This window comes from Bifidobacterium simiarum (genome assembly GCF_002802905.1).
In the GTDB taxonomy this organism is placed as follows: Bacteria; Actinomycetota; Actinomycetes; order Actinomycetales; family Bifidobacteriaceae; genus Galliscardovia; species Galliscardovia simiarum.
The window spans coordinates 402571-517913 of sequence record NZ_PEBK01000001.1 but is presented as its reverse complement, the minus strand read 5'-3'; the positions used below and the strand labels follow the sequence as shown (position 1 = coordinate 517913).

98 protein-coding genes, 1 tRNA gene and 1 pseudogene (1 of these 100 running past the window's edge) are annotated in these 115343 nt (G+C 65.5%); 27 read left to right on the top strand and 73 right to left on the bottom strand.

All coding sequences use genetic code 11. From position 1 onward, the window contains the following. The first annotated feature begins 120 nt into the window (after nt 1-120). Nucleotides 121-777, top strand: coding sequence for a GntR family transcriptional regulator (locus CSQ87_RS02045; RefSeq protein ID WP_100512176.1), 657 nt, complete (start codon nt 121-123; stop codon nt 775-777). Nucleotides 778-848: 71 nt separating this feature from the next. On the opposite strand, the gene pyrE is transcribed toward CSQ87_RS02045, so the two are convergent. From pyrE to pyrB, 7 genes are all read right to left on the bottom strand, one after another. Next, nucleotides 849-1550, bottom strand: coding sequence for an orotate phosphoribosyltransferase (gene pyrE, locus CSQ87_RS02040; RefSeq protein ID WP_100512175.1), 702 nt, complete (start codon nt 1548-1550; stop codon nt 849-851). 128 nt (nt 1551-1678) lie between these two features. Further along, entirely contained in the window at nt 1679-2668 is a 990-nt protein-coding gene (locus CSQ87_RS02035; protein ID WP_423734761.1) for a dihydroorotate dehydrogenase, read from the bottom strand. Nucleotides 2669-2670: 2 nt separating this feature from the next. Then, nucleotides 2671-3504, bottom strand: a complete 834-nt coding sequence (locus CSQ87_RS02030; protein ID WP_100512173.1) for a dihydroorotate dehydrogenase electron transfer subunit — start codon at nt 3502-3504, stop codon at nt 2671-2673. Between the two features lie 62 nt (nt 3505-3566). Then, on the bottom strand, nt 3567-4526 hold the full coding sequence (gene pyrF / locus CSQ87_RS02025; protein ID WP_100512172.1) for an orotidine-5'-phosphate decarboxylase: 960 nt from the start codon (nt 4524-4526) through the stop codon (nt 3567-3569). Nucleotides 4527-4674: 148 nt separating this feature from the next. After that, complete coding sequence (locus CSQ87_RS02020) at nt 4675-6132, bottom strand: dihydroorotase (protein WP_100512171.1); 1458 nt, start codon at nt 6130-6132, stop codon at nt 4675-4677. Then, nucleotides 6129-6548: an aspartate carbamoyltransferase regulatory subunit gene (locus tag CSQ87_RS02015; RefSeq protein WP_100512170.1), complete on the bottom strand. Its 420-nt coding sequence runs from the start codon at nt 6546-6548 to the stop codon at nt 6129-6131. The genes CSQ87_RS02020 and CSQ87_RS02015 overlap by 4 nt, the downstream gene beginning before the upstream one ends. Further along, complete coding sequence (gene pyrB / locus CSQ87_RS02010) at nt 6548-7561, bottom strand: aspartate carbamoyltransferase (protein ID WP_100512242.1); 1014 nt, start codon at nt 7559-7561, stop codon at nt 6548-6550. The genes CSQ87_RS02015 and pyrB overlap by 1 nt, the downstream gene beginning before the upstream one ends. 241 nt (nt 7562-7802) lie before the next feature. Between pyrB and CSQ87_RS02005 the strand changes: the two genes are divergently transcribed. Together CSQ87_RS02005 and CSQ87_RS02000 are read left to right on the top strand one after the other, a co-directional pair. Beyond that, nucleotides 7803-9824: a Na+/H+ antiporter gene (locus tag CSQ87_RS02005; RefSeq protein ID WP_165776685.1), complete on the top strand. Its 2022-nt coding sequence runs from the start codon at nt 7803-7805 to the stop codon at nt 9822-9824. A 79-nt stretch (nt 9825-9903) separates the two neighbouring features. Then, on the top strand, nt 9904-10416 hold the full coding sequence (locus tag CSQ87_RS02000; RefSeq protein ID WP_100512168.1) for a hypothetical protein: 513 nt from the start codon (nt 9904-9906) through the stop codon (nt 10414-10416). A gap of 9 nt (nt 10417-10425) precedes the next feature. On the opposite strand, the gene CSQ87_RS01995 is transcribed toward CSQ87_RS02000, so the two are convergent. From CSQ87_RS01995 to CSQ87_RS01885, 23 genes and pseudogenes are all read right to left on the bottom strand, one after another. Then, entirely contained in the window at nt 10426-11220 is a 795-nt protein-coding gene (locus CSQ87_RS01995; protein ID WP_100512241.1) for a DUF881 domain-containing protein, read from the bottom strand. 106 nt (nt 11221-11326) lie between these two features. Beyond that, nucleotides 11327-11659, bottom strand: coding sequence for a small basic family protein (locus tag CSQ87_RS01990; protein ID WP_100512167.1), 333 nt, complete (start codon nt 11657-11659; stop codon nt 11327-11329). A gap of 1 nt (nt 11660) precedes the next feature. Further along, nucleotides 11661-12629, bottom strand: coding sequence for a DUF881 domain-containing protein (locus CSQ87_RS01985; protein ID WP_243388788.1), 969 nt, complete (start codon nt 12627-12629; stop codon nt 11661-11663). Continuing rightward, entirely contained in the window at nt 12619-13296 is a 678-nt protein-coding gene (locus CSQ87_RS01980) for a CDP-alcohol phosphatidyltransferase family protein (protein WP_100512166.1), read from the bottom strand. Before CSQ87_RS01980 ends, CSQ87_RS01985 begins: the two co-directional genes overlap by 11 nt. Nucleotides 13297-13309: 13 nt before the next feature. Then, nucleotides 13310-14161, bottom strand: coding sequence for an ATP phosphoribosyltransferase (gene hisG / locus CSQ87_RS01975; protein WP_100512165.1), 852 nt, complete (start codon nt 14159-14161; stop codon nt 13310-13312). A gap of 49 nt (nt 14162-14210) precedes the next feature. Then, nucleotides 14211-14474, bottom strand: coding sequence for a phosphoribosyl-ATP diphosphatase (locus CSQ87_RS01970; RefSeq protein WP_100512164.1), 264 nt, complete (start codon nt 14472-14474; stop codon nt 14211-14213). 105 nt (nt 14475-14579) lie between these two features. Continuing rightward, the gene (rpe, locus tag CSQ87_RS01965) at nt 14580-15245 is read right to left on the bottom strand and encodes a ribulose-phosphate 3-epimerase (protein WP_100512163.1); all 666 of its coding nucleotides are present in this window, start codon (nt 15243-15245) and stop codon (nt 14580-14582) included. Nucleotides 15246-15348: 103 nt separating this feature from the next. Beyond that, complete coding sequence (gene lgt, locus CSQ87_RS01960) at nt 15349-16293, bottom strand: prolipoprotein diacylglyceryl transferase (protein WP_100512239.1); 945 nt, start codon at nt 16291-16293, stop codon at nt 15349-15351. A gap of 25 nt (nt 16294-16318) precedes the next feature. Beyond that, nucleotides 16319-17188, bottom strand: a complete 870-nt coding sequence (trpA, locus tag CSQ87_RS01955; RefSeq protein ID WP_100512162.1) for a tryptophan synthase subunit alpha — start codon at nt 17186-17188, stop codon at nt 16319-16321. A 38-nt stretch (nt 17189-17226) separates the two neighbouring features. Continuing rightward, the gene (locus tag CSQ87_RS01950; protein WP_100512161.1) at nt 17227-19317 is read right to left on the bottom strand and encodes a bifunctional indole-3-glycerol phosphate synthase/tryptophan synthase subunit beta; all 2091 of its coding nucleotides are present in this window, start codon (nt 19315-19317) and stop codon (nt 17227-17229) included. A 155-nt stretch (nt 19318-19472) separates the two neighbouring features. Beyond that, the gene (gene trpE, locus CSQ87_RS01945) at nt 19473-21092 is read right to left on the bottom strand and encodes an anthranilate synthase component I (protein WP_100512160.1); all 1620 of its coding nucleotides are present in this window, start codon (nt 21090-21092) and stop codon (nt 19473-19475) included. A 118-nt stretch (nt 21093-21210) separates the two neighbouring features. Next, a pseudogene (gene hisI, locus CSQ87_RS01940) lies at nt 21211-21591 on the bottom strand (phosphoribosyl-AMP cyclohydrolase); the annotation flags it as partial. Nucleotides 21592-21684: 93 nt separating this feature from the next. Continuing rightward, nucleotides 21685-22455, bottom strand: a complete 771-nt coding sequence (gene hisF, locus CSQ87_RS01935; protein ID WP_100512159.1) for an imidazole glycerol phosphate synthase subunit HisF — start codon at nt 22453-22455, stop codon at nt 21685-21687. A 165-nt stretch (nt 22456-22620) separates the two neighbouring features. After that, nucleotides 22621-23781 carry a dual-specificity RNA methyltransferase RlmN gene (gene rlmN, locus CSQ87_RS01930; RefSeq protein WP_100512158.1) on the bottom strand — a complete coding sequence of 387 codons (1161 nt, stop codon included), beginning with the start codon at nt 23779-23781 and terminating at the stop codon, nt 22621-22623. A 47-nt stretch (nt 23782-23828) separates the two neighbouring features. Further along, a complete protein-coding gene (locus tag CSQ87_RS01925) occupies nt 23829-24818 on the bottom strand; it encodes a phosphatidate cytidylyltransferase (RefSeq protein WP_100512157.1) in 990 nt (329 codons plus the stop codon). 29 nt (nt 24819-24847) lie between these two features. Beyond that, nucleotides 24848-25402, bottom strand: a complete 555-nt coding sequence (gene frr, locus CSQ87_RS01920; RefSeq protein ID WP_100512156.1) for a ribosome recycling factor — start codon at nt 25400-25402, stop codon at nt 24848-24850. Nucleotides 25403-25462: 60 nt separating this feature from the next. Beyond that, a complete protein-coding gene (gene pyrH / locus CSQ87_RS01915; RefSeq protein ID WP_100512155.1) occupies nt 25463-26209 on the bottom strand; it encodes a UMP kinase in 747 nt (248 codons plus the stop codon). A gap of 195 nt (nt 26210-26404) precedes the next feature. Then, on the bottom strand, nt 26405-27256 hold the full coding sequence (tsf, locus tag CSQ87_RS01910; protein WP_100512154.1) for a translation elongation factor Ts: 852 nt from the start codon (nt 27254-27256) through the stop codon (nt 26405-26407). Nucleotides 27257-27320: 64 nt separating this feature from the next. Continuing rightward, on the bottom strand, nt 27321-28139 hold the full coding sequence (gene rpsB / locus CSQ87_RS01905; RefSeq protein WP_100512238.1) for a 30S ribosomal protein S2: 819 nt from the start codon (nt 28137-28139) through the stop codon (nt 27321-27323). Nucleotides 28140-28462: 323 nt separating this feature from the next. Next, nucleotides 28463-28951, bottom strand: a complete 489-nt coding sequence (gene def, locus CSQ87_RS01900; RefSeq protein ID WP_100512153.1) for a peptide deformylase — start codon at nt 28949-28951, stop codon at nt 28463-28465. A gap of 56 nt (nt 28952-29007) precedes the next feature. Further along, the gene (locus tag CSQ87_RS01895) at nt 29008-31245 is read right to left on the bottom strand and encodes an AMP-dependent synthetase/ligase (protein ID WP_100512152.1); all 2238 of its coding nucleotides are present in this window, start codon (nt 31243-31245) and stop codon (nt 29008-29010) included. 52 nt (nt 31246-31297) lie between these two features. After that, nucleotides 31298-31783, bottom strand: a complete 486-nt coding sequence (locus CSQ87_RS01890; protein WP_100512151.1) for a hypothetical protein — start codon at nt 31781-31783, stop codon at nt 31298-31300. A gap of 352 nt (nt 31784-32135) precedes the next feature. Then, complete coding sequence (locus tag CSQ87_RS01885) at nt 32136-33260, bottom strand: GuaB3 family IMP dehydrogenase-related protein (protein ID WP_100512150.1); 1125 nt, start codon at nt 33258-33260, stop codon at nt 32136-32138. Nucleotides 33261-33412: 152 nt separating this feature from the next. On the opposite strand from CSQ87_RS01885, the gene CSQ87_RS01880 reads away from it, so the two are divergent. Together CSQ87_RS01880 and CSQ87_RS01875 are read left to right on the top strand one after the other, a co-directional pair. Beyond that, the gene (locus tag CSQ87_RS01880; RefSeq protein WP_100512149.1) at nt 33413-34633 is read left to right on the top strand and encodes an NADP-dependent isocitrate dehydrogenase; all 1221 of its coding nucleotides are present in this window, start codon (nt 33413-33415) and stop codon (nt 34631-34633) included. Nucleotides 34634-34883: 250 nt separating this feature from the next. Beyond that, nucleotides 34884-36527, top strand: a complete 1644-nt coding sequence (locus tag CSQ87_RS01875) for a substrate-binding domain-containing protein (protein ID WP_165776684.1) — start codon at nt 34884-34886, stop codon at nt 36525-36527. 52 nt (nt 36528-36579) lie between these two features. Here CSQ87_RS01875 and CSQ87_RS01870 read toward each other — a convergent pair whose 3' ends face one another. Beyond that, nucleotides 36580-38394, bottom strand: a complete 1815-nt coding sequence (locus CSQ87_RS01870; RefSeq protein WP_100512147.1) for an AMP-dependent synthetase/ligase — start codon at nt 38392-38394, stop codon at nt 36580-36582. A gap of 159 nt (nt 38395-38553) precedes the next feature. Then, a tRNA-Asn gene (locus CSQ87_RS01865) sits at nt 38554-38629 on the bottom strand. A gap of 239 nt (nt 38630-38868) precedes the next feature. On the opposite strand from CSQ87_RS01865, the gene CSQ87_RS01860 reads away from it, so the two are divergent. After that, complete coding sequence (locus tag CSQ87_RS01860) at nt 38869-39504, top strand: M23 family metallopeptidase (RefSeq protein WP_100512146.1); 636 nt, start codon at nt 38869-38871, stop codon at nt 39502-39504. Between the two features lie 31 nt (nt 39505-39535). On the opposite strand, the gene clpX is transcribed toward CSQ87_RS01860, so the two are convergent. The 10 genes from clpX to CSQ87_RS01815 all read right to left on the bottom strand — a co-directional run bounded on the left by clpX (nt 39536) and on the right by CSQ87_RS01815 (nt 51999). Further along, nucleotides 39536-40831, bottom strand: a complete 1296-nt coding sequence (gene clpX, locus CSQ87_RS01855) for an ATP-dependent Clp protease ATP-binding subunit ClpX (protein ID WP_100512145.1) — start codon at nt 40829-40831, stop codon at nt 39536-39538. A 490-nt stretch (nt 40832-41321) separates the two neighbouring features. Next, nucleotides 41322-41975: an ATP-dependent Clp protease proteolytic subunit gene (locus tag CSQ87_RS01850; protein ID WP_100512144.1), complete on the bottom strand. Its 654-nt coding sequence runs from the start codon at nt 41973-41975 to the stop codon at nt 41322-41324. A 1-nt stretch (nt 41976) separates the two neighbouring features. Then, a complete protein-coding gene (locus CSQ87_RS01845) occupies nt 41977-42567 on the bottom strand; it encodes an ATP-dependent Clp protease proteolytic subunit (RefSeq protein ID WP_165776696.1) in 591 nt (196 codons plus the stop codon). A gap of 215 nt (nt 42568-42782) precedes the next feature. Beyond that, nucleotides 42783-44168: a trigger factor gene (gene tig, locus CSQ87_RS01840; protein WP_100512142.1), complete on the bottom strand. Its 1386-nt coding sequence runs from the start codon at nt 44166-44168 to the stop codon at nt 42783-42785. Nucleotides 44169-44217: 49 nt separating this feature from the next. Next, nucleotides 44218-45504: an HRDC domain-containing protein gene (locus CSQ87_RS01835; RefSeq protein WP_243388787.1), complete on the bottom strand. Its 1287-nt coding sequence runs from the start codon at nt 45502-45504 to the stop codon at nt 44218-44220. After that, nucleotides 45497-46132, bottom strand: a complete 636-nt coding sequence (locus CSQ87_RS01830; protein WP_100512141.1) for a DUF3000 family protein — start codon at nt 46130-46132, stop codon at nt 45497-45499. Before CSQ87_RS01830 ends, CSQ87_RS01835 begins: the two co-directional genes overlap by 8 nt. 176 nt (nt 46133-46308) lie before the next feature. Next, on the bottom strand, nt 46309-47190 hold the full coding sequence (gene pflA / locus CSQ87_RS01825) for a pyruvate formate-lyase-activating protein (protein WP_100512140.1): 882 nt from the start codon (nt 47188-47190) through the stop codon (nt 46309-46311). A gap of 91 nt (nt 47191-47281) precedes the next feature. After that, nucleotides 47282-49657, bottom strand: a complete 2376-nt coding sequence (gene pflB / locus CSQ87_RS01820; protein WP_100512139.1) for a formate C-acetyltransferase — start codon at nt 49655-49657, stop codon at nt 47282-47284. Between the two features lie 327 nt (nt 49658-49984). Next, nucleotides 49985-50161 (bottom strand): hypothetical protein, encoded by a 177-nt coding sequence (locus tag CSQ87_RS10855; protein ID WP_165776683.1) that lies wholly within the window; start codon nt 50159-50161, stop codon nt 49985-49987. 128 nt (nt 50162-50289) lie between these two features. Further along, the gene (locus CSQ87_RS01815; protein ID WP_100512138.1) at nt 50290-51999 is read right to left on the bottom strand and encodes an NAD+ synthase; all 1710 of its coding nucleotides are present in this window, start codon (nt 51997-51999) and stop codon (nt 50290-50292) included. Nucleotides 52000-52099: 100 nt separating this feature from the next. Here CSQ87_RS01815 and CSQ87_RS01810 point away from each other — a divergent pair, with 100 nt between their 5' ends. From CSQ87_RS01810 to CSQ87_RS01795, 4 genes are all read left to right on the top strand, one after another. After that, the gene (locus CSQ87_RS01810) at nt 52100-52636 is read left to right on the top strand and encodes a peptidylprolyl isomerase (protein ID WP_100512137.1); all 537 of its coding nucleotides are present in this window, start codon (nt 52100-52102) and stop codon (nt 52634-52636) included. Nucleotides 52637-52915: 279 nt separating this feature from the next. Continuing rightward, nucleotides 52916-53764: a MetQ/NlpA family ABC transporter substrate-binding protein gene (locus CSQ87_RS01805; protein ID WP_100512236.1), complete on the top strand. Its 849-nt coding sequence runs from the start codon at nt 52916-52918 to the stop codon at nt 53762-53764. A gap of 183 nt (nt 53765-53947) precedes the next feature. Continuing rightward, complete coding sequence (locus tag CSQ87_RS01800; RefSeq protein ID WP_100512136.1) at nt 53948-54772, top strand: methionine ABC transporter ATP-binding protein; 825 nt, start codon at nt 53948-53950, stop codon at nt 54770-54772. Continuing rightward, entirely contained in the window at nt 54772-55452 is a 681-nt protein-coding gene (locus CSQ87_RS01795) for a methionine ABC transporter permease (RefSeq protein ID WP_100512135.1), read from the top strand. Before CSQ87_RS01800 ends, CSQ87_RS01795 begins: the two co-directional genes overlap by 1 nt. Nucleotides 55453-55568: 116 nt before the next feature. Here the strand turns inward: CSQ87_RS01795 and CSQ87_RS01790 are convergent, their stop codons facing one another. The 3 genes from CSQ87_RS01790 to CSQ87_RS01780 form a co-directional block, all read right to left on the bottom strand. Beyond that, on the bottom strand, nt 55569-56552 hold the full coding sequence (locus CSQ87_RS01790) for a D-2-hydroxyacid dehydrogenase (protein ID WP_100512134.1): 984 nt from the start codon (nt 56550-56552) through the stop codon (nt 55569-55571). Nucleotides 56553-56806: 254 nt separating this feature from the next. Then, nucleotides 56807-58024, bottom strand: a complete 1218-nt coding sequence (locus CSQ87_RS01785) for a pyridoxal phosphate-dependent aminotransferase (RefSeq protein WP_100512133.1) — start codon at nt 58022-58024, stop codon at nt 56807-56809. A gap of 195 nt (nt 58025-58219) precedes the next feature. Next, nucleotides 58220-59077 (bottom strand): SDR family NAD(P)-dependent oxidoreductase, encoded by an 858-nt coding sequence (locus tag CSQ87_RS01780; protein WP_100512132.1) that lies wholly within the window; start codon nt 59075-59077, stop codon nt 58220-58222. Between the two features lie 185 nt (nt 59078-59262). On the opposite strand from CSQ87_RS01780, the gene CSQ87_RS01775 reads away from it, so the two are divergent. The 4 genes from CSQ87_RS01775 to CSQ87_RS01760 all read left to right on the top strand — a co-directional run bounded on the left by CSQ87_RS01775 (nt 59263) and on the right by CSQ87_RS01760 (nt 62980). Continuing rightward, complete coding sequence (locus CSQ87_RS01775; RefSeq protein WP_100512131.1) at nt 59263-60153, top strand: hypothetical protein; 891 nt, start codon at nt 59263-59265, stop codon at nt 60151-60153. A gap of 49 nt (nt 60154-60202) precedes the next feature. Then, nucleotides 60203-61180: an alpha/beta fold hydrolase gene (locus CSQ87_RS01770; RefSeq protein WP_165776682.1), complete on the top strand. Its 978-nt coding sequence runs from the start codon at nt 60203-60205 to the stop codon at nt 61178-61180. A 92-nt stretch (nt 61181-61272) separates the two neighbouring features. After that, the gene (bcp, locus tag CSQ87_RS01765) at nt 61273-61776 is read left to right on the top strand and encodes a thioredoxin-dependent thiol peroxidase (protein WP_100512129.1); all 504 of its coding nucleotides are present in this window, start codon (nt 61273-61275) and stop codon (nt 61774-61776) included. Nucleotides 61777-61954: 178 nt separating this feature from the next. Further along, complete coding sequence (locus CSQ87_RS01760; protein ID WP_100512128.1) at nt 61955-62980, top strand: threonine aldolase family protein; 1026 nt, start codon at nt 61955-61957, stop codon at nt 62978-62980. A gap of 143 nt (nt 62981-63123) precedes the next feature. Here CSQ87_RS01760 and CSQ87_RS01755 read toward each other — a convergent pair whose 3' ends face one another. The 20 genes from CSQ87_RS01755 to CSQ87_RS01660 all read right to left on the bottom strand — a co-directional run bounded on the left by CSQ87_RS01755 (nt 63124) and on the right by CSQ87_RS01660 (nt 90050). Further along, entirely contained in the window at nt 63124-64440 is a 1317-nt protein-coding gene (locus tag CSQ87_RS01755) for an MFS transporter (protein ID WP_100512127.1), read from the bottom strand. A gap of 362 nt (nt 64441-64802) precedes the next feature. Then, on the bottom strand, nt 64803-65825 hold the full coding sequence (fruG, locus tag CSQ87_RS01750; protein ID WP_100512126.1) for a fructose ABC transporter permease FruG: 1023 nt from the start codon (nt 65823-65825) through the stop codon (nt 64803-64805). Then, nucleotides 65822-66895, bottom strand: a complete 1074-nt coding sequence (gene fruF, locus CSQ87_RS01745; protein ID WP_100512125.1) for a fructose ABC transporter permease FruF — start codon at nt 66893-66895, stop codon at nt 65822-65824. The genes fruG and fruF overlap by 4 nt, the downstream gene beginning before the upstream one ends. Nucleotide 66896: 1 nt before the next feature. Next, nucleotides 66897-68426 (bottom strand): fructose ABC transporter ATP-binding protein FruK, encoded by a 1530-nt coding sequence (fruK, locus tag CSQ87_RS01740; protein WP_100512124.1) that lies wholly within the window; start codon nt 68424-68426, stop codon nt 66897-66899. Nucleotides 68427-68591: 165 nt separating this feature from the next. Beyond that, on the bottom strand, nt 68592-69581 hold the full coding sequence (gene fruE / locus CSQ87_RS01735) for a fructose ABC transporter ATP-binding protein FruE (protein WP_100512123.1): 990 nt from the start codon (nt 69579-69581) through the stop codon (nt 68592-68594). A gap of 263 nt (nt 69582-69844) precedes the next feature. Further along, on the bottom strand, nt 69845-71593 hold the full coding sequence (locus tag CSQ87_RS01730; protein ID WP_100512122.1) for an LpqB family beta-propeller domain-containing protein: 1749 nt from the start codon (nt 71591-71593) through the stop codon (nt 69845-69847). Continuing rightward, nucleotides 71590-73410, bottom strand: a complete 1821-nt coding sequence (mtrB, locus tag CSQ87_RS01725; protein WP_165776681.1) for an MtrAB system histidine kinase MtrB — start codon at nt 73408-73410, stop codon at nt 71590-71592. Before mtrB ends, CSQ87_RS01730 begins: the two co-directional genes overlap by 4 nt. A gap of 72 nt (nt 73411-73482) precedes the next feature. Continuing rightward, nucleotides 73483-74202: an MtrAB system response regulator MtrA gene (mtrA, locus tag CSQ87_RS01720; RefSeq protein ID WP_100512120.1), complete on the bottom strand. Its 720-nt coding sequence runs from the start codon at nt 74200-74202 to the stop codon at nt 73483-73485. After that, nucleotides 74168-75643, bottom strand: coding sequence for a replication-associated recombination protein A (locus CSQ87_RS01715; RefSeq protein ID WP_100512119.1), 1476 nt, complete (start codon nt 75641-75643; stop codon nt 74168-74170). The genes mtrA and CSQ87_RS01715 overlap by 35 nt, the downstream gene beginning before the upstream one ends. Before the next feature lie 94 nt (nt 75644-75737). After that, the gene (locus CSQ87_RS01710) at nt 75738-77270 is read right to left on the bottom strand and encodes an acid phosphatase (RefSeq protein WP_100512235.1); all 1533 of its coding nucleotides are present in this window, start codon (nt 77268-77270) and stop codon (nt 75738-75740) included. A gap of 331 nt (nt 77271-77601) precedes the next feature. Further along, nucleotides 77602-80160: a DEAD/DEAH box helicase gene (locus tag CSQ87_RS01705; protein WP_100512118.1), complete on the bottom strand. Its 2559-nt coding sequence runs from the start codon at nt 80158-80160 to the stop codon at nt 77602-77604. 138 nt (nt 80161-80298) lie between these two features. Further along, complete coding sequence (locus tag CSQ87_RS01700; RefSeq protein WP_100512117.1) at nt 80299-81291, bottom strand: PPK2 family polyphosphate kinase; 993 nt, start codon at nt 81289-81291, stop codon at nt 80299-80301. Between the two features lie 114 nt (nt 81292-81405). After that, nucleotides 81406-81942, bottom strand: a complete 537-nt coding sequence (locus tag CSQ87_RS01695; protein ID WP_100512116.1) for a YbaK/EbsC family protein — start codon at nt 81940-81942, stop codon at nt 81406-81408. 152 nt (nt 81943-82094) lie between these two features. Continuing rightward, complete coding sequence (locus CSQ87_RS01690; RefSeq protein ID WP_100512115.1) at nt 82095-83747, bottom strand: bifunctional metallophosphatase/5'-nucleotidase; 1653 nt, start codon at nt 83745-83747, stop codon at nt 82095-82097. Between the two features lie 99 nt (nt 83748-83846). Then, a complete protein-coding gene (gene ptsP, locus CSQ87_RS01685) occupies nt 83847-85535 on the bottom strand; it encodes a phosphoenolpyruvate--protein phosphotransferase (protein ID WP_100512234.1) in 1689 nt (562 codons plus the stop codon). A 75-nt stretch (nt 85536-85610) separates the two neighbouring features. Further along, the gene (locus tag CSQ87_RS01680) at nt 85611-86363 is read right to left on the bottom strand and encodes a ubiquinone/menaquinone biosynthesis methyltransferase (protein WP_100512233.1); all 753 of its coding nucleotides are present in this window, start codon (nt 86361-86363) and stop codon (nt 85611-85613) included. A 136-nt stretch (nt 86364-86499) separates the two neighbouring features. Beyond that, the gene (locus tag CSQ87_RS01675) at nt 86500-87711 is read right to left on the bottom strand and encodes an amino acid ABC transporter permease (protein WP_100512114.1); all 1212 of its coding nucleotides are present in this window, start codon (nt 87709-87711) and stop codon (nt 86500-86502) included. 8 nt (nt 87712-87719) lie between these two features. Then, a complete protein-coding gene (locus CSQ87_RS01670) occupies nt 87720-88397 on the bottom strand; it encodes an amino acid ABC transporter permease (protein WP_100512113.1) in 678 nt (225 codons plus the stop codon). Nucleotide 88398: 1 nt separating this feature from the next. Continuing rightward, on the bottom strand, nt 88399-89238 hold the full coding sequence (locus CSQ87_RS01665) for a glutamate ABC transporter substrate-binding protein (protein ID WP_100512112.1): 840 nt from the start codon (nt 89236-89238) through the stop codon (nt 88399-88401). A gap of 41 nt (nt 89239-89279) precedes the next feature. Further along, nucleotides 89280-90050 (bottom strand): amino acid ABC transporter ATP-binding protein, encoded by a 771-nt coding sequence (locus CSQ87_RS01660; protein WP_420868045.1) that lies wholly within the window; start codon nt 90048-90050, stop codon nt 89280-89282. 257 nt (nt 90051-90307) lie between these two features. Between CSQ87_RS01660 and CSQ87_RS01655 the strand changes: the two genes are divergently transcribed. From CSQ87_RS01655 to CSQ87_RS01645, 3 genes are read left to right on the top strand one after another with little or no spacing between them, the layout of a single operon-like run. After that, the gene (locus CSQ87_RS01655; protein ID WP_100512110.1) at nt 90308-91315 is read left to right on the top strand and encodes an ABC transporter substrate-binding protein; all 1008 of its coding nucleotides are present in this window, start codon (nt 90308-90310) and stop codon (nt 91313-91315) included. 2 nt (nt 91316-91317) lie between these two features. Further along, complete coding sequence (locus tag CSQ87_RS01650) at nt 91318-92124, top strand: ABC transporter permease (protein WP_100512109.1); 807 nt, start codon at nt 91318-91320, stop codon at nt 92122-92124. After that, complete coding sequence (locus CSQ87_RS01645; protein WP_207761070.1) at nt 92121-92912, top strand: ABC transporter ATP-binding protein; 792 nt, start codon at nt 92121-92123, stop codon at nt 92910-92912. Before CSQ87_RS01650 ends, CSQ87_RS01645 begins: the two co-directional genes overlap by 4 nt. Before the next feature lie 206 nt (nt 92913-93118). Here CSQ87_RS01645 and aspS read toward each other — a convergent pair whose 3' ends face one another. Both aspS and hisS read right to left on the bottom strand, forming a co-directional pair. Further along, nucleotides 93119-94918: an aspartate--tRNA ligase gene (gene aspS / locus CSQ87_RS01640; protein ID WP_100512108.1), complete on the bottom strand. Its 1800-nt coding sequence runs from the start codon at nt 94916-94918 to the stop codon at nt 93119-93121. 41 nt (nt 94919-94959) lie between these two features. Next, complete coding sequence (gene hisS, locus CSQ87_RS01635) at nt 94960-96381, bottom strand: histidine--tRNA ligase (RefSeq protein WP_423734760.1); 1422 nt, start codon at nt 96379-96381, stop codon at nt 94960-94962. A gap of 45 nt (nt 96382-96426) precedes the next feature. Here hisS and CSQ87_RS01630 point away from each other — a divergent pair, with 45 nt between their 5' ends. Continuing rightward, complete coding sequence (locus tag CSQ87_RS01630; RefSeq protein WP_100512106.1) at nt 96427-97845, top strand: DUF349 domain-containing protein; 1419 nt, start codon at nt 96427-96429, stop codon at nt 97843-97845. A 550-nt stretch (nt 97846-98395) separates the two neighbouring features. Here CSQ87_RS01630 and CSQ87_RS01625 read toward each other — a convergent pair. The 3 genes from CSQ87_RS01625 to CSQ87_RS01615 form a co-directional block, all read right to left on the bottom strand. Then, entirely contained in the window at nt 98396-100735 is a 2340-nt protein-coding gene (locus tag CSQ87_RS01625) for a RelA/SpoT family protein (protein ID WP_100512105.1), read from the bottom strand. 204 nt (nt 100736-100939) lie between these two features. Further along, nucleotides 100940-101413, bottom strand: a complete 474-nt coding sequence (gene dut, locus CSQ87_RS01620) for a dUTP diphosphatase (RefSeq protein WP_100512104.1) — start codon at nt 101411-101413, stop codon at nt 100940-100942. A gap of 1 nt (nt 101414) precedes the next feature. Further along, nucleotides 101415-101711: a DUF4193 domain-containing protein gene (locus CSQ87_RS01615; protein WP_100512103.1), complete on the bottom strand. Its 297-nt coding sequence runs from the start codon at nt 101709-101711 to the stop codon at nt 101415-101417. A 131-nt stretch (nt 101712-101842) separates the two neighbouring features. Here CSQ87_RS01615 and sepH point away from each other — a divergent pair, with 131 nt between their 5' ends. After that, on the top strand, nt 101843-102979 hold the full coding sequence (gene sepH, locus CSQ87_RS01610; RefSeq protein WP_100512102.1) for a septation protein SepH: 1137 nt from the start codon (nt 101843-101845) through the stop codon (nt 102977-102979). Nucleotides 102980-103012: 33 nt separating this feature from the next. Here sepH and CSQ87_RS01605 read toward each other — a convergent pair whose 3' ends face one another. Continuing rightward, nucleotides 103013-104233 carry an alkaline phosphatase family protein gene (locus tag CSQ87_RS01605; protein WP_100512101.1) on the bottom strand — a complete coding sequence of 407 codons (1221 nt, stop codon included), beginning with the start codon at nt 104231-104233 and terminating at the stop codon, nt 103013-103015. A gap of 106 nt (nt 104234-104339) precedes the next feature. Between CSQ87_RS01605 and CSQ87_RS01600 the strand changes: the two genes are divergently transcribed. Then, nucleotides 104340-107042: a DNA gyrase/topoisomerase IV subunit A gene (locus CSQ87_RS01600; protein ID WP_243388786.1), complete on the top strand. Its 2703-nt coding sequence runs from the start codon at nt 104340-104342 to the stop codon at nt 107040-107042. Nucleotides 107043-107071: 29 nt separating this feature from the next. On the opposite strand, the gene CSQ87_RS01595 is transcribed toward CSQ87_RS01600, so the two are convergent. Together CSQ87_RS01595 and CSQ87_RS01590 are read right to left on the bottom strand one after the other, a co-directional pair. Next, the gene (locus CSQ87_RS01595) at nt 107072-108085 is read right to left on the bottom strand and encodes a sensor histidine kinase (RefSeq protein ID WP_100512099.1); all 1014 of its coding nucleotides are present in this window, start codon (nt 108083-108085) and stop codon (nt 107072-107074) included. 27 nt (nt 108086-108112) lie between these two features. Continuing rightward, the gene (locus CSQ87_RS01590; RefSeq protein ID WP_100512098.1) at nt 108113-108817 is read right to left on the bottom strand and encodes a response regulator transcription factor; all 705 of its coding nucleotides are present in this window, start codon (nt 108815-108817) and stop codon (nt 108113-108115) included. Between the two features lie 121 nt (nt 108818-108938). On the opposite strand from CSQ87_RS01590, the gene CSQ87_RS01585 reads away from it, so the two are divergent. The 7 genes from CSQ87_RS01585 to CSQ87_RS01555 all read left to right on the top strand — a co-directional run. Further along, on the top strand, nt 108939-109706 hold the full coding sequence (locus CSQ87_RS01585) for an ABC transporter ATP-binding protein (protein WP_100512097.1): 768 nt from the start codon (nt 108939-108941) through the stop codon (nt 109704-109706). Beyond that, nucleotides 109703-110482, top strand: coding sequence for an ABC transporter permease (locus tag CSQ87_RS01580; protein WP_100512096.1), 780 nt, complete (start codon nt 109703-109705; stop codon nt 110480-110482). The genes CSQ87_RS01585 and CSQ87_RS01580 overlap by 4 nt, the downstream gene beginning before the upstream one ends. A gap of 164 nt (nt 110483-110646) precedes the next feature. After that, on the top strand, nt 110647-111222 hold the full coding sequence (locus CSQ87_RS01575; protein WP_100512095.1) for an RNA polymerase sigma factor: 576 nt from the start codon (nt 110647-110649) through the stop codon (nt 111220-111222). Beyond that, nucleotides 111209-112108: a hypothetical protein gene (locus tag CSQ87_RS01570; RefSeq protein WP_133122318.1), complete on the top strand. Its 900-nt coding sequence runs from the start codon at nt 111209-111211 to the stop codon at nt 112106-112108. The genes CSQ87_RS01575 and CSQ87_RS01570 overlap by 14 nt, the downstream gene beginning before the upstream one ends. 59 nt (nt 112109-112167) lie before the next feature. After that, complete coding sequence (locus tag CSQ87_RS01565) at nt 112168-113049, top strand: ABC transporter ATP-binding protein (protein WP_100512093.1); 882 nt, start codon at nt 112168-112170, stop codon at nt 113047-113049. 29 nt (nt 113050-113078) lie between these two features. Continuing rightward, nucleotides 113079-114434, top strand: coding sequence for a hypothetical protein (locus CSQ87_RS01560; RefSeq protein ID WP_100512092.1), 1356 nt, complete (start codon nt 113079-113081; stop codon nt 114432-114434). Nucleotides 114435-114558: 124 nt separating this feature from the next. Beyond that, nucleotides 114559-115343, top strand: the 5' portion of a protein-coding gene (locus tag CSQ87_RS01555; RefSeq protein WP_100512091.1) for a hypothetical protein. The gene runs 376 nt beyond the window's last position; the window shows 785 of its 1161 coding nt (coding positions 1-785); it begins with the start codon at nt 114559-114561; the stop codon falls past the right edge of the window.

Here is a 115343-nt window from a genome sequence, read left to right as displayed (position 1 = left end):
GAGGGGGAAGCCACAATGGTCTGCATTCCCGAGCCATGGTACACATAACCGCAGTCCACAGCGCGTATCGTATACAATTTCTGTTGGATACGATATACGGCGGACATAGGAGTCAGGCATATGGGAGTCGAGCACATGGTCATCGAACGACCGAAACCACTACGCGATCAGGTCTACGAACGGATCGTCGGCATGATCCTCGCCATGGATCTCAAGCCCGGCGATGCTCTGACCGAACCGATGCTGATCGACCGGCTCGGCGTCTCCCGCACCCCGATCAGAGAGGCGCTGCTGCGGCTGGAGGCCGAAGGCGTGCTGACCTCGGCGTTGGCCCGGGGGTTCAGGCTTCGGCCGCTCACCCGGCAGGAGGCCGAGGAACTGTTCCCGATCCTCGCCTCGCTGGAGATGCTTGCCATCCGCGAGATGCCGGACGAGATCCGCCGTTCCACGCTGAACGGACTGCGCACGACGGCGCGCAAGCTCGCCGGAACCGACGACCCCGTACGCCGATGGGAGCTGGATTCAAGGTTCCACGCGCTGCTGGTCGTCGAAGCGGGCAACGACCGGCTCGACGAGCTGACGCGACAGCTGCGCGTGCTGATCGCGCGATACGAACTGGCCTTCATGGCGCAGGCCGATCCGGAACATGCATCCTGCGACGAGAGATACGGACGGATCATCGAGTCCCTGGCCTCGGACGAGCGGCTGCAGGCCGCGCGGCTCGTCCGAGAGCACTGGGACGGGGAATCGGCGCGCATCACCGACTGGCTGGCTTGAATAAGCGGCCGTTCTGACTGAATGGCCTGCCTGACGCCGGAACTCCCCGACGTCAGGGACGGACAGCGGGATCAGGCGCCGTACTGATCAAGGTAGGCGTCGGCCGCGGCCTTGATCTCGTCGGTCACGTACGGCGTGCCGTCGGCGGTCACGATGGAACGGCCGGCCTGGAAGATCTCGCGGACGTTGGCGATGGCGAACACCGGGAATCCGAACTCCTGCTCCACGGCCTTCACCGCGGACAGGTCGGAGTCGCGGGTCTTCTCCATGCGGTCCACCGACAGCACCAATCCGACCACCTGCACATCGGCCTCGGCCTTGAGCTTGGGGATGACCTCGCGCACCGCGGTGCCGGCCGTCATCACGTCGTCCACCAGCAGCACCTTCATGCCGTCGCGCAGCTGGGTGCCGACCATCATGCCGCCGTCGCCGTGGTCCTTCTTCTCCTTGCGGTCGAAGGTGTAGCCCACCTCCATGCCGTGCGAGGAGGTCAGGGCGATGGCCGTGGAGACGCCGAGCGGAATGCCCTTGTAGGCCGGGCCGAACACGGTGTCGATGTCCTGCGGCAGGGCACCGGCCTCGATCTCGGCGGCGATCTTCTCGGCGTAGAATTCGCCCAGCGTGGCGATCTTGCGGCCGTCGTCGAACGCGCCCGCGTTGATGAAGTACGGGGACTTGCGTCCGGACTTCAGCGTGAACTCGCCGAACTTCAGCGCCTGGGAGTCCAGCAGGAACTTGGTGAAGCGGATGTCGAGCGATGCGGTGTCAGTCATGTCTTTCCTATCCCCTCCCGCTGGCGGGAGGCGTCATGAAAGCGACGGGAGTGGATTGCCCACCCCGGCCGTCCGAGGACGGCAGCCCCCGCCAGCGGGGGCCGTGCGTTGGAATGGTTGCGTTCGGTTCAGCGCCAGGTCCTGCCTTCGGCGAGTCTGGCGGCCAGTTCCGGACGTTCGTCGAGCAGATCGTCGAGCTCACGGGCCACGCGCAGCGGCGCGGTGGGGTTGAACAGCGCGGCGGCACCCACCTCGACGGCGTTCGCGCCGGCGTAGAGGTATTCGAGGGCCTTCTCGCCGCTGTCGATGCCGCCGATGCCGATGATCGGGATCTCGGGCAGCGCGGAACGCACCTGCCAGACCCTGGCCAGTCCGATCGGCAGCACGGCCGGGCCGGAGACGCCTCCGGTCACATGGTCGATGATCGGTTTGCCGGTACGGGTGTTGATGCGCATGCCGACGATGGTGTTGATCATGCTCAGCGCGTCGGCGCCGGCCTCCACCGCGGCCCGGGCGGGCACGGTGATGTCGGTGACGTTCGGGGTGAGCTTGACGATCATCGGCTTGTCGGTGAGCTTGCGCAGACGGGTGATGAGCTTGCTCAGCGCCACCGGGTCGGCGCCCACGCTCATGCCGCCGTGGCTCACGTTCGGGCAGCTGACGTTGATCTCCAGCATGTCAGCCGGCGAGTCGGCGAGCTTGGCCACCACCTCGGCGTAGTCGTCGTCGCTGTGACCGGCCACGTTGGAGACCACGGTGGCGCCGGCCTCCTTCAGCTTCGGCAGGTCGTCGACGAGATAATGGTCGACGCCGGGGTTCTGCAGACCCACCGCATTGACGTTGCTGGCCGGCCCCTCGGCGGTGCGCACGCCGGGATTGCCCTCCCACGGCACCGGGGAGACGCCCTTGGTGCTGACCGCGCCGAGCTGGCTCACATCGTAGAACCAGCGCACCGCGGCGTACTGGAACGTGCCCGAGGCCGTGCCCACGGGGTTCTTCCACGGCACGCCGGCCACCACGGTGGGGTGCTTCCACTCGTGCTTCTCGTACAGGTTGATCGGCCGTTCCCCGTTGCCTGCGTTGCTGCCGGCGTTGTTGCTCGTTGCGGCGTTTGCCATCGTCACTCCCCCCATCCCAGCTGTTCGCGGGTGAACACCGGTCCGTCGGCGCACACCTTCAGTCGTCCGTCCACGGTATCCACCGTGCACAGCACGCAGGTGCCGTAGCCGCAGCCCATGCGCTGCTCCATGCTCAGCTGGCAGGGCAGGTCACGCTTGGCGGCCCACGCGGCGACGGCCTTCATCATCGGCAGCGGGCCGCAGGAGAGGATCACCGGCTTGCCGGCCCCTTCGGCACCGTCGGCCAGCAGGTCGCCCTCGAGACGGTCGAGCAGCGTGATCACGTTGCCTTCGGATTCGTCGATGCTCTCCGTACGGTCGGCGTAGCGGGAGACGAAGCCGTCGGCGAAATGGTCGTTGCGGTAGCCGAACACGGCGGTGGTGCGCACGCCCTCACGGCCAGCGAGGCACTGGGCGGTGTAGATCAGCGGCGGCACGCCTAGTCCGCCGGCCACCAGCACGTAGTGCGCGTCCTCCTTGGTGCGGAACGGGCGGCCGAGGGGGCCGAGCACGTCGATCGTGTCGCCGGCGTGCAGATGTGAGAATTCGGCGGTGCCCTCGCCCACGACGGCGAAGATCACGCTCACCTGGTCGCCCGACACCTCGCTGACGCCGAAGGGACGGGGCATCAGATGCATCGGATCATGGGAGAACAGGTTCACGAACTGCGCCGGCCGGGCGTGCTCGGCGATGTACGGATCACGGAAGGTCAGACGCACCACGGAGGCGGCCAGCTCCCTCACGTCGGTGATCTCCACGGTGTGGCGAGGGGGGAAGAACCCGGCCTCGACGGCCTGCGCCACCACGTCCGCGGTAGGGGTGAATGTTGCGGTCACAAACGGCTCCTTTACTGGTTTTCAAAGGACTCCGGGGAAACGGCGTCCGGTTGCACGTCCGGTCATCGGCCGAGGGCGGCGTTCAGATTATCCCGCATCGTTGTTGCGGCGGCTCGCGCACAGGAGGCCACGACCTTCAGGGCCTCGTCGCAGCTCAGATCCTCCGAATAGCGCTCGCTGTTCCGCCACGAGGCGATGATGCCACGCGAGGAGTTGACGATGGCGCCGGATCCGTGTTCGTCGAACATGCCGGCGACGTCGGCGGCGGTGCCGCCCTGCGCGCCGTATCCGGGCACGAGGAAGAAGGTGTGCGGCATGCGTTCGCGCAGCTCGCGGCCCTCCTGCGGGTGCGTGGCGCCGACCACCGCGCCCACGCGCGAGTAGCCGTGCTCGCCGATGGAGTCGGCTCCCCACTGCTCCACCAGATCGGCGACGTGCTCGTACACGGTGGCGCCGTCGACGGTCCTGAGGTTCTGGATCTCGTCGCTGGAGGGATTCGACGTCTTGACCAGCGCGAAGATGTCGGCGTCCGCCTCCTTGGCGGCGTCCACGAACGGCGTGATGCCGTCCACGCCCAGATACGGGTTGACGGTGACGGCGTCCTCCATCCACAGCTCGTGCTCGCTCAGATGCCCGGCGTAGGCCGCGGCCGTGGAGCCGATGTCGCCGCGCTTGACGTCACCCAGCACGTACAGCCCGCGGTCGTGGGCCTGACGGCAGGTGGCCGTGTACACCAGAAGGCCGTTGACGCCCAGCGCTTCGTACATGGCGATCTGCGGCTTGACCGCCGGCACGATGTCGGCCACGGCGTCGATGATCGCCAGATTGAACCGCAGGTACGCGGTGGCGAGGCTGCTCGTCCACGCGAACGTCTCGCTGGTGGAGTCGTCCGCCTCCAGCGCACGCGCGGTGTCGGCGCGGGCCTCGTCCAGCAGCTGCTTCGGCAGCAGCTGCGGCTTGGGGTCGAGTCCCACCACACTCGGGTTGTTCACGGTGGCGATGGCATCGATGAGTCGATCCATGGGGAAAATCCTTTCTGGGCTCTTTCCGGGCCTTGCGAGACTTGCCTTCCAGGCCTTGCGGCCTTGCGGGCTCCTGGCCCGGCGGCGGCCGCGGGCGGAATCGTTCCTTCCGCCGTCCGGTCATGCGGCCGGCCGCCGCGGGCGTCGGTTAGCGGATGATGCGGGAATCGGGGATGCGGGAGAATACGAGCCTCGAGCCGAGGATCGTGGCCAGAGGGCGGCCGCTGACCTCCCATCCGCCGAACGGGGTGTTCCTCGCGTTGGAGTGGAACCGCTCGGGGTCCACGATCCATCGTTCGTCGGTGGCGAGCAACACCAGATCGGCCGTTTCGGGATGCTCCACGGCCGTGAGGTCGAGGACCCTCCTGCCCGCGGGGCGCGGATCGCGGTCGGTCTCGTCCAGCATCGCGGTGATGTCGGTCGGATGGTGGCCCAGCAGACGGGCGGGCGCCGTGGCCATGAGCTCGATCAGCCGGCGGTCGTCGATGTGGCCGCCCTCCACCAGCACCTTATGGCACACGCCGTAGGCGCATTCAAGGCCGATGATGCCGTTGGGCGCCTCGAGGAATCCGAGGTTCTTCTCGTCGATGGTGTGCGGCGCGTGATCGGTGGCCAGCATGTCGACCGTGCCGTCGGCGACCGCGGCGATCGTGGCCAGACGGTCCTCGGCGGAGCGCAGCGGCGGATTCATCTTCGCCAGCGTGCCGTAGCGCAGCAGGTCCTCGTCGCACAGCGCGAGGTAGTGCGGGGCGGTCTCGCAGGTGATCGGCAGCCCCTCGGCCTTGGCCCTGCGGATCGCCTCGAAGGAGATCGCGGTGCTCACATGCTGGAAGTGCACGTGCACGCCGGTGCGCCGGGCGGCCTCGATGTCCCGCTCCACGATCCTCAGCTCGGTGTCCTCGGGAATGCCGGGCACGCCGAGCCGACGCGAAACCGGCCCCTCGTTCACCGCGCCCGTATCGTGGTGCTCGCAGTGCTCGATGAGATACAGCCCGGTGCGTTCGGCGTTGGCCAGCACCTCGTCGAGGATCGCGGCGGGCACGGCCGAGCCGTCGTCGCTGATCGCGGTCACCGGGTGGGCGAGCTGGGCCTCGTCCTTGGCCGCCTCGTCCACTCCCCTGCGGTACCACTGCCAGTCGGCCACGTCGGTGGCCTCGGCGCCGGCGCGGCCCTTCGACGCGCACACGCACAGGTCGTAGCGCACCGGCAGCGCCGTGCCGTGGGTCTCGTCGTAATGCTGCAGGAAGTCGATCACGGTGTCGTATCCGGCGCCCAGCACCTCGGCGGCGCCCGGCTCGTCCGGCGTGACCTTCCGGCCGTCCATCGCCGGCACGGTGTTCGGCATGATCAGCACGTTGACGTAGCCGCCGGAGGCCGCCGCGGCGCATCCGGAGACCATGGACTCCTTGTAGGTCTGGCCCGGGTCGCGGAAATGGACGTGGGGATCCTCGAATCCCGGCGCGAGCGTCAGCCCGGTGGCGTCGATCTCCCCGTCACCGACGCAGTCGGACTCGTGGAAGAACCTTCTGGCGTCGGTTTCGGGGACGATCAGGTCGATGGCCTCGCCGGTGTCCCACACCGTGATGTTGCGCAGCGTGATCATCAGAACTTGGCTTCCTCGTCGCAGTAGTCGCAGCGGTATTCCTGCCGCTCGGAATGGGACAGGTGGAAGCGCTGCTTGATGCCGCGTTCGATGGTGGTCACGCAGCGGGGGTTCACGCAGCTGATCACGTTCGTCACATGCTCGGGCAGGTTCGGGGTGAGCTTCTCGACGATGCGTCCGCCGTGCACCACGTCGACCGTGGCCTGCCGGGCGACGAGGCCGAGGACGTTGAGATCGATGTTCTGCTCGCCTTCGATCTTGATGATGTCCTTCGAGCCGAACTGGTGGCTGGTGGTGTTCATGATCAGCGCCAGACGGGTCTTGGACGGATCGATGTTGAGATAGTTCAGCACCTTCAGCGCGGTTCCCGCGGGAACGTGGTCGATGATGATGCCTTCCGTGATGCTGGTCACCTCCATCAGGCGGCCACCTCCTTCTTGTCCGGGTCGAAGCCGGGCAGGTCGTCGCCCAGCACCGAGCTCTCCAATGCCATGCGCATGAGCATGCCGTTCTTCACCTGTTCGAAGTACGCGGCCCTGGGGTCGCCGTCCACATCGACGGAGATCTCGTTGACGCGCGGCAGCGGGTGCAGCACGGCCATGTCCTTCTTGGCCAGACGCAGCTTGTCCTCGTCGAGGATGTAGGTGTCGCGCAGACGCAGGTAGTCGTCCTCGTTGAAGAAGCGCTCCTGCTGCACACGGGTCATGTACAGCACGTCGAGGTCGCCGATGACGGAGATCAGGTCCTTCACCTCCACGTAGGAGCAGCTGGGCGTGGCCTTGATGCGGTCGATCACGTACCGCGGGGTCTTGAGCTCGTCGGGGCTGATCAGCACGAAGTTCACGTTGCCGAACCGGCACAGCGTCTCGATCAGCGAGTGCACGGTGCGGCCGAAGGTCAGATCGCCGCACAGGCCCACGGTCAGGTTGTTGACGCGGCCGAACCGCGACTGCAGGGTACACAGGTCGGCCAGCGTCTGCGTGGGGTGCATGTGGCCGCCGTCGCCCGCGTTGATGACCGGGATGTCCACGGCCTCGGACGCCACGAGCGCCGCACCCTCCTTCGGATGCCTGATGGCCACCACGTCCACGAAGTTGGCGACGGTCTTGAGCGTGTCGGCGATCGATTCGCCCTTGCTCACCGAGGCCAGCTGGGCGCCGGCGAAGCCGATGACCTGGCCGCCGAGCCGCAGCATGGCGGTTTCGAAGCTCAGACGCGTGCGGGTGCTGGGCTCGTAGAACAGCGTGGCGATGATCCTGCCGTCGCAGGCGTGGGCCACCTCGCGCCGGTGGGCGTCGATGTATTCGGCCTTGCGCAGGAGCAGATCGATCTGCTCCGTCGTCAGGTCATCGAGCGTGACCACGCTTTTGCCGATGAAATCGGAATTGGGGGAACTGGATGGGGAGCTGACCGAAGCAGCTGTTGATGACATGCGCACGCCTTTCATCGAACTGGTTTCATCGAAATTTGCTCAGGCGGCCACAAACATTCTCGCGACCTTATCAAGGGTAAGCTGTTATGCGGACGTCGCGACACCCATACGGAAATACGGCGTTCACCAAGCATTCATCTTTGCGCCCTTGACGAATCGCAATACGTCGGTAACCATCCGCTTGGTAAGCTGGGATGCAGTTGTGCCCATCAGAGAGAAAAATAGGGATCATCGTTTTCATATGGCCTCGCTCACACTCGTCCTCCAAGTCCTGATCGCCGTGCTGGTCTCCAGCGCACTGAGCAATTTCATTCCGAAGATCTCCACGCCTCTGGTGCAGATCCTGCTGGGCGTGGCATGGTATTTCACGCCGTTCCTGCCGAATCTGGAAATGGATTCGGAACTGTTCATGGTGCTGTTCATCGCGCCGCTGCTGTTCCTCGAGGCCCGCAACGTGCCCCGTCGCGAGATCGCGGCCAATCTGGTGCCGTCCATGTCGCTGGCCGTGGGACTGGTACTGCTGTCGCTGGCCACCACGGGCGTCACGCTGCATGTGCTGTGGCCGGCGGTGCCGCTCGCCGCCGCGTTCGCGCTCGGCGCCGCGCTGGGCCCCACCGATGCGGTGGCGGTCTCCGCGCTGAGCAAGGAGGCCAAGCTTTCCGAACGTCAGCTCCACGTCCTGCGCGGCGAGAGCCTGTTCAACGACGCGGCCAGCATCGTGGGATTCCAGTTCGCCTGCGCGGCCGCGCTCACCGGCACGTTCTCCGCCCTCGAATTCACCGAGGGGATCCTCGTCAGCTTCTGCGGCGGCGTGCTCATCGGCTTCGTGGTGGGCTTCCTGTTCAACAACCTCGTGCTGCTGCTGCGTCGCTACCGCATGGAGACGATGACGCTGCGCATCGGCATCGAGGTGCTGATCCCGTTCGCCGCCTACGTCGCCGCCGAGCACTTCCACGTCTCCGGCGTGCTGTCGGTGGTGGCCGCCGGCCTGACGATCACCTTCCACCGCTACGGATTCGGCAGCGACATCGCCCGCACGAATCTGGTGTCGAACTCCGTATGGCAGTTCATCGAGTTCACCCTCAACGGCTCGGTGTTCGTGCTGCTGGGCATCGAACTGCCGCTGGCCATGCGCGCCAGCTGGGAGAACGAGTCGGTAAGCACGCGGATGCTGCTGCTGGCCATCGCGGTGATCACCGTGGTGTCGCTGGTGCTGCGGTTCATCTGGATCGCGGCCATGCTCAGACTCACGCATGACAAGAAGACCGGCAAGCGCCGTAAGATGACCCCGGAACGCTGGCACTCCGCCGCCGTGATGACGTTCGGCGGCCCCAAGGGCACCATCTCCCTGGCGCTGGCGTTCACGCTGCCGTATTCGATCGACGTGTTCACGCACATCCCGCTGCGCAACGCCCTGCTGTTCATCGTCTCGGGCTACATCGTGGTCTCGCTGGTGCTGGCCAACGTGATGCTGCCGCTGCTCGCCCCGAAGGACGACGACGCCGCCGGCGAGGAGTATGCGAAGGACTCGGTCGAGATGCTGCGCCGCACGCTGACGAAGATCGCCGAGCTGGACACCCCCGAGACCCATGCCGAGGTGCGTGCGGTGATGCACTCGTATACCGAGCGCATCGACCGGGTGAAGATGGCCGTGCCGCAGGAGACGATGAAGCGAGAGAACAAGGTACGCGTCACCACGCTCGAATGGGAGCGCAAGTGGCTCAACGAGTACGCGAAGCAGCATCCGGACAAGGCGGAGGCCGCCGAATCGCTGCTCGACCGTCTGAGCCATTCGCTGAACCATCTGACCGGTTCGGGCGGCCACCACATCCAGATCCGGCAGGCCAATCCCCGCCGTCAGGCGCTGATCATCGTCCGTCGGATCTGGGGTCTGATCGCCCGCGTGACCCCGGGACTCGACCCGGGCAAGGTCAACGACATGCGAGGCATCCAGATCGAACTGTTCAAGGCCACGATCGGCCACCTCAAGCAGGAGGTGCTCACCGACGTCGACAACGCGGAGATCATCGCCCGCCTGATCGGCGAGTACCGTGCCGCGCTGAGCACGCTGCACACGCAGACCTCGACGCTGATGCGGCCGCAGCTGCCGTCCCGGCAGGGCGTGGACGACATCCGCACGCAGACGTTCCGACTGGAGCTGGAGACGATCCGCGAGATGCTCGAGGAGGACGAGATCACCCGACCCCAGGCCAAGCTCATGCGGCAGAACGTCTACCTCATGCAGGCGGACGCCGTACTGTAAGGCGCCGTGCTATAAGACGCCGTGACGACATCTGCTCTGCGCTACCATGAGTGACGTACCTTCGCAAAGGAGTCCCATCATGTCTTTCAACGAGGAATCAGTCGGACAGGAATCGGCCGAGCGTGACGACGGCTTCGCCACGCTCGGCTACTACTACGCCTTCGACGCCGACGCCGCCATCGAGGACGACAATCTCGAGGCCGTGATCTGCGCGGACGAACCCTCCCGCGACGTTCCCGGCGTGGCGGTGAGCGTGCGCATCAACGATGAGGTCAAGGCGTCGGCCGGCCAGCGCCGCGTGCTGGAGACGCTGGCCACGCTGGTCTCCCAGCAGCTGCCGCATCACCCCGATCCGGCCGTCGTGGCCCGCTACGCCATTTCGATCTGCGAGGAGCCGCCGAGCGAGGCGGTGGTGCTGTGCAAGTTCACGGCCAAACGGGAGCGGCAGGGCGATCGGATCGTGACCCAGATCCGTGCCGGCCGCAATCAGGCGGTGGACGACCGCGTGCTGGCCGGAGGCAAGCGCGTGATCCGGTATCTGACCGATATGCTCGACACGCTCGAAGCCGCCGAGGCGAAGCGCGCCGCATAGCCGCGGCATCTATTCCACGGTCTTCGCGTACTTGTAGTCGCTGGCCTGCCGGATGGCGTCGATGCGCACGGTGTCGGACTCCTGCACCGACACCTGCGCCCCGTACTTCACGCGCAGCTGGGAACCCACGCCGCCGGCGAACTGCACGGCGTTCTGCAGGGTCGAGGGATTGCCGATGGCCTTCACCGTATACGGCGGATCAAGCTCCCTGCCGTCGCAGGAGACCCCGTTCTGCGTATCGAGCACCGACGTGGACGCCACCACCCGGACGCCGTCGAATTCGATGACCTCGGCGCCGGCGTTGCGCAGCTCCTCGATCAGCGTGAACAGCGTGGACGCCTGAATATGCTTGTCGGTCTGGCTGATGGTGATCTGGATGCCCTTGCCCTCCGCGGGCAGCCGGCCGGAGAGGATGCCGCTGCTTTCCTCGTTCTCCTTGGCGATGCGCTCGACCTCCTGCTGCTTATTCGCCGCGGCCTGAATGGACCGGAGCTGTTCGGACAGCTGGGTCTTCTGCTGCTCGAGCTTGTCCATCTGCGTGCTGGTCTCGTCGAGCAGGCGCACGAGCTCATCCTCGCTCAGCGTGGCGTAGGACGACTGCGAGTTCTGCAGCTGGGTCACGTAGCCGAAGCCCAGCAGCGCGCACAGCAGCGCCACCATCGACCATGACAGCACCTTCACGCGCACGGGATGCTCGCGCACCCTGCGCGGAGGACGCTTCTTGACCTGGGGAAACGCTCCGGTGGACAGATCGTCGTTCATCTCGTCGGCGATCTCCTGATGCTTCAGCCGCTTGAACGGCATGGTCAGCTGCTGGCGGGAGTCCGGATTCCCCTCACGCCCGTCGGTTCCGTTACGCCCGTTATGCCCGGCGTGCCCGATGTGTCCGCTATGCTTCTCTCCGGCCATGTCAGCCCCTGAAGATGAATCGGCGGATGGCGGAGACGTTCGAGAAGATGCGGATGCCCAGCACCACGATGACGGCGGTGGTCAGCTGGGAGCCGACGCCGAGCTGGTTGCCGAGGAACACCAGCAGCGTGGCGGTGACCACGTTCGACAGGAAGGAGATCACGAACACGCGGTCGGAGAAGCTGCGTTCGAAGTAGGCGCGGGCGGAGCCCAGCAGCGCGTCGAGGGCCGCCACCACCATGATCGGCAGATAGGGCTGCAGCTGGATGGGGATGTCCGGCTTGAGGAAGATGCCGATGACGACGCCCACGATGATGCCGATGATTGCAGGCATATCACTTCACCCCTTTTGCGTATTCCAGATCGGGCATGCCCGATGCCTCCAGTGTAATCTCCCTCGTCCGCGAGGAGTCCGGATAGATGCCGACCTGGGCGAGCGAATCGTACAGCGTCTGGTTGCTCTGCTTGCTCACCGCGCGCATCATCGAGGCCTGATCGCCGATCGCCTGGATGCGGTACGGGCTCTGCACGGCCGACACCCCGACGAGGATGGACTGTCCGGCGACGCGGATGGATGACTGCGAGCCGAGCCTGACGCCGTTGATCGCGATCGCATCGGCGCCCGAGGCCCACAGTCTGGCCACGAACTTCTGTAGATCGGAGTCGGAGACCACCCGGATGGTGTGCCCCTTCTTGTCGCGAGGCAGATCGCCCTTCTGATCCTCCGCGGCGATGGGGTCGGCGAGGGTCACCGTCACGCCGGGCCCCTGCACCTTGACGGTGCCGTTGACGATGCCGTCGCTGACGGCGGTCGCCCCGACGCTCGATGACTGCTGCTGGGACGTCAGCGACTCGATCTTCGCCCGCTGGTCCGCCACCTCCGATTCGAGGTCGCGCTGCTGCTGGGTGCGGTCGGCGACCTGGGCGGCCAGCTCCTCACGCACCTTCTGCCGCGTGTTCTGATGCAGCTCCTGCACCACCACGCATCCGGAGACGCCGACGATCACGCAGAAGACGAAGGTGAGGATCCTCGTCGCCCATTTCATCGCCGTCGACTGCTTCTGCGGCAGCAGCATGGAATCGTCGAACAGCGGATCGAGCGGCCGGCTGGTGAGGTCGTCGATCAGGCGCAGGGACTCGTCGTGCACCTTGCGTCGACGGGCCCGGCCGGCCACATGGGCGTCGTCCTTCACGGCATGCCGGTTGATCAGCGCGAACGTCGAATGCGAGAAGGCGGATCGTCTTCTCACCGGCATGGTCTGTGGATCGACCGGATACGACACGGGCCGGAGATCATTCGGCATGGGCCAGTTCCTTGCCGTCGGATCCGGCTCCGGTGGAGCGTTCCCCGCCCTGATGAATCAGCATATAGCCCTGGATGATGTAGATCAGGCCGGCGACCCAGTAGAGGGCGGCCCCCCAGATCGCACCGGCGACGCCGGCGCAGTGCAGCACCTCGAAGAACGGGGAGACCCTCAGGTCGGCGACGATGAGCACCGGAACCGACATCAGCAGCAGCGCGGTGCCCGCCTTGCCGACGAAGTGCACCGGCAGCGGACCGTAGTCGTTGTTGGACAGCAGCAGCACCTCGAGCAGCATGATCACGTCGCGGCTGCCCACGGCGATCAGCAGCCACCATGGCAGGATGTGCGCCCAACCGAGGGCGAGCATCGAGCAGATGATGAGCAGTCGATCGGCGATCGGATCGAGGATCTGCCCGATGCGGCTCACCTGATTGAATCGACGCGCGATGTATCCGTCGATGCCGTCCGATGCGGAGGATATGGCCAGCACGACCAGCGACCAGATCAGCCATCGGTTGGAGATCAGCACCGCGATGACCGGTATGGACAGGATGCGCAGGGCGCTAATGGCATTGGGCACCGTCAGGATGACGTTGCGCGGTTCGGGGCTGAACGACTCGTCGTCCGACGCTTCGTCCGCCCCGGTGGTATCGGTACGAATGCTCATATCCCTCTCGGAATCACATTCTCGAAGCCTGCAGTGCGGTGACGATGATCGCCCTGGCGCCGACCTCGTACAGCTGGTCCATCAGCTGGTTGACCTTGGCGCGGGGCACCATCACGCGCACCGCGTTCCACTGCTTGTCGTGCAGCGGGGAGACGGTGGGCGACTCGAAGCCGGGGGTGATGGCCACGGCGGCCGCCACCTTGGACACCGGGATGTCGAAGTCCATCAGCACGTAGCGCTGGGCGGTGAGCACGCCCTGCAGACGGCGGCTGAGGACGGTCAGGCGGTCGTCGTGCTCGTCCAGACGCGGCGAGCGGATCAGGCACGCCTCGGAATGCATGATGGGGTCGGCGAAGATGCGCAGGCCGGCGTTGCGCAGCGTGGTGCCGGTGGAGACCACGTCGGCGATGAGATCGGCCACGCCCAGCTGCACGGAGGATTCCACGGCGCCGTCCAGATGGATGATGTCGGCCTCGAGACGGTGGGCGGTCAGATAGTCGCGGACCAGCTTGTCGAACGAGGTGGCGACGCGCTTGCCATCGATGTCCTCGAGACGCTGGAACGACGAGTCGTTCGGCGCGGCGAAGCGGAACGTGGACGCGCCGAAGCCGAGCTTCATGTGCTCCTGCGCCTCGGTGCCGGAATTGAGCAGCAGATCCTCGCCGGTGATGCCGACGTCGATGGTGCCACGGCCGACGTACACGGCGATGTCAAGCGGACGCAGGTAGAACAGCTCGATGCCGTTGTCGGGATCCTCGACGACCAGCTGGCGGGAATTGCCGCGAAGCCGGTATCCGGCCTCGGACAGCATGTTCCACGCGGGTTCTGACAGCATGCCCTTGTTGGGCACGGCGACTCTCAGCATTTGGAATCAATCTCCTTCTTCGGATTCGTTCGCCGTCACTCGGCGACGATCACAGGTGCTTGTACACGTCCTCGAGGCTGATGCCACGGTTGATCATCATCACCTGGGCGTGGTACAGCAGCTGGCTGAGCTCCTCGGCGGTGCGGTCGGCACCTTCGTATTCCGCGGCGATCCAGCTTTCACCGGCCTCCTCCACCAGCTTCTTGCCGATGAAATGCGTGCCCTTGTTCAGCTCCTCAACGGTCAGGGATCCTTCGGTCTGCGCGGCGGCCTTGGCGCTGAGCTCCTCGAACAGGGATTCAAAAGTCTTCATAACGGGTGCTTCCCCCTTGATTGTGGTGTCATGGTCCGGTCCGGATCGGGGATGCGATCCGGACCGGGAACCGGTATCTATGCGGACTCGGTCCGCCACGACTCGTCAGTCGCGATATGCCGCCTCGGCGTTCGACCGGATCAGGTCGATCTCGGCGGCGATGTCCTTGGCGCCGTACACGGCGGAACCGGCGACCAGCACGTCGGCGCCGGCCTCGGCCACGATGTGCGCGGTGTCGCGGCTCACGCCGCCGTCCACCTGAATGTGGGTGGACAGTCCGCGGCGGGTGATCTCGTCGCGCAGACGACGGGTCTTGGCCATCTGGTTGGCGAGGAACTTCTGGCCGCCGAAGCCGGGCTCGACGGTCATGATCAGGATCATGTCGAACTCGTCGAGGATGTCGAAGATCGGTTCGACGGGCTCGGCGGGACGGACGGCGAAGCAGGCCTTGCAGCCCATGTCGCGCAGCTGGCGGGCCAGACGCACGGGGGCGTGGGTGGCTCCCATGTGGAAGGTCACGGACTGGGCGCCGCACTTGGCGAATTCGGGGGCCCAACGGTCGGGGTCCTCGATCATCAGGTGGACGTCGACGGGCAGGGGGCTGACTTCGCAGATGCGCTTGACGATGGGCTCTCCCAGCGTCAGGTTCGGCACGAAGTGATGGTCCATGACATCGACGTGGACCAGATCGGCGTTGGCGATCGCATGGAGATCACGCTCGAGGTTGCAGAAGTCGGCGGACAGGATGCTGGGTGCAATGTTAATCGTCATAGTGCTCATTCTAGGAAATCTGAACGACGAGGCGGCGGCAATTCACCGAATCGTCGTGTTGCGTTCGTCGCCGGGGAACGATCCGCCGGCGTGGCCGGACCCCTCAGCCGTGGTTTTTGCGGGCCTCGTGGCGGTCGCGGTCGGCCTCCTTCTCGGCCTGCAGGCGTTCGAGGTCGTCGGCGGTGATCCGGGTGAGACGCTCCACGTACGGCTCCGGCCCGCGGCCGAACCGCTGCAGCACGGCGAACAGCACGACGCCGAGCAGACACACGATGATCGCGGTCCACACGTTCGTGCGCAGTCCGAGGATCTGCGTGGAGTAGTTGATGCGCAGCATCTCGATCCAGGTGCGGCCCAGTCCGTACCACATCATGTACATGGCGAACTGCTGGCCGGCCTTCAGCCGCTTGGCGAACCGGTGGCCGATCCAGACGATCATGGCCGCGCCGAACAGGTTCCACAGCATCTCGTACAGGAACGTGGGATGGAACAGCGTACCGACCGGGCAGGGCTGCCCGTTGTAGCACACCTGGGTCTTGCCCATGGCGTCGGCGTCGTTCAGCGCCAGACCCCAGGGCAGCGTGGTGGGCTTGCCGAACAGCTCCTGGTTGAACCAGTTGCCGAGACGGCCGATCGCCTGCGCCACCATCAGGCCCGGCGCCAGCGCGTCGGCCAGCAACGCGAAGGGGTAGCCCTTGCGCCGGCACCACAGGAACGCGCCGAGCGCGCCGAACAGGACGCCGCCGAAGATGGCCATGCCGCCCTCCCACACCTTGGGGATGTTGGCGAGGCTGCCCGTAGGCGGGAAGTAGGCGTCCGGCGTGGTCACGACGTGATACAGGCGGGCGCCCACGAGACCGCTCGGCACCGCGACGAGCGTGGTGTCGAGCACCTGATCGAAGATGCCGCCGTACCGGCGCCACCGCACCGTGAGGATCCACACGGCGAAGCAGATGCCGATCAGGATGCAGATCGCGTACATGTGGATCGTCAGCGGCCCGATGTGGAATTCGGAGAACGTCGGGGACGGGATCGAAGCTAGGGTCATGCCGGATGAGGTCATGCCGGACACACTAGCGCGCACGGTGGATGCCGTCGGCCAGCGCCTCGGCCTTGGCGGCGAGGTCACGAAGGCCCTCGGCCCGATCCTTGGGGGTCTTGTCGTCGTCGGCCAGCAGCGTGTGCACGAGCGCGGATCCGACGATCACGCCGTCCGCATAGGCGCCGACCTTGGCCCCCTGCTCGGGGGTGGAGACGCCGATGCCCACGCACACGTTCTTCGCGCCGGCCTTGCGGGTGCGCTCCACCAGACGCTCCGGGGAGGCGCTGATCGTGTCACGCTCGCCGGTCACGCCCATGCGGGAGGCTGCGTAGACGAATCCGCGGGCGTTTTTCGCCACGATCTCGAGGCGATCGTCCGACGAATCGGGGGACACGAGGAAGATGCGGTCCAGACCGTGGCGATCGGACGCCTCGATCCACTCCCCCGCCTCGTCGGGGATGAGGTCGGGGGTGATCAGACCGGCGCCGCCGGCGTTTTCGAAGTCGCGGGCGAACCGCTCGACGCCGTAGTGGTAGATCAGGTTCCAGTAGCTCATGATCAGCGGGACGCCGCCGGCGTTGGCCACGGTCTCGACGGCCCTGAACACGCCGTTGATGCTCTCCCCGTTGTTCAGGGCGATCTGGCTGGCGGCCTGGATGACCGGCCCGTCCATGACCGGGTCGGAGTACGGCAGACCGATCTCCACGGCGTCGACGCCGTGCTCGACCATCGTGCGCAGGGCGTCGAGGGAGACGTCGGGATCGGGGAAGCCGTACGGCAGATAGCCGATGAAAGCCGGCTTGTTCTCGGCCCGGAACCGGTCGAACATGGCCTCGGTCGGACTCGGCCGATGGCTGATGCCCAGCGGCTGTCCGGACGGCGTGGTGGTTTCATTCGTCATAATGCATCGTGTCCTTGTCTCGTATCCGTTCCCGATCATCACGCCACGGCGTTGCCGTGCGCGCCGGTGACCTCCAGGGCCTTGGCCTGATCGTCGGTCAGATATCCGAACCACTTGCCGGCGGTGGCCATGTCCTTGTCGCCTCGGCCGGAGATGTTGATGATCATCACCGGTTCCGTGTATCCCTTGGCCTTGAGGTCGGCGGCGGCCTTGTAGGCGCCGGCCACGGCATGGGAGCTCTCGATGGCGGGGATGATGCCCTCGCTCTGGCTGAGGTCGCGGAAGGCGTTCATGGCCTCCTCGTCGGTGGCCCATCCGTAATTCACGCGGCCGATCTCCTTGAGCCAGGCGTGCTCGGGGCCCACGGAGGCGTAGTCGAGGCCGGCGGAGATCGAGTACGTGTCGAGCGTCTGGCCCTCGGCGTTCTCCAGCAGATAGCTCTTGGCGCCCTGGAACATGCCCAGTTCGCCGGTGCCTGGGGCGAAGCGGATCGCGTGGCGGCCGGATTCGGGGCCGTTGCCGCCCGCCTCGTAGCCGTACAGGTTCACCCGGTCGTCGTCGAGGAACGCGTTCATGATGCCGATGGCGTTGGAGCCGCCGCCCACGCAGGCGCAGATCGCGTCCGGATGGTCGATGCCGTACCAGTCCTGCAGCTGGCGCTTGGCCTCCTCGCCGATGATCTTCTGGAAGTCGCGCACCATGGACGGGAACGGGTGGGGGCCGGCCACCGTGCCGAGCAGGTAGTGCGTGTCCTTTACGTTGGTCACCCAGTCGCGCAGGGCCTCGTTGATCGCGTCCTTGAGGATGCGGTCGCCGAGCGTGACCTCCACGACCTCGGCGCCGAGCATGCGCATGCGCGCCACGTTGAGGGCCTGACGACGGGCGTCGATCTGGCCCATGTAGATGCGGCACTTGAGACCGAGCATCGCGCACACCGTGGCGGTGGCCACGCCGTGCTGGCCGGCGCCGGTCTCGGCGATCACGCGGGTCTTGCCCATGCGCTTGACCAGCAATGCCTGGCCGAGCGCGTTGTTGATCTTGTGGGCGCCGGTGTGGTTGAGGTCCTCGCGCTTGAGGAACACCCTCGGGTGGATGCCGGTCTTCTCGGCGATCTTCTCGGCGAAGCGCGGCGCCTCGGTCAGCGGGCTCTCGCGGCCGACGTACTGCTTGTTCAGCCTCGCGAACTCCTTGTGGAATTCGGGATCGGCCTTGGCTTCGTTATAGACGCGCTCCAATTCGTCGAGCGCGGTGATCAGTGCCTCGGGCACGTAACGTCCGCCGAACTGACCGAAGTACGGTCCCTCATGCTCGCTCAGCGGCGTGCTTTCGGATGCTTTCACTCTCTTCCCTGCTTTCACTAGACGGTTCACCGCAAGTTCATGGTCGTCGGCCGTGGCCACGCCCTCGCCCACCAGCACGGCATCCGCACCGGCACGGCCGTAGTCCTCGACCTCGACGGCGCCGAACACGCCGGATTCGGCGACCCGGATCACATCGGCCGGCATGTCGTCGGCGAGTTCGGCGTACTTGTTCACATCGACCCTGAGGTCCTTGAGATTGCGCGCGTTGATGCCGATCACGTCGGCACCCGCCGCGACGGCCCTGGCGATCTCCTCCCTGGTATGGGTCTCGACCAGAGCGGTCATGCCCAGCTGGCGGGTCAGGTCCAGCAGATGCCGCAGACGATCATCGTCCAGCGCCGCCACGATCAACAGGATGAGATCGGCGCCATGGGCGCGGGCCTCCCAGATCTGATAGTCGGTGACGATGAAGTCCTTGCGCAGCACGGGGATGTCCACGGCCGCGCGCACGGCGTCCAGATCGTCAAGGGAGCCGAGGAAGCGGCGTCCCTCGGTCAGCACCGAGATGGCGCTGGCGCCGCCGCGCTCGTACTGCCTTGCCAGCGCGGCGGGATCGGGGATGTCGCTCAGGTGCCCCTTGGAGGGCGAGGCCCGCTTGATCTCGGCGATGACGGGAATCGAATCGGCCTTCCTGAGCCATCGACGCGCGTCCAACGGTTGGCGGGCCGAATCGGCCACCTGTCGCTGCAGCGTCTCGAGCGGGGTCTTCGCCTCGCGTGCCCGCTGATCCTCGATGGCTCCCGCCACCAGATCATCCAATACCGACATGATTCTCCTTTGTTGTGTCTAGGCGTGCCGGAACCGACCGACAACCAACCTGTATCACAGTTTTCCCATCATCCGAACGGCCGTCTTACTATTCGGGTCCGTTCGGACTGTTCGGCCGGTCATTCAACCATTCGGCCGTCCGTAGGCGGGTCCGCTCAGACGGTCCTGAGCCGGGCCGCGATCTGGACCGCCTCGACACTGGCCTCGGCCTTGTTGCGCGTCTCCTGCCACTCGTTGGCCGGCACGGAGTCGAGCACCAGACCGGCGCCGGCCTGCACGCTGGCCTCGTGGTCGCGCAGGAAGGCCGTGCGGATGGCGATCGCCATGTCCATGTTGCCGGAGAAGTCGAAGTAGCCGACGGTGCCGCCGTAGATGCCGCGGTCGGCGGGCTCCAGCTCGTCGATGATCTCGATGGCCCTCGGCTTGGGGGCGCCGGAAAGCGTGCCCGCCGGGAACGTGGACTTGAACACGTCGAACGCGGTGAGCGAGGGATCCACGGTGCCGGTGACGGTGGAGCAGATGTGCATGATGTGGCTGAAGCGCTTGATGTCCATCAGCTGCACCACCTCGACGCTGCTCGGCACGCACACCTTGCTCAGGTCGTTGCGCGACAGGTCGACCAGCATGATGTGCTCGCTGCGCTCCTTGGGATCCTCCAGCAGCTCCCGGGCCAGACGCGCGTCCTCCTCCGGCGTGGCGCCGCGGGGACGGGATCCTGCGATCGGGAACGTCATGGCATGGCCCTCGTCCACCTTGATCAGCGTCTCGGGACTGGACCCGATCACGTTGAAGTCGCGCCCCTGCGCGTCGGTGAGCGTCATGAAGTACATGTACGGGCTGGGGTTCAGCGTGCGCAGCACGCGGTAGACGTCGAACGGGTCGGCAGGCGAATCCAGATCCAGTCGCTGCGAGATCACGGTCTGGAACACGTCGCCGTCCACGATGTGACGCTTCGTCTCCTCGACCGCGTGCTCGTACGTCTCCTTCGGGGTGCGGAACCGCAGTTCGGGGGTCGGGGCATACGGGTCGAGCACGCTGACGCGGGCCTCCCCCGCCACCGGCGTGGACGCCCGGCGCTGCATGTCCTCCACCCGGGCGACGGCCTCGTCGTACGCGGCGTCGGCCCGCGTGGGCTTGTCGTCCACGTTCACGGCGTTGGCGATCAGCCACACCGAACCGTCCACATGGTCCACCACGGCGATGTCCGTGGCGAGGGCGAGAGCGAGTTCGGGCTGGCCGGTCTCGTCGGGGGCCTGGGCGCGCAGGGTCGGCTCCCAGTGACGGATCGCATCCCATCCCACTGATCCGACCAGACCGCTGGTCAGGCTCGGCAGGCCCTTGACGCGCGGGGCCTTCAGGACCTTGAGCGCCTCATGCGCCACCTCGACCACGTCGCCGTGCTCGGGCACGCCGGCGGGCACCTCGCCCAGCCAGTCGGCCTCTCCCCCGTTCGATCGAAGCTGCGCGATCGAATTCACGCCGATGAACGAGTACCGGCTCCAGTTGCCGCCGTACTCCGCGGATTCCAGGATGAACGTGCCGCTGCGGCCCCCGGCCAGTCGCTCGTAGAAGCCCACCGGGGTGAGCGAATCCGCGAGCAGACGCCGCACGATCGGGATCACCCGGTATCCGGCGTCGGCAAGCGCGTGGAACTCCTCCCGGTCGGGCCAGGTCTGTCCCCAGCCGAGGCGCTCCACGCTGGGCTCGGCCTTCCCGTTCACCGTCGCCTCGCCGTTCGTCGCATCATTCGTCGTCTTGCCCTTGACCGTCGTCATGGTCTCACGCCCTTCCCTCGTCGTTCCCATCATTCGTACCGTCGTCATGCGCGGGCTCGCCGCCGTGACCGGCACCGGCGGCACCGTCCTCGATCACGGTGTCCGCCGCGGCGTCCGCAGCCTCGCGGTGCCCGACCGTCACCGGCAGCGGACCGCCCTCGTCGAAGCATGAGCGCTTGCCGGTGTGGCAGGCCGCACCCACCTGATCGACCTCGACCAGCAGCGCGTCGCCGTCGCAGTCCAGCGACACCCCCTTCACATACTGCCGGTGTCCGGAGGTGTCGCCCTTACGCCAGTATTCCTGCCGGGAGCGGGACCAGAACGTCACGCGCCCCGTGGTCAGGGTGCGGCGCAGGGCCTCGTCGTTCATGTAGCCGACCATCAGCACCTCATGGGTGTCGTACTGCTGGATCACCGCGGCCACCAGACCCTTGGAGTCTCGCTTGAGCCTGCCGGCGATACGCGGATCGAGCGTGGTTTCGTTATCGTAGGACGTCATCGAAGATCGTCATGTCCTTTCATCAAGATCGCATCGGGATCACATCAGGATCGCGTCAAAATTGCGAGGAATCTCGCCATCTCACCGGAAATCTCATCTGACGACGTGGCCGGCCGCGCGCAGGGCGTCCTTGACGTCGCCGATCGTCATCTTGCCGTAGTGGAACACCGATGCGGCCAGCACCGCGTCCGCTCCCGCATCGATGGCCGGCGGGAAGTCCGACACCTTGCCGGCGCCTCCCGACGCGATGATCGGGATCCTGACCTCCCGGCGCACCGCGCGGATCATCTCCAGATCGAATCCCTCCTGGGTGCCGTCGGCGTCCATGGAATTGAGCAGGATCTCGCCGGCGCCCAGTTCCTCGGCCCGCTTCACCCACCACAGCGCGTCGATGCCGGTGGACTTGCGTCCGCCCATCGTGGTCACTTCGAATCCCGACTGCGTATGGCGTTCGCCGCGCTCCCTGCGCGCGTCCACCGACAGCACCAGCACCTGATTGCCGAACCTCGAGGAGACGTCGGCGATCATCTGGGGATTGTTGATGGCGGCCGTGTTCACACCCACCTTGTCGGCTCCGCAGCGCAGCAGGTTGTCCACGTCGTCGACGGTGCGCACGCCGCCGCCCACGGTCAGCGGGATGAACAGCTCCTCCGCCGTGCGATGCACCACGTCGTACATCGTCTGCCGATGCGAGCTCGACGCCGTCACGTCCAGGAACGTCAGTTCGTCGGCGCCCTGACGGTAGTATTCGGCGGCTCGCTCCACCGGATCGCCCGCATCGCGCAGATTCTCGAAATGCACGCCCTTGACCACCCGGCCGTCGTCCACGTCAAGACACGGAATCACCCTCACCGCCAGCGACATTGTTCACCCCTTGCTGTGCTCGTTCGATGTACGGGTCGATTGTAACCGCATACCTGTCGTTGCCTAGGGTAATGTCCATTCCCGACCCATATGTAACGAAACGCGGCGGGGCCGGTGATGGCCTCCGCCGCGTCGTTCACGTCTTTTCGCTCCTGATCGGGCCGATCAGCCGCGGTTCTTCGCCGCGAGCTGCCCGCACGCACCGTCGATGTCGGATCCTCTGGTGTCCCTCAGCGTGGCGGTGATGCCGGCGCGATGCAGGATGTCGAGGAACTCCTGCTCGTCCTCCGGCTTCGAGGCCGTCCACTTCGAGCCCTCGATGGGGTTGAGCGGGATGGGGTTGACGTGCACCCAGTCGTCGCCGTAGTGGTTCAGCCGGTTCGCCAGCTGACGGGCGTGCACCGGCTGGTCGTTGATGCCGCGCATCAGGGCGTATTCGATGCTGACGCGGCGCTTGCTCGCCAGATAGTAGTCGTGCGCGGCGTCGAGCAGCTGAGTGATGTTGAACCGTCGGTTCATCGGCACCAGCTCGTCGCGCAGCTGATCGTTCGGCGCGTGCAGCGACACGGCCAGACGCACGGGGATGCCCTCGGCGGTGAGCTTGCGGATGCCGGGGACCACGCCGACCGTGGATACGGTGATGTTGCGGGCGGAGATGCCGAAGCCCTCCGGAGGCATGGCGCTGATCTGGCGGATCGCGGACAGCACGGCGCGGTAGTTGCCCATGGGCTCGCCCATGCCCATGAACACCACGTTGCTCAGTCGTCCGGGGCCGCCGGCCACCTCGCCGTCGCGCATCGCCGCGGCGGCCACGCGTACCTGTTCGAGGATCTCGCCGGCCGACATGTTGCGGGTCAGGCCAAGCTTGCCGGTGGCGCAGAACGGGCAGCCCATGCCGCATCCCACCTGGCTGGAGATGCACAGGGTGGCACGGTTCGGGTACCGCATCAGCACCGATTCGATGCGCGAGTCGTCGAATAGGCGCCACAGGGTCTTGATCGTGGTGCCGCCATCGGCCTTCTGCACCAGCATCGGTTCGATCAGCGTGGGGAAGAACGCCTCAGCAGCCTCGCCTCGCTTCGCCGCGGGAAAGTCGGTGAAGGATTCGGCGTCGGTGTCCAGATGGGCGAAGTAGTGGTTGGCGAGCTGCTTGACCCGGAATTTGGGAAGGCCGAGCTGGCCGGCCCGTTCGATGCGCTCTTCCTCGCTCAGGTCGGCGAAATGCAGCGGCGGCTTGCCGCGTCGGGCATGGTCCTTGGAGAGGATGTCCCTGAAGGCGCCCTCCCTGCCTCCGGTGGTGATGCCGGTTTCGATCTCTTCGCTCATGGCGTGGTTTCCGAATGTCCTTTCACGATTCCGATATGGCGGTGCGGTTACAGTCCCGCCGCAAGCAGCACGATGCAGATGAACGGCGCGGACATGAGGATGGAGTCGGCGCGGTCGAGCACGCCGCCGTGGCCCTTGAGCACATGGCCCATGTCCTTGATGCCCAGATCGCGCTTGAGCATGGACGCGCACAGGTCGCCGAAGGTGCCGATGACGCCGATGAGCACGCCCATCAGCAGCGGGACCCACCAGCGCGAGGCCCATGTCGCCCGGTCGTAGGTGCACAGGAAGATCACCAGCGCGCCGAGGAAGCAGAACAGCATGGAGCCGAGCAGACCCTCCACCGATTTCTTCGGCGAGATGCGCGGGCTGAGCTTGTGCCGGCCGAGCCATGCGCCGAACAGCAGTCCGCCCACGTCGCCGAGGGACGGGATGAACAGCAGGAAGAACGCATGGGCCACCGGATGTTCGCCGCCGATCGGCAGGATGATGAAGCTGGCGAGGAACGGCGCGTACATCGCGGTGAACAGGGAGACCGCGACGTTGGTCAGGCGGGAGACCTCGAGACCGTCGTGGGGGTCGTTGAACGAGGAGAACTCGCGCATGGCCGCGTCGGCGTTCGACAGCTTCGACGCCACCGCCATGGAGACCCGCTGGTGCAGCATGGTGAACCGCAGCGAGCCGCACAAGGCGACGACGATCAGCACCATGGGCATGGCCGCGCCCATGAAGACGACGCGATGGCCCCCCGGGGCGAAATACGTGCCCAGCAGCATGACGATCGCCGACGCCCACAATGCGAGCACCGGAATGCGGATGCCCACCGTGGCGAAATCGACGCGCAGCTCCCACACCGCGATCATGACGAATACGACGACCAGAACGACGAAGACATCGACGTTGATCAGCAGGCTGGCCAGGATCAGCGCCACCAGCACGGCGCCGGTGGCGCTGGCCTGCGGCATGTTCCTGCCGGCCCGCCTGTTGATCGAGTCGATGGCCTCCTCGGCCTCTTCCCTACGCTTGGATGTGCTCATGAACGACCATTCGTCTCGGTCCGTGGACCTCAGACCTCGAGGATTTCCTTTTCCTTGGTGGCGAACAGCGAATCGATCTCGTCGCTGACCTTCTTGGTGACCTTCTCCAGATCGTTCTGCAGGCGCTTGCCTTCGTCCTCGCCCATGTCGCCGTCCTTGACGGCCTTGTCGATGGCCTCCTTGGTCTTGCGGCGGATGTTGCGCACGGCCACCTTGCCGTCCTCGGCCTTGCCCTTGGCGAGCTTGACGTACTCCTTGCGGCGGTCCTCGGTCAGCTCCGGCAGGGTGATGCGGATCACGTTGCCGTCGCGGTTCGGGTTCACGCCGAGGTCGGAGTCGCGCAGGGCCTTCTCCACGGCGTGGGCCTGACTGACGTCGAACGGGGTGATGGCGAGGGTGCGCGGCTCCGGCACGCCGATGGTGGCCATCTGCTTGAGCGGGGTGGGCGCTCCGTAGTAGTCGACGACGATGCCGTTGAGCAGCGCCGGGTTGGCGCGTCCGGTGCGGATGCCGGCGAAGTTCTCCTTGGTGGATTCGACGGTCTTGTTCATCTGCTCGGTGGCATGATCAACGAGGGTGGCCATGGTGTTCTCCTTACTGTATGTGGCCCCGGAGGGCCGATGGTCTCACCAGTGTGGACTGGATTACTTGGTTACGGATTCGTCCGCGCTCACGCGGGTGCCGATCGACTCGCCCAGCAGCGCGCGGGTCACGTTCCCGGCCTCCTCGAGTCCGAACACGCGGATGACCTGATGGTTGTCGCGGGCCATGGACAGCGCGGAGGCGTCCATCACGGCCAGATTGTCGACCAGTGCGCGGTTGTAGCTCAGCTGGGTGAACATGCGCGCCTCGGGGTCCTTGCGCGGGTCGGCGGTGTACACACCGTCCACGCCGTTCTTGCCCATCAGCACCTCGTCGCAGTGGATCTCCAGCGAACGCTGGATGGACACGGTATCGGTGGAGAAGTACGGCATGCCGGCGCCGGCGCCGAAGATCACCACGCGGCCCTTCTCCAGATGGCGGATGGCCTTGAGCGGGATGTACGGCTCGGCGACCTGGGTCATCTGGATGGCGGACTGCACGCGGGTCGCCTGACCCTCCTGCTCCAGAAAGTCCTGCAGCGCCAGGCAGTTCATCACCGTACCGAGCATGCCCATGTAGTCGCCGCGGGAGCGGTCGATACCGGCCTGCTGGAGTTCGGCGCCACGGAAGAAGTTGCCGCCGCCCACGACGATCGCCACCTGCACGCCCTGCTTCACGGCGGGGACGATCTCCTCGGCGATACGTCGGATCACATGGGTGTCGATGCCGACGGAACCGCCGCCGAACGCCTCTCCGGAAAGTTTGAGCAGAACCCTGCGGGGCTTGCCAGCTGCATCGTTGCCAGTCATACAGTGCCTTTCTTCGGTTGTCTCGTTCCGTCCTGCGGTCGCGAGACCACGAAAAATTACCGTCTATCAGAGTATCCGTTGTCAGCGACAGTCCCAAGCCAACGCGCCGACGACGATCGACGGGCAACGAAAAAGGCCGCGCACCCACTGGGGCGCGCGGCCTTTCGATGAACGGTCACGGACGACCGGGGAGGATCACTCCTCCTCGCCCTTGCCGACCTCGACGCGGGCGAAGGCCACGGCCTTGCCGCCGACCTGCTTGAACAGATCGTTCACGGTCTTGGACGGATCCTTGACGAACTGCTGCTCGAGCAGCACGTTCTCCTTGTAGAAGGCGTTGAGACGACCCTCGACGATGCGGGGGATGATCTTCTCGGGCTTGCCTTCGGCCTGGGACTTCTCGGTGGCCACGCGGCGCTCGGACTCCACGACATCGGCCGGGACGTCCTCGCGGGTCAGCCACTTGGCGCCCATGGCGGAGATCTGCAGAGCCACTTCGTGGGCGACGGCGGCACCGGCTTCGTCGGTGGCGACCATGGCCACGATGCTCGGCGGCATCTCGGCGGACTTCTTGTGGGCGTAGATCTCGACGTGCTCGCCGGCGACCTTGGCGAACTGACCGAGCTTGACGTGCTCGCCGAACAGGGCGGCGGCCTCCTCGACGGACTCCTTCACGGTGCCCTCGGCGGACGGGGCGGCAAGCACCTCATCGGCGTTGTCGGCACCGGCCTTGACGGCATCGGCAAGTACGCTGTCGGCGAACTCCACGAACTTCGGGGTCTTGGCCACGAAGTCGGTCTCGGAGTTGACTTCCACGGCGTAGCCGACCTGGCCTTCGCCGGACTCGACGACCTTGGAGGCGATGGTGCCTTCCTGGGCCTTGCGGCCTTCGCGCTTGCCGGCGGCCTGGATGCCCTTGGCGCGGATGATTTCCTTGGCGCGGGCGACGTCGCCTTCGGCCTCGGTGAGGGCCTTCTTGACGTCCATCATGCCGGCACCGGTGTCTTCGCGCACCTGCTTGATCAAAGCAAGACTAATTGCTGCCATTGGTTTTGTCTCCTCTAATAGACTGCCCCGGATGGGAGTTGTGCAACTCCCATCATAGGGTAATTCACTCGGCCTTGGCTTCCTCGGCCGGGGCTTCGGCGGTGGCGCCGTCCTTCTTGAGCAGCTCGGTCTCCCACTCGGCCATCGGCTGGGCGTCGGCCTTGTCGGCGTCGGCCTTGTCGGCGGCCTTGCCGGAACGCTCCAGCAGACCATCGGCGACGGCGTCGGCCATGAGGGTGGTCAGCAGCTCGACGGCGCGGATGGCGTCATCGTTGGCCGGGATCGGGTAGTCGACCAGATCGGGATCGGTGTTGGTGTCGACCAGGGCGACGACGGGGATGTGCAGCTTGTGGGCTTCCTCGACGGCCAGGGCTTCCTTGTTGATGTCGACCACGAACAGGGCGGAGGGGGTGCGGTTCATGTTGCGGATACCGCCGAGCTGCTTGACCAGCTTGTCCTTCTCACGCTCGAGGAGCAGGAGCTCCTTCTTGGTCAGACCGGAGGCGTGCACGTCGGAGAAGTCCATCTCCTCGAGCTCCTTCATGCGGGCGACGCGCTTGGAGACGGTCTGGAAGTTGGTGAGCATGCCGCCGAGCCAGCGCTCGGAGACGTACGGCATGTTGACGCGGGTGGCCTGCTCGGAAACGGCCTCGGCGGCCTGCTTCTTGGTGCCGACGAACAGCACGGTGCCGTTGTGGGCGACGGTGGCCTTGATGAAATCGTAGGCCTTGTCGATCAGGTCGAGGGACTTGAACAGGTTGATGATGTGGATGCCGTTGCGCTCCATCAGGATGTACTGCTTCATCTTCGGGTTCCAGCGACGGGTCTGGTGACCGAAGTGAACGCCTGCCTTGAGCATCTGGCTCATGGTGATCTGTGCCATGTTCATACCTTTCTTGTCGGTTATTGCCTGGCCATGCGAAACTGCGTGCAACTCCGGATGGAGCCGACCGACACAGCTCGTCGCCGACATGGCGCGTATTCGCGTGCCGGATAGCGGATACAGGTCGGTTTCCCCTCGTCTGCGACTACGAACGGAAACCAAAAAGGCACGCAAGGCACTAGCATACCACGGGCCCGGACGACATCATGCCGTCCGGGCCCGTATTCATTGCATGTTCATCGCGCCGTCCCGTTTGACGGGACGAGCCATATCATTGCGCCATCCCGTTTGGCAGGACCGGCCGTGCCGCGATATCAGCGATATCAGCGCGGCTGCTGTCGCCGCATCATGCGCATGGCCTCGCGGCGCTCCTCCTTCTCGAGCCGGTCGAGGTAGACGTGGCCGTCGAGATGATCGCACTCATGCTGCAGCATGCGGCCCATGAGGCCGCTGCCCTCCAGAGTCACCGGCTTGCCGTCCAGATCGATGCCGGAGACGCGCGCGTAGTCGGCGCGGCGGGTCTTGTACCACAGTCCGGGAACGGAAAGGCATCCCTCGTCGCCGTACTGCTCGCCACGGGTCTCCTCGATCACCGGGTTGAGGATGTATCCGATCCTGCCCTCGATGTTGTAGGAGAACGCCCTGAGGCTCACGCCGATCTGATTGGCGGAAAGGCCGGCCCGGCCGGGATCGTCGACCGTTTCGAGCAGGTCGTCGACCAGTCGCCTGATGGCGGGCGTGATCTCGCGGATCGGATCGCAGGGCGTGCGCAGCACGGGGTCGGGAACCACCCGGATCTCTCTGATAGTCAAGGTATCGCTCCTTTAGGAAAACAATCGTTGCCTGTCCGTCCGGACCGTGGACGCCGTCAGCGTCCGGTCTCGGAGCGGTGTTCGCCACCGTCAACAGTACCCGACCGCCGGGCTCCGTCGGCACCGGCCGGGTCCGGTTCGCCGTGGGAGGAGACCTCGGACCCGTCGGCGACGGAGGACTCGGAGGCCTCGGTGGCCTCGGCGGCCTCGGGCGCATCATCCGCCTCGCCAACGGCGTCGGCGGCATCGGCGGCATCGGCGGCATCGGCGGCATCCGACTGGCGCAGCCGCTTCGACACCCCGACGAGGGATCCGCTCATGCTCTTGGCCTGGTCGAGGACCGGCTCCAGCCGTTCGGTCGCCTCCTTGATCCTGGGGAGCGCGCTTTCCTGGGCCTTGTCGATCAGCGGGGAGATGGACTCCGTGGCCTTCTCCAGCAGCGGCGACGACGCTCCCTTGGCGGCGCGGCTCCCCTGCTTCGGCGCGTACAGCACCTTGTCGATCACGTCGGCGTACTGGCGCAGCACGGTGGGACGCACCACCTTCATGCTCGGGGTGAGGGTGCCGTCGTCCTGTTCGAAGTCGGTGTCGAGAATGCAGAACTTGCGCACGGATTCGGCGCGGGAGACCGAGGAGTTGGCCTGATCGACGTACTGCTGGATGAAGGCGCGCACCGCATCGTTGTCCGCCACGTCGGCAGCGGTCATGGTCCGGTCGAGCCCCTGGGCCTCGAGCCACGAGGCGAGCATGTCGGGGTCGAGCGTCACCAGCGCGGCGATGAACGGACGACCATCGCCCACCACCACGACGTGGGAGACGATCGGGCAGGTGCCGATCACGTCCTCAAGCGGCGCGGGAGAGACGTTCTTGCCGCCGGCCGTGATGATGAGGTCCTTCTTGCGGCCGGTGATGTAGACGAAGCCGTCGTCGTCGATCTGCGCGAGGTCGCCGGTGAGCAGCCAGCCGTCGTCGGTGAACGCCTCGGCGGTGCGCTGCGGATCGTCCTTGTACCCCACGAACACGTTGGGTCCCTTGACCTCCAGCTCGTCGTCGTCGGACAGGCGGACGGCGATGTCGGCGGTGCCGGGCTTGCCCACCGAACCGACGCGGTTCGCGGCCTCGAAGTTCACGATGCAGGGTGCCGCGGTCTCCGTCATGCCGTAGCCCTGAATGAAGGTGATGCCGTCCATGCCGTTGAAGAAGTGGGCGAGATCCTCGTTCATCGGCGCGCCGCCGCAGGCCAGGAATCGCAGGTTCGGCCCCAGGGCGGAACGGATGGAGTTGCCGACGGCCCTCTCGAAGAAGGCGTGGTCGATGCGCTGGCGCAGGCCGTGGCCGCGACCGTCCTGCTCGTCGCGGCTCCACTGCACGAAATGCTCGAAGGCGCGGAGGAACACCCGGCCCTTGAATCCGGCGCCGGCCTTCTGCGATGCCGCGTTGTACACCTTCTCGAACACGCGCGGCACGCCGAGCAGGTACGTGGGCTTGAAGCTGCGCAGGTCGGCGAGCAGATGCTTGGCGCCGGGCAGGTATCCGACGACACCGTGGGAGCCGATGGCGACGTATTGGATGTAACGGGCGAAGCAGTGGGCCAGCGGCAGGAACAGCAGCAGCCTGGTGGGGTTGCCGGCCAGCATGTTCGGCAGGCAGTCGTAGCCGCCGAGCACGATCGACGTGAAGTTGCGGTTGGTGAGCATGACGCCCTTGGGCTTGCCCGTGGAGCCGGACGTGTACACGATGGTGGCCAGATCGTCGGCCTTGATCGCGTCAATGGCGGCATCGAGCTGCTCGTCGGAGACGTTCTCACCGAAATCGATGACGGCGTCGATGCCCGAAGCCTCGAAATTGAACACGTACTTCAGCGACTCGCACTCCGGGCGGATCGCGTCGAGGGTCTGGGCGCGCTCCGATCCGCCGGCGAAGGCGATCACGGGCTTCACCTCGGTGACGATGCCCCGGGCCTGCGACGCCGAATCGGTGTCGTAGATCGGCACGGACACCGCGCCGATCGCGGCGCAGGCGAAGTCCACGACGCCCCACTCGTAGCTGGTGGGGGCGTAGATCACCACGGTGCCGCCCTTGCGCACGCCGAGGCCGAGCATGCCCTTGGCAACGCTGCGTACCCTGTCGACCATCTGGGCCGCGGTGACCGGGCTCCAGACGCGGCCGGACTCGTCTTGCACCTCGACGACCACGTCGTCGGGATTGCGTCGACACCGTCGGCTCAGCAGCGAGTATATGGTGTCGTCGTCGGTGGTGGGGGTAATGGCAGGGCTCGAATATTCACGCAACATACGAACTACTATAACTTCACGACCTTCGCGCCCGCTTCACGACGCGGGGACGTCACCCGAAGTCGAGCATCGTGCACAGCCACCGGCTGCCCTTGCGGCGCAGCACCAGACTGACGTAGTAGTCCTCGTAGCCGATCGACAGCCCGATGCAGGCGTCGAAGCATTCGGTGCTGAGCAGGGTGCCGAACAGATACTGCGGCACCACGGGAAGATGCCGGTGCAGGGCGTCGCGGGCGTCCTTGTCGGTGTCGAGCAACGCCGAAAGGAACATCAGGCGGTCGATGCTTTTCTCCGTCAGCCGGTTGTCGAGGATCTGCGGCCGGAGCCTGCCGCGTACCACATCGGCGGCGATGCAGGCCAGATGACAGGATCTGGTGGCCAGATCGGCGCACTCCCCCGCGCTCAGATCATGATGGGAAACCCGGCAGACCCTCATCTTCACCGCCCGGTTCTGACCGTCCGCCCCATACAGGCTCGGCATGGTGAAGGTGAAATTGATCCGTTTGTCCCCGTCGTTGTTGTCGTTGTCTTGCTCCATGGTGACCCTCCTTGGTCTTCCCTTCTCACAGCAGCCCCCCGTTCGGGGGTCTGTCACTAGGATGACACCTTGAGATTCACAGTCAAATCGCACGACGATAAATGTGGATAAGTGGATGGATGACGAATTATCCACATCCCGGGGACCGTCATCCTCCACCGACGGATTCCGCGAGGCCAGCACCGCGACAACCCCCTTGAAAAGTTCGGCAATACCCCCTTGACTCCATGTCCTCGCATGGCGGCAGGGATCGGCATCCCCCGTCAAATTCCAGGGAAACCGCCCGAAGACGACGAATGCCGGCGACCCGTGTGGGCCGCCGGCATCGGAAGCGAAGCCGTGATCGAATCGGTCACAGGCTTTCGTACGGCGTCACCGCCACCGAGCAGCGCTGGAACTCCTTGACGTCCACATAGCCGGTGGTCGCCATGGCACGACGAAGCGCGCCGATGAAGTTGACCGTACCGTCCGGACGGTGGCTGGGACCGTACAGGATCTCCTGCATGGAGCCGACGGTGCCCACATGGTAGCGGCGTCCGCGGGGCAGTTCGGCGTGGCATGCCTCGGCGCCCCAGTGCTCACCATGACCGGGAGCCTCGGCCGCACGGGCCAGCGGCGTGCCGAGCATCACGGCATCGGCGCCGAGGGCGAAGGCCTTGACGAAGTTGCCGGACACGCCGGTGCCGCCGTCGGCGATCACGTGCACGTAGCGGCCGCCGGATTCGTCCATGTAGTCGCGACGGGCCGCCGCCACGTCGGCGATGGCCGTGGCCATGGGCGCATGCATGCCGATGGTGGTGCGCATGGTGGAGACCGCGCCGCCGCCGATGCCGACCAGCACGCCCGCCGCGCCGGTACGCATCAGGTGCAGGGCCGCGCGGTACGTGGCGGCACCGCCCACGATCACCGGCACGTCGAGCTCGTAGATGAACTTCTTGAGGTTCAGGGGCTCATGGGTGCTCGACACATGCTCGGCCGACACCGCGGTGCCACGGATCACGAACAGGTCCACGCCGGCGTCGATCACCGTGGAGTAGAACTCCTGCGTGCGCTGCGGAGTCAGCGAGCCGGCCACGGTGACGCCCGCCTCGCGGATCTCGTGCAGCCTGCGGGCGATCAGCTCGGAGCGGATCGGTGCGGAGTACAGCTCCTGCATGCGCGTCGTGGCCTGCTCCTGCGGCAGCTCGGCGATCTCGGCGAGCAGCGGCTCCGGATCCTCGTAGCGGGTCCACAGACCCTCGAGATCAAGGACCCCGAGGCCACCGAGCCGTCCCAGTTCGATGACGGTCTTCGGGCTCATCACCGAATCCATCGGGGCGCCGATCACCGGGATCTCGAACTCGTAGGCATCCACCTGCCACGATGTGGACACATCCTGCGGATCGCGGGTGCGTCGGGAGGGGACGATGGCGACATCGTCCAGGGAATAGCTCAGACGGCCGGACTTGCCCAAGCCGATTTCAGTCTCTTGTGTCATGGCTCCTAGGCTAATGCGGCGTCCAGACGCGGGTCCCGACGGTACCATTCGCCGGACACGGACATTTCGTGCGCGAGGAAACATATGTCGTGTATGAAAGGGCGTGGTTAATGTGACCAATACCCATATGCCCGGCAGAAGGAGCGATTCATATGGCAAAAATCAATGTAGAGGGCAAGGTCGTCGAGCTTGACGGCGACGAGATGACGCGCGTCATCTGGAAGGACATCAAGGACCGTCTCATCCTGCCGTACCTCGACATCGATCTCGACTACTACGATCTGGGCATCGAGAACCGCGACGCCACCGATGACCAGGTGACCATCGACTCGGCCAAGGCCATTCAGAAGTACCATGTCGGCGTCAAGTGCGCCACCATCACCCCCGACGAGGCCCGCGTCAAGGAGTTCGGCCTGAAGAAGATGTGGAAGTCCCCCAACGGCACGATCCGCAACATCCTCGGCGGCACGATCTTCCGCGAGCCGATCGTGATGAGCAACGTCCCGCGGCTCGTCCCCGGATGGACCAAGCCGATCGTCGTGGCCCGTCACGCCTTCGGCGACCAGTACAAGGCCACGGACTTCAAGGTCCCGGGCGCCGGACGGCTCACCGTCACGTTCACCCCCGAGGACGGCTCCGAACCCATCGAGCATGTGGTCTACGACTACGGCAAGGACGGCGGCGTCGCCCAGGTGCAGTACAACGTCAACGACTCCATCCGCGGCTTCGCGCGCGCCTGCTTCAACTACGGGCTCATGCGCCACTACCCCGTCTACCTGTCCACCAAGAACACCATCCTCAAGGCCTACGACGGCCAGTTCAAGGACATCTTCGCCGAGGTCTACGAAACCGAGTACAAGGACCGCTACGAGGCGGAGGGCCTCACCTACGAGCACCGGCTGATCGACGACATGGTGGCCAGCTCCCTCAAGTGGCACGGCGGCTACATCTGGGCCTGCAAGAACTATGACGGCGACGTGCAGTCCGACTCCGTGGCGCAGGGCTTCGGCTCGCTCGGCCTCATGACCTCCGTGCTCATGACCCCGGACGGACAGACCGTCGAGGCGGAGGCCGCCCACGGCACCGTCACCCGCCACTACCGCCGCTGGCTCAAGGGCGAGAAGACGTCCACCAACCCGATCGCCTCGATCTTCGCGTGGACCGGCGGTCTCAAGCACCGCGCCGATCTCGACGGCACCCCCGAGGTGCGTCACTTCGCCGAGACGCTGGAGAAGGTCATCGTCGACACCGTCGAAGGCGGCCAGATGACCAAGGACCTCGCCATGCTCATCGGACCGGACCAGCCGTGGCTCGACACCGAGGGCTTCATGAACGCCCTCGACGAGAACCTCGCCAAGGCGCTTGCCGCATAGCGCACGACACTCCGGATCGCACGGGGGCGGTGATACGCGACGACGTCGCGGCACCGCCCCCGTCGCGTCTTTACCGCCCGGTCGTTGCTTCCTCGCCGTCCGGTCGGTGTCTCCTCGCCGTCCGGTAAGTGCGAACGCCGGCGCCGGGCGCCGATCAGGGCGCTGATCAGGGAAATGGCCTACAATCCCCATAGTCGATGTTTTGTGGGGCGCCCCGCCCCGGCTCATACGAACCGAAGGATGTGATGTCGTGCTCAAGTGGCGAGAACGTTGCAGGATGATCTTCTCGGCGGCCACCTGCGCAGCCATGCTGCTGACGCTGGCCGCCTGTGGAGAAACGGACTCCGATTCGGCCGAATCCCCCTCGGCAAGCGCCTCCGCCACGACCGGCGACCCGGGGACGGTATCGATGTTCCTCCCCTCGGACGGCATCACCCTTTCGCAGAGCACGCCACTGAACAAGTGGACGAAGCTGGAGCGCTCCGTCACCGAAGCACTCGTCGATCAGGGCATCGACAAGGACGACATCACCACGACCAGCTCCAAAAGCCTGGAGGATCAGGCGGACGCGATCAACGACCGTCTTGCCGAACGCAGCAAGCGGAAGGATGCCGAGGGGAACTCCGGCGATTCCGACGCCGGCACCTCCAACGCCGGCACCTCCAACGCCGGCACCTCCAACGCCGGCACCTCCCGGGAGACGATGATCGTGGCGCCCGTGGCCTCCCCCGACGACGTGACCCGGCAGTACGGCGACTATGTGTCGCAATCGCTGTCCACTGACGAAAACAACACCGCCGAAAACAACACCGCCGAAAACAACACTGACGGCAAGTCGTCCGCATCCGCGTCCTCGTCGGCATCGTCCTCTTCCTCCTCATCCGATACGTCCGACGACACGTCCGCGAACGGCGACGTCTCCCGACTGGTGACCGCACTGAACCGGGCCCGCAAGGCCGGGGTGCGCGTCATCCTCGTCGCGAACAGCATCGAAGGGTATACGCCCGACGTTTTCGTCAGCCTGTCCACGCTCCGCGACATCGCCCGCACGCAGGCCACGCTGCTCGCCAGCAAGCTCGAACTGTCGCAGACCAGCAGCGAGAACCCCAAGCATGTGGAGATCCTCCTGCCCGCCAACGCCGACGACGCCGTCACCAAGGAAGTGTTCTCCGGCATCTGGGAGGTGCTCGGCCCCTATTATCGTTCCGGCGCGGCGGTGAGCCCCTCCGGCCTGCTTGACGCCCACAGCGATGCGGACAGCTGGAAGGCCGTGTCGTTCCAGGCCACCGATGCGCAGGCCGTCCGCAAGGAACTGTCCAACCGTCTCGATCTGAAGAACTCCAAGAACCTGCCGGCGATCGACGGCGTACTGGCGATGAACGATTTCGTCGCCTCGGCGGTCGTTTCGCAGCTGTCGTCCGCAGGATACCGGGGATCCGCGGCGGACATCAACCCGCAGATCACCATCGGCGGCATCGTCGACAACATCGTCGGCAACAAGGATCTCAAGAAGCATCAGGTGCCGGATCCCCAGAAGTCGTCCGGCACCGTCTCGGGCGGCGCCACCGACGCGGACGGCGACACCGCCACCGACGCATGGCCCATCGTCACCGGCTACGGCGCCTATCTGTCGAACATCACCAATGTGGTCGATGGCGCCCAGTGGAGCACCGGCCTCGAGGACCGCGACGCCTACGCCAAGGAGATCGCCAAGACCGCGACGCTGCTCAACGCAGGCAAGGGCGTGTCCGGCGACGACGTCGACGGCACCACGACGATGAACGGGAAGAAGGTGCCGCTCATCGAGAAGACCCCGGTCAGCGTCTCGGCCAACAACCTGAAGAAGACGCTGATCGACCCGGGATACATCAGGCCCGCCGACGCCGGTCTGTAGACCGTAGGACTGTAGGAGGCGGCCACGGCCCCGCCGGGCCGCCTTACGCCGATCAGCGACGGCGCGGCACGTAGATCACGTCGTTGATCAGGTCGGCGTAGCGTTCCTCGATCACCGCGCGCTTCGTCTTCATGCTCGGCGTGAGCATGCCGTTCTCCTCGGTGAAATCGTCGTCGAGGATCTCGAACTTCCTGATCGACTCGGCCCGGGAGACCAGCGCGTTGGCCGCATCCACGGCCCGCTCCACCTCGGTGGCGATAATCGGATTGTGGCTGGCCTCCTCCAGAGAATCCACTTCCTGACCGCCCTGGGAACGCAGCCATGCGTTCGCGTCGGCGAGGTCGATGGTGATCAGCGCGGCGATGAACGGGCGCCGATCCCCGATGACCAGACACTGGTCCACCACGGGAGAGGTCATCACCGAAGCCTCCAGCACGCCGGGCGAGACGTTCTTGCCGCCGGCCGTGATGATGAGATCCTTCTTGCGACCGGTGATGGTGACGAATCCATCGGAGTCGATGTCGCCGAGATCGCCGGTGTGCAGCCATCCCTTGACGATCTGCTGGGTGGTGATCTCGGGATGATTGTGGTATCCGCGGCATACCGCACGGCTTCTGATGCACAGCTCGCCGTCCTCGGCCACGCCGAAGCTCACGCCCTGCATCGGCAGGCCGATGGTGCCGATCCGATAGCCCGTGGTGGGGTTCACGCAGGCCGGGGCGCAGGTCTCGGTCATGCCATAGCCCTCAAGCAGCGGCAGGCCCACGCCGTTGAAGAAGTGGGCGATCTGCCCGTCGAGCGGCGCGCCGCCGGACACGGCGTACTCCACATGCCCGCCGAACACCTCCATGATCGAGCGGTAGATCAGCTTCTCGTAGAACAGATGCTTGAGCCTCACCGTCAGCGGCATGCGCTCATCCGACTGCTGGTAGCGGGACCACAGGCGCGCCGTAGTCGCCGCATCGTAGAACAGCCGACCCTTGACCCCCGCTCCGGCCTTCTGCGAGGCGGCGTTGTAGATCTTCTCGAAGATGCGCGGCACCGCGAGCACGAAGGTGGGCTTGAACACCTGGAAGTCCTGGATGATGGTCTTCAGGTCGCTGGACAGACCCAGCGTGACGTTGCTGGCGAAGCAGAAGAACTGCATGTACCGGGCGAAGACATGGGCCAGCGGCAGGAACAGCAGCAGGCGGCGGTCCGGCTTCATGCAGATGTCCGGCATGGAATGGCATCCCGAGTAGGTGATGAACACGAAGTTGCCGTGGGTCAGTTCGATGCCCTTCGGGGTGCCGGTGGAGCCCGACGTATACACGATGGTGGCGAGATCGTCGCCCTGCACCGCGTTCTCCCGGTTCCAGAACTCGTCGTCGGCGATCGTACGGCCGAATTCCGCCAGCGTATCGAGCGCATCGAGGTCGATCACGTACACGTCGCCGAGATAGGCCGCCTGATCGCGCACCGACTCGACCTTGTCGCGCTGCGCGTCGTTCTCCACGAAGGCCATGCGCACCTGCGCGTCGTTGAAGATGGCCTTGACCTGTGCGGCGGAATTCGTCTCGTAGACGGGAACGGTCAGGGCGCCGATGGACATGATGGCCATGTCCAATGCGGTCCACTCCCATCTCGTATGCGACATGATCGCGATGGAGTCGCCCTTGCGCACGCCCTTGGCGATCAGCCCCTTGGCCAGGGAGATGACGAGCTTCTCGAACTCCTCGGCGCTGAACGACTGCCATGCCCCCTCGCCGTTCTTGAATTCCACCAGCGAATCGTCGGGAGTACGGCCGGCGCGCTCCTCGAGGATCGAGAAGATGTTCTTGTTGTCATCGATGCGTGTGGTCTCCGGCCGAGTGTATTCCTTCAACATAACTGCTCCCGTCGTTGGTCATCTACAAGGATTCTACACATGCACCGGGCCGGTTGACGGCTTTGACGGAACGACGGATCGAGATCATGTGTCGTATCGCGAGGTTCGGGGTCATATCCTGTGATACGAAAAAAGCCCTTGACGAATCAAGGGCTTTGGTGGCTCCTGCGGCTGGGCTTGAACCAGCGACCGTCCGATTAACAGTCGGATGCTCTGCCAACTGAGCTACGCAGGAATACTGTGTCTGATGCATCAGCTCACAAGATGTGAATAATAGCGTGCAACATCCACGGTCGCAACCTTGGCGTGTCGCAAAGAAGAATCACGGCCATACCGTTTCATGAAACCGTTTCAATCCTTGCAATATCAACGATGATAAGCATTCAACCACATTGTCCCATCACAGTGGCCTCCGACGTTCCCATCGACTTGACTGGAACCACCATTCAATGACCGGAACGGGAGCGGACCATCATGACCCCTTGGCAATACGAACGACATCAATATCGTCAGCGTCTCAGACTTCGGCAGTATCTGGAGCGGCGCCTCTCCGACCGCAGACGCGGCCTCAGCCGCAGGATCTGTCTTTCCCTGCTGCTGACGATCATGCTGCTGACGGGCATGGTCGTATGGACGACGATCGAATCCCCAGCCGTCTCCGCGGCGACCGGTGGTGGGGAATCCTGTCCGACCGCGTTCCGCTGGCCGGTACGCACATCCGGGCATGCGGATCCCCCGCTGGGCAAGTCGTTCGACAACCCGGCGAAACCATGGCTTCCCGGCCACCGCGGCATTGACATCCTCGCCCCTTCCGGCACCACGCTGATCGCGCCCGATACGGCGACGATCGCATTCGCCGGGCAGGTAGGTGGTAAAAGCGTGGTGAGCCTTCGCCACGGCAACGGACTGACCACTACCTACGAGCCGGCCGAAGCGGGAGCTCCCGTCGGCACGGCGGTGAATCGGGGAATGCCGTTCGCGCAGACCGCCGGACGGTCCGATCACTGCGCCGGCACCTGCGTGCACTGGGGAGTCAAACGTGCGAACGGCACCTACGTCGATCCGATGCATATGGTGCATCGACAGCGGATCGCGCTCAAGCCGATGTAGGCAAAACGCCGATGCAGGGTGCTTTCGGCGGCTATGCCTGACGGCGTCTTGGCACGGAGACCAGTTGGGGTGCGGATCGTCCGTCGACCGCGGCGCCGTCGACGATCACCTCGTCGACGTCGCGCATGTCGGGCAGACGGAACATCGTGTCCTCGAGGATCCGTTCGATGATGGCTCTCAGACCGCGGGCCCCGGTCCCCTGTTCGATCGCCATGGCGGCGATGCGTTCGACGGCCTCGTCGGTGAAGACGAGATCGACGCCGTCCGCGGCGAACAGCTTCCGGTACTGCTTGGTCAGCGCATTGGCCGGTTCCTGCAGAATCGAGACGAGATCGTGCAGCGTCAGCTCGTCGAGCACGCTGATCACCGGCAGACGACCGATAAGCTCGGGCAGCAGACCGAACCTCGACAGATCATCGGCGGTGACATGGCGAAGCGGATCGACGACGTCCTCCTCCCGCCGCCGCTCGACCGTGGCGAATCCGCTGGATCTTCTGCCCAGACGCTGCTCCACGATGTCGTCCAGTCCGACGAACGCGCCGCCGCAGATGAACAGGATGTTCCTCGTGTCGATCTGCACCATCTCCTGATCCTTGTGCTTCCGGCCGCCCTCCATCGGCACTGAGGCGACGGTGCCTTCGATGATCTTCAGCAGCGCCTGCTGCACCCCTTCCCCTGAGACGTCCCTCGTGATCGAGGTGTTCTCGCCGGACTTGCGGGCGATCTTGTCGATTTCGTCGATGTAGACGATGCCCTTCTCGGCGCGGTCCACATCACCGTCGGCGGCCTGAATCAGCCGCTGCAGCACGGTCTCCACGTCATCGCCCACATATCCGGCCTCGGTGAGCGTGGTGGCGTCGGTGATGACGAACGGCACCTTCATCACCCGGGCCAGCGTATGAGCCAGATAGGTCTTGCCCACGCCGGTCGGCCCCATCAGCAGGATGTTGGACTTGGCCACCTCCACGTCGGCCAACGGATCCAGTGACCGTCTACGGGCGGCCAGCTCCCCCGCCTTCTGGGCCAGCTCCATGTTCACGCGCTTGTAATGGTTGTACACCGCCACCGACAGCGTCTTCTTGGCATCCCGCTGCCCCACGACGTACCGATCAAGGTAGTCGTAGATGCGGCTCGGCGGAGGAAGCTTCAGCACCCTGTCCATCGCGTCCACCCTGCGGTCCTCGGAGATAATGTCGACGCACAGGGCGATGCATTCGTCGCAGATCGAGGCGCCGGGCCCGGTGACCAGCTTGCGCACCTGATGCTCGCTCTTGCCACAGAACGTGCAGGTGGGGATCTCCTCGCGGTAGCTCACCACACGGCTCATACATGACTCCTTCGCACCCATCGCACGCCCATCGGCATCCGGATGACAACACGGTTCGACTACCTACCATACCCGCGGCGAGTCACCGGACGTACAATGAAACGGTCACGACGTCGAAAAAATCGACCCATACCCCCTAATCGCCGGATTCCATCCCCACTTGGATGGGCCGCTCCCGCCATCGATCCGGCCTTGTTGGCACGATCAACCGCACAGACCGCGGTTGCGTTTCATGCAAGAATGGTCATCCCGCGACTCTCCTTGGACGGAACCGATGGACCACAGGCCACTGGATCAGCGGCGAACTGCGGCCGTTGGCGCGTTCTAACCCGATCATGAGGTCATACAGATGTGAGCAAGAACACGTTTGAATGCTCTCGGTCAGTCAAATTCCCCACCCTGACGGCCATGAAAACGAAAAACGGTCGGAGCCCGAATATCCGGACTCCGACCGATATGCAACCGTCACGATCGTGCTGGCACGATCTCACTAATCGCGGTTTTCGATCACCTCGTCGACGATGCCATACTCCTTGGCCTGAGGGGCGGTAAGGAAGGTATCGACCTCGATGTCCTTGCGGATCTTCTCCACGTCCTGACCGGTATGCTTGGCCAGCGTGTTCTCCAGCCATTCGCGCATGCGCAGCATCTCCTTGGCCTGGATCTCGATCTCGGTGGCCTTGCCGAAGTCCTGTCCCATGGCGGGCTGGTGGATCAGCACGCGGGCGTTCGGCAGCATCAGACGCTTGCCCTTGGTGCCCGCGGCCAGCAGGATGGCGGCGGCGGACGCGGCCTGACCGAGGCACACGGTCTGCACGTCGGGCTTGATGTACTGCATGGTGTCGTAGATGGCGGTCATGGCGGTCATGGAGCCACCGGGCGAATTGATGTAGATCATCACGTCGCGGTTCGGATCCTGGCTTTCCAGCACCAGCAGCTGGGCCATGATGTCGTCGGCGCTGGTGTCGTCCACCTGCACGCCCATGAAGATGATGCGGTCCTCGAACAGCTTGGTGTACGGATCCTGACGCTTGAAGCCGTATGGGGTCTTCTCCTCGAACTGCGGCAGAATGTAGCGCGCCTGCGGCATCGTGCCGGCCAGACGCTGCGCACGGGTGATGTACTGAGCCTCTTCGGAAGCCATGTCACTCCCCCTTCTCGGTGGTGATGGAGCTCGGAGTGGTGACCAGCTTGTCGACGAAGCCGTACTCCAGAGCCTGCTGTGCGGTGAACCAGTGATCGTACTCGTTGTCGCGGTAGATCTCCTCCACCGTATGACCGGTCTGCTCGGCGGTCAGCTCGGCCATGGTACGCTTCATGTCCATGATCAGCTCGGCGTTGATGCGCACGTCCGTGGTGGTGCCGCCCACGCCGCCGGAGGGCTGATGCATCAGCACGCGGGCGTGAGAGGTGAGGAATCGCTTGCCCTTGGTACCGGAGCTGAGCAGGAACTGGCCCATGGAGGCGCACATGCCCAGACCCATGGTGGCCACGTCGGGCTCGATCAGCTGCATGGTGTCGTAGATGGCCATGCCTGCGGTGATGGAGCCACCGGGCGAATTGATGTACAGCCAGATGTCCTTCTTGGGATCCTCCGCGGCCAGCATCAGCATCTGCGCGCAGATGCGGTTGGCCATGTCGTCCTTGACCTCTTCGCCCATCCAGATGATGCGCTCCTTGAGCAGCCGGTTGAAGATCGGATCAGCCGGCCCGGCGGGCATGTCGCCGCCGTCCATCATGGGCGAGGACTGAAGATAGTTGCTCACCTTGTCTCCTTCACTAATGTGACTCAATTATCGAGATTACCGCGTCACGGGTCGGTTCCCCGTGATTTGCGCTGAAAAGTGAATATGCTCACAGCCTTGATGCGAAAAAGGGCTCCCTGCCTGCGAGAGGCGGGAGCCCTAGGCACGACGGTCGAAGCCGAACGGCCGGCCGTCATTCAGCCATGTCACTCTTCGGTGGCTTCGGCCTTCTCCTCGGAGATCTGGTCGGCCACGGCAGCGGCGGCGGAAGCGGCCTCGACGCTCTCCTGAGCCTCGGCTTCGGCCTCGTCCTCACCGAGGAACTGGCTCAGATCGATGTCGTTGCCCTCCGGGTCGACGAAGGAGACGGCGCGCATGCCGGCGAGCAGGCCCTTGGAGCGGCCCACTTCCTGCACGGCGGAACCGAGCTGACCGCCCTGGATGATGGACTGGATGAAGCGGTTCGGCTCCATGCCGTACTGCTGAGCGATGGAGGCGAGGAAGTTCATCACGTCGTTCTGGGCGACCTTGACGTCGAGCTTCTCGGCCAGAGCGTCGAGCGTGATCTGATCTCGCAGTTCCTTCTCGGCGGCCTCGGAGGCTTCCTTCTTCTGGTCGTCGGTGGCCTTCTCCGGATCCGGGGTCAGCTGCTTGAGGCGCTCGGAGGTGAGCTCCTTGAGGATGCCCTTCGGCAGCGGGATCTCGACGGAGTCCTGCAGCTTGGCGATGAAGGCGTCGCGGGCGTCGGTGGCCTGACGGCCTTCGGCGTCGCGCTCGCACTGCTTGCGCACATCGGCCTTGAGCTCGTCGAGGGTGTCGAACTCGGAGGCTTCGGAAGCGAAGTCGTCGTTCAGCTCCGGCAGCTCCTCGGCCTTCACGGAGTTGACCTTCACCTTGACCTGGGCCTTCTCGCCCTCGTGGTCGCCACCCTGCAGGGTGGATTCGAAGGTGGTCTCCTCGCCGGCGGACAGGCCGTCGAGGGCCTCGTCGATGCCGTCGAGCATGGTGCCGGAACCGATCTCGTAGCTCACGCCTTCCTGAGAGTCGACGGATTCGCCGTCGATCTCGGCGACGAGGTCGATGTTGGCGAAGTCGCCCTTGGCGGCCGGGCGGTCGACGCCGACGAGGGTGCCGAAGCGCTGGCGCAGGTTCTCCAGACGGGCGTTCACGTCATCGTCGGAGACGGCGGGCTTGGCCACCTCGATCTTCAGGCCGTCAAGCTCGGGCAGATCGAACTTCGGACGCACCTCGACCTCGGCGGTGAACTTCAGCTTGGTCTCGTCCTTGGCGGAAGCCGGAACTTCCTTGACGTCGAACTCGGGCTGGGCCATCGGGCGGATTTCCTTCTCCTCGCAGGCCTTGGAGTACAGCTCGGGCACAGCGTTGTTCACGGCCTCTCCGGCGACGGCGCCGAAGCCGATGCGCTGGTCGATGATCGGACCAGGCACATGACCCTTGCGGAATCCCGGGATGTTCACCTGCTTGGCGATCTCCTTGCGAGCCGCATCGAGGTACGGATCAAGCTCATCGGGGTTAACGGTAACGGTCAGACGAACCTTGGTGGGTTCCAGATTCCTCACGCTGATTTTCACTCTGCGCTCCAATTCGTTGAAACTTTGGTTAGGCCATTCAAGGCAACCGCTATATCATAACCCTACCCAAGGACTGTGCGACCAGCGAAATCTGCCAGTCCCGCACGTCCTGTCCCTTAAGATACCGGCCGATATCGTCCGGGACCGGATCCTGCCAGCACAGATTTCGCAGGACCTTCGGCTTGATGATCATCTCGATCGGCGTATGCGTGTCCTCTCCGATCTGCGCGATGACCTGCCGCGCCCTCTGCAGCCGGGCGAACCGGTCGGGATGATGCTCCTTCCAGTACTTCATCGACCGCGGGGCGTTCGTGCTTTCGTGCGTCGGCTGCGGCGCCGCCTTCGGCAAGGCGTCATGCGGCAGCGACAGCGCCTCGGCGATCGCGTTCTTCCACACCGTGGGCCTGACGCTGCGCTGGATGGGCGCGTACCGTTCGAACATCTTGTCTTGCTCGCCACCGGTCTGGATGCGCACGCGCTCATTAAGCGAACGGATGGCGCGGAACATGCGGATGTTCCGCGGCTTGCGCTGGGCCGCCTCGATGATCGCCGCATCGGACAGCAGCAGGGTCGGGGCGATGTCGAGACGGCGGGCGTATTCGTCCCTCGCCGTCCACAGGGCCCGCACGACGGCCAGTCCGCGCGGATCGTTGTTCAGCGCGGTGATGTGCGAGACGCGGCGCCACGGTTCGGGATGCGGAGGACGTCCCTGCGCCCCCTGCTCGAGCAGGTAGGCGAACTCCTCGTCGGCCCATGCGCTTTTGCCCTGCGCGCGGAGCCCGTCGAGCAGCCGGGCGCGAAGCTCGATGAGCACTTCGACGTCCAGCGCCGCGTAGTTGCGCCAGTCCCTCGGCAGCGGACGGTACGACCAGTCCGCCGCGGAATGCTCCTTGGCGAGGACGAGTCCGAGATAGTGGGCGGTGACGGCGGCCAGTCCGAAGCGGGTATTACCCAGCAGACGGGCCGCGACCTCGGTGTCGAACAGGGAGCGGGGCTTGAGCCCGATGTCGAAGAATCCGGGCAGGTCCTGCAGCGAATCATGCAGGATCCAGTCGGCGTCGCCGATCGCGTCGTTGAAGGCGCCCCAGTCCGCTCCCTGCTCGCCCAGCGCGATGGGATCCACCAGCGCGATGCCCGCGCCGTCCCGTTTGAACTGGATCAGCCAGTCCTCGTGGCCGTATCTGAAGCCGGAGGCCCGTTCGGCGTCGGCGGCCAGCGGTCCTTCGGCCTCGGCGAAACGCTCCACCATGTCGTCGAAGTCACGACGGGTGTCGATCACATCGGGCACGCCCGCCTTGGGCTCTCTGAGCAGATGGGGTTCGTTGACTTCAGCCACGGAAAATGTCGCTCCCTTCCTCGTTCTCCATGAGGGACGTCAGGAACAGCGCCCACATGTCTATCTGTCTTCCAGCGTCCAAGATACTACCGTCTCGGACGTCCGGAGTCCACGAGGCGCGGGCTTCGCAGCTCACCGAGGCCACCGGCTCCACGTCATTGGACGATTCGAACGAGGTGTTGTGATTGACGCTTACCGTACCCATCAGCGATCCGGGCAGCCGGTCGACGAGCAGCCGCTCGATGTCGGTCCAGTACAGCGAGGGGGTGAGACTGTTGTGCTGTTCGCGTCGCAATGCCCAGGAGGCGAACGCCACGCATCGCCACCGCGATCGCCAGCCGGAACGCATCCGATGGGAATACAGCACCATGATCCAGCCGGAGACCGCCGTACTCGCCCGTTCGCCGGAACTGATCTCGACGCCGATGCCGTAGTCGGCCAACGAGGCCGGCACGGGGATCTCACGGTACTCGAAGGCATCGCGCAGCACCATGTCCCGCACCGACTGCACGGCGTCCTCGACCGGCTTCGGTACGTCGTCGTGCGATCCCGCTCCGGATCGGGCATCCGTCGAACCGGCCGTCCTCATCGACATCGTGGCCGGAAACGTGTAGATTTCTGCTGCCATACTTACAGGCTAAACGCTGCCAGCCCGTTTGCTCGGATTTGGCGCCGGTGGTTCGCACGCGTCGCGATATGCGACAGCCGGACCACATCGGAACGTGGCCCGGCTGATAGGATGGCGATTGCATGCACGGCCTGATATACGACGGCCTGATGCACGACGCCCTGGTACATGACGATTTAGTACACGACGAAGCCGTGGTCCTTGAACTGGTTGCACACGCGTTCGCGCAGCTTGGCGGACGGTCCCTTGGCGTCCTCCAGCGGATATGGAATGCGCATCTCATGCCACTTCGGGCGTCCCAGCTGGTGGAAGCCGAGCACGTCGATGTGCTCGACGGCGTCGCCGAAGGTCTCGCAGATGTTCGCCACCTCCTCGACGTTCTTCTCGTCGTCGGTCAGTCCCGGCACGAGCACGAATCGCACCCAGATCTTCACGCCGTGCTTGGCGAGACGCTGGCCGAAGTCGATGGTGGGCTGCAGGATGCCGCCGGTCACCTTCTTGTAGGTCTCCTCGTTGCCGGACTTGACGTCGAGCAGGCACAGGTCGATGTCGTCGAGCTGCTCGTCGGTGTAGTTGGCACCGAGGAATCCCGAGGTGTCGAGGCAGGTGTGGACGCCCATCTCCTTGGTGGCGCGGAAGACCCGCGAAACGAAGGCGGGCTGCATCATGGATTCGCCGCCGGAGAAGGTGATGCCGCCGCCGGTGGCTTTGAACAGCTCCTTGTACCGGTCGATCTTCTTGACCATGGCGTCGAAGTACACAGGCTTGCCGTCACGCATCTTCCAGGTATCCGGGTTCTGACAGTACTGGCAACGCAGCGGGCAGCCGCTCATGAAGACGGTCATTCGGGTTCCCGGACCGTCGACGGAAGTGTTGATGTCCCATGAATGGACGAAACCGATATCGCCGGACTTCAGCGCGTGCAGACGGTCGCGTCGGTCGAGCCCGATGGGTGATTCGAATCCGGAAAGACCGCCCATCAACGTTTGGCTGGCGTATTCCTTGTTCGACTTCAGCATATGCGGCGTGGTCGTTCTGAATTGCGTGGTGTAAGACATCGGCGTCCTCTTTTCGAAAAAAACGGGGGCGGGACATATCTGCCCCGCCCCCTAACATATCACCGTTTACACGGTTTCGGCTGATTGATTATCAGTCGGTGACGGCTCCCTGATGGAAGGTACGGGAGATCACGTCGAGCTGCTGCTCCTTGGTGAGCTTGACGAAGTTCACCGCGTAGCCGGAGACACGCACGGTCAGGTGCGGGTACTTGTCCGGGTGCTCGACGGCATCCTCCATGGTCTCCTTGCGAAGCACGTTGATGTTCGCGTGGTAGAGGCCGTGGCCGTTGCCGGCATCCAGGATGCCGACCAGGTTGCCGATGCGCTCTTCCTCGTCGCGACCAAGGCCATCAGGGGTGATGGTGTTGGTCAGCGAGATGCCGTCCAGAGCGTCGTTGTAGTCGATCTTGCCGACCGAGAACATAGACGGCAGCATGCCGTGGGAGTCCATGCCGTTCTCCGGGTTCGCACCAGGAGCGTACGGGGTGCCCTTCTTGTGGCCCGACGGGAAGGAACCGGTGTTCTTGCCGTACTCCACGTTGGAGGTGATGGTCAGGATGGACTGGGTCGGGACGGCGCCACGGTAGACGGGCAGGCGCTTGACCTGACCCATCACAGTGGAGACAACCCACTTGGCGATGTCGTCGGCACGATCGTCGTCGTTGCCGTAGATCGGGAACTCGCCCTCGGTACGGTAGCCGACCACCAGATCGTCGTCAGCGCCCTCGACGTACTCGTACTCGTGGCCCTCGAGGTTCTTGGCGTCCTTGTTGTAGATCGGGTAGACCTTGGCGTACTTGATGGCAGCCAGGGAGTCAGCGGCGATCGACAGACCGGACATACCGCAACCAAGGGTACGGTACACTTCCTTGTCGTGCAGAGCCATCTCGATGGACTCGTAGGCGTACTTATCGTGCATGTAGTGGATGATGTTCAGAGCCTGCACGTAAGTCTCGGACAGCCACTCCAGAGCCTTCTCGTAGTTGTTCTTGACCTTGGCGTAGTCCAGGGTGCCGTCGGCTTCCGGAGCGATCGGGTCGATGACGCCCTTATCGATGACCTGCATGCCGGTCATCTCGTCGCGACCACCGTTGATGGCGTACAGCAGGGCCTTGGCGGAGTTCACGCGAGCCGCGAAGAACTGCATCTGCTTGCCGACGCGCATCGGGGAGACGCAGCAGGCGATGGCGGCGTCGTCGCCCCAGTGGGAACGAATTTCCTTATCGGACTCGTACTGGATGGCGGAGGTGTCGATGGAGATCTTGGCGCAGAAGCGCTTGTAGCCTTCCGGCAGCTTCGGATCCCAGAAGATGGTGATGTTCGGCTCAGGGCCAGGTCCGAGGTGCTCAAGGGTCAGGGTGTTGAGCAGACGGAAGGAGGTCTTAGTGACCATGGCACGGCCGTCGTCGGCGAAGCCGGCGTCGGACCAGGTGGCCCAGTAAGGATCACCGGAGAAGATGTTGTCGTAATCCTTGGTGCGCAGGAAGCGGACGATACGCAGCTTCATGACGATGTTGTCGATGATCTCCTGAGCACGGGTCTCGTCGATCACACCGTTGTCCAGATCGCGCTGGATGAAGCAATCGAAGAAGGCGGAGTTACGGCCGAAGGACATGGCGGCGCCGTCCTGGCTCTTGACGGAGGCGAGGTAGCCCATGTAGGTCCACTGCACGGCTTCCTGAGCGTTCTGAGCCGGGCGGGTCAGATCCAGACCGTACTCGTTGCCGAGGTTGATCAGCTGCTTGAGGGCCTTGATCTGCTCGTCGTGCTCCTCGCGGAAGCGGATCCAGTGCTCGATCTCGGTCTCGGTGAAGTCGTTGCGGTAAGGAATGGAGTCCTTATCCTTCTTCTTCTGCTCGATCAGGAAGTTCACACCGTACAGGGCGACACGACGGTAGTCGCCGATGATGCGGCCACGGCCGTAGGCATCCGGCAGACCGGTGAGGATCTTGTTGTGGCGGGCAACCTTGATCTGCTTGGTGTACACGCCGAACACGCCGTCGTTGTGGGTCTTGCGGTACTTGGTGAAGATCTTCTTGATCTCCGGATCAGGCTCCTTGCCGGCTTCCTTGATGGCCTGCTCGACCATACGCCAGCCGCCGTTCGGCATCATGGCGCGCTTGCAGGGAACGTCGGTCTGCAGGCCGACGATCACGTTGTCGCGCTCCGGGGAGTCGATGTAGCCAGCCGGGAAAGCGTCGATGCCGGCCGGGGTGTGGGTGTCCACGTCGTAGACGCGCTGCTTGCGCTCGACGGCAAGGTAGTTATCGTCCAGGTACTTCCACAGGTACTTGGTGTTCTCGGTGGCGTTGGCCAGGAAGGACTCGTCGCCCTCGTAGGGGGTGAAGTTCTTCTGGATGAAGTCGCGAACGTCGATTTCGTTCTGCCAGTTACCACCGTTGAAGCCGGCCCAGGCCTTGGCCTTGAGGTCTTCGGCAGAAACCTTAGCGGCATCTACTGCTGTCATATTCAATCTCCTTGTTAGAGGACCGCAGCGGTTGCGTCTTCGCTCCGCTGTCACCAACAATATTACCGAGGGAATGGCGGTTTCACGCCGGTTTTCGCGTGACGTTCCTCACATTTTGAGCGCGCTCTCAACGGCTTTTATGACCCAGTTCACATTGGCTGCGTGAGCTGGATCACAAAGCCGGTCCGGGACCTCGGCGGACGTACCGCACACCTCGCCCGGTCACGTCCGCGACCGGCGTGTCGACCGGTACGGGCCGATACGAAGGAAGCCCTTCGACCACCCCGTTCGGGGTCATCGAAGGGCTTCCTCGGCGTTCTCGGGCGGTCAGCGCCAGCCGCGATCCTGCTCCTCCCACTTGCGGTTACGCTCCTCGGCGATCTTCCATGCGTTGAGCGCATCCTCCTCGGTGTCGTACGGTCCCATGCGTTCGCTGATCGGCGACTGGGGGCCGAGTTCGGCCTTTTCGGTGCGGGTGTTGAAGTACCACTTCTTTTCGTTCATGTTCGCTCCTTGGTCCGTGTAATGGGAATTGGTCCGTGTGATCCCGGTCCGTCTGATCGGAAAGTCCTTGCGATCGCCCATGCGGTCGGCCGCCGTACCCGACTATGCCGCGTCCGGCTCCGCCGCCGCTACTCCCGGAACCGGCTGGTGATGGGCAGGCGACGGTCGCGTCCGAAGGCCAGCGACGTGACCTTCGGGCCCAGCGGGTACTGGCGGCGCTTCCACTCGGCACGGTCCACCAGACGCATCACCGTGTCCACGGTCCGTTCGTCGAAGCCGTCGGCGAGCAGATCGGCCCTGCCGTGCGCGTGCTCGATGTATTCGGCGAGCACCTTGTCGAGCAGATCGTATTCCGGCAGCGAGTCGGAGTCCTTCTGGCCGGGACGCAGTTCGGCGCTCGGCGGCTTGACGATCGAGCTGACGGGGATGATCTCCTCCGCCGGGACACCACGGTAGTCGGGATCGATGCCGGCCACGTGGACGCCGCCGATGCCGATGCCCTCCTTCGCCGCCCGGTTGCGCCATCGGGCGAGCTGCCACACGCGGGTCTTGAGCAGATCCTTGATGGGGGCGTAGCCGCCGACGGCGTCGCCGTAGATCGTGGAGTAGCCGCAGGCGAGCTCGCTTTTGTTGCCGGTGGCCAAGGCGAGCAGGCCGTGGGAGTTCGAATAGGCCATAACGATGACGCCGCGGATGCGGGCCTGAAGGTTCTCCTCGGCCACGCCGGTGAGCTCCAGCTGCTTCTGGTACGCCTTGAACAGCGGCTCGATGGGCTGGATCTCGTAATGGGCGCCGAGGTTCCTCGCCAGATCGGCGGCATCGTCCTTGGAGCCGTCGGAGGAGTACATGCTCGGCATGGAGATGCCCCACACGTTCTCGCCGCCGCAGGCGTCGGCCGCCATCGCGGCCACGAGCGCCGAGTCGATGCCGCCGGACAGGCCGAGCACCACTCCCCCGAACCCGTTCTTGACCATGTAGTCGCGCAGGCCCAGCACGCAGGCGGAGTACACCTCCTGATCGGGGTCGAGCACCTCGGCGATCGTGGAGACGAGACCGTCGTGGCCCGGCTCGGGAAGCGTCCAGAAGCTCAGGTCCTCCACGAACTGCGGCGAGCGCTCCAGGATCGTGCCGTCGCGGTCCACGACGAAGCTGCCGCCGTCGAAGACGAGGTCGTCCTGACCGCCCACCTGATTGAGGTAGATCAGCGGGGCGTCGACCTCATGGGCCCGTCGGTGCCCCAGATCCACGCGCACATGGCCCTTGCCCTCCTCGTACGGGGAGCCGTTGATGGTGAGCAGCACATCGATGCCCTCGTCGGCCAGTGCGGCCACGGGACCGCCGTCCTGCCAGATGTCCTCGCAGATGGCGACGCCGATGCGCCGGCCGTTGACCTCGAAGACGAGCGTGTCCGAGCCGGGGCTGAAGATGCGGAATTCGTCGAAGACGCCGTAGTTGGGCAGGAAGTGCTTGTCGTATCCGGCCCACACCACGCCGCGGTGCAGCACGACGAGACGGTTCTGCGGCAACGCGGCCTCGCGGTCGGTGCCCACGGTGCCCACGACCACGTACAGGTCGCCCAGCCCCTCCTCGTCCAGCTTCGCGGCGAGTTCGTCGGCCTTGTCCCACGCGGCCTTGCGGAACGTGGCGCGGAATGCCAGATCCTCGATCGGGTATCCCGTCAGCGTCATCTCGGGGAACACCACCACGTCGGCGTGTTCGCCCGCCGCCTTGCGGGCGTACCGCAGCACCTTGTCGGCGTTGCCGTCCAGATCGCCCACGCAGGTGTCGATCTGGGCCAGTCCGAACCTGATCCGCCCGTTGCTTCGTTCGTCGGTCATACACACTCCTCTACCGATTGTTTCCGTGTTCATCCTAGTCTGCGGAGACGAACTCGGTACGATCCGCCCCACGGTCGGGTAGGCATGCGAGACTTTATGCATGACTACAGCAATCATGCATACCTCAGAAGGCGACATCCGCATCAACCTGTTCGACGAGCAGGCCCCCGAGACCGTGAAGAACTTCGTCGGCCTCGCCACCGGCGCGAAGGAATGGTACGACGAGCTCACCGGCGAGACCCGCACCGAGAAGTTCTACAACGGCCTGACCTTCCACCGCATCATCAAGGACTTCATGATCCAGGGCGGCTGCCCGCTCGGCACCGGCACCGGCGGCCCCGGATACATGTTCGACGACGAGATCGATCCTTCGCTGAAGTTCGATCGTCCCTACCTGCTGGCCATGGCCAACGCCGGTCTGCGTCGCGGCCGTGACGGCCAGATCCACGGCACCAACGGCTCCCAGTTCTTCATCACCACGGTGCCGACGCCGTGGCTGGACGGCCACCACACCATCTTCGGCGAGGTCGCCGACGACGAGTCCAAGGCCGTGGTGGACAAGCTGGACGCGGTGCCCACCGACGCCGGCGACCGTCCGCTCGACCCGGTGATCATCGAGACCATCGACATCCAGTAGGCCTCGCAGGCAGACTTCGGCCAAGGTCCGGGATACGTCCCGAACCAATCGCAGCCGCACGCAGGGTCCGTCTCCCACCCAACGGGGGACGGGCCCTGTTTTCGTATCGCTCCTCCGCCTGATTCACGCGTCCTATAAATTATTCCGATCGGGACAAGGCCGTGTCCCGTGGGAGAAGCACATATAGTGGGGCGCGTTGATCCGAATGCCGGGGCCGATCCGTACGCCCCGGTCGAATCCCATGCGGACATTCAGGACATTCACGAGAGGGGAACCATCATGCGCAACAGGAAGTTCATCGTCAGCGCGGCTCTGGCCATCACCACGGTCGCGGCACTGGCACTCAGCGGATGCGGCAGCGCGTCCGGCTCGTCGTCCAGCTCCTCGGAGGGCGACAAGACCATCACGATCGCGGCGAGCCCGACCCCGCACGCCGAGATCCTCAACAACGCGGTCAAGCCGCTGGTGGAGAAGGACGGCTACAAGCTCGAGGTGAAGGAGTTCACCGACTACGTGCAGCCGAACACCGCCACCGAGGAGGGCGACGTCGACGCCAACTACTTCCAGCACAAGCCGTATCTGGACGACTTCAACAAGGAGAAGGGCACGCATCTGGTCTCCGTCGAGGCCGTGCACTTCGAGCCGTTCGGCCTGTACCCGGGCAAGACGAAGACGCTCAAGGACCTGCCGAACGGCGCCACCGTGGCCGTGCCGAACGACGCCACCAACGAGGCCCGCGCCCTGCTGCTGCTTCAGGACGCCGGACTGATCAAGCTCAAGGATCCGACGGACATCGCCTCCACGCCGAAGGACATCACCAGCAACCCCAAGAACCTCAAGTTCAAGGAGCTTGAGGCCGCCGTGGTGCCCACCGTGCTGCAGGATGTCGACATCGCCGCGCTGAACGGCAACTACGCCATTCAGGCCAAGTTCGACCCGTCGAAGGACGCGCTGGCCATCGAGAAGGCCGACGGTCTGGCCGCGAAGACCTACGCGAACATCCTGGTCGTCAAGCAGGGCAACGAGAACACCGCCAAGACCAAGGAGCTCAAGAAGGCCCTGAACTCCAGCGAGGTGCGTGACTACATCAACAAGACCTACAAGGGCGCCGTGGTGCCGGTCTTCTGATCCGCGACATCCCGCGTTCCTCATGACGTACCCGATCCGATTCGCGATCGGGTACGCTTGTTTCGGCGGCGTCGCGTTTCGCCCGTGTCACACGGACGGGTGCGACGCCGTATCCGTTGTACGGCCATCGTTTCCGCATGGCCACCAATCCAGTGTTCATCGATTTTCATCAAACGGACTGCCATGATTCAATTCGACCATCTTCATAAAAGCTACGGCGAGGGGCCGGATGCCCACGAGGTGCTGCATGACATCAATCTGGACATCCGCGACGGCGAGGTGTTCGGCATCCTCGGCTCCTCCGGCGCGGGCAAATCCACGCTGGTGCGCTGCATCAACCTGCTGGAGCGTCCCACGAAGGGCCGCGTGCTCATCGACGGCAACGACGTAACGAACGCCACCGGCGCCGAGCTCGCCCGCCTGCGCTCCTCCATCGGCATGATCTTCCAGGACTTCAACCTCTTCCAGCAGCGCACGGTGCTGCGCAACATCACGTTCCCGCTGGAGCTGCATCACGTTCCGGCGGCACAGCGCAAGGCCCGGGCCGAACGTCTGCTCGACCTCGTCGGTCTGAGCGACTACGCCGACCGCTACCCCAGCCAGCTTTCCGGCGGCCAGCAGCAGCGCGTGGCCATCGCCCGCGCGCTGGCGAACAACCCGTCGATCATGCTGTGTGACGAGGCCACCAGCGCCCTCGACTCCACCACCACCGTGCAGATCCTCGATCTGCTGCGTCGCATCAACCGCGACATGAACGTGACGATGGTGGTGATCACCCATTCGCTCGCCGTGGCCCGCAACATCTGCGACCGCATCGCCATGATCGACGGCGGACGGATCGTGGAGGAGGGCGAGACCGAGACGCTGTTCGACAACCCGAAGAGCGACATCCTCAAGGCGCTGATCGCCAGCGCCAACGCGCAGAACCACCGCGGCGGGGACGGCCACGACGCCGCCAATGCGGCGGACGGATCGGCCGCGACGGACGGATCGAAGGAGGTGCGGTGATGTCACCGGTGATTCAGGAGTTCATCGCCGACTACGGCGAACTGCTTGTTCAGGGTACGTGGGACACCTTGGTCATGACCACGGTCTCCACGCTGATCGCCTACGTGATCGGCGTGCCGGTCGGCGTGCTGCTCACCATCAGCGCGCCTCAGGCCCTGTGGCCCCACCGGGTGCTGCACACCGTGCTGGGGTGGATCGTCAACATCGGCCGTTCGATCCCGTTCATCATCCTGCTGGTCGCGCTGATCCCGCTCACCCGACTCATCACCGGCACGTCGCTGGGCGTGCAGGGCGCCATCGTGCCGCTGGTCGTCTCCGCGGCGCCGTTCGTGGCCCGCATGGTCGAGCAGAGTCTGGCGGAGGTCGACGGCGGACTCATCGAGGCATCGCAGAGCTTCGGCGCCGGCCTGTGGCAGATCGTCACCAAGGTGCTGCTGTTCGAAAGCCTGCCGTCGCTGATCCGCGGCGCGGCAATCACGTTCATCAACCTGTTCGGCTATTCGGCGATGGCCGGCACGGTGGGCGCCGGCGGCTTGGGCGACATCGCGATCCGCTACGGCTACCAGCGCTACCAGTACGACGTGATGGTCGTTTCCGTGGTGCTGTGCGTGATTCTCGTGCAGATCTTCCAGAGCATCGGCAACGTGGTGGCCCGCAGGATCGACCATCATTCGCGGTGACCGACCTCATGGCCATGGGAAAGGCCCCCGTCCGGCTTCATCAGCCGACGGGGGCCTTTCCATATTTTCCCGGGTTCCCTCGAGTCTCCAGATCGATCGGTGCCGGTCGGTTCCGCTCAGTGCCGAATGATGTTGTTCAGCGGCTCGCCGGCGGCGTATCGACGCACGTTCTCGCGGGCGATGTCGAGGATCCGGCGTTCGGTGGCCTCCAGATGGTAGCCGCCGGCCACATGCGGGGTGATCAGGCAGTTCGGGACGTCCCACAGCGGGCTGTCGTCCGGCAGCGGCTCCTGTTCGGTGACGTCAAGGCCGACGCCGCGCAGACGGCCGATCTGCGTCATCAGCGCCTGTTCGTCGATGATGTCACCGCGGCCGCCGTTGAGCAGGATCGCCCCGTCGCGCAGCAGCTCCAGTCGGTTGCGGTTGACGAGGTGACGGGTCTCGGGCGACGACGGCAGGAAGCACGCCACCACGTCCGCCTTGGTGAACAGCACGTCGAGCGCGTCGAAGCCGTACATCGAATCGATGCCGTCGGCCGGCTTGTTGGGGTTGCGCCGCACGCCGAGCGTGTGGGCCCCGCAGGACTTGACCAGATGGGCGAAGTGGGAGCCGAGGTCGCCGGTGCCGAGGATCACCACGTTGGCGCCGTCCAGCGTGGCCGCGCGGCCGAGGTCCTTCCACTCGTGCCGGCGCTGCTGGTCGAGGTAGCCCGGAAGGTTCTTCATCAGCGCCCACAGCATGGCGAACATGTGCTCGGCCACGGTCTGTCCGTAAGCTCCGGAGGCGCTGGTGATCGTGGCGTCCGGCGGGAACGTGCCGGCCTTGAGGTACCGGTCGACGCCGGCGCTCCACGTCTGCAGCCATTCGAGGTTCACGAAGTCGGGCAGGGTGTCGGGCTCGATGTTGCCGATCACCGCGGTGACGTGGCCGCGCATGTCCCTGGGCACGTCGGCCTGCCACAGCATGGTGCCGCGCAGCGCAGGATCGGCGAGGAACACCTGGCGGACATCGCCGGAGGCCCGGAGGAACTCCTCGCGCTCCGACTCGGTGAGAGGCAGGCAGTTGACGATCAGCTTTTCGCTCAGCTGCGTCTCGGTCATATGACCACTCCTTTCAGTGGGTACTGCTTCGTAACGTTCGGCGCCGGATGGACCATACATCGTCCTTGGCTGACGCTTGGCTGACGTCATCAATCGTCGCCGAACCGGATGACATCGTTGGCAATGCCGACGATACTCCCCCGCAGGTCCATCAGTCGCCGCAAACCGGCAACTGTTGTGGATCTGCAACCAATGCGGGGACGGTTATCGCACGGTTATCACGATCGCACGATCATCACGTGGCTACCGCGCGGCTACCGCAGCTGTGCGACGAATTCGCCCATCCTCCGCAATCCCTCGCGCAGCGCCTCCCGCGAGGCCGCATAGGAGAGCCGCACATGGGTGTCGGCGGTGGCCACGGCGAAGTCCCGTCCGGGGGTCAATGCCACATCGCGCTCCTCGAGCAGCCGCTCGCAGAACGTCCAGGAGTCCAGACCGGTGGAGCTGATGTCGAAGTACGCGTAGAACGCGCCGCTCGGGCGCACCTCCAGCGGCAGGCCGATGGCTTCGAGCCCTTCGACCACCACCTTGCGGCGGGCGAGGAACTCCTCGCGTCGGGAGTCGCATTCCGCATAGGATTCCTCGGTGAAGCATGCCATCGCGGCGAGCTGCACGGGCGTGGGCGCGCACAGCAGATAGTTCATGGCCAGATTGTCCGCGGCGGCCAGCAGCTCCTCGGGCAGCACCATCCACCCCAGCCGCCAGCCCGTCATGCCGAAGTACTTCGAGAAGCTGTTCACGGTGATCGCATCCGGGTCGCAGGAGAGCACCGAACGCACACGGTCGCCGTGCTCGTCCGCATCGGCCAGATCGAGGTAGGTCTCGTCCACGATGCGCCAGCCGCCGTGCGACCGGGCGTAGTCGCAGATCGCATGCAGCGTGTCGAAGGGGATGCAGGTGCCGGTGGGGTTGGACGGCGAGGTGATCATCACGGCCGCGGTGTCGTCGTCCCAGACGTGCTCCACGCCGGCAAGATCGAGGTGGTATCGCGTCTCGGCGCTGGTGGGGACGTTCACCACGGTGCCGCCGAAGGTCTTCACCAGTTCGCGGTTGCACGGGTACGACGGGTCGGCCACGATGACCCGGTCCCCCGGGTTCACGGTGAGCGCGGCAGCCAGCAGCAGTCCTTCGGAGCCGCCGCAGGTGATGCAGATCCGGTTCGGATCCACGTCGACGCCGTGCCGGTCATGGTAGAACCCGCTGATGGCCTCGCGCAGCTTCGGCAGGCCGAACGTGGCCGTGTAGGGCAGGGGTCGGCCGTCCATAAGCGAGGCCATGGCCCGTCTCACGGCCGCGGGGGCGCCGAAATCGGGTTCGCCCAGTCCGAGCTTGATCACGTCATGCCCTTGGGCGATCAGCTCGTCCGCGCGGGCGCCGAACGCCATGGCACGGAACGGCTCCGATTGTTCGGCCCGGATCGACATCTTCGGCGACGTCCTCGGCGTCTGCTGCGGCTTCGGCGACTGGTTCATGCTGGCCTGTCCTTGTGCTGGAATTGCTGACGGTTGCGACATCCACAGCATTGTAGTCGCGCCGCCGATGATCCGGCACAGGGACGGGCCACGGGTCGGACGTTCGCCCGGTCGGCGGACACCCGACCCCGGTCAGGCTTCCGAACGGTCAGGCTTCCGGCCGGCCTGGCGACCGGTTCGGTCGGTAGATGCGGGTCAGTAGATGCAGTAGCCGCCGTCGACGCGCAGGTCGGTGCCGGTGACGTACGAGGAGGCGTCGGAGACGAGGAACAGCACCGCGCTGGCGATCTCGTCGTTGGTGCCGAACCGCTGCGCCGGCACGACCTCCAGCATGGCGTCATGGGCCTCCATGCTGATGCGGCCGTTGAAGATGCCGGACCAGATGTAGCCGGGCGAGACGGTGTTGGAACGGATGCCGTATCTCGCGAGCGCGGCGGCGAGGTAGCGCGAATGCTCCATGATGCCGGCCTTGGTGGCGCCGTAGGCGTTGACCGGGGTGGGGCCGCCCATCATGAAGTTGGCGTTGTGTCCGGACAGGGACGAGGTGAACACGAGGGAGCCGCCGTGGCCGTGTTCGCGCATGATCTCGTGTGCGATGCGTCCGGTGCGGTAGGCGCCGTTGAGGTTGATCTCGATGGTCTTGGTCCACACCTCCTCGGTGGCGTCCTGATCGTCGCCGGGCACGTTGACGCCGGCGTTGAGGAACGCGAAGTCGACGGTCCCGAGGCTGTCCACGAGGCTCTTCTTGAGTTCGGCGACCTGGTCCACGTCGGTCACGTCGCATGGCAGGGCCGTGACGTTCACGCCGAACCGGTCGCTCATCTGTGCGGCGAGTTCCTTCAGATGGTCCAGGGTCGAGGGCAGGTCGACCAGTGCCACGTCGGCGCCGGCCTGTGCGAGGGCGGCCGCGGCGTTGCGGCCGAGTCCTCCGGCGGCGCCGGTGACGAAGCCCTTCTTCCCCTTCAGGGAGAATCGGTCCATGATCGAATACTCCGGGCTCTTCCACTTGTCGAGCGGGTATCGCTCATCAAAGATCGCTTCCACGTCAGTCATGTCATCGCTCCTTTACGATGTATCGCCGGCCGGGGCGCCGACTAGTGCCGAGTCTATCAGCGCGCCGCGGCGAATCGGGGAATGGCCCGGCCGATCGGCGCTGGGCGAATGCCGGCGTGCGACTCGGCGAGGACTGCTACCCGCGTTACCGCGTCGGAGACGTCCGGGCGACTAGGCTGACCGGTATGAGGATCGTGGAGTCCGTGACGTACGGCAAGCGTGGTGATCCCTCGCGCAACGAGGATGGTCTGTTCATCGGCGATACCTTCGTCGCCGTGGTCGATGGGGTGACGTCGAAATGCCGATTGGATCTGTGGCATCCCTCCCCCGGCGTGGTCGCCCGGCGACTGCTGTTGGCGGCTTTGTCGTCGGCCGACGCCGGCCAGCCCGATCTGGATATGCGTGGCATGCTGCGGCTGCTGGATTCCTCGCTGCGTGATCGTTACGGCGACGTCCCCGATCATCCGAGGGGGTTCTTCGAGGCGCATCCGGAGGAGCGGCTGGCGGCGAACGCCGTGGTGTTCAGTGCGGCTCGCCGTGAGATCTGGCTGTTCGGCGACTGTCGGGCGATGGTGAACGGCCGGGAGATTCCCACCGTCAAGCGGGTGGATGTCGTGTTGGGCGACGTGCGGGCGATGGTCGGGCAGCTGGTCGGACGGGCCGATCCGGATGATCGGAGGCGGATGCTGCGCGAGCTGGGATTGCCGACAGATCGGGAGACGGTCGAGGAGGTCGATGACGGCCGCCGGGATGTGGGTCGCGAGGCGATCATGCCGTTGCTGCGGCTGCAGTCGCGGCTGGCGAACCGGCGGGGCGAGTTCGGCTATTTCGTCTTCGACGGCTATGCCGATCCCGATTGGCCGGTTCCGGTCGTGAAGGTGGGGCCCGGCGACGGGATCGTATTGGCCAGCGACGGGTATCCCCGTCTCGGCCGGACGCTTGCCGAGTCGGAGCGGATGCTGGCCGATCTGCGGCGTACGGATCCGCGGATGATCCACGAGGTCCATGCGACCAAGGGGTTCATGCCCGGATTGCGATCCTTCGACGACCGCACCTACGTCCGGTTCACGGTGTGACGGTCCGCTTCACGGTGTGATCGGGAAACCCAGGGGAAAGGCGGGAATCATGATGTTCTCAGATAGCCGGCGCAGGGCCGTCATCATCCGTAGCGAGATCAGCCGGACGGAACGGGTGCGGCTGGCCGGAGTGGAACAGACGATCGCCCTGGACGGCCGATACGCCGGCACGCCGATCGTGGTGATGATGCATGGCGGGCCGGGCACGCCCCTGCCGTTCAACGTGGGCATGCGCGGCATGTTCCCGTCGCTGACCGGACGGATCACGGCCGTGTACTGGGACCAGTACGGCTGCGGCATCAACGACGGGCCGCTGGATGAGTCGTTCGACGTCGACCGGTTCGTCGATATGACCGTGGATCTCGTCGACCATCTGCACCGGGAGTTCCCGGGCACGCCGATCGGACTGATGAGCACGTCGTGGGGGTCGATCCTCGCCGCCCGCACCGCCGTACGCCGTCCGGACGTGATCGACCGGGTGATGGCGCAGGGTCAGGTGCTGCATGATCTGACGTTCAACGACGACGTGTATGCGGCCCTCGACCGCGCCCGCCTGCCCCGTCGGGTCCGCGACGATCTGCGGCGCATCCGCGGCGAACGGCATCCGTCGAACACCGACATGACCCGGGTCAACCGGTGGATCATGCGGTACACGCAGGGACTGATGTCACGGACGGACGGCGGCATGGATGTCAGGACGATCGTCCGCGGACTGCTCACCAGTCCGGACTATTCGCTCCGCACGATCCCGGCGGTGCTGTCCAACCACGCCTCCCGGTGCGTACGGCTGCTGCGCGAGGCGACCGATCTGGATCTGCGCGATATGCTGCGCAGGGTCGGCGTACCGTACCTGATCGTTCAGGGATCCAAGGATCTGGTCACGCCCACGTCGATGGTCGAACGGTTCGTACGGGAGTCCGGCAACCCGAACCTGTCGCTGCGGGTGCTGCCGGACATGTCCCACGTTCCGGGGCGGAAGTCGATGCGGACGATGGAGGACCTCATGATCAGGTTCTTCGCCGCATAGGTCGTCCGCGTTTCTGCGAACATGTTCCCGCGGACACGTTGCGAGGTACGTTCCCGCGGCTGCGTTCCCGCGCAACGCCATCGTCCGGCACTATGATGGGCGGCATGAACGATACCAACGATGTCCCCGAACGACTCGAGGCGGGCATGACCGCCCCCGACTTCACCCTGCCCGATGACCGCGGCGGCGAGCTGACCCTCTCCTCCCTGCGCGGCGGCCGCGTGATCCTGTACTTCTACCCGGCCGCGATGACCCCCGGCTGCACCAAGGAGGCCTGCGACTTCCGCGACCGGCTCGACCGGCTGACGGCAGCCGGCTACACGGTGGTCGGCGTCTCGAAGGATCCGGTCGACAAACTCGCCCGGTTCCGCGAGCGCGACGGCCTCACCTTCCCGCTGCTGAGCGACCCCGACCTGACCGTGCACAAGGCGTACGCCGCGTACGGGGAGAAGAAGCTGTACGGCAAGGTGCGGCTCGGCGTGATCCGCTCCACCTTCGTGATCGGCGCCGACGGCACGATCGAACTGGCACGGTACAACGTGCGTGCCACCGGCCATGTGGATTCCCTGCTGAAGCAGCTGGCGAAGCTGGACTGATCGGACCGGACCGATCCCGGAAGCCGACCGACCGGAGGCTGATCGAATGCCGGTCGAATGCCATCGGTCCCCATATGTGGGATACATCCCAGTATTTTACATGTCCGCCATACACTACGTATCGACCATGACAGCAGTCGGACATACCGGCTCACGGGGGAAAGGAAGGGGATCCGCCATGCTGCATTTCGACAGTGATTACATGGAAGGGGCGCATCCGCGCATTCTCGAGGCCTTGGCGGCCGACAACGGCAACCAGCATGTCGGTTACGGGCTGGATGAGGTATGCGACGAGGCCCGCGGACTGATCCGCGATGCCTGCGGCCGCCCGGACGCGGAGGTGTGGTTCCTTGAGGGCGGCACGCAGACCAACCGTACGGTGATCGCCGCGACCCTGCGGCCGTACGAGGGCGTGGTGGCCGCCGAATCCGGGCATGTGAGCGTGCATGAGGCCGGCGCGATCGAGGATTCCGGGCACAAGGTACTCACGCTGCCACAGCATCAGGGCAAGATCGACGCGGATGAGCTCGCCGGATTCCTCGAGGCGTATCAGGCCGACGAGAACCATGACCACATGGTGCGGCCGGGCATGGTGTATATCTCGCATCCCACGGAGTTCGGCACGCTGTACACCGCCGACGAGCTGCGTCGGATCGGCGACGTGTGCCATGGGTTCGGGATCCCGCTCTACCTCGACGGCGCCCGGCTGGGCTACGGACTCGCCGCGGACGGCACCGACGTGACGCTGCGGACCGTGGCCGAGACCTGTGACGTGTTCTATATCGGCGGCACCAAGGTGGGCGCGCTGTTCGGCGAGGCGGTGGTGATCACCAGGCCGGGGCTGATTCCGGCGTTCTTCACGCAGATGAAGCTCAACGGGGCGCTGCTGGCCAAGGGCTGGCTGCTGGGACTGCAGTTCCGCACCTTGTTCACCGACGACCTGTACGTGCGCATCGCCCGGCATGCCGACGAGCAGGCCATGCGCATCCGTGAGGGGTTCCTCGCCAAGGGCTACGATCTGCCGTTCGACTCCCCCACCAACCAGCAGTTCATGATCGTGGACGACGACACGCTCGCCCGGCTGCGCGAACATGCGACGCTGAGTTTCTGGGAGAAGACGGATGCCGATCACACCGCGATCCGCTTCGCCACCAGCTGGGCCACGAAGCCCGAGGACGTCGACGCGCTGCTGGCGCTGATCTAGCTGATCTAACCGGATCCGAGCACGACCCGAACGTGGCCGGAATACGACGAGGGCGGGGATTCCTCCGGTTGAAGAGGAATCCCCGCCCTCGGTTCGTTGGGCTCAGGCGAACGGGATCGCCGGAACCTCCTGGATCACCAAGGTCACTTGGTGTAGTCCATGTTCTTGCTCTCCTTGATGAGCAGCAGGGCGATCAGGGCCACGGCGCTCATGGCGGCCATGTACCAGCCGACGGACATGACGCCGTAGGTGCTCACCAGCCAGGTGGCCAGCGACGGGGCGAACGCACCGCCGAAGATGGCGGCGAGGTTGTAGCTCAGGCCCGCGCCGGAGTAGCGCACATGCATCGGGAACAGCTCGGGCAGGTAGGCGCCGGAGGGGCCGAACAGGCCACCCATGAGCACGAAGCCGAGGCACAGGAACAGCATGATGCGGGTGGCGTCGTGCTGGAGCAGGGCCGGGGCGAAGAAGCTGAACACGAGAGTCACGGCGGTGGTGGCGATGAGGACCTTCTTGCGGCCGATGCGGTCGGCCTGCAGGCAGCCGACGATGATGAACGCGGCGAAGAAGAACACCGACACCATCTGCATGGCGAGGTACTGCGGCTGGGTGAAGCCGAGGCCGGAGACGCCGTAGCTGAGGGACCAGGTGCCGAGGATGTAGAACAGCGTGTAGGTGATGCCCATGGCCACGGTGCCCAGCAGCACCTGCTTCCAGTAGGGCAGCAGGTCGGTGAGCGGGTGCTTGGAAGTGCGCTTCTCGGCGGAGGCCTGCTGGAAGACCGGGGTCTCGCTCATGCGCTCACGCACGTACAGGCCGATGATGACGAGGATCGCGGACATGAGGAACGGGATGCGCCAGCCGAAGGAGATCATCTGGGCCTTGCTCAGGTGCGTGGTGAGCAGCAGGTTGATGCCGTAGGCGCAGAAGAAGCCGATCGGGGCACCGAGGTTCGGGAAGGAGCCGTACAGGGCGCGCTTGTCGGCCGGGGCGTTCTCGGTGGCGACCAGTGCGGCGCCGGACCATTCGCCGGCGAGGCCGACGCCCTGGCAGGCGCGGCACAGGCACAGGATCACGACGGACCACACGCCGATCTGCTCGTAGCCGGGCAGCACGCCGACGAGGAACGTGGAGATGCCCATGGTCATCAGGGCCACGACGAGGGTCTTCTTGCGGCCGAGCTTGTCGCCGAAGTGGCCGAACAGCATGGAGCCGAACGGGCGGGCGAGGAAGGAGACGGCGAAGGTGACGAAGGCCATCAGCGTGGCGATGGCGGGATTGGACTTGGCGACGTCGGTGAAGAAGATGACGCCGAAGTAGCTGGCCGCGGCGATGGAATAGCAGTAGTTGTCGTAGAACTCGATGGCAGTGCCGACCATGGATGCCGCGATGATCTCGGCGACGGAGTCCTTCTTCACCGTGGACTTGGCGCCGGCTGCGGAAACCGTTGTGGTGGACATGACTTCATTTCCTCTCATATTCGGGTCACGTCCGCGTCCGAAGCCCCGTTGCATCCGCTGATCGCCGGATGCAACGCAAGGCGACGACGCGGAGGTTGATGTTCCCTTCTTTTGGAATCGCTCTTATCTTTGCCCCTGCCCCACCGACTGCGGTCGATATTCTCAGCATATGGACCGGCCGGCCGGACAATGTGACCGGTCACACATTCGGATCGCCGTGATTTCAAGGAACGGCGATTTCCCCGGCGAAGGAAATAGCCGGCGAAGGCGGGAGGATGGATCACATACGAAAAAGGCGGCCGGCCGGAAGACCTCGGGGATCTTCCGGCCGGCCGCCGGTGAGAGGGTTCGGACTGACGCCGCTATTCCTTCTGCAGCACGGTCACCGCACGCTGGAGGACGACGAACACCAGGATCATGATGCCGACCACGATCTGCACGGCCTCGGCGGGAACGCCGAAGTCGGTGGTCAGCGGCTCGAGGATGGAACGGACCAGTGCGCCGAGCACGGAGCCGAGCACGTAGCCGAAGCCGCCGGTGATGATCGTGCCGCCGATGACGACGGAGGCGACCGCGTCGAGCTCCCAGCCGACGCCGACCGTGTTCTTGGCCGAACCGATGTTGGCGGTGTACACGATGGAGGCGAGGGCGGCCAGCGTGGCGGAGGTCAGGTAGATCACGTACTGGGTTCGCTTGACCGGCAGACCCATGAGCTCGGCGGACGAGCGGGAGCCGCCGATGGCGTAGATCGTGCGTCCGGTGCGGGTGTGGTGCAGCAGGATGTAGCCGAAGACGACCACCACGACGGCGATGATCACGCCGAGGTTGATGCTCAGATCGTTCGAGATCTTCGGGTTGTCGATGATCTTCCAGCCTTCGCCGCCGATCCAGCCGAAGCCGTTGTTCTCCGGCATGGTCAGGGAGTCGGTGGAGATGATCGAGGCGATACCTCGGGCGAGGAACATGGTCGACAGCGTCGCGATGAACGGCTGCATGTTGAATTCCTCGATGAGCACGCCGGCCAGCAGGCCGAAGGCGGCGCCGATGAGCAGCATGATCACCAGCACCAGCGGAGCCGGGGCGCCGCCGTTGAGCAGCTTCATGCCGACGACCGCGGTGATGGCCACGATGGCGCCGACCGACAGGTCGATGCCGCCGGTGAGGATCGGCAGGGTCATGGCCACGGCCAGGATGATCAGGTAGGCGTGGTCGATGAACAGGGATGAGATGAAGCCGAGCCTGAAGTAGGTGCCGAACATGACCTGACCCATGATCAGCATCAGGATGAAGATCACCACGGCGGCGATCGTCGGGATCATCTGGGCGTTGAACTTGCCGCCCTTGGCCTTCTTGGCCGGAGCATTTACCGTTGTTGCAGTCGTCATGCTGCCACCGCCTTCTGAGAAGCCCTGAGCGCGCGCTTTCGTTTCATTTCGGCGCTCAGGTTATGGATCTTCGGAGCCTGCATCACGCAGATGATGATGACCACCGCGGCGAAGAAGGCCGGGGTCGCGGCCGAATCGATGCCGAGGGTGATGATGGTCTTGCGGATCATCGCGATGATGACGGCGCCCAGAGCGCTACCGGCGAGGGAGAACTTGCCGCCGAGCAGCGAGGTACCGCCGATAACGACCGCGAGGATCGCGTACATCTCCAGATCCTGACCGGTCTTGACCACGTCGACGCGCATCACGGATGCGGTGGCGAACAGGCCGGCGACCGCGGCCAGCAGGCCGGAGATCGCGTAGACGAGGAAGAGGATCTTGCGGGGCTTGATGCCGGTCATGCGGCTGGCCTCCTGGTTGATGCCGACGGATTCGATCATCATTCCCATGGCGGTCTTGCGGGCGACCGCGCCGACGATCAGCACGATGACGAGGGCGATGACGAAGTTCGCGGGGATGCCGAGGATGAAGCCGTTGGCGATCCAGCGCAGCGGCTCGCCGCCGGCGACCTGTGAGGCGTCGGTGTTCTCGCCGGAGGTGATGACCTTGGCCACGCCTCGGCCGGCGAGCATCATGATCAGCGTGGTGATGAACGGCTGCAGGCCGAGCACGGAGACCAGCAGGCCGTTGACGGAGCCGATGATCAGACCGACGAGCAGGGAGACGAGGATCGCGACCCACACGTTGGTTCCGCCGACGAGCAGCTGCATGGAGGTGGCGCCGGCCACGGCCATCACGGAACCGACCGAAAGATCGATGCCCGCGGTGGAGATGACCAGGGTCATGCCGGTGGCGATCATCAGGTATCGGGCCGATTCCTGCAGCATGGTGATCAGCGGGCCGGCGAGGCCGCCGGTGTTGGTGTTCCAGGTGAGCTTGAGGAACGAATGGTCGACGATGGTGCAGATGATGATCAGCGCGATGAGTGCGACGACCGACCAGGTGAGGTTGTTTCCCAGGATCCTGCCGACGAGTCCGTTCTTCTCGTCCTTCTTGTCCGAGGCTGCCATCTCATGCCTCCTTTCCCGAATTGGCGATGGTCTCGACGATGGTGGCCTGCGAGACCGTGTCGTCGTTGACGATATTGGCGATCTTCTTGTGGTCCTTGAGCACGGTGATGGTGTCGGAGAGACGCACGACCTCCTCCAGCTCGGAGGAGATGAACACCACGCCCATGCCCTGGGCGGCGAGCTCGAGCACCTTCTGCTGGATCTCAGCCTTGGCGCCGATGTCGATGCCTCGGGTCGGCTCGTCGAGGATCAGCAGCTCGGGATGCACGGCCAGCCAGCGGGCGATCAGCACCTTCTGCTGGTTGCCGCCGGAGAGGTTCTTGATGAGCTTGTTCGGATCCGGCGGACGGACGTTGAGCTCCTTCATGTACTTGTCGACGATCTCGTCGGCTTCCTTCTTCGGGATCGGCTTGAACATGCCGCGGGTGGCCTGCAGGGCGATGAGCATGTTCTGCCGCACGGTCAGGTCGCCGATGATGCCTTCGTCGCGTCGGTTCTCGGTGGAGTAGGCGATCTTGTTCTTCAGCGCGGTGTACGGACTGTCGACGCTGATCTTCTTGCCGTTGAGGTAGTACTCACCGTGATCGGGCTTGTCGGCGCCGAACATCAGTCGTCCCAGCTCGGTGCGGCCGGAACCCAGCAGGCCGGCGAAACCGACGACCTCGCCGGCGTACACGTCCTGATCGGTGGGCTCGATCTGTCCCTTGCGGCCGAGCTGCCGGATGGAGACGACCGGCTTCTCACCGGGCTTGATCTCACGGCGGGCCTTCTTGGCGCCGATCTGGCTCAGCTCGTCGGCGCTCTTGCCGATCATCATGCCGATGAGTTCGTCGCGCGGGGTCTCGCGGGTCATGACCTCCTTGATGAACTGGCCGTTGCGCAGAATGGTCAGACGGTCGGTGATCTCGTAGATCTGGTCGAGGAAGTGGGAGACGAAGAGGATGGCGACTCCGGAATCGCGCACCTTGCGCATGATCTCGAAGAGGTCCTGCACCTCGTTGGCGTCCAGCGATGAGGTCGGCTCGTCGAGGATCAGCACCTTGGCGTCGATGACCATGGCGCGGGCGATGGCCACCAGCTGCTGCATGGCGATGGAGATGGAGCTCAGCGGGGCGCGGGGATCGAGGTATTCCAGACCCATCTTGGCCAGATGCTTGCGGGCTTCGGCGTGGGTCTTCCTCCAGTCGATGCCGAGGGGGCCGCGCTTCTCATGGCCGAGCATCACGTTCTCTCCGATGGAGAGGTTGGTGCACAGGTTGACCTCCTGGTACACGGTGGCGATTCCGGCGTTCTGGGCGTCGAGTGTGCCGTTGAGCTGGGTGGGTTTGCCGTCGACGGTGATGGAGCCGGCGTCGATCTTATACACGCCGGTCAGGGCCTTGATCATCGTCGACTTGCCGGCGCCGTTCTCGCCCATGAGGGCGTGGACCTCACCGGGGAAGAGACGAAGGTCGACACCGTCCAGGGCCTTGACGCCCGGGAATTCGATCGTGATGCCCTTCATCACGACGATTGGCTGCTTTTCTGTCATGTCTTTGCCTTACGAAAAGGGGATGTTATCGTTTTGTGACATTCGGCCGAATATGCGGAACGGTGCACCGGAAGGGTAATCCGATACACCGTTCACCGCTATTGCGACGTTGCCGTCGGCCGCGTGCCATCGACCCCGAGAGGTCGGATCGTCAGATCATTCAGATCAGTAGGCGCGTTCGCCGGAGTCGAGGGCCTCCTTGGCCGCGGCCTTGTCGAAGGTCTTGGAGTCGATCTGGATGTCGGCCTTGGGGGTCTTGCCGTCCAGCTTGTCCTTGACGGCCTGGGCGGTCTCCTTGCCGAAGATCGGGTTGTACTCGATCACGAAGTCGAGGTCGCCGTCGACCACCTTCTGCAGGGCGGCCTTGGTGCCGTCGATGGTGACGATCTTGACCTTGCCCTTGAGGCCCGCGGCGTCCACGGCCTGGGCGGCGCCGATGCCCATCTCGTCGTTCTGGGCGAAGATGAACTGCGGGTTCTGGGACTTGTACTTGTCGAGCAGACCGGCGGTCACGGTCTTGGCCTCATCGGTGGACCAGTTGGCGGACTGGGACTCGAGGACCTTGATGTTGGAGGCGACCTTGTTGCTCCAGCCGGTGCCGCGATCCTTCACCACAGACAGGCCGGCGGGGCCTTCGAGGATGAAGCCGTTGGCGCCGTTCGGGAAGTCCTTGGCGATGCGCTCGGCGGCCTGCTCGCCGGCCCACTCGTTGGACGGTCCGATGTGGGAGACGATGGCCTTCTTGGCGGTGGCGTCCTTGACCTCGACGTTACGGTCGACGGTGAAGACGGGGATCTCGGCCTCGGCGGCCTTCTTCAGGGAGTCATCCCAGCCCTTGTCCTCGGTGGAGGACAGGATGATGGCGTCGACCTCGTCATTGACGAACTTGTTGAACGCCTGGATCTGCTTCTGCTGATCGTTGTTCTGCGTCGGGGAGTACACGAGGTTGAATCCGGCGTCCTTGAACGCCTTCTTGATGTCGTTCTCGTTGGCGGTACGGAATCCACCCTCGGGACCGACGGCCACGAAGCCGACGGTCTTCTGGCCATCGGAGCTGCTGTCGCTGCCGGAGCTGCTGCCACCGCATGCCGCGAGGCTCACCATGGCGGAAGCTGCCACGATAGCGGCGAGGCCAGTCTTGAGTGCTTTCTTCATAGAACTCCTCCTTGAGTCTGTGACAGTTCGTTCTGTCACCGTGACGAACACTGTTGTTGCGTCGTTAGCGTTCACATTATTCCCCGGCCGCCGTCCCGGCAACGTAGTTCGGTAACAAAACCATAACGGAACGGGCACTAAACGATAACAATCGTGACTTTCGGAAGATTTTGTTACATAGTGTTCGGTTCGTGGGCCGCTTCACCCGTGTTTTGTGCGATTCGGGGACGACATAGGGAGGCATATGGGGCAGGCGCCCGCGATCACCACCCGCTGGTGATCGCGTCGGTCTGATAGTCAAGCACCCGCCACGAGGCGTTGAGCGAGGCCCTCGAATACCGGACCATGCCGCTGGAGTCCAGCGCGATCAGGCTCAGCGTCTGATCGATCTGGGCGGACACCAGTTCGGTCGTGCCCTTGGGAAGGCGCTGGGCACTCTCCGGACCGGGCGCCATCTGCTGGTAGCCGCCGTCCGTATCCCGCACCGCGTACACGATCGTCGCCTCGTTATAGAACGTCATCGCGGCGATGTCGGACCGGTTCGAGATCGTGACCGCATGAGAGCTCAACGAGGTGGGCAATTGACTCGAGTCACGGCCGATGCCGATCATCACGACCTTGCCGTCATTCGACCCTCTCCTGCCCCCCACCGCGATCACGGCGCGCGACCCCTCCGGAGAGATGTCGAACGCGGTGATCTGCCGGCCTTCGAGGAACGACGCCGAGAACCGCCGTTCCTGACCGTCCCGGTGAACCATGATCTGCGAGGAATCCTTGGAGACGGCCCAGACCTCGTCGTCGATGCCCTCGCGCAGCAGGCTCACCTCGTTGCCCCCGAACAACGTGCCGCAGGAGTCGGTGTCCTTTGTCACGCATTCCACGATGTTGTCGGAACGCAGGACCGCACCGCCGCGTGAGGTGAACGCCATGCCGGTCGCCTCGCCGAAGCGGCCGGCCACATCGCCCAGACGCACGAGATTGTTCGATGCGATGGACAGGATGAAGTTGTTGGCCAGACTGTACAGATGCCGGGGCGGCTGGTTGATGACGATGCTTTCGTGCTCATCCGCGCCCGACAGGTCCTGACCGGCGTCGTCGGTGACGCTCAGCCGGTATTCCCCGCTGCCATCGCCCAACGTCAGCCGTATGCGCCGCACCAGCTTAGCACGTTCGGCCGCCGTCAGCGCCATCACTCCGCTGGTGAGCTTCACCTGCACCACGCCCTTGGAGACCGGCACGGAATCCATGGCGAGACTGATCCCGTCGTCGCCCACCGACCGTGCGGCATCCCCCAGCCAGCTCGCCGGCTCCCGAAGAAGCTCGCGCACGGCGAGCGTGCGCCACTGCCGCCACGGGAACCATCGCTGATCGGGGATCAGCGTCTTGCCGGAGTCGGCAAGCTGATACAGCTCCACCTGCCGGAACACCTGGAAGAACCCCGTCTGCGCGATGCTGATGCCGTCGGGCAGGGAGGAGATCCTCCACTGCCCGTTCACCTTGACGAGCCGCAGATCGATCGTGGACGATCCCGTGGATCCTTCGGCCGAGTACACGCCGCGGGAGTCGACGACGCCGATCTGGTCGTAGGAGACGGTGACGCCCACCCGGGATGCCGACTGCGACCCGCGGGACTGCGTCTCCATCTGATCGGCCCTGCGGGAGATCCTCGGCTCGCCGGAGTAGATGACCGTCCGGGAGTCGGGCTTCCACGTCTTGCGGGCGGCGTCGGTGAGGAACTCCCTCACCACCCTGAAGCCGTCGCTTTGGGGGCCGGCCGGCAGGGAGTCGATGAATCCCTCGACGATCTGCTCCGGCTCGGCGCCGTCGCTCGGCCCCTGCGGGTCGATGTAGACGCGATGGTCCTCGTTCTGGGAGAGCGTCACCCGCTCCACCGGACCACTGGTGGGCAGCCCCATCGAACAGCCCGAAACCAGCATCAGCGCCGCGGTGAGCGTCACGGCGCCGACCGCCCGAACCAGCTTCACCGGATCCACCGGAGCGTTCCCCCTCATCGTCCGTCACCGTCCTTCATCAGGCCCGCTACGTCAGCGCCGGTGTCTGCCGCATCAGTGCCGGCTACATCGGTGCCAGTGCCGGCCGTCTCAGTTTCGTCCGTCTCGGCATCGGCGGACTCCTCGGCATCGTCCGCCGCGCCGTCCACGTATCCGTCCAGTTTCGTCCGGCCTTCGAGGAAGTCCCCGACGACCGCCGGGTACGAGCTTTCGATGAACCGCACCGGATGGTCCTCGGGGGCGAGACGTCGATCGTCGTTCGCCCGGACCGGTATGGTCAGCAGGAACCAGGTGCCCTCCCCCAGACAGGATCGCACCGTCAGATCGCCGTGGTGCAGCATCGTGTCCTGCATGGCGATCGACAGGCCCAGGCCGGTGCCGCCGGTGAGGCGGGATCGCGAGGTGTCCGCACGCCAGAAGCGGTCGAAGATGTGCTCGAGGTTCTCCGGATCGATGCCGACGCCGAAGTCCCGGACGCTGACGGTCACGGCCCGCCCGTTGGCCGCAAGCCGCACCTCCACGGGCTTGTCCTCGGCGAAGTCGATGGCGTTGCCGAGCAGGTTGCGGATGATGCGCGTGATGCGTCGCGAATCCATGTCGGCCGCGATCGGATAGTCGGGCATCGTCACCGCGAGGACCACCTGCCTGGCCTGGGCGATCTCGCGCACGTCGTCGACGGCGTCGCCGATGGGGATGCGGATGTCGGTCTCCACCAGATCGGCGGAGGCGGAGCCCGCGTCGTAGCGCGAGATCTCCAGCAGGTCGGCGAGCATCTGCTGGAACCGCGAGGTCTGCTCGCTTAAGAGCTCCACCGTGCGGGCCGTGCTCGGTTCGAAACCGTCCTTGCGGGCCTCGAGCAGGTCGGAGGCCATGCGGATCGTGGTCACGGGGGTGCGCAGCTCATGGCTGACATCGGAGACGAACCGGCGCTGCATGGAGCTGACGGTCTCCAGCTCGTCGATCTTCTCGTTGAGGGAGTCGGCCATGGCGTTGAACGACTGCTGCAGCACGCCGATCTCATCGCGCCGGGTGACCTCGGCTCGTGCGGAAAGGTCCCCGGATGCGAGCTTCTCGGCCGTGCTGGCCACGTTGCGCACGGGTTTGACGATGCCGCGCATCACCCGCCAGATGATGACGCCCACGACGATGCTCATCAGCAGGCATGAGACGAGCAGCGCGAACTCGATGTTCGTCACCGTCGTCTGCTGGATCTCGTAGGAGTAGGCTGCGAACAGGCTGAGGCTGCCGCCGTCCGGCCGGGACAGCAGTCCTCCCAGAATCGCGCCGGGCAGGTCATGACGGTCCTCGTTGTCGAAGCCGACCGGCTGGTAGAACATCTCGCCGGCGGACGACTGCAGCACCTGGCGGCGCATGGACTCCGAGACGAGCGACAGGTAGTTGGGGTCGGTCGAGACGGGGATGAGGTCGGCGCCGCCCTCCCCCTCGCCGACGATGTAGATGCCGAGCAGGTTGGAGCTGCCGTCGTCCTGCAGCGATGAGGCCAGATCGGAGATCAGACGCTGGGCGTCCGAATCGTTGGACAGGTCCGCGGAATCGAGATTCGCCTGCGCCCGGTCCATCTCGTCGGCGAAATCCTTCTGGGCCTGACTGGTGGCCTGCTCCATCAGCGACGAGCGCACCGAGACGAACGAGGCCGTCGAGAAGCCGGCGGCCACCACCAGCGTGACGACCGCGATGGAGAAGATGACCCTGCACTGCAGGGAGCGCGTGACCGACGTGCGGATGCGCGGAAGCATCCGCGACAGGACGGAGACCAGTCCCCGTTTGCCGGACCCGCCGGGCTGATCAGCCTTCATGGCCTTCATAATGTGGCCTTCATAGTGTGGCCTTCATAGTGTGGCCTTCATGATGCCGCCGACACCAGCGGATCACTGGCGGACGGGCGCCACGAACTTGTAGCCCACGCCGCGCACGGTCTGGATGATCTCCGGCTTCTCGGGATTGTCCTCCACCTTCTGGCGCAGGCGCTGCACATGCACGTTGACCAGTCGGGCGTCGCCGGAGTTCTGGTAGCCCCACACCTGCTCGAGCAGGTCGCCGCGGGACAGCACGTCGCCGCTGTGGCAGGCCAGCACGAACAATAGCTCGAACTCCATCGGCGTGAGGTTGAGGTCGCGGCCGTCCTTGGTGGCGGTGTGCTCGTTGCGGCTGATGTCGATGGCCCCCTCGTGCACCTCCTGCACCCGGTCCGCCTGGGCGCCCTTCGACGACGACGCCGGCGTGAACGTGCGCAGACGGGCCTTGACCCGGGCCACCAGCTCGGCGACCTTGAACGGCTTGGCCACGTAGTCGTCGGCCCCCGCCTCCAGTCCGCTGACCACGTCATGGGTGTCGGACTTGGCGGTGAGCATGATGATCGGCACCTGCGAGGTGCGGCGGATCTCGCGGGCCACCTCCACGCCGTTGAGGCCGGGGAGCATCACGTCGAGCAGCATGAGGTCGGGGTTGATCGTGGGGAACATCTCCACCGCCCGAAGACCGTCGTAGCACACCACGGTGGAGAAGCCCTCGGATTCCAGCACGATGGACAGCATCTCCCCCAGCGCCTGATCGTCATCCACGATCAGAATGGTCGTCTTGTCCCTCATCAGTACGCTCCCTTATCGTTCCTGTCTCTCGGTTCTCTCCCGGGATGCCGGCCATACCACCCTGCCGACCTTCCACGGTATCAGCACCATGCAGTATCGAGCGGATCCGTTCCAGCCTCGGACCGATCTCCCGCTCGTAACCACGGTCATTGGGATGATAATACTCCCGACCGACCAATTCGTCAGGCATATACTGCTGGGCGGCCACGGCGCCGGGCGCATCGTGCGCGTACTGGTAGCCCTCGTGGTTGCCCCACTGCTTCATCAGCTTGGTCGGGGCGTTGCGCAGGTGCAGCGGCACCTGGCCGATGAGGCCGGCGTCCACGTCGGCGAGCGCGGCGTTGATGGCGTTGTAGCTGGCGTTGGACTTGGGTGCGGTGGCCACGGCGATGACGGCTTCGGCGAGGATGATGCGGGCCTCGGGCATGCCGACCATGGCGACGGCCTGTGCGGCGGCGACGGTGGTCTGCAGGATCTGCGGGGCGGCCATGCCCACCTCCTCGGCGGAGGCGATCATGATGCGGCGGGCGATGAATCGCGGGTCCTCGCCGGCGCGCAGCATGCGGGCGAGATAGTGCAGGGCCGCGTCGGGGTCGGAGCCGCGCATGGATTTGATGAAGGCGCTGGCCACGTCGTAGTGGTCGTCGCCGTCCTTGTCGTAGCGCACGGTGGCCACGTCCATGACCTGCGAGACGGTCTGTGGGGTGATGACGGGCTTGCGGGCGCCTTTTTTGCGCTGTCTGTCGCCGGTGACGGCGCCGGCCGCGGCCTCGAGGATGGTGAGCGACTTCCTGGCGTCTCCGCCGGCCATGCGGATGATCTCGTCGATGGCCTCGTCGCTGGCCTTCACCTCGCCGGCGAGTCCCCGTCGGTCGGTGAGCGCCCGCCGGATCAGGACGTCGAGGTCCTCCGGCGTCAGCGCTTCGAGCTTGACGACCACGGATCGGCTGATCAACGGCGCGATGACGGAGAAGCTGGGGTTTTCGGTGGTGGCGGCCATGAAGGTGACGTCCCGGTTCTCGACGCTGGGCAGCAGGGCGTCCTGCTGGGATTTGGAGAAGCGGTGAACCTCGTCGATGAACAGCACGGTCTCCTGCCCTTTGGAGACGAGCCGCTCGTGGGCGCGGCGCAGCACCTCGCGTACGTCCTTGACGCCGGAGGTGACGGCGGAGAGTTCCTCGAAGACGCGGCCGGACTGTTTGGCGACGATGGTGGCGAGGGTGGTCTTGCCGACCCCCGGGGGGCCGAACAGGATGATGGAGCTGGGGGCGGTGAGCGAGCCCTTCGACGCCGGGGACGCCAGTCGCCGCAGCGGCGAGCCGGCGCCGAGCACATGCTGCTGGCCGACCACCTCGTCGAGGGTGACTGGTCTCATGCGGACCGCCAGCGGGCGGGTGAGGTCCTCGGGGGCGTCGGCGGCGGTGAACAGGTCTGCGGTCATGGCCTCCAGTGTAACCGCACAGCTCGAACAGGTGTTCGAGATCGGAGCCGGTCCGGCCGCCCCGTATGTTTGCCGCTCCGTATGTCCGCCGCGCCTATCGGTCCCGGGACTCGCGGGATGCCGGCATGCGAAGGATGATCGCGCACAGTACGATCACGGCGACGGCGACCGCGATCGTACGGATCCGGCGTTCGGCCGGCGAGGTCTGTCCCGCCGTACTGCCAGCGTCGCCGGTATCGTCCGCGTCGCCGGTATCGTCCGCGTCACCGGTATCGTCCGCCGTGCCGGGGACGGTCGCGTCGGATGCCGGGTGGTCGCCGACGTCGGCGTACTGCGCGCCGATGACGGTGGGACGGTCCGATCCGGGGACGACGTCGGTCACGTTGCCGGAGCGGTCGAGGGTGACCCTGGCGCACAGGGCCTTGGCGAGGTCGATGCGCTGCCATCCCCCGGCCGAGTCGCTTAGGGGGTACCCGGATTCGATCGCCGTGAGCTTCAGGATCTCGTTGCGCTGGTCGACGTGCAGCTGCGGGTAGGCGATGCGCAGGATGTCGGCGGCGCCGGCGGGGGCGTCGAAGGCGCGGCCCGTGGCCTCCGTTCTGCCGAATCCGTAGGTCATGCGCGCGTCGTAAGCGGCGATGGCGCTGCGCTTGTCCGTCACCGGGGCGCGGCTGACCGGATCGGTGAAGTCGTTGCGATATCCGCCAGTCCCGTCGGCCTTGAGATCGCGAATGCAGGCGTCGAGTGTGCTCCCGTGGCCGTCGGCCCGGCACCGTCCGGCGAGGTAGGTGCGCAGCTGGTCGGCGGCCGGCTTGACCTTCGTGTCGAACTCGTTGTGCCAGTACTGGCCGTTCTGGGCGCTGCCGGCGATGCGCCCGCCGATGACGTCGAGCGGATAGTGGACGCCGAGCACGATGCGGTTGTTGCCGGCCTCGGAGGTGCGGGCCATGATCTGCGGGGCGAGCTCCGGGATCATGCCGGCGAGCGCCACGCCCCAGCTATAGGCGAAGGTGGTGTGGCCGGAGGGGAACGAGCTGTTGTTCTTCAGGTTGTCGTATCCGGGGATGTGCTCGCCCCAGGAGTTCACGCGGATGATGTCGAGCGTGGGGGCGAGTCCGGCCAGATCGTTGGCGCCGTGGTTGGACCGGTCGAGGTAGGGCCGAGGATGGTTGGCGGCGTTCTTGGCCTCGAAGGTGTTGATCGTGTCGAATTTGAACAGGTCGTCCACGAGGGGCAGGTCGCCGCGCCGCAGCCCTTCGCGCAGGTAGCGTCCGATCGTTGGGCCGAGGGCGTCGGGCATGGTCTGCCACGCGTACAGGTCGGAGTCCACGAGCGCCCGCTTCTGCTGCTCGCCGAAGCCGTCGGACACCCGGTGGCGTGCGGCGAGATGGTTGATGGCCTCGGCGGTCTCCTGGTCATGGCGCATGACGGCGGTGTCGAGCACCCTGCCGCCGCCGTCCTTGCCGGGGGCTTGCCAGTAATGGCGTTCGTAGCTACCGAGTAGGCCGACCAGATCGGGGTTGGGCAGCTGGGCGGGCACGGCGGCATTCGCCGTGGTTGCGGCGTTTGCCGTGGCCCCCGCAGGCAGCATGGTCAGGGTCAGCAGCATCGTCGCGATCAGGGTCATGACGATCGGCCGCGGGCGGCTGGTCGGGAACGGACGGCTGAGGGGGAACGGATATCGCATGTCACCGGCTTTTCGACATCGGCGGCCGCGGTGCGCGGCGCGCCGAACCATGGGTCAACGTCGGCGAGCATACCCGGGGGAAGTGAACGATCGTATGCGATATCGCAACGGGACGGGACGGCTCGGTGAACCGTGGGTGAACCTGCCGGGCCGGCCGGGCCGATGGCCTCCGTCGACCGTACGCACACCGTATACGATCCCATTCCCGATCGGACCGGGTTCCCGATCGGATCAGAGATCATAGCCCGGTCACGGTCCGATCACTGCCCGGTCACAGCTCCTCGACCGGACCGACCCGGTAGTCGTCGAACACCACCTCGCCGCTGGCCTGCGTGGCCTTGAGATCCACGGCGCCGGTGATGGCCCAGTCGTGGTCGCCGTCGGAGTCGTCGATGATCTGCCGCACGTACCATACGCGATCGGTCCGTTCCTTCGACGTGTCGAGCACGAAGTACTCCGAGGAGCGGGCCGAGGCGTCGGTGTTGACGTACTCATGCTCGTCGTAGTACTCGTCCAGCGTGTCCTCCCAGTCGCGCAGGCCCATCCCCCACGACTCGTCCATGGCGGCGAGGGTGCGGGTGTCCTCGAGGTCCATGAGCTCCACGCGGCGGAACATGGCGTTGCGCACGAGCACGGTGAGGCCGCGTCGGTCCTGCACGATCTCGTCGGCCGCCTTGGGCGGGGCCGCGGTGGCGGCGGCGTCGGGATCCGAGGCCCCGGCGTTCTCCCATTCGTCCACCAGCGAGGAGTCGACGCCGCGCACGACCACGCGCAGCCAGGCGATGATGTCGTCGAGCCGCTCGTCGCACTTCTCCGGCGGCACGGTGCGTTCCAGCGCACGGTAGGCGTCGGAGAGGTAGCGCAGCAGCGTGCCTTCGGAACGGGCGATGTTGTAGCGGGCGATGTATCCGGTGAAGTCGGAGGCGGTCTCGATCATGTCGCGCAGCACCGACTTGGGGCTTAGCCAGTAGTCGTTGGCCCACGGCACGTCATGCCGGTATTCGGTGAACGCCGCGTCGAGCATGTCCTCCAGCGGCTTGGGATAGGTGATCTCCTGCAGACGGTCCATGCGCTCGTCGTAGTCGAGGCCGTCGGCCTTCATCTGCGCCATGGCCTCGTCCCTCGCCTGACGCTCCTGGGCGCGCAGCACCTGCTTGGGATCCTCCAGCGTGGATTCGACCATGGAGATCACGTCGAGCGTATAGGTGTCCGACTCGGGGTCAAGCAGTTCGAGCGCGGCCAGCAGGAACGGGCTGAGCGGCTGGTCGAGGGCGAAGTCCTCCGGCAGGTCCACGGTGGTGGTGTAGTCGCGCTCGCCGTCGTCGTACTCCTCGTACTCGATCACCTTGGTGTCGAGCAGGGTCTGGAAGATCTCGTCGGCCCGCTCGTGCAGCTTCTCCTTCTGCTGGGGGCTCTGCGCCGAATCGTCGATCAGATCGTCCACGCGTTCGCGGGCGTCGCCGCCCTGCATCACCTCGGCGAGCACCATCGAATGGGTGATGCGCATGTGCGGGGTCAGGGTCTCCGGCGGCTGGTCGATGAGCTTGTTGAAGGTGTTCTCGTTCCAGGTGACGAATCCCTCCGGCGGCTTCTTGCGCTTGATCTTCTTCAGCTTCTTCGGGTCGTTGCCGGCCTTGGCCAGCGCCCTCGCGTTCTCGATCTCGTATTCGGGCGCCTCGGCGATCACCAGACCCTCGGTGTCGAAGCCGGAACGGCCGGCGCGACCGGCGATCTGGTGGAATTCGCGGGCGCGCAGCCTGCGCATGCGCGAGCCGTCGAACTTGGTGAGCTGGGTGAGCACCACGGTGTGGATCGGCACGTTGATGCCCACGCCGAGCGTGTCGGTGCCGCAGATCACCGGCAGCAGACCCTGCTGGGCGAGCTGCTCCACCAGTCGGCGGTACCGCGGCAGCATGCCCGCGTGATGCACGCCCACGCCGGTGCGCAGCAGACGCTGCAGGATCTTGCCGAACGCGGTGGTGAACCGGGTGCCCTTGATCGCCTCGGCGATGGCGGCGCGCTGCTCCTTGGTGGTCACGCCGGTGCTGGACAGCGCCTGCGCGGTCTCCAGCGCGGCGTCCTGCGAGAAGTGCACCACGTAGATCGGCGACTCCCCATGGCGCATGGCCAGCTCCACCGTGGAGGCGAGGATCGCGTCGGTGTACTCGTAGCTCAGCGGGATCGGGCGCTTGGCGTCATCCACCACGGCCACGTCCGAATCGGTGTGCCGCTCGAGCGTGTCCACGATCTGCGTGGTGTCGCCCAGCGTGGCGCTCATCAGCAGGAACTGCGTGTGCGGCAGCGTGAGCAGCGGCACCTGCCATGCCCATCCGCGCTCGGAATCGCCGTAGTAGTGGAATTCGTCCATCGCCACGCAGCCGATGTCGGCCCGCTCCCCTTCGCGCAGCGCCTGGTTGGCGAGGATCTCGGCCGTGCAGCAGATCACCGGGGCGTCGGTGTTGATATGGGTGTCGCCGGTGATCATGCCGACGTTGTCCCGCCCCAGCACGTCCACGAGGTCGAAGAACTTCTCGGAGACCAGCGCCTTGATCGGCGCGGTGTAGTACGAACGGCGCCCCGTGCACAGCGCGGCGAAATGCATGCCGAGCGCCACGAGCGACTTGCCCGATCCGGTTGGGGTGCTCAGAATCACATGGTCGCCGGCCAGAAGGCTCATGATGGCCTCCTCCTGATGATCCCACGGCGTGATGCCGCGGGATTCCACCCAGTCGAAGAACCGATCGTAGATGTCGTCCGCATTGAGATTGCGATCGTCGTCCCCGTATCCCGGTATCAGCTCCGCCAGCGTCGTCTTCCGCTCCCCGGCCATCTCGACTCCCCTCGTCCGCGTTCCTGTGATCCGCACCATTGTAGCCGCCGCGCCGGGACGAAGCGCGGCGGTCCCGGTGAGGGGAACGGCTCCGGACAGCCGAACGAACCGGACCGGACGGCATTATCCCAGCCGGTGCTATCCCAGCCGGCGCCGGGCCTCGTCGAGGTCGAACCTCGCCGGCGGCCAGTCGAGCTCCATGCCCCTGAGCGTCACGCGCAGCAGCTCCGAAACCACCGCCCTCGAATACCAGCGGTTGTCGGCCGGAACCAGATACCACGGCGCGCAGTCGGTGGAGGTCTTCTCGAACACCTCCTGCCATGCGGCCATGTAGTCGTCCCAGCGGTCCCGCGCGTCGAGATCGGAGACGTCGAACTTCCAGTGCTTGGTGGGGTCGTCGAGTCGCTGGAGGAACTGCTTGCGTTGCGCATCCTTCGAGATCACGAGGAAGATCTTGATGATCGCGCAGCCGTCGTCGGCGAGCTCCCGTTCGAACCGTCGGATCCGCTCGTACCGTCCCTGCCACGTCGCTTCGGGCAGCGTGCCGTAGACGTGGGGCATGACCACGTCCTCATAGTGGGAGCGGTCGAAGATCGAGATCCATCCGGGGGCCGGCAGTTCGCGTTCGATGCGCCACAGGAAGTCGTGGGACGCCTCCTCATCGCTCGGCTTGCCGAAGCCGTGGTAGTGGATGCCCATCGGGTCGACCTGATGGAACACATGCCTGACGATGCCGCCCTTGCCCGAGGCGTCCATGCCCTGCAGCACGATCAGGAGCCTCCTGCGCGATCCGGTGGTGCCGTTGGCGTACAGCTGGTCCTGATAGCGGGCGATGGATTCGGCGCTCAGCTCGATGAACCGCTCCCCCTCCTCGGCGGTGGCGTGGAATCCGGGGGTGGATCGGCCGCGCACGTCCGCGAGCGCGGCCACGCCGTCACCGAATCTGAGCCGCTTCGAGGGGTGCTTGCTCCAGACGGCGCTGAGCAGGTCGGAGGTCTGTGCGGCCAGCCCCAGTCGTTTCTGCAGCGACTTGCGCTGCTTGATGGCCTTTTCGAGATCCCGGTTCGTTTCGCTGGCGCTTCTCAGGGTCCTGTTGATGACCCGGGCGCCGCCCGTCTTCGCATCCGCCATTGGATACCTCCCGTGTTCATGCCACTGGTGTCCATGCCACTGTGTTTGAAGCTTAACACCCGAATGGCTGTGCGGCGGGATGCGAAGGCGGACAGTTCGGGGTCCGGCGTCGTTTCATGCGCGCGGCTTGCCGAGTCCCTCCACGAAGGTGATGCCGGGGATGTGCCGGAAGATCTCGCCGTTCACCACGAGTTTCGACGGGCGGATGCCGGAGCCGAGGTACAGTTTCGGGATGCCGAGGATGTGCTCGTCCACCAGCAACGGCCAGCCTTCGGGCAGTCCGATGGGCGACATGCCGCCCGATTCCATGCCGGTGGCCTCCACCGCCGCGTCGATGGGCGCGAACGAGACCTTGCTCACGCCGAGCGTGTGCTTCACCTTGCCGTTGAGGTCGGCGCGGGTGTCCGCGGTGACGAAGGCCGCCGCGAATTCGGGCGGGGCCTTGCGGGTTTTGTGGGTGTGGGTCACGACCACGTTGCCGGTGATCGCGAATGGAATATCGTAGTTCGGGCACCACAGGTCGGTGTCCGATTCCTCGTCGCTGTTGCGGGTCACGCCGAGGATCAGGTCCTCCGGCAGGCTCTTCAATGCCTCGAACACCGGCGGCGCCAGCAGCGTCCCGTCATGCCAGTCCTCGATCGTCAATGCCATGGTCGTCCCCCTTTGGTTGCGTACCGCCCCAGCCTATCGGCCCGGAGGTCCCGACTGGCCGGCCGGATCATCGACGTTGCTTATGAGGCGCTATCGGCGGGACGATCACGGTGGGGTCCGCGGTGGATAATCGCGGCAGAGTACGGCCGGGATCAGTCGTGCGAGCGCAGGAAGTCGATGAGGGTGCGCGCGTAGGGCACGCCGGTGTCGGCATAGCCGGTTCCCCGCAGGAACGCCCGGTAGCCGTCGCCGCCGGTGAGCAGGAAGCTGTTGCCGGCCACGGTGATGCGTTCGCCGTCCGCCACGGGACGCCCGTCCACCTTGAGATCGAGGACCTTCGGCTCGTCGCCGTCGAGGTCCATGGTCCACGTCACGTTGGAGGAGACGCCGAGCTGGCCGCTGCGCCAATGCCCCTCGTCGTCCCGGTGCCACTGCTGGGCGATCGCCCGGCGCAGCGTGGCGCCGTCGAGTGTGACGACCGCGTTGTCGAACTGCAGCGCCATCATGTCGCTCGCCTCGCGGACGGTGACGAACCCGTCCCCGTCAAGATCGAGGGCCTGGGTGCGCAGGCTTCCCGGGTTGACGAACCCCACCCGCGCATGGGCGCCTTCCGTGGTGCGGCGGGCCCCGTCGAGCGCGGCGTCGGCGATCAGCGTATACAGGGCGATGCGCCCGGTCTTCGGATCACGATCGGCTTTGTCGGTCCGGTCGTAGCGCTGCGGCACCGAGGAGACCACCACGTCGCCGGCGCGGCGTGCTGAGGCGTCGGCCCGCCGCAGGATCGACTCGACGGCGTCCGTCGGGGAAATCGTGGTCTGTACGGCGCTGACCACCTTCGCGGGGTCCGTGCTCGACGGCCAGTCGCCGACCAGTGGGCCGCCGAAGCTGTTGCTCACGCTCACCTGCGACTGTCTGCCGGAGCCCGAGACCATGAGATCCTGGACGGCCACGTAGCGGCCGAAGCATCCGGCCTCGATGATCGGCGCGCCGGACGCCGTGCGCCGGTCCGTCTTCACGGCATGGGTGTGTCCGGCGTACACCAGATCGACGTTGGCGTCCAGTCCCACCGGATCCTTCGCCACCAGATCGGCGTCGTCGTGGATCAGCGCGACCACGACGTCCGCCTCGCCGTTGGACTCGTCGCCGTCGGAGAGCCGGTCGGCCACGCGGTTGACGGCGGTGACGGCCGATTCGTCCAGCCGCACGTTGCGCATCACACTGCGGGAGAGCACCGATCCCAGATGGTCGGTGACCGCTCCGACGAACGCCACGCGCTTGCCCGCCACCATGCGGATCGTGTAGTCGCGGAGGTTGCCGATCCCGTTCGGACCGGTCTTGCGCACGTTGGCGGCCAGCCATTCGATGCCGTGGCTTTTCGAGGCGATGCGGTCGTTGAAGTCCTTTACGCCGCGGTCGAGCTCGTGGTTGCCCATCGCCGAGATGGTCAGCCCCCATGCCTTCGCCATGGCCAGCGTCGGCTCGTCCTTGTGCAATGCGGATTCGTACGGGGATCCGCCCACCAGATCGCCCGCGGAGACGGCCACGGTGTTGCCCGGATTGTATTCGCGGACCCGGCCCAGCTGGTCCGCGATCCACGGACCCTGTTCGATATGCCCGTGGAAGTCGGTGATGTCGGCGATGGTGATCTTGCTCGGCTCGGTCTCCTGCGCCGCCGCGCGACGGGCGGCGAGACCCGACAGCAGCGACAGAGCCGCGAGGACCGCCACGATCCTGGCCAGCCACCGCAAGGCCGCCGGACGATTCGGGCCATGGTTCGATGTCTGCGTGATCTTCTCAAATCCCACGCCTTCACCGTATGGTGAACAGATGTACCGTCGCGCACCCGCAGCCGACGCGGGTGCGACGGGATGGTGAATTCTTAGCGCACGCCTAGTGCATGGCGATCAGGAGGGATCGGGGGCGCCGTTGCGGATGACGGGGCTGTCACGAATGACAGTGCTGCTACGAATGGCACCACGCAGGGGCAGGATGCCGGCCGGCGGGACGGACAGTTCGTCGATGCCGATTTCGAGGAACAGGTCGGTCAGGCTCGGGTCCGCGCCGAGCTCGCCGCAGATGCCGCACCAGATGCCGTGACGATGCGCGGCCTCTACGGCCATGCGGATCATGCGCAGCACGGCGGGCGAATGCGGGTCGGCGAAGCGCCCGAGATTCGGGTTCTGCCGGTCGCAGGCCAGCGTGTACTGGGTCAGGTCGTTGGTGCCGATGGAGAAGAAGTCGGCTTCGGCGGCGAGCTCGTCGGCCATGATCACCGAGGCGGGCGTCTCGATCATGATGCCCATCCGGATATGCTCGTTGAAGCCGATGTGCTCGCCGCGCAGCTCCTCCTTGGTCTCCTCAATGATCCGCTTGGCGTCACGCACCTCCTGAACCGAGGTGATCATGGGCAGCATGATGGCGATGTTGCCGTACGCGGAGGCCCGCAGCAGGGCGCGCAGCTGGACCCTGAAGATCTCGGGACGGGTCAGGCAGATGCGGATGGCACGGTAGCCGAGGGCGGGATTGTCCTCATGTTCCAGATCGAAGTAGCCGACCCGCTTGTCCGCACCGATGTCGAGCGTGCGGATGATGACAGGCCGGTCGCCCATCCTCCGCGCGACCTGCCGGTATGCCTCGAACTGGAATTCCTCGGTCGGCCAGTCCTCGCTCTCCAGATACAGGAACTCGCTGCGGAACAGGCCGATGCCCTCGGCGTCGTTGGCCAGCGCGGCGGTCACGTCGGAGGGACGGCCGATGTTGGCGTACAGACGGATCTTCCGGCCGTCTCTGGTCTCGGTGGACCTGCCCTTGAGTTCCCGCAGCAGGCGCAGATGATCCTCGTACTTGGCTTTCCTGCCGCGGTATTCGGCGAGCGTGGCCTCATCGGGATCGATGACCACCATGCCGCTGGTGCCGTCGATCACGGCGACGTGGCCGTCATCGGCCGTGTCGAAGGCGTCGCCGATGCCGATGACGGCGGGCAGGCCCATCGTGCGGGCCAGGATCGCGGTATGCGAGTTCGCCGAGCCCCCGGCGGTCACGAAGCCCAGCACCGCGGACCGGTCGAGCCGCACGGTTTCGCTGGGCGCCAGATCCTCGGCGAGGATGATATGGCGCCCGTCGTCGCCATGACTTCCGCCGCCACCCGCCATATCTCCCGATCCTCCTTCGAGCACGTCGATCACGCGGCGGGAGACGTCCCTCACGTCGGCGGCCCGGGCCCGCATGTAGGAGTCGTCCATCGCGGCGAACATGGCGGCGAACCGCTCGGCGACGGCGTCGACCGCGAATTCGGCGTTCACCCCTTCCGATGTGATCAGCTTCTCGATTCCCGCCGTGTAGCCCGGATCCCGGAGCATCATCCGGTGGGCGTCGAACAGCGAGGCCTTGTCGTCGCCGAACTCGTCCTCGACCCTGTCCCGCAGACGCCCGAGCTGCGTGACGGCGGCATCACGGGCAGCACGGAAGCGCGCCACCTCGGCCGTCGGATCGTCGATCAGGCGACGTTCCACGGCACGACCAGCATCGCCGCGCACGGCAATCTCGCCGATGGCGATGCCGGAGGATGCTCCGACGCCCCGTATCGTCCTCATCGTTCTCATCGTCTTCGCTGTCTTCATCACCGTCATCACCGTTGCTCCTTCGCCGTCCGTCCCTATGCCGTCCCGCTACGCCACGGCCCGGCACAGCGAGGCGATGCCGCCGGTCAGAGGCTTCGCCGCCACGCCGTGCCATCCCGTTTCGCGCAGCATCGCCGTGACGCCCCGCCTGCCCTGCCATCGGGCGATCGAGGCGTTGAGATACCGGTAGGCGTCGGCGTTCCCCCCGAGCAGACCGCCCAGCGCCGGCAACGCCACGGTTGCGTAATGCGTATAGAGCATACGCCACAGCGGGTCGCCGGGCATATCGAAGTCAAGGACGACGATAGGCCCGCCCGGCCGGCATACCCGTCGCATCTGCGCGAGCGCGACGTCGGGCCGCGGCATGTTGCGCAACCCGTAGGAGACGGTCACGGCGTCGAACTCCCCGTCGGCGAACGGCAGTGCCATGGCGTCGGCGACGACGTACCGCACCGTTCCGTCGCAACACACAGGACCGCGCTGATGATCGCGGCGCCGGCGACGACCGAATTCCCGCCGGCGGGCCACGGCGAGCATGCCGTCGGCGATGTCGCAACCGGTGACGTCGGCGCCGCGGTCCGCCAGCGCCCGGGAGGACGATCCGGTGCCGCAGGCGACGTCGAGAATGCGCCGTCCGGCCAGGAAGCCACCGCAGGCGTCCCCAAGCGCCCGGACCGCGGCGCGACGCCAGAGACGGTCCTGTCCCAGTGAGGCGAGGTCGTTGACGAGGTCGTAGTGTTCGGCGATCGTCGAAAACATGGCTCGCTGCCGCCGCGTGCTCTTCTGGAGGTCCGTGCTCATGCGGCCACGATACCGCAGACCGAGCACGTCGCCGGGTCGCCGTGACGGCATCGGGCATCGAAAAAGGGCCTCCGCGCGTGCGCATGGAGGCCCTGGGCATTGGTCGTCCGTTCACCGGACGAGGGAAACGACGGCGTCAGATCTTCGTCCTGCCGCCGATGTCGTTGTGTCCCTTGCCGATGTCGTCGGCGTGCTTGAACGACGCGGCGCCGAACCGGTGGTGGTCGCCGGAGAAGCTCTTCTTGGACTCGTGATGCCCGTCGGTCTTCTTCTCGGCTCCGTCCGCGTTCCTTTCGGAGGACTTGCGGTCGCGGTTGTCGGGATGCGTCTCGTCGTATCCCTGCTCGTACCGGGTCTTGCGCCAGTTGTGGATCGACGCGTTGGTGCCGCGGTGGTGCACGTGGTACTGGCGCGGGGTACCGCGCAGCGGACGCTCCTCGACCTCCTTGGCCACGGCGATCTGGTTGACGTTGGACGGATCGCCGGCGGCGATCGGGGCCAGCGGCTCCTGCTCCACCGGGGCCGCGGTGCGCTTCTGCATGTGCTCGGGAAGCCATTCGGCCAGTCGCGACAGCAGCCAGCAGGCGAAGAAGTACACGACTCCGGCCACCACCAGCGTCTGCAGGATGTTGAAGTACATCGAGCCGAGTCGGCGCGACTCCTGCAGCAGGTCGGTGTACATGATGATCGAGCCCAGAGCGGTGTCCTTGAGCACCACGACCAGCTGGGTGACGGCGGCGGGCAGCATGGCGGTGACGGCCTGCGGCACCTCGATCTGCATCAGCGACTCGGTGCGGGTCAGACCCAGGGCGAGGGCCGCCTCACGCTGGCCGCCGGGCAGGTTGCCCACGCCGGAGCGCACGAGCTCGGCCACGACGGAGCCGTTGTACAGCACGAGGGCCAGCACGACCGCCCAGTAGGACGGCTCGCCCATGCCGGCGAACGCGAACCAGCGCCAGAAGAAGATCATGAGCAGCAGCACGGGCACCGCACGGCAGAACTCGACGATCGCGCCGGCGACGGTGCGCACGATCAGGCTGGGCAGCAGACGGCCCACGCCGAAGATCAAGCCGAACGCCACCGAACCGATGACGGCCAGCACCGAGGCCTTGACGGTCATCCACAGGCCGGGCAGGTAGAAGTCGGTCCACGCCTCGCGTTCGAGGGCGGGCTTCCACAGCTCCCAGCTGAGCTGGTTCTCGCCGTCCGGCGGGTTGTGCAGGCGCATGAGGATCAGGGCAAGCACCACGATGAAGAACGCGGCGGCGATCCAGTTGATGATCATGATGCGCCGGCGGCCGCGGGGGCCGGGCTGGTCGAACAGAACGGATGAGGATGTGTTGTTCATCGTCGCCGTCACCTCCGCACGGCCAGTTTGTTGGACAGATAGGTGGTCAGCATGCCGATCGGGATGATCATGATCACGTAGCCGAACGCGAAGATCAGGAAGATCGAGACGATCACGTCGGGATGGTATTCGATCATCTCGCTCATCAGCGAGGACGTCTCGGTGGCCACGGAGGCGGCCGCCGCGACGGTGGAGTTCTTCAGCAGCGCGATGAACGTGTTGCCCAGCGGGGCGACCGATCCGCGGAAGGCCTGCGGCAGGATGATCTCGGTGGCGGACTGCATGAATCCCAGACCGAGGGCTCGGGCGGCCTCGGCCTGTCCGAGCGGCACGGTGTTGATGCCGCTTCGCAGCGACTCGCACACGAACGCCGCGGTATACAGGCTCAGGCCGGTGACGGCCAGCCAGAAGAAGTTCGTGGCGAACGTGTCGGAGAACGTGAGCTTGAGCTGCGCGTAGGCGCCCAGCACCATGAACACCATGATGATGGTGAGCGGCATGTTCTTGAAGAACTCCACGTAGCCTCCGGCGACGGCGCGCATGGAGCCGATCGGCGAGATGCGCATCATCACGAGGATGACGCCGAGGATCATGGAGAACAGCGCGGACCACAGGGTCAGTTCGATGTTGACCAGGAACGCGGCGGGCACGTTGTATTCGGCAAACAGGTCGATGAAGCTCTGCATGTCACTCCCCTTCCGTCGGCTTCGGCGGGTTGTACTTGGCGTTCGGCGTGTAGCCGGTGCCGCGGGTGTTGTCCTTCACGGCGCGCTCCCAGGAGCCGTCCTTGATCATCTTCGCAATGGCGGCGTTGATCTTCTTGGCGAACGCCTTGTTCCCCTTCTTGATGCCCACGCCGTAGTACTCCTGGGTGAACGGCTTGCCGACCACCTTGAGCTTGCCGCGGGACGCGGAGGCGAGACCGGCGAGGATGATGTCGTCGGTGGTCACCGCGTCGACGATGCCGGAGAACAGCGCGGTGGCGCATTCGGCGTATCCGGGCTGTTCCATGAGCTGCACCTCGTTGGCGAACTTCTCCTTGACCGTGGTGGCGGAGGTGGAGCCGGTCACCGAGCACAGGCGCTTGCCGTTGAGGTCCTCGGGGCCCTTGATGGAGGTGTCGTCGCGGCGGACGAGCAGATCCTGTCCGGCCACGAAGTACGGGCCGGCGAACGAGACGGCGTTCTTGCGCGAGTCGGTGATCGAATACGTGGCGAGGATCATGTCCACGTCGCCGTTCTGCAGCATGGCCTCACGCTGCTTGGACGGGGCTTCCTTCCAGATGATCTGGTCCTCGGAGTATCCCAGCTCCTGGGCCACGTAGCGGGCCACGTCCACGTCGAATCCGACGTAGGTGCCGGACTTCTTGAAGCCGAGTCCCGGCTGGTCGAACTTGATGCCGATACGGATCTTGCCTTCCTCGTCGGATGATCCGCAGGCGGAGACCGCGAAGACGCAGGCCACGGCGCATACGACGGCGATGGCCCTGCGCCACACGCGGCGCATGGTTGCACTCATTGATTTCATAGACTGTCTTTCTTCTCGACTTCCCTGGCTTCCGTCCCCGATCAGTGGGTGAGGATCTTCGACAGGAAGTCCTTGGCGCGATCGGTCTGCGGGTTGTCGAAGAACTCGTCGGGGGCCGCCTGCTCGAGGATCCGGCCGTCGGCCATGAACACGATGCGGTCGGCGGCACGGCGGGCGAAGCCCATCTCGTGGGTCACGCAGATCATCGTCATGCCTTCATGGGCCAGTTCGATCATCACGTCGAGCACCTCGTTGACCATTTCGGGGTCGAGCGCGGAGGTCGGCTCGTCGAACAGCATGACCTTGGGCTGCATGGCCAGTGCGCGGGCGATGGCCACGCGCTGCTGCTGGCCGCCGGAAAGCTGGCTGGGCATCTTGGACGCCTGGGAGTCCACGCCGACGCGGCGCAGCAGGTCCATGGCGAGGTCCTCGGCCTCCTTCTGGGCCATGTGGCGCACGCGCATCGGAGCGAGGGTCACGTTCTGCAGAATGGTCTTGTTGGCGAACAGGTTGAAGGACTGGAACACCATGCCCACTTCGGCGCGCAGGCGGGCCAGTTCCTTGCCCTCCTGCGGCAGGGGCTTGCCGTCGATGCGGATGTCGCCCGAATCGATGGTCTCCAGACGGTTGATGGTGCGGCACATGGTGGACTTGCCGGAGCCGGAGGGGCCGACGACGACGAGCACCTCGCCCTTGTCCACCTTGAGGTTGATGTCCTTGAGGACATGGAGATCGCCGAAATGCTTTTCGACGTGGGTCATTTCTACAAGCGGATGCGTCGCATCCTGGGTGGTGATCTTCATTTCAGACATACGGTGCATAATACCGCAGACCGGTTAAAACGATCGACGCGGGGTTCCGACGACCCCCTCATGCGCACCGTTCACAACCGTTGCCGGGCCTCATCGACACGGCCCGATCCTCGAAGGACGACACGGCGCCGCACCGACCGATGATTTTTGGTTGGGTGCCCACCTAGCGGACAAACCCACCAAATTAACATCGCCGTCATTATCATGATGGCCGTTGCGCAAGCAGGCGCATCAATGAGAGAGCATAAGGACCATCTATGAACGCTGTAACCCGCAAGTTCCGTTCCGCCACGGCCGCCGTCGCCGCCGTGCTGATCGCCGCCACCGCCCTGGCCGGCTGCGGAAGCTCCTCCTCGTCCTCGAAGGACGGGGACACCGCCGTCTCGATCGGCGTGGAGCCCTGGCTGGGATACGCCCCGTGGTACATCGCCGAGAAGAAGGGCTACTTCACGGACCAGAACGTCAAGGCCACGATCACGAACTTCGACACCGACTCCGACATGAACGCGGCCATCGCCGCCGGCAAGATCCAGGCCGGCAACGTCGGCACGCAGAGCGCGCTGCAGATGCTGGAGAACAAGGTGGACGTCTCCGTGGTGATGGTGCTCGACGCCTCCGAGACCGCCGACGCGATCATCTCCGACGGCAGCGTCTCCAGCGTGGCCGACCTCAAGGGCAAGTCCGTGGCCTACGAGGAGGGCAGCACCTCCGACGTGCTGCTCAACTACGCCCTCGAGGAGCAGGGCCTGACCGTGAACGACATCAAGAAGGTGCCGATGAGCGCCAGCTCCGCCGGCACCGCGGTGATCGCCGGCAAGGTGCCCGCCGCCGTCACCTACGAGCCGTACATCACCGAGGCCAAGCAGAAGGACCCGAACCTCAAGGTGGTGTACACGCCGAGCGCCAAGGAGGGGCTGATCTCCGACGTGCTCGTGGTGCGCAACGACTTCATCAAGAACCACCCCGACCAGCTGACCAGCCTGCTCAAGGCGTGGGACCAGTCCATCGACTTCTACGACAAGAACACCGACGAGGGCCAGGAGATCATCGCCACCGCGATCGGCTCCAAGAAGGAGGACCTCAAGAGCGCGTTCGCCGGCGTGAAGTACTTCACCGCCAAGGACAACGCCTCCAAGCTCACCGGTGACTTCAAGTCCACGTTCGAGGCGGTGAACAAGGCCTCGATCAAGGCGAAGATCGTCAGCAGCACGCTGAACCCCGACGACTACGTGAACGCCGAGTTCGCGACCAAGGCGGCCAAGTAACGATGGCCTCGACGAAACGCAGACGCTCGCGACGGCTTCGCACGCCGCTGAGCCGTGGGCAGCGCATCGCGGCCCCGCTGGTCACCTTCGCGGTACTGCTGGCGCTATGGGCGCTGGTCACCGAAACCGGCATGGTGGATCCCCTGTTCCTGCCCTCGCCGTCCGCGGTGGCGCAGGCGCTGGTCGATCAGGCGGCGCAGGGCGCGCTGTGGACCGACATCGGCACCAGCGTGTACCGCATCACGGTCGGCTATCTGATCGCCGTGGTGATGGCGGTGCCGCTGGGCGTGATGATGGGCGTGAACGAATGGGTGCTCAGCGCCGTCGAGCCCCTGATGGACTTCATCCGCTACATGCCCGTGGTGGCATTCGTGCCGCTGACGATCATCTGGGCGGGCACCGACGATCTGCAGAAGTTCCTCATCATCTGGATGGGCACGTTCTTCCAGCTGGTGCTGCTGGTGTGCGACGCGGTGATGCAGGTGCCGCAGAATCTCATCGACTTCGGCGAGACGCTGGGCATGAGGAAGCACGACATCATCACGCGCATCGTGTTCCCCTCGTCGCTGCCGCGCATCTGGGACGCGCTGCGCGTGAGCCTCGGCTGGGCGTGGACATGGCTGGTGGTGGCCGAACTGGTGGCCGCCACGTCGGGTCTGGGATACCGGATTACCGTGTCGCAGCGGTATTTCGCCACGGACGTGATCATCGGCTACGTGGTGGTGCTGGGCATCCTCGGCCTGTTCTTCGATCAGGTGATGCGCGCCATCGGCAAGCGGGCCTTCAAGCGTTGGGAGGGTAGGTCATGAGCGGAACCGATACCGGCAATACAAGGACCGCGCAGGACGTCGAGCCGCGCATCGGCGTGCGCGACGTGTCGATGTCGTTCGGCGAGCTGAACGTGCTCGAGCACATCGACCTGGATTTCCATGAGAACGAGTTCGTGGCCGTGGTAGGAGCCTCCGGCTGCGGCAAGAGCACGCTGCTGTCGATCATCGGCGGACTGCTGGAGCCCACACAGGGTTCGGTCACCGCGGCGGGACAGCCGGTGACCGGACCCGGGCGTGACCGCGGCATCGTATTCCAGCAGCCGGCGCTGCTGCCGTGGCTGAGCTGCCTGAACAACGTGGAGTTCGCGCTGCGCGGCGAGGAGGGCCTGTCGAAGGCCGAGCGGCTGGAGATCGCACGCCGGCATCTGGCCGACGTGAAGCTCTCCGGATTCGAGGACGCCTACCCCAACGAGCTGTCCGGCGGCATGAAGCAGCGACTCGCCCTCGCCCGATCCCTCTCCTATCGCCCGTCGGTGCTGCTGATGGACGAGCCGTTCGGCGCGCTCGACGCGCTGACCCGTCAGGAGATGCAGATCCTGCTCACCCAGGTGTGGGAGGCGAACCGCATGACGGTGATGATGGTGACCCACGACATCGAGGAGGCGGTGTTCACCGCGGACCGCGTGGTGGTCCTCACGCCGCGACCGGGCCGTATCCGCGAGGACATCGCGATCGACCTGCCGCGTCCGCGCACGCAGGAGATGATCGCCACCGAGCGGTTCCAGTCGTACGTGCAGCATATCTGGGATCTCATCCACGAGGGGTGAGGAACGGACCCGATAGGGCTCTCCCCTCTCCCCCGCCCAGTTTCCAAGGCCCCCGAAATCCGGCCCGCCAGGGTTCGGTTTCGGGGGTCTTCGCGTATTCATACGGATTCGCGTATCCATACGGAAAAGAGCGGAACGAAAAAGGCGGAACCCATATCGGGTTCCGCCTCATGCTATCGGGCTATGGCCGTTCGATCAGCGCTCGATCAGGCCTCGTCGGCCTCCGGATCGTAGTCCACGCCGGTTTCGGCGCGCTGCTCGTCCGAGATCGGGGCGGGGGCGCCGGTGAGCGGGTCGCGACCGCCGCCGGCCTTCGGGAAGGCGATGACGTCGCGGATGGAGTCGGCGCCGGCGAGAATCGACACGGTGCGATCCCAGCCGAGGGCGATGCCGGCGTGCGGCGGGGCACCGTACTTGAAGGCGTCGAGCAGGAAGCCGAACTTCTCCTTGGCCTCCTCGGGGTCGATGCCGAGGACGTTGAGCACGCGGTCCTGGATGTCGTCGCGGTGGATACGCACGGAACCGCCGCCCATCTCCTCGCCGTTGCACACGATGTCGTAGGAGTCGGACATGGCGTGCTCGGGATCCTTGTCGAACTTGTCGATCCAGTCGGCGCTCGGCATGGTGAAGGGGTGGTGCATGGAGGTCCACTTGGAGTGGCCGACGGCGACGTCGTCGTCATCGGGATCGTCGGTGGGCTTGAACAGCGGGAAGTCGACGACCCAGGTGAAGGCGAAATCGTCGGGCTTGAGCAGGCCCTGACGGTCGGCGATCTCGACGCGCACGGCGCCGAGCAGCAGCTGGGAGCTCTCCTTGTGGCCGGCGGCGAAGAACACGGCGTCACCGGGCTTGGCGCCGGTGGCCTCCATCAGGCCGTTGCGCTCCTCTTCGGAGAGGTTCTTGGCGACGGGGCCCTTGAGGGTGCCGTCGGCGGTGAACTGCACGTAGGCGAGGCCCTTGGCGCCGCGCTGGCGGGCCCAGTCCTGCCAGGCGTCGAACTGGCGGCGCGGCAGATCGGCGGCGCCGGAGTACACCACGGCGCCCACGTACGGGGCCTGGAACACGCGGAAGGGGGTGTTCTTGAAGTATTCGGTGAGGTCGACGAGCGGGTTGCCGAAGCGCAGGTCGGGCTTGTCGGAACCGTACTTGTCCATGGCCTCCTGCCAGCTGATGCGCGGCAGCGGCAGCTGGACCTCGTAGCCGGCGGACTTCCAGATGGCGGCGATGACCTTCTCGGCCATGGCCATCACGTCCTCCTGGTCGACGAACGCCATCTCCATGTCGAGCTGCGTGAACTCGGGCTGGCGGTCGGCGCGGAAGTCCTCGTCACGGTAGCAGCGGGCGAGCTGGTAGTAGCGCTCGACGCCGGAGACCATAAGCAGCTGCTTGAGCAACTGGGGGGACTGCGGCAGGGCGTACCAGGAGCCGGGCACCAGACGGGCGGGCACCACGAAGTCGCGGGCGCCTTCCGGAGTGGACTTGATGAACGTCGGGGTCTCAACCTCGGTGAAGTCCATCTCCTCGAGGGCGTGACGGGCGGCGCGGGTCATGTCGGAACGCAGCTTGAGGTTGCGCTGCATGGACGGACGACGCAGGTCGAGGTAGCGGTACTTCAGACGCACGTCCTCGCCGGGCAGCTTGTTCTCGGACTCGTTCTCGAGGGCGGTGGACACCTGGAACGGCAGGGCGTCGGCCTTGGCCAGCACCTTGAGCTCCTCCACCACGACCTCGACGCGGCCGGTGGCGAGATGGTCGTTCTCGTTGCCCTCCGGACGCAGACGGACCTCGCCGGTGACCTGCACGACGAATTCGCTGCGCAGCGGGCGGGCGACCTCCTCGTCGTAGATCACGATCTGCACGAGACCGGTGTTGTCGCGCAGATCGATGAAGGCGACGCCGCCGTGGTCGCGGCGACGGTCTACCCAACCGGCAAGCGTGACCTTCTGGCCGACGAGGGCCTCGGTCACCTCAGTGGCGTGATGTGTTCTGAAAGCCGTCTGGCTCATCTGTTTTCTTCCTTTATGTTCGGTCGGTGTTCGGTCGACATCTACTCGACGACTACGGTTTGCTGGGCATACACAGTATCCGGCTCCCACGACGTGGGATCGGCCGGGGTCTGGTCGCCGGTGACGATGTTCTTCACCTCGTCGCCGTCCCCCTCCTGACCGGGGAACCACACGTACGGGATGCCGAGCTTGTCGGCGTACTTGATCTGCTTGCCGAGCTTGGCCGCGGTGGGCGCCACGTCGGTGGCGATGCCGCGATCGCGCAGGGCGGCGGCGATGCGGTTGGCCCGCATGCGGTCGTCCTCGTTCCACACGGCCACCAGCACGGCGGCCGGCGACTGGCGGCTGGCCTTGGCGCCGGCGGTGTGCAGCATGTACGACACCAGTCGGGACAGACCGATCGACAGGCCGACGCCCGGGTACTTGCGCTTGCCCTGCGTGGCGAGATTGTCGTAGCGGCCGCCGGAGCAGATGGAGCCCAGCGAGGCGGCGCCGTCGAGGAAGGTCTCGTAGACGGAGCCGGTGTAGTAGTCGAGGCCGCGGGCGATCTTGAGATCGGCGATCACCGCGCCGGGGCGGATGCGGGCCGATTCGTCCACGATCATCGCCAGGGTGTTGAGGCCCTGGGAGGCCAGCTCGTAGGCCTCGCTCTCGTGGGCGATGCCGTACTTGTCGCACAGCGCGTCGAACTTTTCGGCCAGCTCGGCGCCGGTCGCCGCGCTCATGGATGCCAGATCGAGGCATGCGGCCGCCTGCTGCTCGGAGGCGCCGCATTCGGACACCAGCAGCTTGGTCACCTCGTCGGCGCCGATCTTGTCGAGCTTGTCGATCTCACGCAGCACGCCCTCGATGTCGGTCAGGCCAAGTCCGCGGTAGAAGCCCTCGGAAAGCTTGCGGTTGTTGGCGTGCACGGTGGCCTTGGGCAGGCCGAAGGCCCGCAGGGCCTCCAGCGCGGAGACCATGACCAGCGGCAGCTCCACCTCGTAGTGCTCGGGCAGATCGCCGTTGCCGACCACGTCGATGTCGGCCTGGATGAATTCGCGGAAGCGGCCCTCCTGCGGGCGCTCGCCACGCCAGACCTTCTGGATCTGCCAGCGCTTGAACGGGAACGCCACGTCGCCGGAGTGCTCCACCACGTACCGGCTCAGCGGCACGGTGAGGTCGAAGTGCAGTCCGAGACGGTCCTCCACCGGAGTGTCGTTCTCCTGTCCCACCTCCTGAAGGCGGGAGAGCAGATAGATCTCCTTACTGGTCTCGCCCTTCTTCAGCAGGGAAGAGCCTTGCTCCACGGCACGCGTTTCGATGCCGAGGAATCCGTTGAGTTCGAAAATCCTGCGGAGCGTGTCGATAGCCTGCTGCTCGACGACCCGTTCTTCGGGGAGCCACTCCGGGAAACCTGATAATGATGCGCCTTTTGCCACGAGTCCATATAATAAGTCTTGTTGTGGAAAAAACCGTGCCATTTTCGATTTTTTCCTCTCTCTTACGCACTACATAAGGAGCAGGCCATGTCGGACGAGACTGCAACCACACCCGAGAACGAAACCAAGGCAACCGAGGCCAAGGGCACGGCACAGGCCGCACCCGCACCGAAGCCCGTTCCGACGCCGAAGCCCCACGCGCCGTCGCCGGCGGCCTTCGCCAAGAGGCCGGCCAAGGCGGCCGCGCCCAAGAGCACGTACTCCGAGGAGGACATCGCCGCCGCATCGGCCTTCGGACGCGTCGCCGAGGACGGCACCGTCTTCGTCAAGGACGGCGAGTCGGAGCGCGAGGTCGGCCAGTTCGCCGAGGCGGACAAGAGCGGCGCGCTGCGTCTGTACGCCACCCGCTATCTCGATCTGAAGGCCAAGCTCGATTTCCTCGCGGCCCGTCTGAAGGCCTCCGGCATCAAGGCCCACGAGATCGACGAGTCGATCAAGCTGCTGGAGCAGGAGGTCGCCAACCCGCCGGTCGTCGGTGACATCGCCGCGCTGAAGGCACAGCTGGAGGCCCTCAAGGCCGAAGGCGCCGCCCGCAAGGAGCAGCTGAGCGCCGCCCGCAGGGAGGCCGTGGCCAAGGCCGTGGCCGAACGCACGGTGATCGTGGAGAAGGCCGAGGCGCTGGCCGCCTCGCTGGGCGACAAGACCAACTGGCGTTCCACCGCCGACAAGTTCCGTGAGCTGTTCGACGAGTGGCAGGCCCACCAGCGCAACAGCGTCCGCATCGACAAGCCGCAGGCCGACGCCCTGTGGAAGCGCTTCTCCGCGGCCCGCACCACGTTCAACCAGTCCCGCCGCAAGTGGGCCCAGAACCGTGACGCCGAGCGTGCGCAGGCCAAGAGCCTCAAGGAGGCCATCATCAAGGAGGCCGAGGAGATCAAGGACTCCACCGACTGGGGCGAGACCTCCCGCAAGTTCAACGATCTGATGGACCGTTGGAAGAGGGCGGGACGCGCCGGCCGCAACGACGACGATGCGCTGTGGGCGAAATTCCGCGAGGCCGCCGACACGTTCTTCAACGCCCGTCAGGCCGATCGCGACCAGATCAACTCCAACGAGAAGGAGAACCTGGCCAAGAAGGAGGCCCTGCTGGTCAAGGCCGAGGCCCTGCTGCCCGTCAAGGACGTGAAGGCCGCCAAGGAGGCCCGTCAGGCGCTGAGCAAGATTCAGGACGAGTGGGATCAGATCGGCTACGTGCCGCGCGGCGACGTGCACCGCATCGAAAGCCGTCTGGACGACGTGGAGAAGCAGATCAAGGCCGTCGAGGACGCCGAGTGGACCCAGTCCGACCCGGAGACCGACGCCCGCAAGTCCGACTTCGAGCGTCAGCTGGACGCCCAGCTCGCCGAGCTGAGCGCGAAGATCGACGCCGAGACCGATCCGAAGAAGAAGGCCGCCCTCGAGGCCGAGAAGGCCACCAAGGAGCAGTGGCTGAACGCCATCAAGTAACAATCAGGCGATGGTGTCCCTTAACGGTGACGCGGCGCGACACCGTTAAGGGAAGAGCAAGGGTGTCATCCGAAAACATTTTCGGATGACACCCTTTTTCGTATCGAATGATCCCCTGTTTGCATGCCCTCATCAGTCGGCCATGCCGACAGCTTCCCCCAAAGGGGGAAGCCGGAATAAGAAGTATCCGAAGGCAAAAGACAAAGAAAATGCCCAAAACGAAGGATGGAGCCTTCCCCTCGAGGGGAAGGTGGCCGGCGTGAGCCGGTCGGATGAGGTGACATGTAGAACCCCAGTCCCTCATCAGTCGGCTGTGCCGACAGCTTCCCCCAAAGGGGGAAGCCAAAACGGGAAACATCCGACGGCAAGGATGGGCCTTCCCCTCGAGGAGAAGGTGGCCGGCGTGAGCCGGTCGGATGAGGTGACATGTAGAACCCCAGTCCCCTCATCAGTCGGCTGTGCCGACAGCTTTCCCAAAGGGGAAGCCAAAAATGGTCACTCGGCAGTGAAGGACAAACCTTCCCCTCGAAGGGAAGCCAAGGAGGCTCCGTCACATGTGGCGAAGCTTGGGTTCGGCGCTGTCCTTGGCGCCGGTGATGCGGTAGCAGTCGAACACGCCGTCGATCTTGCGCACGGCGGCCAGCAGCGTGGTCAGGTGCTGCGGATCGGCCATTTCGAAGACGAACTGGCTGGTGGCTACACGGTCCTCGCCGGTGGCGATGGAACCGGAGATGATGTTCACGCCGTGGTCCGACAGCATCTTCGTCACGTCCGACAGCAGATGCGGACGGTCCAGCGCCTCGACCTGGATCTTGACCAGGAACGTGCCGTTCGCGTTCGTCCACGACACATCCACGATGCGGTCGCTCTGATGCTTCTTGAGGTCAAGCAGGTTCTGGCAGTCGGCGCGATGCACCGATACGCCTTGCGTGCGGGTGATGAATCCCACGATCGCGTCGCCGGGCACGGGCATGCAGCATTTGGCGAGCTTGACCCAGATGTTGTCCACGCCCTTGACCGAGACGCCCGGCGCGGCGTCCACGTTGCGCACGCGCTGCAGCGGCAGGGCCTCCTGCTCCACCTCGTCGTCCACCTCGGAGGGGCCGACGTCCTTGACCAGTCGCGAGATCACGTTCTGCGTGGAGACCTGCCCCTCGCCGATCGCCGCGAACACGGCGTTGGGATCGGGGTAGTTCAGCTCCTCGGCCACGCCGATCAGCGCCTCGGGGGTCAGCAACGTGGAGATGGGCATGTTGCGCTTGCGCATGGCGCGCGTCAGCTCGTCACGACCCTCCTCGATGGCCTCGCTACGGCGTTCCTTGCTGAACCACTGACGGATCTTGTTGCGGGCCTTCGGGCTCTTCACGAAGCTCAGCCAGTCGCGCGACGGACCGGCGGTGTCGGACTTCGAGGTGAGGATCTCCACGGTGTCGCCGTTGTCGAGCTTGGTGTCGAGCGGCACCAGCCTGCCGTTGACGCGGGCGCCCATGGTGCGGTGGCCGACCTCGGTGTGCACGGCGTAGGCGAAGTCCACCGGCGTGGCGTCGGCCGGCAGGGAGACGATCTTGCCCTTCGGCGTGAACACGTACACCTCGGCCGAACCGAGATCCTGCTTGAGTGAACCGAGGAACTCGTCGGAGTCCGGGGTCTCGCTGGTCCAGTCGGCCAGCTGCTGGATCCACTTGAGGTTGTCGGCCTCGGACAGTTCGCGATACTCCTCGCCCTGCTCGCGCTGGCGGTCCGCCTTGTCCGGCGAGCTCAGGGCGCGGCCGGCCTGGCCGTTCTCCTTGTACTTCCAGTGCGCGGCGATGCCGAATTCGGCGCGCCGGTGCATGTCCCACGTACGGATCTGGATCTCCACGGGCTTGCCGCCGGGACCGACGACCGTGGTGTGCAGCGACTGGTACATGTTGAGCTTCGGCATGGCGATGTAATCCTTGAACCGGCCAGGAACCGGGTTCCATCGCGCATGGACGGCGCCCAGCGCCGCATAGCAGTCGCGGATCGAATCGACGATGATCCTCACGCCCACCAGATCGTAGATGTTCTCGAAGTCATGGCCGCGCACGATCATCTTCTGGTAGATCGAGAAGTAGTCCTTCGGCCGGCCCGTCACATAGGCCTTGACGTTCTGCTTCTTCAGGTCGGCGTTGACCTCCTCGAGGATCTGCTTGAGATACACCTCGCGCTGCCCGGCCCTGCGGGCCACGAGCACCACGATCTCGTTGTAGATCTTCGGGTAGAGCACCTTGAAGCTCAGTTCCTCCAGCTCGGTCTTGATGGCGTTCATGCCAAGCCTGTTCGCCAGCGGCGCATACACGTCGAGCGTCTCGCGGGCCTTGCGCTGGGCACTCGGGGTCTTCACGTAGCGCCAGGTGCGGGCGTTGTGCACGCGGTCGGCGAGCTTGACCACCAGCACGCGTACGTCGCGGCTCATGGCCACCACCATCTTGCGGATGGTCTCCGCCTGTGCGGAGTCGCCGTAATCCATCTTGGACAGCTTGGTGACGCCGTCGACCAGTCCGGTCACGGTATCACCGAACTCCTTGCGGCATTCCTCGAGCGTGTAGTCGGTGTCCTCCACGGTGTCGTGCAGCAGTCCCGCCGCCACGACCAGCGGCCCCATACCCAGATCGGCGAGGATCTGCGCCACGGCCAGCGGATGGATGATGTACGGCTCGCCCGACTTGCGCCGCTGGGGCGCGTGCTGCCTGACCGCCCGATCGTATGCGCGCTGCAGGATGGAGAGGTCCTCCCCCGGATGATGGAACGCGCACATCTGCCAGATCGGCTGCAGCGGATTCAGCGGATCGGTGCTGATCTCGCAGCCGAGCATGTGCGCCGAGATGTCCTGCGGCTTATCACTGCCGTGCTCGTCTCGTTCAGCCATGATGTTCTCCTCTCCTGCGCCGAAGCCGGCCGTGTGCCCATTGTAGGGCCACGTCCCGCAAACGGCGTCACGCCGTACGGGGTTCCCTGTACGGAACAAGGCGGCGAACCGCACGAAGCGACTCGCTGCCCGTCGGTCACCCGTCGATTCCGCGTCTATCCGTCAGTACCTATCCGTCAGTACCTACCCGCCGGTACGTACCGGTCAGTCCCGCACGCCCGTGGAGCCGAATCCCCGTTCGGCCCTGTCGGATCCGGGAAGCCGCTCGGCCTCGATGAACCGGGCCTCGACGTACCTCTGGATCACCAGCTGGGCGATGCGGTCGCCCACATGGAACTCGACGGTGTTCTTCGGGTCGAGGTTGATCAGCGGCACCTTGATCTCGCCGCGGTATCCGGCGTCGATGGTGCCGGGGGCGTTGAGCACGGTGACCCCCTGCTTGACGGCCAGACCGGACCTCGGATGCACCAGTCCGACGTAGCCATGCGGCAGTGCGATGGCCACGCCCGTCGGCACCAGCGCCCGTTCGAAGGGTTTGAGCACCACGTCGATGGCGGTGCGAAGGTCGGCCCCCGCGTCACCGGCATGGGCGTAGTGCAGATCCACCGGTCCGCCGGTCAGCGACCTGACCAGAACCTCGACGTTCTCCGGACCGTCATATGCCTCGTCGTATGCCATATCAGCCAGCGCATTCCTCGCACACCGGGTCGCCGTCGGCGGTGGTGTAGGCCAGCTGGCTGCGGTGCTTGACCAGGAAGCATTCGGAGCAGACGAACTCGTCGCCCTGCATCGGGATGACGGTGACGGACGAGTCCTCGTTGCTCAGATCGGCACCCGGCAGCTCGTAGTCCTCCGCGATGGCGTTCTCATCGTCGTCGATGTCGCTGTTCTGGTTCTGGCGAGAGCTGTTGCCCAGAGCCTCGATGGACTCCTCGTCCTCGTCCTTGCTCCTCGGAGTATCGTAATCCTGAGCCATTGGTGCCCCTTTCTCATGACGCGGTGTCATTGTTCTGCGCCATAGGATACACGATTTCAAATACCCGCAAAATTCGACACGTGGGGCACAATAGAAGTATCAGTGAACTTTTTAGGAAGTCGGGTGCCTGTATGTCGAACGAAACGCTCAAGGTGGCGCATTTCGAGCATGTCAGTTCAAGCGGTGATCTGATCTTCAGCGCGGACGGACGCCGGTTCGTCGTGCGCGTCGACGATCGTCTGGAACAGGGCATTCTCGAGAGTCGGCAGATCCGCGAGGAGAACGAGGGCGCGCCCGATCCGCAGGCCAGCGTGACGATCCCGATCTCCACGATCCAGTCGCTCATCCGCGCCGGGTTCTCCACCACGGAGGTCTCGGAACAGTACGCCGTCAGCGAGGCGCTGGTGCGCCGGTTCGCACGTCCCGTGGAGACGGAGAAGAAGTACGCCGTCGAGCAGTTCCTTTCGGCGAGGGCGCCGGGCGTCTCGCGCAGGAACGTCTCCGACATGATCGAGTCGTCGCTCGCCTCCGCGCGGCTCACCACCGATTCGCTGCAGTGGAAGGCCACCCGTCACGGGCGCGAGCCGTGGCACATCCATGCCTCGTTCGCGGCCGCGGGACGGACGCTCAAGGCGGAGTGGGCGTGGGACATGCGCGACAATTCGGTGACCCCGCTCAACTCCCTGGCGTCCAAGCTGCTCAAGGCCTCGGCGCTGTCCGGCGACGACGATTTCCTGGAGAACCGGTTCGGCCCGTTCCCGATGATTCCGGACGCGGGAACCCCGGTTTCCGAATTCTCCACCCCAACCGTCCAGAATGTGGACAATATGGGCGATTCGCCGTCATCGGCCGGCCGGGATGGCCGATCGGAAACGGCCGGTTCCGATAATGCCGGCTCATCCGACACCCCCGTTTCCGGAACAACCGGGGCGGATGGTGCCGGCGCCGCGCAGAACGTCGGTGGCGAAGACCGTCCCGGTTCCGGCGCGGCATGGGTGTACGGCACGGGATCGTCGAGCCGGAAAACCGACCGGACCCGTTCCGACCCGTCCGACGCCTCCGACGCGAACGCCGGCAAGGAGCATACGGCAAATGCGGCAGACGGTACGGATCCCGACCGCACCGTCCCCGAACCGCTGGTCAGACCCGATCAGATCGCCGAGCACAACCGTTCCGGGCAGTCCTCTTCCGGACAGGACGACAAGCCGCGCAGGAAGTCACGCCGCAGCGCCGTGCCCAGCTGGGACGAGATCCTGTTCGGCGAGTAGGCCGAGCGCGAATAGGCGGTCACACCGGATCGGTCACGTCAGATCGATCAGCAGCGGCACGTCCATCTCCACCATCGTCTGCGATCCGTGCACGGAGGGCAGCCTCGTCGCCTTGTCCGACTGGATGCGTGAATCGACGATGGTGACCCTTCCCGCCGCACTGACGAGCACGTCGCCGATCATCGGCTCCACCCGCGGATCGACCCGCCCGTAGACGCCTTCGGCGATGGCCTGGCCGCGCGTGCGGATCAGGGCGAGATCCCCGAGCCGGTCCCGCCAGCGGTCGGCGATGTCGTTCGGGTCCTCCCCCGGCTGCGCGTACAGCATCACCGCACGGGGCTCGCCGCCCACGGCGGCCACTCCCCTCGCCAGCTGCGGCTCGGCCGCGATGTCGATGCGACGCTCCGGATCGGTGGCGACCATGCCGTGGTCCGCGGTGATCACGATCAGCGTGCCCTTCGGGGCGTTGCGGCGCACCGCGGCCAGCTGGGCGTCGATGCGTTCGAAGGCGCCCACCCACTTGTCGGAGTTCCAGCCGTAGTTGTGGCCGGTCTTGTCGGCGTCGCGGATGTACAGATACGTCAGTCCCGGCGTCGCCGCGGCCCGGCAGGCGGCCATCACCCGGTCGTTGGGCAGGACGTTGGCCACGTAGTCGGCTCCGCGGAAGGCCGCCCGGGTCAGCGGCGAGGACGCGAACTTCGGCAGGCCGGACGAGGTGACCCGCACGCCCATCCCCCGCAGACGCTCGAACACGGTCGGCTGGGTCTGCAGCCGCTCGGGGGCGATGGCGTCCTTGAACTGGATGAGCTGGCTCATCTGTCCGGTCTCGGTGTTGAGCTGCGTGTACCCGGTCATGCCGGTGAGGCCGGGGCAGGTGCCGGTGCCGAACGTGCTCATCGCCGCCACGGTGGTGCTCGGATAGCAGGTCGCCGCCGGTCGGGCGTTCGCACCGTCCTCGAGCAGGGAGCGCAGATACGGGGCGTGGCCGCGGCGCATCGCCAGATTCCAGAAGCCCAGACCGTCCACCATCACCACGATGGCGCTGGAGACGCGGGGCAGGCCCAGCTGCTCGCGGAGGCGTTCGGGATCGTCGTGCAGCGCCGTGGCGACCGGATGCCCAATGGCCGCGGACAGTGCCGGCAGCACGCAGCTGAGGTGTCTGGCTCCCCCTCGGCCCTGACCATTCGTCCCCACATAGGGCACCGCTTCCTGCAGTCGCAGCAGTTCCTCGCCATCCGGCACTTCAACACTCATGCCTCCCATTCAACCACTGGGATGGGTCGAATCCATGACGCAACCGGCGGCGGGCGCGACGACAAGTATTATGGATAGTCGATTCACCCGAAAAGGAGCATCCGATTTGGCCAGAAAGCACAAGACGCAGCCGTCGTTCGACCCGCGCACGGTGAAGGAGCACATCGTCGATACGCCGTTGAACGAGGAGATGAGCAAGTCGTTCCTCGAATACGCGTATTCGGTGATCTACGCCCGCGCCCTGCCGGACGCCCGCGACGGCATGAAGCCGGTGCAGCGCCGAATCATCTACCAGATGGGGCAGATGAACCTCAATCCGGACCGCCCCTACATGAAGTCGGCGCGCGTGGTCGGCGAGGTGATGGGCAAGCTGCACCCGCACGGCGATTCGGCGATCTACGAGGCCATGGTCCGCCTCGCCCAGCCGTTCGCCATGCGCCTGCCGCTGGTGGACGGCCACGGCAACTTCGGTTCGCTCGACGACGGCCCGGCGGCCTCCCGATACACCGAGGCCCGTCTCGTGCCGGCGGCCCTCGGCATGAACGCGAACATCGACGAGGAGACCGTCGACTTCGTGGGCAACTACGACAACAAGCTTCAGGAGCCGACCGTCCTGCCGAGCGCGATCCCGAACCTGCTGGTCAACGGCTCCTCCGGCATCGCCGTGGGCATGGCCACCAACATGATCACGCACAATCTCGGCGAGGTGGTGGCCGCGGCCAAGCATCTCATGGCCCACCCCGAGGCCACGGTGGACGACCTCATGCGGTTCGTGCCCGGCCCCGACCTGCCCGGCGGCGGCATCATCATGGGACGCGACGGCATCCGCGAGGCGTACGAGACCGGCCGAGGATCGTTCGTCACCCGCTCGGTGACCCATGTGGAGAACATCACCGCCCGCAAGAAGGGCATCGTCGTGACCGAACTGCCGTACATGGTGGGGCCGGAGAAGGTGCTGGAGCGCATCTCCGAAGGCGTCAAGAGCAAGAAGCTCGAAGGCATCACCGGCGCGATCGACCTGACCGACCGGCACAACGGCACGCGCATCGTGATCGAGGTGAAGACCGGGTTCAGCCCCGAGGCGGTGCTCGCCCAGCTGTTCCGATACACCCCGCTGCAGGACTCGTACACCATCAACAACGTGGCGCTGGTCAACGGCCGGCCGCACACGATGGGTCTGCGCCAGCTGCTCGAGGTGTGGATCGACCACCGCCGTTCGGTGGTCCGGCGCCGCAGCGAACACCGCAAGCGCAAGGCCGAGGAGCGTCTGCACCTCGTGGAGGGCCTGCTGCTGGCCATGATCGACATCGACGAGGTCATCCAGGTGATCCGATCCTCCGAGGACGCCGACACCGCGAAGACCCGGCTGATGGCCGTGTTCGATCTCGACGACGTGCAGGCGCAGTACATCCTCGACCTGAGGCTGCGCCGGCTCACCCGCATGAGCCGCATCGAGCTGGAGGCCGAGCGCGACGACCTGCGTCGGCGCATCGAGGAGCTGACCGTGATCCTCGGTTCGGCGCAGGAGCTCGACCGCGTGGTCACCGACGAGATGGACGAGGCCGTGGCCAAGTGGGGGGATGCGCGACGTACCGTGCTGCTCGACACCGACGACGACGGCAAGCTCACCCCCGTGGTCAGCGAGGCCGTGACCGTGCCGGCCGGCTCCGGCGCGGATGGCTCCCCCGTCGGAGCGCAGGCCGCACCGACCGCGCAGACCTCCCGGGCCGCACTGGCCGCGATCCGCACGGCGAACACCGTGGCCGACGCGGCGGCAGCGGCGAAGGAGGCCGCGGCCGCCAAGGACAAGGACGGCGCCGCGGCGCTGACCATCGCCGACGAACCGTGTGCGGTGGCGATGAGCGCCTCCGGCCGCATCGCCCGCATGCCCGCCGGCATGCTCGACGTGTACCGGGCGCGCACCGCGTCCACCAGGCGGGTGCCGGACGACCAGATCATCAGCATCTTCGCCACGCGCACCACCGCACGCTATGCGCTGCTGACCTCGGCCGGCCGGTTCGTGCTGGCCCACGTCAGCGATCTGCCGACGCTGCCGATGGCCGAGGAGATCTCGCTGACGTCGGGCATCGCGGCCGATGAGCTGCTCGCCTCCACGGAAAGCACGGAACCGATCGACGGCGAACGCACCGTCACCGCCGTGGCGCTGGGCGACGACGAGCAGCCGCTGGCCATCGGCACGCGCGGCGGCGTGATCAAACGATGGAACCGCGAGTCGCCCACCACCATGGATTCATGGACGGTCATCGATCTCAAGGACGGCGACGAGGTGGCGTTCGCCGCACCGGCGGCGGACGACGACCGTCTCGTCTTCGTATCCACCGATTCCTCGCTGCTCACGTTCGAGGCGGGCAACGTCCGTGCCCAGGGCCGCAATTCCGCCGGCATGGCGGGCATCCGCCTCGCCGAGGGCTGCCGGGTGGCCGCGTTCGCCGTGGTGCCCGCCGGCAAGGTGGCGTGGACGACCGAGGAGACCGAGGACGGTCTGACGTCGCAGTCCGGCGCGGTGGTGCTCACCGTGGCCGGCGATTCCGAGGCCCTCGAGGGCACGGAGAACGGCGCGGCGAAGGTCACGCCGCTGGAGATGTACCCGACCAAGGGCCGCGGCACCGGCGGCGTGCGCTCGCAGCGGTTCCTCAAGGGTCAGGACACGCTGATCCGCGCCCATGTGGGATCGTGGCCGCTGTTCGCCTCGACCTCCTCGGGCGCCCCGGTCGAGCTGCCCGCCGTCGACATGCGGCGCGACGCCTCCGGCGTGGAGCTCGCCGCACCGATCGCGACCGTGGCCTGACCGACGAACATGGCCTGACCGACGAACGGTCACGACTTCGACAGCGGCAGCGAGATCAGCATGACAGTGCCGTCGTCGGAGGTGGATTCCACCTCGACGGTGCCGCCATACCGGTTCGCCACGTCGCGGGCGAGCGCCAGCCCCAGACCGTATCCCTGATGCTGGGTGCCGTCGTCGTCGCGGGCGAACCGTCGGAACAGCCGTTCCGGATCGGATCCGATGCCGGGACCGTGGTCACTCACCCGGATCGCGACGTCGCCATGGTGCCGGTAGCCGAGGGATACGGTGACCACGCCGTCGTCGGGAGAATGGGCGATGGCGTTGTCGAGCACGGCCACGATGCAGCGGGAGATGCCGGTGGCGTTGCCCTGCACGACGAATTCGTCGCGGTCGCCGTCCACGCGCACCCGCACGTCGATGCCGTGGCGCTGCGCGAGCGGCTCCACCGAGGCGACCGACTGGTCGACCACGTCGGCGAGCGCCACCGGTTCGGCGTTGACGGCTCCGCGGGCGGCGACGAGCAGGTCGGTGATGATCGCGTTCATGCGGTCGACGTCGGCCCGCAGGTCGGTCAGGGCCTGGTCGATGGGCTGGTGCCGGTCGTAGCGGAAGGCCAGCAGGTCGATGCGGGTGGAGATCACGGCCAGCGGGGTCTTCAGTTCGTGGCTGGCGTCGGCGACGAAGTCCTTCTGCAGTTTCAGCGCCCGTTCGAGCGGTTCGACCTCCCTGCGCGAGTAGTACCAGCCGATGAGTCCCACGGCGACGATGATGCCGATGACGAAGGCGGTGATGAGCATCAGCGCCTTGCGCGTGTCGATCACCATCATGCCGCTGCCGAATTCGCGTGCCGCCAGCATGAGGTCGGGGTCGATGCCGCGTTCGGTGAATTCGTGTCGTGAGCCGAGCAGGACTCCGGCCACGAAGATCAGTCCGCCGATCACGGTGACCACGGATGTGGCGATCATCATCCGACGGCTGATCGATCCGGCGGTGCTGCCGCGACGCCGTCGCCTTTTCTCGCTCGTCTCGGTCGGGCCATTCATGCGCAACTCCTTTCCGCCCGGTTCCCTCTACTCGGCTTCGGGCCGGCCGATGCGGTATCCGCGTCCGCGTACCGTGTCGATGATCGCCTTGGTGGTCTTGCTGCGGATCATGGAGACGTAGACGTCGACGACCCCCTGGTCGCTGCCTTCGGAGAACACCCGGCCGAGGAGTTCGTCGCGGGCGAAGACGTGGTCTGGCGATGAGGCGAGCAGGGCGAGCATGTGGGTTTCGGTGTCGGTGAGCGGGGTCTGGCGTCCGTCCGGATCCTCGATGAGCATGGCGTCGGTCTTGAGCAGCCAGTCGCCGATGATCACGCTGGCGCTTTGCGCCCGGTAGCCGCGCAGCAGCGCGCGGAGCCTGGCTTCGAGTTCGGTGATGTGGAACGGCTTGGTCAGGTAGTCGTTCGCCCCGCTGTCGAGTCCCTCCACGATGTCATCGACCGAGGAGAGCGCGGTGAGCATCAGGGCGGGTACGGTGATGCCTGCGCGCCTGAGGGATCGGACGAGGTCGAGTCCGTCGCCGTCGGGCAGTCGACGGTCGACGATCAGGGCGTCGTAGCCGCCGTGCTCCTGCCGCCTGATGAGGGTTTCGGCCTGCGCCCGCGTCTGCGCCCACTCCACCCGGTAGTTCACGTCCAGCATCTCCTGCATCATCGAACCGAGGTTCGGGTCGTCCTCGATCAGTATCACCGCCGGCAGCAGCAGTCGTTCCGGATTCTCACGTTCCTGCATGGGTTACCTTTCCCTCGTCGTCACCGTGCATACGCCGTTCCATCCAATGGTGTCCCCACTCAGACGCCGCTAAGAAACACGGCGTGTCCCGTTGTCGCGGTCGCAGGTAACGTGGGGAGCCATGAGTATGGTGTTTTCGGCGAGGGACGTATCGTGCACGGTCGGCGGACGCCGCGGGGACGTCGGGCAGGCCGACGGCCGGTCCGACGGAGGGGTTTCGGATCGGACGATCTTTTCGGGGATCTCGTTTGCGATCGACGAGGGGCAGATCGTGGATCTGACCGGACCGTCCGGTTCGGGCAAGACGTCGCTGCTCACCGCGTTCGCCCGGCTCAATCCGAATGCGCATGGCACGTTCATGCTTGACGGGCGCGACGCCTCCGAGTTCACCGTGCAGCAGTGGCGCCGGGCGGTGGCCTATCTGCCGCAGAAGCCGGTGCTGATCGGCGAGCGGGTGGCCGACGTGATCCGTCTGCCGTTCACGCTGGCGGTGCGCCGGGAGCGGGAACGGTCGTGGTCGCGCCGGCTGCGTTCGCTCCTGCACGACGTGGCGCCCACGTATCCGAGCGACGACGACATCCGCGCGGCATTGGACGCCGTGGGATGCGATGACATCGAACTGACCCGCTCCCCGCATGAGCTTTCCGGCGGGCAGGCCGCGCGCGTAAGCCTGATCCGCACGCTGATGACGAAGCCCCGCATGCTGCTGGCCGACGAGGTGGACGCTGGTCTCGACGACGACAACGCGGAGAAGGTGGCGAGGATCATGGCCCACGCCGCCGGCAATGGCATGGCGGTGGTGAGGATCCGGCACCGGCCGCCGGACGGGCACGCCTCGCGGATCATCGAACTGGCTCACGGCGAGCTTCATGAAAGGACGTTGGCATGAGCGGCGTGCATTACGCGATCGACGTATGGGGTCTTCTGGTGGCGCTGGCGATGGTGGCCGTGGCCGCCGGCATCTCCGGACTGATGCGCATGGGCATCGGACGGACGCTGCTGTGGTCGGCGTGCCGCGCCCTGGTGCAGCTGTGCGCCATGGGGTTCATCATGGGGTTCGTGATCCAGGCGAACAACCCGTGGATGGCGTTCTCGCTGATCGCGGTGATGCTGATCGCCGCCGTGCAGATCACGCTGTCCCGCGCCAAGGGCGTGCCGAAGGGGCTGGTCGGCCCGGTGTTCCTGAGCCTGACCGTGACGATGCTGCTGATGATCTCGCTGGTCACCGAGCTGATCGTACGCCCGCAGCCATGGTATTCGCCGCAGCTGGTGATTCCGCTGACCGGCATGCTGCTGGGCAACACCGTCTCCGCGCTGGCCGTGGGACTCAGCCGCTTCTATGAGAGCATGCGCGAACGCCGCGACGAGGTGACCACCATGCTGGCGCTCGGCGCCACCGCGTGGGAGGCGGCCCGCCCGTCGATCGTCTCGTCGATCCGTCTGGGCCTGCTGCCCACCAACGCCTCGCTGGCCTCGGCCGGCATCGTCACGATCCCCGGCATGATGGCCGGTCAGGTGATCGCCGGCGGCGACCCGCTCAACGCCGGCAAATACCAGTTCGTCGTGTTCGCGGCCATCGCCGCGCTGACCCTGCTGGCCGACGGACTGATCATGTCGATGATCTACCGCACCTGCTTCACCAAGGACGACCAGTACGCGCTGTGACCCGCGGCCGTTGCACCATATGATTCCAGGCATGGCCCGCGTATCGCCGTACACGACACGCCCGGCACCCGCGCGGCGAATCCTTCCGCAACGATTCGCCGTCTCCCTTCGTATATTTCAATGACGAGATTCGGGGAGGGAACCGTACGGGAGGTGACGGACGCATGGGTGACGAGCCGTTGTCGGCGCATGGTACGCGCAGACTGATCGACGCCGTCGTGCGCCGTCGGTCCCGTCGCGCGGCCGATCGTCTGGTTCGCGCCTACTATGACGCGCTGCTGCGATTTGTCTCCCGTCAGGTGCGCGACGCCGACGAGGCCGATGCCATCGTCCAGGAATCGTTCATCGCCGCGTTGCGGTCATTGTCTTCGTACGACCCCGACAAGGGCGCGTTCGCCACCTGGCTGTATCGCATCGCGACCTACAAGGTGATCGACTGGCGAAGGGCCCGGCCGGCGCAGGCGCTTTCCGTGGATGATGTCGGCGTCTCACCGTCCGAGCCGCGATTCGGTCAGAACGTGCCGTCGCAGGCGGCCGACGCCGACCTGCTGGAACGCATCGGCGCGTCGATCGCGAACGAGGACGAGCGCACGCAGGTGATCTGGCGGCTACGCATCTATGAGCGGATGAGCTTCCCCGAGATCTCCGCGGTGATGGACATGCCCGAGCCGGCGGTGAAGGCCCGCCATTACCGGTTGCTGAGCCGCATACGGAAGGAGTTCGGCGATGAATACGAGTGACATGGCAGACGAGTCGAAGGAACTGGAGGCCATGGAGTCCCGGCTGATGACCATGGCCGACGACGCCGGCACACGGTCCTCCAATGGACGGCCCGACAACGGGCCCGGCAACAGACCGGCTCGCCGGCGGATCCGTCTGATCGTGGACCGGGGACTGCCCCCGCGGACCCGACTGATCGATCTGCTGGCCGACGTGACCGGCACGCTGTCCTGGCGCAACGTGTTCTTCGGCCTATGGGACTGCATGCTGCTCGCGACGATGGTTGCGCTCGTCGCATGGGGAGGCGTGTTCGCCCTTGCGTCCGGAGGGCTCTCCCCCGTCATGGGCGCCGAAGTCGACGAGAAGCTTCGGATGCTGTACGTACCGACGTTCGTCATCTCGCCCCTGCTGTACGGGCTGGTGAACCTGCTGGCCGCGTGGAAGGAACGCGAGGCCCGCATGGATCAGCTGCTGCGGACGTACCGGTGGCCGAGCCGACGTCTGCGCGCGGTGCGCATGATGGTCTTCGGCCTGATCTCGGCGGCGGGGTCCGTCCTCTTCGCCGCGACGATGTCGCTGTGCTCCCCGCTGAGGTTCTCCCCGCCGACCCTGCTGGGGGTGTCGTTCAGTGCCCTGTTCCTGTTTGCGGCCGGCCAGCTGCTGGCCGATCTTCGGCTTTCCCCTCCGCTGTCGTTCATCCCGATGCCGGCCCTGTGGTCGGTGATGAGCGTCGTCCTGCTGTCCGCGCATACCGTGGTGGAGCCCATGCTGTCCCGGCTTCCCGCGGCGCTCACCCTATGCGCCTCGGCATTGTTCGCCATGGTCTATCTGCTCATGCTGCGCCGGTACTGCGACGAGCGTCCGACGGAACTCGTTTCCCGGACCGTGCCCGTCGCCGCCGTCTGACCACCCCGCCGACGCCATCACCGAAGACGCCGCCACCCACAAAGAAGACAAGGAATTCCATGCTCAAGCTACGTCACGTTTCGAAGCGGTTCCACGACCGAACCATCCTCGACGACATCGATCTCACGTTCCATGAGGGCGTCTACGGACTTCTGGCGCCGAACGGCGCAGGCAAGACCACGTTGATGAAGATGATCGCCACGCTGCTGTATCCCACCGCCGGCTCGATCCAATGGAACGGCGAGGACATCATCGCCATGGACGAGCGCTACCGGGGCCTGCTCGGCTACCTGCCGCAGGACTTCGGCTACTACCCGAACTACACGCCGCGACAGTTCCTCCGCTACGTCGCGGCGCTGCAGGGCATCCGTCGGGGCCGTGTCGACAAGCGCATCGACCGGATGCTCGCCATGGTGGGTCTCGAGGCCGCGGCCGACCGGAAGATGCGATCGTTCTCCGGCGGCATGATCCAACGGGTCGGCATCGCGCAGGCGATCATCCACGACCCGCAGCTGCTGATTCTCGACGAGCCGACCGCTGGTCTGGATCCGAAGGAGCGCGTGCGGTTCCGCAACCTCATCCACGATCTCGCCGCAAGGCGTACGGTGATCCTGTCCACGCACATCGTCTCCGATCTGGAGACCATCGCCGGCAGCGTCATCATGATCCGGGACGGACGCGTCATCGCGAACGGCACGCCCGCCGACATCTGCGCGGCTCTGGAAGGGCACCTCTACGAGATGCCGGCGTCGGTGCCGCTGCCCGACGGATGCCGTCCGCTCAGCGAGGTGCAGTACGGACCGTTCACTCGGCAACGCGTCTACTCGCCCACGAGTCTTCCCGGCGTCGTCGCCTTCCCGTCGGTGACCGAACTGGCCTCGGCCACCACGACCGTCCAGCCGAATCTGGAGGATGCGTTCCTGGTCGCCTACGGCGACTGACCGCATACCCCGCGTAGGAAAGGATGCCGATGAATCTCACTGTGTTCCTCGCCGAAATGCGCAAGATCTGGCGCCCACTGCCCGTGCTGGCCATGCTGGTGTGCGCGTCGCTGTTCACGCTGCAGGCGGCGGGTCAGGCTTCGATGTTCACCCATAATGCGTTGACGTCCGCGAACTCACTGGGCAATGCCGCGGACAACGACTTCATCGCCAACATGGTCGAACGATACGGTCCGACCCTTGACCGTCAGACGAAACAGGGGCTCGCCGGCGAGCTGAACCGGCAGAAGCGGATGTTCGCCGACGGCCTCGCCACGATCCCGCAGGCCCGTGCCGCGAACGTCGGCGACTACGATTCGTTCAACCGGTACATGGAAGGCCGGTTCGGCAGCGGCAGGGTGACGGTCACGATCGATGACGACGGCAACGACGTGTACGCCGATCCCCTGCTGCAGACGGTGAATGCGGACCGGGCCATGAGCCGCACGCTCTCCCACATCACGTTCCTGCGTCAGGTGCTGGACCGGACATCCGGGGCGGATCGGCATTCGCGTGATATGGCGACGCTGGAACTGCGCATCATGCTCTCCCGAAGCGTCATCGACCGGTTCGGCGGAGGGGAGCCGACGGGAAGCTACGACGATCAGGGCAGACCGCTGAACGGTTCGCCGGAGCTTGCGCAGCTGCCCGCCACGATCACGCAACGCGTCGACACGGTCTACGGTCACACCGAACGATACGGCTATCTGGGGTCGGATGTGGTCGATCTGGTGACGAACATCGTGACCCTGCTGTTCATCGCCGCGCCGATCTGTTCGCTGATCATGGCGCTGCCGCTGATGACTCGCGACCGACAGCGCCGCATGCTTGCTCTGCAATACGCCTCCCGTACCGGCAGACATGTGGTCCGGAACCAGCTGGCGGCCATATCCGCGACCACTCTGATCACGTCGGCCGGCGTCTGCTTGATGCTTGCCATTGCCGCCACATGGCCGATACGGGCGTTCATGTCCTGTCCCGTCATCAGCGTCATGACCATTCAGCTCGTCTGGTTCGATCTTGATCTGCGATCGTATCTGATCGCCGCCACGGCCGTCGCGATGCTGTTCTCCCTGGCCGTGGTGATGCTCGTCACCTTCCTGACGCGACGTACCTCGGGCATGATCGCCATGCTGCTTCGGGCGGTGCCGGCGACCGTGGCGTGCGTCGCGCCGACGGCGATGCTGCTTGCTCCCGCCCTGTTCCTGCTGTCCGGGCCGCTGAACCGTTGGGTTCCTCTGCCCGGCAACGAACCGATGCTGTTCGGGCTCGTTCTGACGGCGGCGGGCGTCCTGTGGGTCACGGCCATCATCCGGCTGCGGCACCGGGAACCGGACGGCGTGTGACATGGCCGGCAGGCATACGGCAAAGGACGCGCGTGGGTTCCATCGGTCCGGAGGGCGTTGCCGGCCCGGAGGACATCGTCGGTCCGGTTGGCGTCACCGGTCCAGCGGTGGCCATCGTCTTCCGATGTGGCCGGTCGTACGCCACGAGCTGCGCAAGATCGCGACGCTGCCGATGATATGGGGCTTTCTCGTCGTATGCGTCGCCTTGAACCTGACGCTTGCCTCGCTGCACGCGATCTCGATTCGCGACGACATCGATTTCATCGGCCGGACGGTCGCCGTGGCCGGTACACGAGTCGACGGAGGATTCGCCGGACGGGTGCGGCATCTGCCCGAAAGCCGTCAGCGGGAGGATCTGCTGCAAGCCTTGGAAGGCGATGTCCGGATCCCGACCGGCCACGACATCACCGAACTCGGAAGACGGTACGTCGATCTGCTGCACTCCGGCGAACGCGGACCGCTGGCGAACCTCATGAACGACAAGTACCGGACGCTCGCCGGACATGCCCGGGCCATGCATGATTCCGGCACGTCATCGGATCTGTATCTCGGCGTGGCCAGCGAACGGATCCATACCGCCCTGTTCGGTACGATGCTCGGCGGCGTGACATGGGAGGCCATCGCCTTCGCCGTGCTCGCCATGCTGTATGCGTTGGGACGCGAACGACTGGCGCGAACCGAGTCGACCGTCATGTCCACGAGGTTCGGGCGAAGGATCGTCCCCGCCAAAATGCTCGCCGCGGGAATGATCGGCGTCTGCGGGTTCCTACTGTTCGTCCTGTCGGCGATCGCCCCGTATATGACGGCACTCGCCGACTCGCCCATCTGGGGCATGGATGTTTCGGGACCGTTCAACCGGGCGACCACCGAACTGGGCGAACAGCCGTTCCTGACGTGGACGCGGTTCAC

Bases quoted from the DNA above. Each gene is read 5' to 3' on its own strand.
- CSQ87_RS02045 (WP_100512176.1), top strand. From the start codon at position 121: ATGGGAGTCGAGCACATGGTCATCGAACGACCGAAACCACTACGCGAT.
- pyrE (WP_100512175.1), bottom strand. From the start codon at position 1,550: ATGACTGACACCGCATCGCTCGACATCCGCTTCACCAAGTTCCTGCTG.
- CSQ87_RS02035 (WP_423734761.1), bottom strand. From the start codon at position 2,668: ATGGCAAACGCCGCAACGAGCAACAACGCCGGCAGCAACGCAGGCAAC.
- pyrF (WP_100512172.1), bottom strand. From the start codon at position 4,526: ATGGATCGACTCATCGATGCCATCGCCACCGTGAACAACCCGAGTGTG.
- CSQ87_RS02015 (WP_100512170.1), bottom strand. From the start codon at position 6,548: ATGGAGGTGACCAGCATCACGGAAGGCATCATCATCGACCACGTTCCC.
- pyrB (WP_100512242.1), bottom strand. From the start codon at position 7,561: ATGTCATCAACAGCTGCTTCGGTCAGCTCCCCATCCAGTTCCCCCAAT.
- CSQ87_RS02005 (WP_165776685.1), top strand. From the start codon at position 7,803: ATGGCCTCGCTCACACTCGTCCTCCAAGTCCTGATCGCCGTGCTGGTC.
- CSQ87_RS02000 (WP_100512168.1), top strand. From the start codon at position 9,904: ATGTCTTTCAACGAGGAATCAGTCGGACAGGAATCGGCCGAGCGTGAC.
- CSQ87_RS01995 (WP_100512241.1), bottom strand. From the start codon at position 11,220: ATGCCGTTCAAGCGGCTGAAGCATCAGGAGATCGCCGACGAGATGAAC.
- CSQ87_RS01990 (WP_100512167.1), bottom strand. From the start codon at position 11,659: ATGCCTGCAATCATCGGCATCATCGTGGGCGTCGTCATCGGCATCTTC.
- CSQ87_RS01985 (WP_243388788.1), bottom strand. From the start codon at position 12,629: ATGCCGAATGATCTCCGGCCCGTGTCGTATCCGGTCGATCCACAGACC.
- CSQ87_RS01980 (WP_100512166.1), bottom strand. From the start codon at position 13,296: ATGAGCATTCGTACCGATACCACCGGGGCGGACGAAGCGTCGGACGAC.
- hisG (WP_100512165.1), bottom strand. From the start codon at position 14,161: ATGCTGAGAGTCGCCGTGCCCAACAAGGGCATGCTGTCAGAACCCGCG.
- CSQ87_RS01970 (WP_100512164.1), bottom strand. From the start codon at position 14,474: ATGAAGACTTTTGAATCCCTGTTCGAGGAGCTCAGCGCCAAGGCCGCC.
- rpe (WP_100512163.1), bottom strand. From the start codon at position 15,245: ATGACGATTAACATTGCACCCAGCATCCTGTCCGCCGACTTCTGCAAC.
- lgt (WP_100512239.1), bottom strand. From the start codon at position 16,293: ATGACCCTAGCTTCGATCCCGTCCCCGACGTTCTCCGAATTCCACATC.
- trpA (WP_100512162.1), bottom strand. From the start codon at position 17,188: ATGACGAATGAAACCACCACGCCGTCCGGACAGCCGCTGGGCATCAGC.
- CSQ87_RS01950 (WP_100512161.1), bottom strand. From the start codon at position 19,317: ATGTCGGTATTGGATGATCTGGTGGCGGGAGCCATCGAGGATCAGCGG.
- trpE (WP_100512160.1), bottom strand. From the start codon at position 21,092: ATGACGACGGTCAAGGGCAAGACGACGAATGATGCGACGAACGGCGAG.
- hisF (WP_100512159.1), bottom strand. From the start codon at position 22,455: ATGTCGCTGGCGGTGAGGGTGATTCCGTGTCTTGACGTGGACGACGGC.
- rlmN (WP_100512158.1), bottom strand. From the start codon at position 23,781: ATGAGCGAAGAGATCGAAACCGGCATCACCACCGGAGGCAGGGAGGGC.
- CSQ87_RS01925 (WP_100512157.1), bottom strand. From the start codon at position 24,818: ATGAGCACATCCAAGCGTAGGGAAGAGGCCGAGGAGGCCATCGACTCG.
- frr (WP_100512156.1), bottom strand. From the start codon at position 25,402: ATGGCCACCCTCGTTGATCATGCCACCGAGCAGATGAACAAGACCGTC.
- pyrH (WP_100512155.1), bottom strand. From the start codon at position 26,209: ATGACTGGCAACGATGCAGCTGGCAAGCCCCGCAGGGTTCTGCTCAAA.
- tsf (WP_100512154.1), bottom strand. From the start codon at position 27,256: ATGGCAGCAATTAGTCTTGCTTTGATCAAGCAGGTGCGCGAAGACACC.
- rpsB (WP_100512238.1), bottom strand. From the start codon at position 28,139: ATGGCACAGATCACCATGAGCCAGATGCTCAAGGCAGGCGTTCACTTC.
- CSQ87_RS01895 (WP_100512152.1), bottom strand. From the start codon at position 31,245: ATGTTGCGTGAATATTCGAGCCCTGCCATTACCCCCACCACCGACGAC.
- CSQ87_RS01890 (WP_100512151.1), bottom strand. From the start codon at position 31,783: ATGGAGCAAGACAACGACAACAACGACGGGGACAAACGGATCAATTTC.
- CSQ87_RS01885 (WP_100512150.1), bottom strand. From the start codon at position 33,260: ATGACACAAGAGACTGAAATCGGCTTGGGCAAGTCCGGCCGTCTGAGC.
- CSQ87_RS01880 (WP_100512149.1), top strand. From the start codon at position 33,413: ATGGCAAAAATCAATGTAGAGGGCAAGGTCGTCGAGCTTGACGGCGAC.
- CSQ87_RS01870 (WP_100512147.1), bottom strand. From the start codon at position 38,394: ATGTTGAAGGAATACACTCGGCCGGAGACCACACGCATCGATGACAAC.
- CSQ87_RS01860 (WP_100512146.1), top strand. From the start codon at position 38,869: ATGACCCCTTGGCAATACGAACGACATCAATATCGTCAGCGTCTCAGA.
- clpX (WP_100512145.1), bottom strand. From the start codon at position 40,831: ATGAGCCGTGTGGTGAGCTACCGCGAGGAGATCCCCACCTGCACGTTC.
- CSQ87_RS01850 (WP_100512144.1), bottom strand. From the start codon at position 41,975: ATGGCTTCCGAAGAGGCTCAGTACATCACCCGTGCGCAGCGTCTGGCC.
- CSQ87_RS01845 (WP_165776696.1), bottom strand. From the start codon at position 42,567: ATGGACGGCGGCGACATGCCCGCCGGGCCGGCTGATCCGATCTTCAAC.
- CSQ87_RS01830 (WP_100512141.1), bottom strand. From the start codon at position 46,132: ATGGCAGCAGAAATCTACACGTTTCCGGCCACGATGTCGATGAGGACG.
- pflA (WP_100512140.1), bottom strand. From the start codon at position 47,190: ATGTCTTACACCACGCAATTCAGAACGACCACGCCGCATATGCTGAAG.
- pflB (WP_100512139.1), bottom strand. From the start codon at position 49,657: ATGACAGCAGTAGATGCCGCTAAGGTTTCTGCCGAAGACCTCAAGGCC.
- CSQ87_RS10855 (WP_165776683.1), bottom strand. From the start codon at position 50,161: ATGAACGAAAAGAAGTGGTACTTCAACACCCGCACCGAAAAGGCCGAA.
- CSQ87_RS01815 (WP_100512138.1), bottom strand. From the start codon at position 51,999: ATGACCGACGAACGAAGCAACGGGCGGATCAGGTTCGGACTGGCCCAG.
- CSQ87_RS01810 (WP_100512137.1), top strand. From the start codon at position 52,100: ATGACTACAGCAATCATGCATACCTCAGAAGGCGACATCCGCATCAAC.
- CSQ87_RS01805 (WP_100512236.1), top strand. From the start codon at position 52,916: ATGCGCAACAGGAAGTTCATCGTCAGCGCGGCTCTGGCCATCACCACG.
- CSQ87_RS01800 (WP_100512136.1), top strand. From the start codon at position 53,948: ATGATTCAATTCGACCATCTTCATAAAAGCTACGGCGAGGGGCCGGAT.
- CSQ87_RS01795 (WP_100512135.1), top strand. From the start codon at position 54,772: ATGTCACCGGTGATTCAGGAGTTCATCGCCGACTACGGCGAACTGCTT.
- CSQ87_RS01790 (WP_100512134.1), bottom strand. From the start codon at position 56,552: ATGACCGAGACGCAGCTGAGCGAAAAGCTGATCGTCAACTGCCTGCCT.
- CSQ87_RS01785 (WP_100512133.1), bottom strand. From the start codon at position 58,024: ATGAACCAGTCGCCGAAGCCGCAGCAGACGCCGAGGACGTCGCCGAAG.
- CSQ87_RS01780 (WP_100512132.1), bottom strand. From the start codon at position 59,077: ATGACTGACGTGGAAGCGATCTTTGATGAGCGATACCCGCTCGACAAG.
- CSQ87_RS01775 (WP_100512131.1), top strand. From the start codon at position 59,263: ATGAGGATCGTGGAGTCCGTGACGTACGGCAAGCGTGGTGATCCCTCG.
- CSQ87_RS01770 (WP_165776682.1), top strand. From the start codon at position 60,203: ATGATGTTCTCAGATAGCCGGCGCAGGGCCGTCATCATCCGTAGCGAG.
- bcp (WP_100512129.1), top strand. From the start codon at position 61,273: ATGATGGGCGGCATGAACGATACCAACGATGTCCCCGAACGACTCGAG.
- CSQ87_RS01760 (WP_100512128.1), top strand. From the start codon at position 61,955: ATGCTGCATTTCGACAGTGATTACATGGAAGGGGCGCATCCGCGCATT.
- CSQ87_RS01755 (WP_100512127.1), bottom strand. From the start codon at position 64,440: ATGTCCACCACAACGGTTTCCGCAGCCGGCGCCAAGTCCACGGTGAAG.
- fruG (WP_100512126.1), bottom strand. From the start codon at position 65,825: ATGACGACTGCAACAACGGTAAATGCTCCGGCCAAGAAGGCCAAGGGC.
- fruF (WP_100512125.1), bottom strand. From the start codon at position 66,895: ATGGCAGCCTCGGACAAGAAGGACGAGAAGAACGGACTCGTCGGCAGG.
- fruK (WP_100512124.1), bottom strand. From the start codon at position 68,426: ATGACAGAAAAGCAGCCAATCGTCGTGATGAAGGGCATCACGATCGAA.
- fruE (WP_100512123.1), bottom strand. From the start codon at position 69,581: ATGAAGAAAGCACTCAAGACTGGCCTCGCCGCTATCGTGGCAGCTTCC.
- CSQ87_RS01730 (WP_100512122.1), bottom strand. From the start codon at position 71,593: ATGAGGGGGAACGCTCCGGTGGATCCGGTGAAGCTGGTTCGGGCGGTC.
- mtrB (WP_165776681.1), bottom strand. From the start codon at position 73,410: ATGAAGGCTGATCAGCCCGGCGGGTCCGGCAAACGGGGACTGGTCTCC.
- mtrA (WP_100512120.1), bottom strand. From the start codon at position 74,202: ATGAGGGACAAGACGACCATTCTGATCGTGGATGACGATCAGGCGCTG.
- CSQ87_RS01715 (WP_100512119.1), bottom strand. From the start codon at position 75,643: ATGACCGCAGACCTGTTCACCGCCGCCGACGCCCCCGAGGACCTCACC.
- CSQ87_RS01710 (WP_100512235.1), bottom strand. From the start codon at position 77,270: ATGACCCTGATCGCGACGATGCTGCTGACCCTGACCATGCTGCCTGCG.
- CSQ87_RS01705 (WP_100512118.1), bottom strand. From the start codon at position 80,160: ATGGCCGGGGAGCGGAAGACGACGCTGGCGGAGCTGATACCGGGATAC.
- CSQ87_RS01700 (WP_100512117.1), bottom strand. From the start codon at position 81,291: ATGGCGGATGCGAAGACGGGCGGCGCCCGGGTCATCAACAGGACCCTG.
- CSQ87_RS01695 (WP_100512116.1), bottom strand. From the start codon at position 81,942: ATGGCATTGACGATCGAGGACTGGCATGACGGGACGCTGCTGGCGCCG.
- ptsP (WP_100512234.1), bottom strand. From the start codon at position 85,535: ATGAGGACGATACGGGGCGTCGGAGCATCCTCCGGCATCGCCATCGGC.
- CSQ87_RS01680 (WP_100512233.1), bottom strand. From the start codon at position 86,363: ATGAGCACGGACCTCCAGAAGAGCACGCGGCGGCAGCGAGCCATGTTT.
- CSQ87_RS01675 (WP_100512114.1), bottom strand. From the start codon at position 87,711: ATGAACAACACATCCTCATCCGTTCTGTTCGACCAGCCCGGCCCCCGC.
- CSQ87_RS01670 (WP_100512113.1), bottom strand. From the start codon at position 88,397: ATGCAGAGCTTCATCGACCTGTTTGCCGAATACAACGTGCCCGCCGCG.
- CSQ87_RS01665 (WP_100512112.1), bottom strand. From the start codon at position 89,238: ATGAAATCAATGAGTGCAACCATGCGCCGCGTGTGGCGCAGGGCCATC.
- CSQ87_RS01660 (WP_420868045.1), bottom strand. From the start codon at position 90,050: ATGTCTGAAATGAAGATCACCACCCAGGATGCGACGCATCCGCTTGTA.
- CSQ87_RS01655 (WP_100512110.1), top strand. From the start codon at position 90,308: ATGAACGCTGTAACCCGCAAGTTCCGTTCCGCCACGGCCGCCGTCGCC.
- CSQ87_RS01650 (WP_100512109.1), top strand. From the start codon at position 91,318: ATGGCCTCGACGAAACGCAGACGCTCGCGACGGCTTCGCACGCCGCTG.
- CSQ87_RS01645 (WP_207761070.1), top strand. From the start codon at position 92,121: ATGAGCGGAACCGATACCGGCAATACAAGGACCGCGCAGGACGTCGAG.
- aspS (WP_100512108.1), bottom strand. From the start codon at position 94,918: ATGAGCCAGACGGCTTTCAGAACACATCACGCCACTGAGGTGACCGAG.
- hisS (WP_423734760.1), bottom strand. From the start codon at position 96,381: ATGGCACGGTTTTTTCCACAACAAGACTTATTATATGGACTCGTGGCA.
- CSQ87_RS01630 (WP_100512106.1), top strand. From the start codon at position 96,427: ATGTCGGACGAGACTGCAACCACACCCGAGAACGAAACCAAGGCAACC.
- CSQ87_RS01625 (WP_100512105.1), bottom strand. From the start codon at position 100,735: ATGGCTGAACGAGACGAGCACGGCAGTGATAAGCCGCAGGACATCTCG.
- dut (WP_100512104.1), bottom strand. From the start codon at position 101,413: ATGGCATACGACGAGGCATATGACGGTCCGGAGAACGTCGAGGTTCTG.
- CSQ87_RS01615 (WP_100512103.1), bottom strand. From the start codon at position 101,711: ATGGCTCAGGATTACGATACTCCGAGGAGCAAGGACGAGGACGAGGAG.
- sepH (WP_100512102.1), top strand. From the start codon at position 101,843: ATGTCGAACGAAACGCTCAAGGTGGCGCATTTCGAGCATGTCAGTTCA.
- CSQ87_RS01605 (WP_100512101.1), bottom strand. From the start codon at position 104,233: ATGAGTGTTGAAGTGCCGGATGGCGAGGAACTGCTGCGACTGCAGGAA.
- CSQ87_RS01595 (WP_100512099.1), bottom strand. From the start codon at position 108,085: ATGAATGGCCCGACCGAGACGAGCGAGAAAAGGCGACGGCGTCGCGGC.
- CSQ87_RS01590 (WP_100512098.1), bottom strand. From the start codon at position 108,817: ATGCAGGAACGTGAGAATCCGGAACGACTGCTGCTGCCGGCGGTGATA.
- CSQ87_RS01585 (WP_100512097.1), top strand. From the start codon at position 108,939: ATGAGTATGGTGTTTTCGGCGAGGGACGTATCGTGCACGGTCGGCGGA.
- CSQ87_RS01580 (WP_100512096.1), top strand. From the start codon at position 109,703: ATGAGCGGCGTGCATTACGCGATCGACGTATGGGGTCTTCTGGTGGCG.
- CSQ87_RS01575 (WP_100512095.1), top strand. From the start codon at position 110,647: ATGGGTGACGAGCCGTTGTCGGCGCATGGTACGCGCAGACTGATCGAC.
- CSQ87_RS01570 (WP_133122318.1), top strand. From the start codon at position 111,209: ATGAATACGAGTGACATGGCAGACGAGTCGAAGGAACTGGAGGCCATG.
- CSQ87_RS01565 (WP_100512093.1), top strand. From the start codon at position 112,168: ATGCTCAAGCTACGTCACGTTTCGAAGCGGTTCCACGACCGAACCATC.
- CSQ87_RS01560 (WP_100512092.1), top strand. From the start codon at position 113,079: ATGAATCTCACTGTGTTCCTCGCCGAAATGCGCAAGATCTGGCGCCCA.